The sequence below is a fragment of the Streptomyces sp. NPDC048718 genome, from assembly GCF_043198875.1.
Lineage (GTDB): Bacteria > Actinomycetota > Actinomycetes > Streptomycetales > Streptomycetaceae > Streptomyces.
In genome coordinates this window covers 27,254-109,491 of sequence record NZ_JBICVG010000021.1, presented here as the reverse complement: position 1 = coordinate 109,491, position 82,238 = coordinate 27,254, and the positions used below count along the sequence as shown (strand labels likewise).

Annotated in this window: 73 protein-coding genes; 31 read left to right on the top strand and 42 right to left on the bottom strand. The window is 73.5% G+C overall.

Features of this window, described 5'->3' with window-relative positions:
* Positions 1–146 precede the first annotated feature (146 nt).
* On the bottom strand, positions 147–575 hold the full coding sequence (locus tag ACGFRB_RS30625) for an SRPBCC family protein (RefSeq protein ID WP_393247698.1): 429 nt from the start codon (positions 573–575) through the stop codon (positions 147–149).
* Positions 576–644: 69 nt separating this feature from the next.
* A complete protein-coding gene (locus tag ACGFRB_RS30620) occupies positions 645–857 on the bottom strand; it encodes a hypothetical protein (RefSeq protein WP_361230584.1) in 213 nt (70 codons plus the stop codon).
* Between the two features lie 292 nt (positions 858–1,149).
* Here ACGFRB_RS30620 and ACGFRB_RS30615 point away from each other — a divergent pair, with 292 nt between their 5' ends.
* The 3 genes from ACGFRB_RS30615 (at position 1,150) to ACGFRB_RS30605 (ending at position 4,192) form a co-directional block, all read left to right on the top strand.
* The gene (locus ACGFRB_RS30615; RefSeq protein WP_393247696.1) at positions 1,150–1,869 is read left to right on the top strand and encodes a Clp protease N-terminal domain-containing protein; all 720 of its coding nucleotides are present in this window, start codon (positions 1,150–1,152) and stop codon (positions 1,867–1,869) included.
* Between the two features lie 41 nt (positions 1,870–1,910).
* Positions 1,911–3,029, top strand: a complete 1,119-nt coding sequence (locus ACGFRB_RS30610) for a DMT family transporter (protein ID WP_393247694.1) — start codon at positions 1,911–1,913, stop codon at positions 3,027–3,029.
* A gap of 176 nt (positions 3,030–3,205) precedes the next feature.
* The gene (locus ACGFRB_RS30605; protein ID WP_393247692.1) at positions 3,206–4,192 is read left to right on the top strand and encodes a DMT family transporter; all 987 of its coding nucleotides are present in this window, start codon (positions 3,206–3,208) and stop codon (positions 4,190–4,192) included.
* On the opposite strand, the gene ACGFRB_RS30600 is transcribed toward ACGFRB_RS30605, so the two are convergent.
* Both ACGFRB_RS30600 and ACGFRB_RS30595 read right to left on the bottom strand, forming a co-directional pair.
* Positions 4,182–4,946 carry an FMN-binding negative transcriptional regulator gene (locus ACGFRB_RS30600; protein ID WP_393247691.1) on the bottom strand — a complete coding sequence of 255 codons (765 nt, stop codon included), beginning with the start codon at positions 4,944–4,946 and terminating at the stop codon, positions 4,182–4,184. The genes ACGFRB_RS30605 and ACGFRB_RS30600 overlap by 11 nt on opposite strands.
* 15 nt (positions 4,947–4,961) lie before the next feature.
* The gene (locus ACGFRB_RS30595; protein ID WP_393247689.1) at positions 4,962–5,684 is read right to left on the bottom strand and encodes a pyridoxamine 5'-phosphate oxidase family protein; all 723 of its coding nucleotides are present in this window, start codon (positions 5,682–5,684) and stop codon (positions 4,962–4,964) included.
* A 35-nt stretch (positions 5,685–5,719) separates the two neighbouring features.
* Here ACGFRB_RS30595 and ACGFRB_RS30590 point away from each other — a divergent pair, with 35 nt between their 5' ends.
* Positions 5,720–7,051, top strand: a complete 1,332-nt coding sequence (locus ACGFRB_RS30590; RefSeq protein ID WP_393247687.1) for an aminotransferase class I/II-fold pyridoxal phosphate-dependent enzyme — start codon at positions 5,720–5,722, stop codon at positions 7,049–7,051.
* Positions 7,052–7,441: 390 nt separating this feature from the next.
* Complete coding sequence (locus tag ACGFRB_RS30585) at positions 7,442–8,536, top strand: chemotaxis protein (RefSeq protein WP_393247685.1); 1,095 nt, start codon at positions 7,442–7,444, stop codon at positions 8,534–8,536.
* Here the strand turns inward: ACGFRB_RS30585 and ACGFRB_RS30580 are convergent.
* Positions 8,530–9,747 (bottom strand): DMT family transporter, encoded by a 1,218-nt coding sequence (locus ACGFRB_RS30580; RefSeq protein ID WP_393247684.1) that lies wholly within the window; start codon positions 9,745–9,747, stop codon positions 8,530–8,532. The two genes, ACGFRB_RS30585 and ACGFRB_RS30580, sit on opposite strands and share 7 nt — an antisense overlap.
* 74 nt (positions 9,748–9,821) lie before the next feature.
* Between ACGFRB_RS30580 and ACGFRB_RS30575 the strand changes: the two genes are divergently transcribed.
* Positions 9,822–10,727 (top strand): LysR substrate-binding domain-containing protein, encoded by a 906-nt coding sequence (locus tag ACGFRB_RS30575; protein ID WP_363007669.1) that lies wholly within the window; start codon positions 9,822–9,824, stop codon positions 10,725–10,727.
* 123 nt (positions 10,728–10,850) lie between these two features.
* Here ACGFRB_RS30575 and ACGFRB_RS30570 read toward each other — a convergent pair whose 3' ends face one another.
* Entirely contained in the window at positions 10,851–11,318 is a 468-nt protein-coding gene (locus ACGFRB_RS30570; RefSeq protein ID WP_393247682.1) for a pyridoxamine 5'-phosphate oxidase family protein, read from the bottom strand.
* Positions 11,319–11,399: 81 nt separating this feature from the next.
* On the opposite strand from ACGFRB_RS30570, the gene ACGFRB_RS30565 reads away from it, so the two are divergent.
* Complete coding sequence (locus tag ACGFRB_RS30565) at positions 11,400–12,032, top strand: cysteine hydrolase (RefSeq protein ID WP_393247680.1); 633 nt, start codon at positions 11,400–11,402, stop codon at positions 12,030–12,032.
* Positions 12,033–12,137: 105 nt separating this feature from the next.
* Here ACGFRB_RS30565 and ACGFRB_RS30560 read toward each other — a convergent pair whose 3' ends face one another.
* From ACGFRB_RS30560 to ACGFRB_RS30535, 6 genes are all read right to left on the bottom strand, one after another.
* Positions 12,138–12,839 carry an adenosylcobinamide amidohydrolase gene (locus ACGFRB_RS30560; RefSeq protein WP_393247678.1) on the bottom strand — a complete coding sequence of 234 codons (702 nt, stop codon included), beginning with the start codon at positions 12,837–12,839 and terminating at the stop codon, positions 12,138–12,140.
* 184 nt (positions 12,840–13,023) lie between these two features.
* Entirely contained in the window at positions 13,024–14,037 is a 1,014-nt protein-coding gene (locus tag ACGFRB_RS30555) for a DUF4232 domain-containing protein (RefSeq protein WP_393247676.1), read from the bottom strand.
* Between the two features lie 154 nt (positions 14,038–14,191).
* Entirely contained in the window at positions 14,192–14,773 is a 582-nt protein-coding gene (locus tag ACGFRB_RS30550; protein WP_393247674.1) for a hypothetical protein, read from the bottom strand.
* 232 nt (positions 14,774–15,005) lie between these two features.
* Complete coding sequence (locus ACGFRB_RS30545; RefSeq protein WP_393247672.1) at positions 15,006–15,659, bottom strand: lactate utilization protein C; 654 nt, start codon at positions 15,657–15,659, stop codon at positions 15,006–15,008.
* Positions 15,656–17,200 (bottom strand): lactate utilization protein B, encoded by a 1,545-nt coding sequence (locus ACGFRB_RS30540; RefSeq protein WP_393247670.1) that lies wholly within the window; start codon positions 17,198–17,200, stop codon positions 15,656–15,658. Before ACGFRB_RS30540 ends, ACGFRB_RS30545 begins: the two co-directional genes overlap by 4 nt.
* A complete protein-coding gene (locus ACGFRB_RS30535; RefSeq protein WP_393247668.1) occupies positions 17,197–17,964 on the bottom strand; it encodes a (Fe-S)-binding protein in 768 nt (255 codons plus the stop codon). Before ACGFRB_RS30535 ends, ACGFRB_RS30540 begins: the two co-directional genes overlap by 4 nt.
* Positions 17,965–18,257: 293 nt before the next feature.
* Between ACGFRB_RS30535 and ACGFRB_RS30530 the strand changes: the two genes are divergently transcribed.
* Complete coding sequence (locus ACGFRB_RS30530) at positions 18,258–19,928, top strand: L-lactate permease (protein WP_393247666.1); 1,671 nt, start codon at positions 18,258–18,260, stop codon at positions 19,926–19,928.
* Between the two features lies 1 nt (position 19,929).
* Here ACGFRB_RS30530 and ACGFRB_RS30525 read toward each other — a convergent pair whose 3' ends face one another.
* Positions 19,930–20,691, bottom strand: coding sequence for a FadR/GntR family transcriptional regulator (locus ACGFRB_RS30525; protein WP_393247664.1), 762 nt, complete (start codon positions 20,689–20,691; stop codon positions 19,930–19,932).
* A gap of 461 nt (positions 20,692–21,152) precedes the next feature.
* Between ACGFRB_RS30525 and ACGFRB_RS30520 the strand changes: the two genes are divergently transcribed.
* The 7 genes from ACGFRB_RS30520 to ACGFRB_RS30490 all read left to right on the top strand — a co-directional run bounded on the left by ACGFRB_RS30520 (position 21,153) and on the right by ACGFRB_RS30490 (position 27,341).
* Positions 21,153–22,037, top strand: coding sequence for a HipA family kinase (locus tag ACGFRB_RS30520; RefSeq protein WP_393247662.1), 885 nt, complete (start codon positions 21,153–21,155; stop codon positions 22,035–22,037).
* Positions 22,034–22,417 carry a DUF3037 domain-containing protein gene (locus tag ACGFRB_RS30515; protein ID WP_363007693.1) on the top strand — a complete coding sequence of 128 codons (384 nt, stop codon included), beginning with the start codon at positions 22,034–22,036 and terminating at the stop codon, positions 22,415–22,417. The genes ACGFRB_RS30520 and ACGFRB_RS30515 overlap by 4 nt, the downstream gene beginning before the upstream one ends.
* Before the next feature lie 177 nt (positions 22,418–22,594).
* Entirely contained in the window at positions 22,595–23,356 is a 762-nt protein-coding gene (gene fabG, locus ACGFRB_RS30510) for a 3-oxoacyl-ACP reductase FabG (RefSeq protein WP_363007695.1), read from the top strand.
* 32 nt (positions 23,357–23,388) lie between these two features.
* Positions 23,389–24,156: an SDR family oxidoreductase gene (locus ACGFRB_RS30505; RefSeq protein ID WP_393247660.1), complete on the top strand. Its 768-nt coding sequence runs from the start codon at positions 23,389–23,391 to the stop codon at positions 24,154–24,156.
* A gap of 148 nt (positions 24,157–24,304) precedes the next feature.
* Entirely contained in the window at positions 24,305–25,882 is a 1,578-nt protein-coding gene (locus ACGFRB_RS30500; RefSeq protein WP_393247658.1) for an ABC transporter substrate-binding protein, read from the top strand.
* A gap of 222 nt (positions 25,883–26,104) precedes the next feature.
* A complete protein-coding gene (gene ung, locus ACGFRB_RS30495; protein WP_393247656.1) occupies positions 26,105–26,788 on the top strand; it encodes a uracil-DNA glycosylase in 684 nt (227 codons plus the stop codon).
* Between the two features lie 118 nt (positions 26,789–26,906).
* Positions 26,907–27,341, top strand: a complete 435-nt coding sequence (locus ACGFRB_RS30490; protein ID WP_363007963.1) for a hypothetical protein — start codon at positions 26,907–26,909, stop codon at positions 27,339–27,341.
* 88 nt (positions 27,342–27,429) lie between these two features.
* Here the strand turns inward: ACGFRB_RS30490 and ACGFRB_RS30485 are convergent, their stop codons facing one another.
* The 3 genes from ACGFRB_RS30485 to ACGFRB_RS30475 form a co-directional block, all read right to left on the bottom strand.
* Positions 27,430–27,882: a hypothetical protein gene (locus ACGFRB_RS30485; protein ID WP_393247654.1), complete on the bottom strand. Its 453-nt coding sequence runs from the start codon at positions 27,880–27,882 to the stop codon at positions 27,430–27,432.
* 138 nt (positions 27,883–28,020) lie between these two features.
* The gene (locus ACGFRB_RS30480) at positions 28,021–28,557 is read right to left on the bottom strand and encodes a DinB family protein (protein WP_393247652.1); all 537 of its coding nucleotides are present in this window, start codon (positions 28,555–28,557) and stop codon (positions 28,021–28,023) included.
* 95 nt (positions 28,558–28,652) lie between these two features.
* Positions 28,653–29,285 carry a TetR/AcrR family transcriptional regulator gene (locus ACGFRB_RS30475; RefSeq protein ID WP_393247650.1) on the bottom strand — a complete coding sequence of 211 codons (633 nt, stop codon included), beginning with the start codon at positions 29,283–29,285 and terminating at the stop codon, positions 28,653–28,655.
* 101 nt (positions 29,286–29,386) lie between these two features.
* On the opposite strand from ACGFRB_RS30475, the gene ACGFRB_RS30470 reads away from it, so the two are divergent.
* Both ACGFRB_RS30470 and ACGFRB_RS30465 read left to right on the top strand, forming a co-directional pair.
* A complete protein-coding gene (locus ACGFRB_RS30470) occupies positions 29,387–30,595 on the top strand; it encodes an FAD-dependent oxidoreductase (protein ID WP_393247648.1) in 1,209 nt (402 codons plus the stop codon).
* Between the two features lie 96 nt (positions 30,596–30,691).
* Positions 30,692–31,597: a Gfo/Idh/MocA family protein gene (locus tag ACGFRB_RS30465; protein WP_393247646.1), complete on the top strand. Its 906-nt coding sequence runs from the start codon at positions 30,692–30,694 to the stop codon at positions 31,595–31,597.
* Between the two features lie 103 nt (positions 31,598–31,700).
* Here the strand turns inward: ACGFRB_RS30465 and lnt are convergent, their stop codons facing one another.
* The 6 genes from lnt to ACGFRB_RS30435 form a co-directional block, all read right to left on the bottom strand.
* Positions 31,701–33,335 (bottom strand): apolipoprotein N-acyltransferase, encoded by a 1,635-nt coding sequence (lnt, locus tag ACGFRB_RS30460; RefSeq protein WP_393247644.1) that lies wholly within the window; start codon positions 33,333–33,335, stop codon positions 31,701–31,703.
* A gap of 203 nt (positions 33,336–33,538) precedes the next feature.
* Entirely contained in the window at positions 33,539–33,976 is a 438-nt protein-coding gene (locus ACGFRB_RS30455; protein ID WP_393247642.1) for a nuclear transport factor 2 family protein, read from the bottom strand.
* Between the two features lie 221 nt (positions 33,977–34,197).
* Positions 34,198–35,412: a cytochrome P450 gene (locus ACGFRB_RS30450; protein WP_393247640.1), complete on the bottom strand. Its 1,215-nt coding sequence runs from the start codon at positions 35,410–35,412 to the stop codon at positions 34,198–34,200.
* Between the two features lie 192 nt (positions 35,413–35,604).
* Positions 35,605–37,347: an acyl-CoA dehydrogenase gene (locus ACGFRB_RS30445; RefSeq protein WP_393247638.1), complete on the bottom strand. Its 1,743-nt coding sequence runs from the start codon at positions 37,345–37,347 to the stop codon at positions 35,605–35,607.
* A 480-nt stretch (positions 37,348–37,827) separates the two neighbouring features.
* The gene (locus ACGFRB_RS30440) at positions 37,828–38,703 is read right to left on the bottom strand and encodes an undecaprenyl-diphosphate phosphatase (RefSeq protein ID WP_363007719.1); all 876 of its coding nucleotides are present in this window, start codon (positions 38,701–38,703) and stop codon (positions 37,828–37,830) included.
* 133 nt (positions 38,704–38,836) lie between these two features.
* Positions 38,837–39,598 carry a TVP38/TMEM64 family protein gene (locus ACGFRB_RS30435; protein ID WP_393247636.1) on the bottom strand — a complete coding sequence of 254 codons (762 nt, stop codon included), beginning with the start codon at positions 39,596–39,598 and terminating at the stop codon, positions 38,837–38,839.
* A 191-nt stretch (positions 39,599–39,789) separates the two neighbouring features.
* Between ACGFRB_RS30435 and ACGFRB_RS30430 the strand changes: the two genes are divergently transcribed.
* The 3 genes from ACGFRB_RS30430 to ACGFRB_RS30420 all read left to right on the top strand — a co-directional run bounded on the left by ACGFRB_RS30430 (position 39,790) and on the right by ACGFRB_RS30420 (position 42,619).
* Positions 39,790–40,548: a DNA alkylation repair protein gene (locus ACGFRB_RS30430; protein ID WP_393247634.1), complete on the top strand. Its 759-nt coding sequence runs from the start codon at positions 39,790–39,792 to the stop codon at positions 40,546–40,548.
* A gap of 78 nt (positions 40,549–40,626) precedes the next feature.
* A complete protein-coding gene (locus ACGFRB_RS30425; RefSeq protein ID WP_393247632.1) occupies positions 40,627–41,547 on the top strand; it encodes a patatin-like phospholipase family protein in 921 nt (306 codons plus the stop codon).
* Positions 41,548–41,773: 226 nt separating this feature from the next.
* Positions 41,774–42,619, top strand: a complete 846-nt coding sequence (locus ACGFRB_RS30420) for a spermidine synthase (protein WP_393247630.1) — start codon at positions 41,774–41,776, stop codon at positions 42,617–42,619.
* Between the two features lie 116 nt (positions 42,620–42,735).
* On the opposite strand, the gene ACGFRB_RS30415 is transcribed toward ACGFRB_RS30420, so the two are convergent.
* Entirely contained in the window at positions 42,736–44,037 is a 1,302-nt protein-coding gene (locus ACGFRB_RS30415) for an MFS transporter (protein ID WP_393247628.1), read from the bottom strand.
* On the bottom strand, positions 44,034–45,197 hold the full coding sequence (locus ACGFRB_RS30410; RefSeq protein ID WP_393247626.1) for a hypothetical protein: 1,164 nt from the start codon (positions 45,195–45,197) through the stop codon (positions 44,034–44,036). The genes ACGFRB_RS30415 and ACGFRB_RS30410 overlap by 4 nt, the downstream gene beginning before the upstream one ends.
* A gap of 95 nt (positions 45,198–45,292) precedes the next feature.
* Between ACGFRB_RS30410 and ACGFRB_RS30405 the strand changes: the two genes are divergently transcribed.
* From ACGFRB_RS30405 to ACGFRB_RS30395, 3 genes are all read left to right on the top strand, one after another.
* Positions 45,293–45,745, top strand: coding sequence for a DUF4442 domain-containing protein (locus tag ACGFRB_RS30405; protein WP_361230734.1), 453 nt, complete (start codon positions 45,293–45,295; stop codon positions 45,743–45,745).
* A 307-nt stretch (positions 45,746–46,052) separates the two neighbouring features.
* Positions 46,053–48,833, top strand: coding sequence for a beta-glucosidase (locus tag ACGFRB_RS30400; protein WP_393247624.1), 2,781 nt, complete (start codon positions 46,053–46,055; stop codon positions 48,831–48,833).
* A gap of 47 nt (positions 48,834–48,880) precedes the next feature.
* Entirely contained in the window at positions 48,881–49,570 is a 690-nt protein-coding gene (locus ACGFRB_RS30395) for a DedA family protein (protein ID WP_393247622.1), read from the top strand.
* Positions 49,571–49,678: 108 nt separating this feature from the next.
* On the opposite strand, the gene ACGFRB_RS30390 is transcribed toward ACGFRB_RS30395, so the two are convergent.
* Positions 49,679–50,218 carry a gamma carbonic anhydrase family protein gene (locus ACGFRB_RS30390; protein ID WP_393247620.1) on the bottom strand — a complete coding sequence of 180 codons (540 nt, stop codon included), beginning with the start codon at positions 50,216–50,218 and terminating at the stop codon, positions 49,679–49,681.
* A 182-nt stretch (positions 50,219–50,400) separates the two neighbouring features.
* Here ACGFRB_RS30390 and ACGFRB_RS30385 point away from each other — a divergent pair, with 182 nt between their 5' ends.
* Positions 50,401–51,168, top strand: coding sequence for an acyltransferase (locus ACGFRB_RS30385; RefSeq protein WP_363007737.1), 768 nt, complete (start codon positions 50,401–50,403; stop codon positions 51,166–51,168).
* Positions 51,169–51,391: 223 nt separating this feature from the next.
* A complete protein-coding gene (locus tag ACGFRB_RS30380; RefSeq protein ID WP_393247618.1) occupies positions 51,392–51,964 on the top strand; it encodes a helix-turn-helix domain-containing protein in 573 nt (190 codons plus the stop codon).
* 129 nt (positions 51,965–52,093) lie between these two features.
* Here ACGFRB_RS30380 and ACGFRB_RS30375 read toward each other — a convergent pair whose 3' ends face one another.
* The gene (locus tag ACGFRB_RS30375; protein WP_363007741.1) at positions 52,094–52,522 is read right to left on the bottom strand and encodes a CoA-binding protein; all 429 of its coding nucleotides are present in this window, start codon (positions 52,520–52,522) and stop codon (positions 52,094–52,096) included.
* A gap of 151 nt (positions 52,523–52,673) precedes the next feature.
* Here ACGFRB_RS30375 and ACGFRB_RS30370 point away from each other — a divergent pair, with 151 nt between their 5' ends.
* The 3 genes from ACGFRB_RS30370 to ACGFRB_RS30360 all read left to right on the top strand — a co-directional run bounded on the left by ACGFRB_RS30370 (position 52,674) and on the right by ACGFRB_RS30360 (position 57,808).
* Positions 52,674–53,300 (top strand): YigZ family protein, encoded by a 627-nt coding sequence (locus ACGFRB_RS30370; RefSeq protein ID WP_393247616.1) that lies wholly within the window; start codon positions 52,674–52,676, stop codon positions 53,298–53,300.
* 150 nt (positions 53,301–53,450) lie between these two features.
* The gene (locus tag ACGFRB_RS30365) at positions 53,451–54,620 is read left to right on the top strand and encodes an exonuclease SbcCD subunit D (protein WP_393247614.1); all 1,170 of its coding nucleotides are present in this window, start codon (positions 53,451–53,453) and stop codon (positions 54,618–54,620) included.
* The gene (locus ACGFRB_RS30360) at positions 54,617–57,808 is read left to right on the top strand and encodes an AAA family ATPase (protein WP_393247612.1); all 3,192 of its coding nucleotides are present in this window, start codon (positions 54,617–54,619) and stop codon (positions 57,806–57,808) included. The genes ACGFRB_RS30365 and ACGFRB_RS30360 overlap by 4 nt, the downstream gene beginning before the upstream one ends.
* Positions 57,809–58,255: 447 nt before the next feature.
* On the opposite strand, the gene ACGFRB_RS30355 is transcribed toward ACGFRB_RS30360, so the two are convergent.
* Both ACGFRB_RS30355 and ACGFRB_RS30350 read right to left on the bottom strand, forming a co-directional pair.
* Positions 58,256–60,088 (bottom strand): DUF885 domain-containing protein, encoded by a 1,833-nt coding sequence (locus ACGFRB_RS30355; RefSeq protein WP_393247610.1) that lies wholly within the window; start codon positions 60,086–60,088, stop codon positions 58,256–58,258.
* A 4-nt stretch (positions 60,089–60,092) separates the two neighbouring features.
* Positions 60,093–60,644 carry an Lrp/AsnC family transcriptional regulator gene (locus ACGFRB_RS30350; protein WP_393247608.1) on the bottom strand — a complete coding sequence of 184 codons (552 nt, stop codon included), beginning with the start codon at positions 60,642–60,644 and terminating at the stop codon, positions 60,093–60,095.
* Between the two features lie 72 nt (positions 60,645–60,716).
* On the opposite strand from ACGFRB_RS30350, the gene ACGFRB_RS30345 reads away from it, so the two are divergent.
* Positions 60,717–61,931, top strand: a complete 1,215-nt coding sequence (locus ACGFRB_RS30345; RefSeq protein ID WP_393247710.1) for a trans-sulfuration enzyme family protein — start codon at positions 60,717–60,719, stop codon at positions 61,929–61,931.
* Positions 61,932–61,985: 54 nt separating this feature from the next.
* Here the strand turns inward: ACGFRB_RS30345 and ACGFRB_RS30340 are convergent, their stop codons facing one another.
* The 4 genes from ACGFRB_RS30340 to ACGFRB_RS30325 form a co-directional block, all read right to left on the bottom strand.
* A complete protein-coding gene (locus ACGFRB_RS30340; RefSeq protein ID WP_393247606.1) occupies positions 61,986–63,542 on the bottom strand; it encodes a GNAT family N-acetyltransferase in 1,557 nt (518 codons plus the stop codon).
* 76 nt (positions 63,543–63,618) lie between these two features.
* On the bottom strand, positions 63,619–66,378 hold the full coding sequence (locus ACGFRB_RS30335) for a DUF6493 family protein (protein WP_393247605.1): 2,760 nt from the start codon (positions 66,376–66,378) through the stop codon (positions 63,619–63,621).
* Positions 66,375–67,781 (bottom strand): SWIM zinc finger family protein, encoded by a 1,407-nt coding sequence (locus tag ACGFRB_RS30330; RefSeq protein ID WP_393247603.1) that lies wholly within the window; start codon positions 67,779–67,781, stop codon positions 66,375–66,377. The genes ACGFRB_RS30335 and ACGFRB_RS30330 overlap by 4 nt, the downstream gene beginning before the upstream one ends.
* A gap of 125 nt (positions 67,782–67,906) precedes the next feature.
* On the bottom strand, positions 67,907–69,526 hold the full coding sequence (locus ACGFRB_RS30325; protein WP_393247601.1) for an alkaline phosphatase D family protein: 1,620 nt from the start codon (positions 69,524–69,526) through the stop codon (positions 67,907–67,909).
* Between the two features lie 282 nt (positions 69,527–69,808).
* Between ACGFRB_RS30325 and sigJ the strand changes: the two genes are divergently transcribed.
* The gene (sigJ, locus tag ACGFRB_RS30320; protein WP_393247599.1) at positions 69,809–70,762 is read left to right on the top strand and encodes an RNA polymerase sigma factor SigJ; all 954 of its coding nucleotides are present in this window, start codon (positions 69,809–69,811) and stop codon (positions 70,760–70,762) included.
* Positions 70,763–71,046: 284 nt separating this feature from the next.
* The gene (locus tag ACGFRB_RS30315; RefSeq protein WP_393247597.1) at positions 71,047–71,787 is read left to right on the top strand and encodes a GntR family transcriptional regulator; all 741 of its coding nucleotides are present in this window, start codon (positions 71,047–71,049) and stop codon (positions 71,785–71,787) included.
* A gap of 115 nt (positions 71,788–71,902) precedes the next feature.
* On the opposite strand, the gene ACGFRB_RS30310 is transcribed toward ACGFRB_RS30315, so the two are convergent.
* The 10 genes from ACGFRB_RS30310 to bioD all read right to left on the bottom strand — a co-directional run bounded on the left by ACGFRB_RS30310 (position 71,903) and on the right by bioD (position 82,086).
* Entirely contained in the window at positions 71,903–73,060 is a 1,158-nt protein-coding gene (locus ACGFRB_RS30310) for an ROK family transcriptional regulator (RefSeq protein WP_393247595.1), read from the bottom strand.
* Between the two features lie 439 nt (positions 73,061–73,499).
* Positions 73,500–74,063 carry a G/U mismatch-specific DNA glycosylase gene (mug, locus tag ACGFRB_RS30305; protein WP_393247593.1) on the bottom strand — a complete coding sequence of 188 codons (564 nt, stop codon included), beginning with the start codon at positions 74,061–74,063 and terminating at the stop codon, positions 73,500–73,502.
* A gap of 11 nt (positions 74,064–74,074) precedes the next feature.
* Positions 74,075–75,517, bottom strand: a complete 1,443-nt coding sequence (purB, locus tag ACGFRB_RS30300; protein ID WP_393247591.1) for an adenylosuccinate lyase — start codon at positions 75,515–75,517, stop codon at positions 74,075–74,077.
* Between the two features lie 59 nt (positions 75,518–75,576).
* On the bottom strand, positions 75,577–76,398 hold the full coding sequence (locus tag ACGFRB_RS30295; RefSeq protein ID WP_393247589.1) for an SGNH/GDSL hydrolase family protein: 822 nt from the start codon (positions 76,396–76,398) through the stop codon (positions 75,577–75,579).
* 137 nt (positions 76,399–76,535) lie between these two features.
* A complete protein-coding gene (locus ACGFRB_RS30290; protein WP_363007773.1) occupies positions 76,536–77,555 on the bottom strand; it encodes a hemolysin family protein in 1,020 nt (339 codons plus the stop codon).
* On the bottom strand, positions 77,552–78,892 hold the full coding sequence (locus tag ACGFRB_RS30285; protein ID WP_393247587.1) for a hemolysin family protein: 1,341 nt from the start codon (positions 78,890–78,892) through the stop codon (positions 77,552–77,554). The genes ACGFRB_RS30290 and ACGFRB_RS30285 overlap by 4 nt, the downstream gene beginning before the upstream one ends.
* A gap of 167 nt (positions 78,893–79,059) precedes the next feature.
* A complete protein-coding gene (locus tag ACGFRB_RS30280) occupies positions 79,060–79,494 on the bottom strand; it encodes a GNAT family N-acetyltransferase (protein WP_393247585.1) in 435 nt (144 codons plus the stop codon).
* A gap of 513 nt (positions 79,495–80,007) precedes the next feature.
* The gene (locus tag ACGFRB_RS30275) at positions 80,008–80,883 is read right to left on the bottom strand and encodes a TIGR03621 family F420-dependent LLM class oxidoreductase (RefSeq protein WP_393247583.1); all 876 of its coding nucleotides are present in this window, start codon (positions 80,881–80,883) and stop codon (positions 80,008–80,010) included.
* 38 nt (positions 80,884–80,921) lie between these two features.
* Entirely contained in the window at positions 80,922–81,266 is a 345-nt protein-coding gene (locus tag ACGFRB_RS30270) for a VOC family protein (protein ID WP_393247580.1), read from the bottom strand.
* 10 nt (positions 81,267–81,276) lie between these two features.
* On the bottom strand, positions 81,277–82,086 hold the full coding sequence (gene bioD / locus ACGFRB_RS30265; RefSeq protein WP_393247578.1) for a dethiobiotin synthase: 810 nt from the start codon (positions 82,084–82,086) through the stop codon (positions 81,277–81,279).
* Positions 82,087–82,238 lie beyond the last annotated feature (152 nt).

Sequence of the window (82,238 nt, the reverse complement as noted above, 5' to 3'; positions counted from 1 at the left end):
TCCCGCCTTCCTCCACCCACCCCCACCATACTTCTTTTTTCCCGCGCGCCCCCCCCCCCCCCCCGGCCGGGGCGCCCCCCCCCCCGGGCCCCGGGCCCCCCCCCCCCCCCCCCCCTCACTCTGACCGGGCGTGGCGTGCGTCGCGGTCAGGTCACCAGGCCCGCCAGCCGGCTCAGCGATTCCGTCAGCGCCGCCGTGGCCGAGTCCTTCAGCTTGCCCGCCATCAGGGACACGGCCGCACCCGTGAACTCCCCGTCGATCCGTACCGTCGTCGCCTCGCCGTCGGCCGTGAGCGAGTAGCGGGTGCCGATGGCGACGTTCATCGGGCCCTTGCCGCGGATCGCGAACACGCGCCCCGGCTCCAGCTCCGCGACCGTCCAGGTCACCTCGGCGGGAAAGCCCATCAGTCGCATGTTCTCCATGAAGGTGGCGCCGGGCTCCAGGGCCGCCGGGCCGCCGTCCGGGAAGTCGGTGTGGGTGGCGTTCCACTCCCCGTACGAGCCGAAGTCGGTGAGCCGCGCCCACACCTTTCCGGCCGGTGCCTCGATCCGTGCCTGCGCGCTGACTTCGGCCATGGGCCACCCCTTTTACGCGTACCAGTCGGGCTTCGCTGTCGCGGAACGTAGCCGGGGCAGCGTCAACATTCAATACTGACGAATCGTCAGGTTGACGGTCTCGTCACCGGTCCACCAGATCCGCGCCGAGTCGAAGCAGTCCGAGGCGCGCGGCCGGCCGCTCTCGTCGTGGCAGTGGAACGCGGCCCAGAAGAGGTCGCCCGGCAGCGCCTCCCGAGGGGCGTACACCCGGTAGACGTACTGCTGCCCGTCGAGCGCGAGCAGGGCCACCATCCAGAACATGCCGGAAGGACGATACGGCACACCAGGTGCCCGTGCCGTCGGCCACTTGGGTGGGACGCGGCCCGGGTCCGAAGGGTGGGTGCCCCGCGGCCGTGCCGGGGGCCGGGTGCCCGGGCCGGGTGGTCGGTGTACCGGCCCCGGGGCCTCCAGGTGTCGCGCCGTCAGGACTTCCGGCCGGTGGCAAGGCGGCGCGCCACCTGAGGGAAGAAGTGGCGCGATCTCCTTCGTAAGGAGGAGGAATCGCCCGCCTGGCCCCGACTCCGGTGGGACGCGCGGATGCTCCTCGCCGGGGATGTCCCGGCGCCGTGGGTCTGATGAGGTGGGAATCGTGCACAATCCCGTCCCGAGCGTCCCCGCCCCCCGTCCCCCGGCGTACCGGCTGCTGCCCGCCGCGCGCCGGGCCGATCTGGAGCGCGTCCTGACCTCGGAGCTGATGACGGTCGTGGCCGGTGCCAGGCGGCGGACCCTGCGGGGCGGCGACCGGCAGATCGACACCGCCCACCTGCTGCACTCGCTCGTCGAGAGCGACCCGGAGGCGGGCGCCGCCTTCGAGGGCGGCCACCAGGTCGCCCGGGTGCTCGGCTATCTCGTGCAGCGTTCCATCGGATACGGGCTGCGCTGGCAGCGGTCCGTCGAGGAGACCGGCACCGTGCTTCCCGTCCTGAGGTCGTCAGGCGAGGACCCGAGCTCGGCTCTGGCCGCCCTGCGGTCCGGTGAACATCCGGGGCCGGCGCTCCCCGCCCTGCGGTCCGACCAGGAGACAGGCTCCGCGCTTCCCGCCCTGCGATCCGGCGCGGCGGCCTTCTCCGGCTGGTCCCCGGCCGCCGCGGCGGCCCTCGGGGGAGCCTTCGAACGGGCCGCCCGGCGCGGCGAGCGCCGTGCCCGGGGGCTGGATCTGCTCGGCGCGCTCGCCGCCGATCCCGACAGCCGGGCCGCCGAGGTGCTGCGTCGCGCGGGCGTCGACCGGACCGCTCTCGCGGCTCGGGTCGGGGAGCTGTCTCAACAGGTGTAACGGGGGTTACGCCCCTGATCAGGCCCTGTCATGATGGCCCGATGCACGCGTCTCAGGGGAGAAGCGCCGGCCTGGGACTCGCCCTGGCCTCGGCCTTCGCATTCGGTGGTTCAGGTGTGGCGGCCAAGCCGCTCATCGAGGCGGGGCTCGACCCGCTGCACGTGGTGTGGCTGAGGGTGGCCGGTGCCGCCCTCGTGATGCTGCCCGTGGCCTGGCGCCACCGCGACCTGCCCCGCCGCAAGCCCGCCTTGCTCGCCGGATTCGGTCTGCTCGGCGTCGCCGGCGTGCAGGCCTGCTACTTCGCGGCGATCTCCCGGGTCCCCGTCGGTGTCGCGCTGCTCGTCGAGTACTTCGCCCCCGCTCTCGTCCTCGGCTGGGTCCGCTTCGTCCAGCGCCGCCCGGTGACCCGCGCCGCCGCCCTCGGCGTCGTCCTCGCCGTCGGCGGACTCGCCTGTGTCGTCCAGATCTGGTCCGGGCTGAGCTTCGACGCCCTCGGCCTGCTGCTCGCGCTCGCCGCCGCGGGCTGCCAGGTCGGCTACTTCGTCCTGGCCGACCAGGGCACCGACGAGGCCGAGCCCGTCGACCCGCTCGGCTTCATCGCGTACGGACTTCTCTTCGGCGCCGTCCTGCTCACCTTCGTCTCCCGCCCATGGAACATGGACTGGCCGGTGCTCGGCGGGACCGCCGAACTCGGCGGCACCACGGCCCCGGCCTGGCTGCTGCTGGCCTGGATCGTGCTGATCGCGACCGTCCTCGCGTACGTCACCGGGGTCGTGTCCGTACGCAAGCTCTCCCCGCAGGTCGCCGGCGTGGTGGCCTGTCTGGAGGCCGTGATCGCCACCGTCCTCGCCTGGGTGCTGCTCGGCGAGCACCTGGGGGCGCCGCAGATCGCGGGCGGCGCGGTGGTCCTCGTCGGCGCGTTCATCGCGCAGTCCTCGACGCCGAAGGCCGCGACGGCCGAACCGGTCGCCGGATCCGCCGAGCGGGCCGCCGCGGTCGACGCGGTAGGTGCGGGTGCGGGTACGGGGGACGCGGGCGTGGCGGCGGCGGGCGCCTCCCGGACGGACTCCGCGGACTCCGCGGACGCCCCGGCCGGAGCGGGGGCGGAGGAACCGGGGTCGGCCGGTGCCGGTCTGGCGGCCGGAAAGGTCACCCCGTAGGGTGCCGACCATGCGTCTGACCGTACTGCCGCCCCCCGCTCTCTGACCGCGGGCGGCTCACTTCCGCTGACGAGGACCGAACTCGGGCGGGCCGAATCCAGGCCCCCGAGTGGTTCGTCGCCGCCCGCCCGCGGAGCCGGCGACCACCTTTCCTTCCTCCTCATCGGAGTCCGTACGTGTCGAACACTCCTGGCTCCGCCCTGTCCACGGGGCGGAACCTCACCTTCCTGATCATCGCCGGTGTCGCCTGGGGCACCGCGGGCGCCGCCGCGTCCCTGGTCTTCCGGGTCAGTGATCTCGGCCCTCTCGCCCTGTCCTTCTGGCGCTACGTCGGCGCGCTGGTACTGCTGCTCGGCGTGCTCGCGCTGCGGCGGCGCGGGGCCAAGGCCCCGGCCGTACGCGAGCCGCGCGGGCGATGGCTCGTCCGTGTCCTCGGTACGGGCATCGGCATGGCCGTCTTCCACAGCGCCTACTTCGCCGCCGTCCAGGCCACCGGGCTCGCCGTCGGCACCGTCGTGACCCTCGGCGCCGGCCCCGTGCTCATCGCGGCCGGGGCCCGGATCCTCCTCGGCGAACGGCTGGGCGCGGGCGGAGTCATGGCCGTCGCCGGGGCGCTCGCCGGGCTCGGCGTGCTCGTCCTCGGCGGGGGCGGTGCCGAGGTACGGCCGCTCGGCGTCGGGCTCGCCCTTGTCTCCGCCGCGGCCTACGCCGCGTTCACCCTGCTCACCCGGTGGCTCGGCTGCACCGGCGACGGGCGGGTCGACGTCCTGGCCACCACGACCTGGTCGTTCGCCGTCGGCGCCGCCGGTCTGCTGCCGATGGCGGCCGTCGAGGGGCTGGTCCCGCATACGGACGCCCCGCTGGAGATCCTCGGCCTGCTGGTCTACGTGGCGGCCGTCCCGACCGCGCTCGCCAACGCGCTCTACTTCGCGGGGGCGGCCGTGATCCGTTCCGCGACCGTCTCCGTGATCATGCTTCTGGAGCCGGTCAGCGCGGCGCTCATCGCGGTCACCCTGCTCGGCGAACATCTCACCGTCTCCACCGTCGCCGGCACCCTGCTGCTGCTCTGCGCCGTCACCGGTCTCGCCTTCGCGGAGACACGGGCGGCGACGGGACGGCGCGGGGAGCGGGCGGCGGCGGAGACGGTCTCCGTCACGTCGTAGCGGAGGGGCCCTCGGGGGCGGCCGGGCCCGCGGCGGACCGTCCCGCACCGGCGGGCCCGGCGGCCGGCCCACCGCCGACCGGTCCGTCTCCGGCCGGTTCGTTTCCGACCGGTTCGGTGGCGTGGCGGCGGAGCTGATGGGCTCGCGCCGCCGCGTCACCTGGTCCGGCGCGCTCGGCGAGCCGGACCGAGACCCGCTCCCGGACGGCCGCCGGCTTGTTGCCCGCGTACTTGAACTTGGCGCGGACACCCGTCACTTCGAGCCGCAGTGCCCGGATGCCCGGCAGCATCCGGCCGAACGGCGCCTCGCCGGTGCGCACTTGTGCCGTGCCGCCCTCGGGCTGGAAGTGCGCGACCTGCCGGTTCAGCAACTCGGCCTTCTCCTGCGGATCGTCCACCACGTGCGCGGTGCAGCGGAGCTGGACGGCCGCGTAGTACGAGGTCGGCGTGCCGTGTTCGGCCGGCGCGCCGTCCGGGGCGGTCCAGTGACCCGGCACGTACACGTAGTCGTCGACCACGCTCAGCAGTGCGGTGGGGTTGCCATCCAGGTCGCGCCAGAGCGGGTTGGGGCGGGCGAGATGCGTGATCACCTGGCCGTACGGGCCGGGCCCGGGCTCGTACCGGAAGTGCAGCGGCTGCACCCACGGCGGTTCGCCGGGCGCGCCGTTGACCGCGAGCCGGCCGAAGTCGTGCGCGGCGAGCCAGCGTTGCCACTCGCCGTCGTCGTGGGGTGCGTCCCAGGGATGGATCAGCACGGTGGATCGGCCCTCTCAGCGGCCGGCGAGATAACCGGGCGGGGCGATGGCCGGGTCCAGGTCGTCGGCGGGCACCGGGGTGCCGAGGCCGCCGACGACCGGGACCACGCCGGACCAGTGGGGGAGCGTGGCGTCCTCGGGGTCGTCGTTGGGGCCGCCGGTGCGGACCTTGGCGGACACCTCGTCGAGGTCGAGGCGCAGTACGGCGGTCGCGGCCAGTTCCTTGGCGTTGCCGGGCCGGGAGTCGGCGGCGCGGCCGGGCACGACGTGGTCGACCAGCGCGTCGAGAGCGGTCCGCAGTTCCTCCGGGTCGGTCACCTGGCGGGCGGTGCCGTGCACGACGACCGAGCGGTAGTTGATCGAGTGGTGGAAGGCGGACTTGGCCAGGACCAGGCCGTCCACATGGGTCACCGTCAGGCACACCGGCAGCCCGGGCTCCTTTGGACCGCCGTCGCCGCCACCGTCGTTCCCGGCGCCGTCACCCCTGCCGCCCGCCATCCGCATCGGCCGCGAGCCGGTCGAGCCGTGGACGTAGAGGCGCTCGCCGACCCGGCCGTAGAGCGTGGGCAGGACGACCGGCGCGCCGTCACGGACGAAGCCGAGGTGGCAGACGTAACCCTCGTCGAGTATCGCGTGCACCAGCGGGCGGTCGTACGAGGCGCGTTCGCGGGAACGGGTGGGGATGGTCCGCTCGCTGGGCTCGTAGGGCGACAGGGCTGCGGGAAGCGCGTCCGTCATGGCGTACTCCATTGCACTAGTGCATAATAGGTTTTGTGCTAGGAGAGTATCGGATCGAAGGTCGTCGCGCATCGGAGATCGCCGCCAGCGTGGAGCGGGGGGTGGGCTCCGGGCAGCTCGAACCAGGGCAACCCCTGCCGCCCATGCGGGAGTTGGCGGCCACCCTCGGCGTGAATCCCAATACCGTCGCCGCCGCGTATCGCACCCTGCGCGAGCGCGGGGTGATCGAGACCGACGGCCGGCGCGGCAGCCGGGTGCGGCCCGCGCCCGCGACGACCGCCCGCGGCTCCCTCCAGGTCGAGGTTCCGGCCGGGGTCCGCGACGTCGGCAACGGCAGCCCGGACCCGGCGCTGCTGCCCCCGCTCGGTGCCGCCCTGGCCAAGGTCGCGGGCGCGTACGCCCGGCGGCCGACGCAGTACGGCGAGGAGCCCGTCGACGAGGAGTTCGCCCGGCTCGCGCGGGCCGCCTTCGACCGGGCGGGGGTGCCGGCCGGACCGGTCGGTGTGGCGTCGGGCTCGCTCGACGCCATCGAGCGGGTACTGACCGCACGGCTGCGGCCCGGCGACGCCGTCGCCGTCGAGGACCCCGGCTGGGGCAGCCTCCTCGACCTCGTCCCCGCGCTCGGGCTGCGGCCGGTTCCGGTCGCCGTCGACGACGACGGACCGCTGCCGGACTCGGTGGCCCGCGCACTGCGGGCCGGCGCCCGCGCGGTCGTCGTCACCGACCGCGCGCAGAACCCGACCGGCGCCCGCGTCACCGCGGCCCGCGCCGCCGCGCTGCGGGCGGTGCTGGACCGCCACCCCGACGTCCTGCTCATCGAGGACGATCACGGTCACGGCATCGTCGCCGAGCCCCCGCATCCGCTCGCCACGGGCGACGGCGCGTGGGTGTTCGTCCGCTCGGTGGCCAAGGCGTGGGGCCCCGACCTGCGGATCGCCGCCTTCACCGGGGACCCGGAGACCGTCGACCGGGTCCTCGGCCGGCAGCGGCTCGGCCCCGGCTGGGTCAGCCGGCTGCTCCAGCGCGCGGTCGTGGAGCTGTGGACCTCCGGGGTCGTCGATCCGGAGGTGGTCGCGGCGGCGTACGGGGAGCGGCGCGACGGGCTCGTCCGGGCGCTCGCCGCGCGCGGGGTCGAGGCGCACGGCCGCAGCGGGATGAACGTGTGGATCCCGGTCGCCGACGAGACCGGTGCCGTCGCCCGGCTGCAGGCCCGGGGCTGGGCGGTCGCGCCCGGCGCGCGCTTCCGGCTGGAGGCCGGGCCGGCGGTCCGGGTCACCGTCTCCGGGCTCACCCTCGCCGATCTCGAACCGCTCGCCGACGCGCTCGCCTACGCGGCGGGCCCCGCGCCGGCCCGGAGGTACGGCTGAGGGGGCGGGAGCGGGGTCCGCTGGTCCGGGCCCGTGTCCGTGTCCGGGTCCGGGTCCGTACCCGTACGCGGCCGGAACCGGTTCCGTACCCGCGGACCCGCACCTGAGGCCGTGTCCCTGTCCGGAGGCGCGGCGGGCTCGGGCCCGTGGCGCGGCGCGCAGTGGCGCGGTGCGGTGCGGATGTCCCGGCCCCCGGCACGGATGCCCCCGGGACACCGTTCGAACGCGCCGAGTCGCGGGTGGTGACATCTCGGTCCAGGATGGCGCTGTGTGGGGGCCGGACGCGGCGGCGGACCCGCGACCGGCCCCCGGGGTCGGCACCCCGGCCGCCGCACGGCGACCCCGAGGCCCGTCCCGGCATCCGTCCGAACCCGGCAGGAGGCTCCCCTCATGGACCCCGTGCTCACCCCTGACGCGCTCGCCAAGCTGCGCCAGCCCCGCCCGTACCCCGCGGTCTCCCTCGTGATGCCCACGCATCGCCGCGAACCGGAGAACACCCAGGACCCGGTACGGCTGCGCAACCTGGTCGCCCAGGCGGAAAAAGCCGTCCAGGAGGATCCGGACGTGCCCCGGGAGCGGCGCCTCGACATCCTCGACCAGCTGCGCCGGGCCGTGGCCGAGACCGACCTCGTGCATGCCGAGGACGGGCTGGTGATCTACGTGGCGCAGGGCGAGCACCAAGTGTGGTCGGTGGCCCGCGCCGTACCCGAGCGGGTGGTGCTCTCCGACACCTTCCTCACCCGTAACCTGGTCGCGGCCCAGGCCGCCGAACAGCCCTACTGGGCCCTGGCGGTGGCGGCCGACCGGGTCTCCCTGTGGAGCGGCGACCCCGAGCGGGCCACCGAACACGGCAAGGACGGCTTCCCGCTCACCCGGAGCCTGGAGGACCCGGACGTCGAGCGCAAGGAGCGTATCGGCGACGTGCCCAGCACCTTCCAGGACGAGGAGGCCCGCCACTTCCTGCGCGAGGCGCACGAGAAGCTGCGGGCCGTCGTCGCCGCCGAGCCCCGCCCGCTCTACGTGCTGGGGTCGGCCCCCGCGCTCGCCCTCCTGGAGGACCTGGGCTCGCTCGGCCCGGACGCCATGACGATCCAGCAGGGCGGTCTCGCCGAGGGGCCGGCCGCCGCCGTGTGGCAGGCCGTCGAACCGCTGCGCCAGGCGCGGGTGGCGGCGGCGACGTCCACGGTGGTGGCGGAGCTGGACGCGGCACGGGGGCGCAAGGAGTTCGCGGGCGGCATCGACGAGGTCTGGCAGGCCGTGCGGCAGGCGCGGGTGCGGCTGCTGGCGGTGGAGGAGCACTACCGGACCGTCGTACGCGAGGAGGGCGGTCACCTGGAGCCCGCCCAGTCCGGGGACGAGGGTGCCCGGGACGACATGGTCGACGAGATCGTCGAGCAGGCGCTGGAGACCGGTACCGAGGTCCGCTTCGTGCCCGACGGCACGCTGGAGGAGCAGGGGCGGATCGCGGGCGTCCTGCGTTACTGAACGACCGGGCCCGGCCTGTTGGGAGCCGGACCCCCGGGCGCGCAGGGCACCGAAGCCGAAGCCGCAGCCTGGATCGCGACCGCCGGGGTCGTGGCCGGGGCCGGGATCGAGGCGGCGAGAGGCGCGGGGGCCGGAGCCGGGACGGACGCCGCAGCCGTGACCGGCACGGGGCGCCGGACCGGCGGGGTGTGCTCCCGGACCGGCGGGGTGCGGTCAGGGACCGGCTTCGGGCGGGGAGCCCGGCGCGGGCCGCGGGTCTGGGTGAGGGCCGCGCCGGCGAGGACGATCACCGCACCGACCGGGGTGTTCCAGGTCAGCGTCTCGCCCAGGACGGCGACACCGGCGGCCGTGGCGATGACCGGGATGAAGTACGTGACCATGGACGCGGTCGTCGGGCCGACCTCCGCGACCACCCCGTACTGGAGCAGCATGGCGCACCCCGTGCCCAGCGCGCCGAGCGCGACCACCGACAGCAGCGGCAGCACCTCGAAACGCTGCGGCCAAGTGGTGAACAGCGGGGTGACGAAGGCCAGCTGGACCGTGGCCAGAGCGACCTGGGTGCAGGCGAGGGACAGGTTCGAGGACCCGGTGCCGGACAGGGTGCGGCGGACGTAGATCCAGCCGACCGCGTAGCTGAGCGAGGCGAGCAGGGCCATCGCCGTACCGGTGACGTCCAGCCCCGAGAAGCCCTGCCAGGCGCCGAGGACGGTCAGCACGCCGATGAAGCCGATGCCGAGCCCGGCCGCCCGCACCCGGGTCGGCCGGTCCTCAAAGAGCGCGACGAGCGACAGCAGCATGCCCCACAGCGGGGTGGTGGCGTTGCAGATGCCCGCGAGCGTCGAGGGGATCGTCAGCTCGGCGTAGGCGAAGAGGGAGAACGGCAGCGCGTTGAGCAGGAAGGCGGCCACCGCCAGATGCCCCCAGGTGCGGGCGCCGCGCGGCAGCCGGTCACGCTTCGCGACCATCGCGACGGCCAGCACCGCCGTACCGAACAGCAGTCGGCCGAAGGTCACCTGGAACGGGGCGAAGCCGTCCGTGCCCACCTTGATGAAGAGGAAGCTGAATCCCCAGATCAGGGCCAGGACGCCGAAGCGCACCCGCCAGTCCACGCCGCGTGGGCCGGGCGCGGTGGCGGGACGGGGGGAAAGGGCAGGAGGGACCGGGACAGGAGGGGCGGAAGGAGAGGAAGAAGAGGACGAGGAGCTGCTCATGCACCACAGAGTGAACGAGGCAACTTCGTAGCACAAGCGAGAATTCCTTGGGTGGATGTCTTAGCATTGCTTACATGTTGAATCTGGAGCGCCTGCGGACCCTGGATGCCGTCGCACGGCACGGATCGGTGAGCGGAGCCGCCGACGGACTGCACGTCACGACCTCCGCCGTGTCCCAGCAGCTCGCCAAACTGGAACGCGAGATCGGCCAGCAGCTGCTCGCCAGGAGCGGCCGAGGGATCCGGCTCACCGATGCCGGGCTGCTGCTCGCCGAGCACGCCGGGCGGATCCTGTCCCAGGTGGAACTCGCCCAGGCCGACATCGAGGCGCAGCGCGGCCAGGTGGTCGGAGAGGTGCGCATCGCCGCGTTCCCGACCGCCATGCGCGGGCTCTTCCCCACCGCGATCCGCGCGCTGCGCGCGGCCCACCCCGAGCTGCGGGTGCACACCACCGAGCTGGAGCCCGAGCCCGGGGTCCGCGAGGTGCTGCGCGGGGACTGCGACCTGTCGGTCGTACTCGACTGGAACAACAAGCGGTCCCCCGTCCCCGCCGGTCTCGAACGCGTCCATCTCCTCGACGACGCCGCCGACTTGGCCCTGCCCGCCGACCATCCGCTGGCCGGCCGGGAGGTCGTCGACCTGGAGGACTTCGCGGGGGAGGACTGGGTGTCCTGGCCGCGCGGCGAATTCTGTCACGAGTGGCTGATGTTCACCCTGCGCGCCAAGGGGGTCGAGCCGCGCATCGCCCATGTCGCCGCCGACCACCACACCCAGCTCGCGCTGGTCGCCGCCGGGCTCGGCGTCTGTGTCGCGCCCCGGCTCGGGCGGCTGCCGATGGGGGACGCAGTCTCCTTCGTGCCCGTACGGCAGCCGGTGCGCCGGCACATCTACGCGACCTGGCGCACCGACGCCGGGCGCCGGCCCTCGATACGGGCGGTCGTGGACGCGCTGCGGGCGGCCGGTGCGCCGCTGTCGGCCTGACGGTACGGGGAGGGCGGCGGCCCGGGATCGGATACGGGATCCCCGGCGCCCGGGTGTGCGGCCCGCCATCCTGGGTGCCGGGTCCGGCACTTGGAGGCACGGAGCCCGGGTCGGGGGTGGGCCTCACCCCTCGGTGAGCTTGCGGAAGTCCCAGGAGACGACGGCGCTCGGGGTGAGCCTCAGCCAGGCGTGCCGGCCGTCGTGCGGCATGGTGTCGAGGTCGAAGTTCTTGGCGGCGAAGAGCCGTTCGGGGATGTCGAGTCCGGGGTGGGGCTCGCCGGTGCGTGGCGCCTCGCCCACGAACTCCACGGTGCCGGACAGCTCCACCCCGCGCAGCTCCCCGTACTCCTCGCCGTCGTCGACCACGACCGCGATCCGGGGGTCAACCCGCAGATCGGACCAACGGCGGCTGCGGGTCAGCGAGTAGAGCCAGAGCGACGTTCCGTCCCAGACGAACCAGAGGGCGCCGGCGTGCGGACGGCCGTCGGCGGAGACGGTCGCCACCCGGCAGGTGCGCTGCCGCGCGAGATAGGAGTCGATCTCGCCCGGGGTCATCATGATCCGGCGTCCGCGGCGCTGTTCCGTGGCCATCCTCCGCACCCTTCTGGCTATCTGATGAAGTGTCAGGAAGCATGGCGGCTCTGGATGCCCAGGAGCAAGAAGGAGGGTGCCATGACCGGGCCGGATCCGCTCGCCGGGCTGCTCGCGCCGGGCGGAGCCGTTCTGCTCACCGTCGAGTGCCAGGAGGGTGTCGTCGGGGCGTCGAGCGCCCTACCGGAACTCGCCGCAGCGGCGCGGGAATCGGGCGTGCTCACCCGGGTGGCCCGGCTCGTCTCCGCCGCGCACGGGGCGGGCGTCCAGGTACTGCACGCGGTCGCCGAGCGCCGCCCCGACGGGCGCGGCGCGAGCCGCAACGCCCGCCTCTTCCGTGCCGCCGCCCGGCTCCCCGTCGCGCAGCACCCCGGCAGCGCGGCCGTACGGATCGCCGAGCCGATCGAGGTGGCCGAGGAGGACCTGGTGGTCCGACGGCTGCACGGGCTCTCGCCGATCGCCGGGACGGACGTGGACGCGCTGCTCCGCAACCTCGGCTGCCGGACGCTGGTCGTCGTCGGGGTCTCGGCCAACGTGGCCGTGCCGAACGCGGTCTTCGACGCCGTCAACCTCGGCTACACCGTCGTCGTACCGAGCGACGCCATCGCAGGGGTGCCCGCGGACTACACCGCCGCGATGCTCCGCCACACCCTCGCGCTCGTCGCCACCCTCGCGACGACGGACGAGGTGCTGGCCCATTGGCGCACGCCCTGACGCGATGCCCGGGGAACCGTCCGGCCTGCTCACACGGTGTTCCGCGAGGCCGGTCCCGTCCCCGTCTCCGGCCTTGCCCTCGTCCCCGTCGGCCCGTCAGGTCCGTCAGACGCCGCGGGCGAGCGACAGCGCGCACGCCTCCAGGGTCGCCCGGTGCACGGCGCGGGCGAGCCGGGCGCCCCAGACGGAGCGCGGACCGGCGAAGGGCTCGGCCGGACCGCGGCCGGGGGAGGGGCACGCCACGCAGACCGCGTCGGTCGGCGTGCCGGAGGCATCGGCCCCGGCGTCCAGCAGTGCCTGGACCTTCGCCTCGGTCGCCGTCGCGATCGCGTTGACCAGCGCCGCGTCCGAGAGGGGCACCGGGAGCGAGACGACGATGTTGATCGTGCCGGGACGCGGCGGGCCGACGGTACCCGGGTCGGGGGCCGCGGCCCACCCCCGTACCCCGATCCCGGCGGTCACCAGGGCCTCGGCGCCGCCGTCGGCGGCGAACCGCCGTTCGCCGAGCTCCGCCGCCGTCATCAGGCCCACACCGGGGCCGGACAGCCCCGCTCCGGCGGCCAGTTCGCGCAGATGGTCGACCGGGTCGAGCCGCCCGTACCCCGGTGGCACCTGGGCGTTGACCACCCAGCGCCGCTCCCCGAGGCCACCGCCGAGAACGGCGCTGGACACCATTCGGGTGCCGGGGCCGGGCGCCCAGACGAGCAGCGGCCAGCGCCGGCCGTCCTCCGTGTGGTCCAGGAGGGCGGCGTCGGCGAGCGAGGCGGGGCTGATGTCCGGTGCGGCGGCCGGGGATCGCGAGAGCACCCCGCACCCTAACCCGCGCCCCGGCCGGGGCCAACGGCCCGTACCGGCCCCGTATCCGGCCCGTTCCGGACAGGCGGCGGGGAGCGATCCCGTCCGGCGAACGATCCCATCCGGGCCCGGTGGTTCGCGCCCGTCACGACACGGAACGGAGGAGGCCGACCGGACGAGCGCGCCGCGCGGGCGGTCAGGAACCCGGCTGTGAACCCCCGGACGCCGCCGGCTGTCCGGCCTTCTTCCACGGCGTGACCCCGAGCTTGCCGGTGGTCCCGAGGTCGAGGCGCGGGGTCACCGTCACCGGGTCCGCGCCCGCCTTCGCCCGGACCCGTACATAGGGCACGTTCACCGGCGTGCCGGACTCGGTGGTGTTGCGCCAGGCCAGGGCGGCGGTAGCCGACTCGCCCGGCCGCAGGGTCACCCGCCGGGGCGGCTCGTCGGGTCCGAGGCCCGTGGTGATCTCCCCACTGCCGTGGAGAATCCGCACGCCGTCGACGGGCTCGCGCCGGGAGTCGAGGAGTTCGAGGAGGGGGTAGCCCTCGACGGTGTAGTCGCGCGTGCCGCAGTTGTCCAGGCGCAGGCCCACGACGCGCAGCCCCATGGCCGCGTCGCCGTCGTCGGCACCGATCCGGATCCCGGAGGCGGGGCAGGTGCCCGCCTCGGCCGGGGCCTCGCTCGCGGGGACCTTGGTCACCGTCGTCACCTTCGCCCCCGTCACCCGCGGCGTGAACGCCTGGGCTTGGACCGTGCCCCGCACGGTCTTCCCGGGAGCGACATCGCGCACGGTCACCCGCTGGTTGTCCATGGCCCCGCCGTCCTCGTTCGTGAAGGTGATGACGACGGTGTACGTCAGCGCCACCGGCCCCTTGTTGACGACCTCGTAGGCGGCGGAGGATCCCGCGCCGGCCAAGGCCGTGGGAAGCGGATCGGCGTGCACGGCGTAAGGACGGGAGGGCGAGGGTGAGGGCGAGGACGAAGGCGGGGCCGGCGGCAGGGACAGCGAGACGACCCGAACGCCGTCCTTGCCCGGATCGTCGATCGGCGTACCGGACGGGAGTGCGGCCGGGGTGCCGTCCGCGCCCGTTCTCCCGCCGTCCGCGGGTGTCGTCCCGCAGCCCGTGAGGAACAGCGCGGTCGCGGCGAGAGCCGACACGAGAGGGGTGGTCGCGGCGAGGGCCGGGCGGGCGGCGGGGAAGCGGCGCATCAAGGCATCCCATCAGGGAGCGCGCCCCGGGGATGTGAGGGAAGCCATAGTTCCGGTCACAGGGGCGTCACAAAGGCCCTCTGCCGTACGGGAGCCGCCGCGCGCCGGAGCAGGAGCGGGTGCGGGCGTGGGCGCGGGTGCGGGTGCGAACGAGTCAGCCGGCGGTCTTGTCAGTGGTGGCGCGGGCCGCCCGAGGACGCACCACCACCGGACAGGAGTTCCACAGCTTCACCCCGTCCGTCAGCAGCTCCCGGACGGCGCCCTGCTCCTCGGGCGTCCAGGTGTCGCGCTCGTCGCCGAACAGCTTCTCGTAGGCGCTGTCGTGCGCGGCGGACCGCCACGGCCGGTCGGCCGCGAGCGGGTCGGGGGCCAGACCGAGGGCCAGGTCCTCGAAGAAGTTCCAGGCGTCCAGCACCGCACCTGCGGGAACCCGCCGGCGCACCGGGTCCGCCAGCCAGTGCTGGACCCGGCCGAGTTCCAGGGTGGCGGCCTCGGGGTAGGTCAGGGGCCGTCCGCGCCGCTCGGCGTACCGCCGGGCCTGGCCGGCCGTCGCGAACACGGGCATCCGTCGCCGGTCGCCGTCCGGCAGGGCCAGCACCCGGTCGGGCGTGTCGTCGACGCCCCCGATCCACAGGACCACCCCGCCGCGGCCCCGCCCGCGTACCCGGTACGCGTAGAGACCCTCCTGCTCGCTCTCGTGCCCCGCCGCGAACCAGTCGCCTTCACTCCATGTCACGGCCTCACCCTGGCAGGCCGTACGGAAACCGGCGAGCGGTTTCCGTACGGCCCCCGCCCGCAGGAGCCGCCCCCGCCGTCGATCATGATCACCACGTGCCGGATCGGCCCGGCCTCGCGCGATCGCCCCTCGACCGCCCTCACGCACCGGCTCGGCAGAGGCCGGCAGGGCGGGGCGCGTCGTCATCCGGTGCACCTTGCCGGGGCGCAGGAGCGACCACGGGCGGCGGCCCTCACACGTCGGTGCGGATCACCACGTCCAGGGTGCGCGGGCCGTGTACCCCCTCCACGCGCTCCAACTCGATGTCGGAGGTCGCCGACGGACCGCTGATCATCGTCGTCGGCCGCTCGGGGACCAGCCGGGCCAGGGCCTCGGGCACGCCCGCCTCGACCGTCGACAGGTCGACGACACAGACGTGCAGATCGGGCACGAGGGACAGGGCGCGGCGGCCCTGGCCGGGGGAGCCGTCGAGGAAGATCGTGCCGGTTTCGGCGCAGCTCACCGCGGACGCCGTCACCACGCCGTCCAGGGCGTCCAGCCGCGGTGCCGGCACGTCCGCCGCGTCCTCACGCACCGTGCCGTCGAACGCGCCGAGCCAGGACGGGTCCAGACCCACCGGCACACCCACCGTGCGGACCCCGCGTTCCGCGAGCACCCGCGCGAGTGTGACGGCCGTCGTGTCGGCGGTGCAGGTGACCACCGTGGCCCTGTAGTCGACGAGCCGGTCGACGAACAGTTCGAGCCGTTCCGCGTCGGGCAGGGTGCGCCCGATGCGGTAGGTCCGTTCCACGGGCACGTCGGGCTTCGGCGCGAGCGCCAGCGCGTCACGGACCCGGCCGAGCACAGCCGTGCGGGCGTCGGTTTTGGTGCCGGAGGTCGTCGTCATCGCTGCTCCTCGGGGTTCTGGGCGGTGGCCGCACCCTCCTCGGCGGCCCGGCGCAGCGTGGCCGTCCCCTCGGCGGAGGCCAGCCACGAGCGGAAGGTCTGCTTCGGCGGCGCGGCGGTGTCCCGGCTCGCGCTCCAGCCGTCGAACGGCGGTGGCAGGCGGGTGATCTTCCGGTCCCGGCCGGCGATCACCCGGCCGAGCCCGGCGGCCTTCTGCGCGCTCGTGTACACCCTCGGCCGGGACATCACCGCGGCCGCCGCCTTCATCGCCAGCTTCTCGGCCGTCGTCCCCGAGCGCTCGGTGTGCTGGTGGCGCAGCTCGACGAGGAGCGAGGGGATGTCGATCTTCACGGGGCACGCGTCGAAGCAGGCTCCGCACAGGCTGGAGGCGTACGGCAGTGAGGAGTTGGGGTCGTCCTTCGCCTCGTGCATGCCGGCGAGCTGCGGGGTGAGCACCGCGCCGATCGGCCCGGGGTACGTGGACCCGTACGCGTGGCCGCCGGTCCGCTCGTACACCGGGCAGACGTTCAGGCAGGCCGAACAGCGGATGCAGTTGAGGGCCTCGCGGCCGATGGCGTCGGCGAGCGCCGCGGTGCGGCCGTTGTCCAGGAGGACGAGGTGGAAGTCCTGCGGCCCGTCGCCCGGGGTGACCCCGGTCCACAGCGAGGTGTAGGGGTTCATCCGCTCGCCGGTGGAGGAGCGCGGCAGCAGCTGGAAGAACACCTCCAAATCGCGGTAGCGGGGCAGCACCTTTTCGATGCCCATGACCGTGATCAGGGTCTCCGGCAGGGTCAGGCACATGCGCCCGTTGCCCTCGGACTCGACGACCGACAGGGTGCCGGTCTCCGCGACGGCGAAATTGGCCCCGGAGACGGCGACCTTCGTCGTCATGAACTTCTCGCGCAGATAGGCGCGCGCGGCGGCCGCGAGGTGCGCCGGTACGGAGTCGAGCCCCGGGTCGACGCCGGGGATGCCGCGGAGGAAGATCTCCCGGATCTCGTCGCGGTTGCGGTGGATCGCCGGGACGAGGATGTGCGAGGGCTTGTCGTCGGCCAACTGCACGATGAGCTCGGCCAGATCGGTCTCGTGGGCCCGGATGCCGCGTTCCTCCAGGTGCTCGTTGAGCCCGATCTCCTGGGTGGCCATCGACTTGACCTTGATGACCTCTTTGCTGCCCGTCGCCTCCACGAGCCGGCTCACGATCGCGTTCGCCTCGACGGCGTCGCGCGCCCAGTGCACGGTGCCGCCGGCCGCGGTGACCTTCTCCTCCAGCTGTTCGAGCAGCTCGGGAAGGCGGTTCATGGTGTCCGTCTTGATCGCGGATCCGGCTGCCCGCAACTGCTCCCAGTCGGGCAGCTCGGCGGTGACCGCGAGCCGCTTGGCGCGGATGGTGTGCGTGGCCCGGTGCAGATTGCCGCGCAACTGCTCGTTGCGCAGTTCGGTGCGGGCGGCCTTCGGGAACTTCTGGTCGCCTCGCAGGTTGCCCGCTCCGTACGGGGCGCGCGGCGGGACGGCGGGCATGCCGAGGAAGGTGTTGCTCATCGGACGGCCTCCGTCATGGCGTACGGCGTGGTGCGGGTGGCGGCGAGGATCTGTGCGAGGTGCAGCGTGCGGGTGCCGGAGCGGATCCGGGACAGTCCGCCTCCGATGTGCATCAGGCAGGAGGAGTCGCCGGCCGTGCACACGTCCGCGCCGGTGCCGCACACGTTGGTGAGCTTGTCGGCGAGCATGGCACTGGAGGTGTCGGCGTTCTTCACGGCGAACGTGCCGCCGAAGCCGCAGCAGGAGTCGGCCTCGGGCAGTTCCACGAGGTCGATCCCGTCGACGGCGCGCAGCAGCCGGAGCGGCTTGTCGCCGACGCGCAGCATGCGCAGTGAGTGACAGGTGGGGTGGTAGGTCACCCGGTGCGGGAAGTACGCGCCGACGTCCACGGCGCCGAGCACGTCGACGAGCAGTTCGGACAGTTCGTATGTCTTCGCTTTGACCCGCGCGACCCCCGAGCGCAGCGCCGGGTCCCCGTACCGCTCGGCGATGATCTCGTGCTGGTGGCGAACCGATCCGGCGCAGGAGCCGGACGGCATCACGACGGCGTCGATCGAAGCGTCGCCGAACTGGTCGACGAAGCCCCGTACCAGGGGCACGGGCTCGCGCTGGTACCCGGTGTTCACATGCATCTGCCCGCAGCAGGTCTGGTCCGGCGGGAACACCAGCTCGTGGCCGAGCCGACTGAGCAGGACGGCGGTGGCCTTGACCGCGTCGGGGAAGAGGGTGTCTCCCAGGCATGTGGCGAAGAGTCCGATACGCAAGGGAGAGCCTCCACAATCTCGTTCTCGCACGTCTCGCGATGCGATTTACGGTCCGACCATACGTCCGTCGTGCCAAAAAGGACAGCATGTCGCCCCTTGCATAGGCCGGACGGCAATGTGGTCCGACCTTATTGACATCAGGTGTGAGCGAGTGCGCTACTAAGGGCGCCCGCCGCCCAGAGCGGCGAGCACTCCGAACGGTCAGCAGGCCGCAGCCGCTGCCGTTTCCTGCCGCGCTCCGTGGGCGCGAATCTCTGCTCGCATGGTCCGGAACTCGACGAGGAGTACTTTTCGTGGCCTCAGCACCCCCGGCGGTCCTCGCCGCCTTCACCCCAGACGCGCACGCCGTCGGCGGCAGCCTCGCCGGTACGGCACTCCTCGGCCTCCTTCCGCTGGCCGTGTTCTTCGTCCTGCTCATGGTCGCCAAGCGGCCCGCGCTGCAGTCCGCGCTGGGAGCCCTGCTCGTCGCGCTGCTCGTCGCCATGTTCGGGATGGACATGCCCGTCGAGCTCGGCCTGCTGTCCGCCGCGCAGGGCGCCGTCTTCGGCCTCTTCCCGGTCATGCTCATCGTGGTCGCGGCCATCTGGTTCTACGAACTCACCGTTGTCAGCAACCGCTTCGAGGACCTGCGGCGCTCCTTCAGCGCGGTCGGGCGCGGCGATCTGCGCGTCCAGGCCATGCTCATCGCGTTCTGCTTCGGCGGCCTCCTCGAAGCGCTCGCCGGGTTCGGCGCCCCCGTCGCCATCACCGCGGCCATGCTGATGGCGCTCGGTCTGCCGCCGCTGCGCGCCGCCGTCACCGTCCTGGTCGCGAACACCGCCCCCGTCGCCTTCGGCGCCATGGCCATCCCGATCACCACAGCCGGCAACCTCACGGGCATCCCCGCCGAGGAGATCGCCGCCGTCGTGGGCCGCCAGAGCCCGCTGCTCGCCCTGTTCGTCCCGACGCTGCTGCTCTTCCTCGTCGACGGACGGCGCGGTGTGCGCCAGCTGTGGCCGATAGCCGTGGTCACCGGAGCCGTCTTCGCCGCCGCGCAGTTCTGGTGCGCGGGTCACTTCGCCTACGAACTGACGGACGTCGTCGCCGCGCTCGCCGGCTTCGCCGCGGCCGTGCTCATGCTCCGCTTCTGGAAGCCCGCCACCCCCGACGACCAGCGCTCGCGGGTCGAGGCCCAGCCGCTCACCCCGCGCCGCGTCACCCTCGCCGTGCTGCCGTACCTGCTCGTCATCGTGGTCTTCGGGCTCGCCAAGCTGAACACCGGCGCCATCGACGTACCCGCCGCCCTCGCCCACTGGAACGTCCTCCTGCAGTGGCCCGGCCTGTACGGCGAGCTGCTCGCACCCAACGGCACCCCGGCCGGCAGTGCCGTTTACAAGCTGGAGGTGCTCGGCAACCCCGGCACCCTGCTGATCCTCTCCGGCCTGCTGGTCACGCTGATCTACCGCCTGACCGGCAGCGAGCGGTACCCGATGACCGGGCGGCTGGCGCTGCGCGCGGCCGGGCGCACCGTGGTGAACATGCGCGTCGCCATCGCCACCGTCGCGACCGTGCTGTCCCTGTCCTACGTCATGAACCAGTCCGGCCAGACCATGGCCATCGGCACCTGGCTGGCCGCGGCCGGCGGCGTCTTCGCCCTTCTGTCGCCCTCTCTCGGCTGGCTCGGCACCGCCGTCACCGGCTCGGACACCTCGGCCAACGCCCTCTTCGCGACCCTCCAGCAGACCGCGGGCCAGAAGGCCGGCATCGACCCGACCCTCCTCGTCGCCGCGAACACCTCGGGCGGAGTGGTCGGCAAGCTGGTCAGCCCGCAGAACCTGACGATAGCCGCGACCGCCGTCGGCCAACCCGGCAGCGAACGCGTCCTGCTGCGCAAGGTCGCCGGCTACAGCCTCGGCATGCTCGCCATCCTCTGCGCGCTCGTCTACCTGCAGTCGCTGCCGGCGCTGTCCTGGATGCTGCCCTAGCTCAGGAGCGCTGCGCGGCCCGGGAACCGGAATCGGCCGGGCCGCCGACCTCGACGAGAGTGCCGTGGAAACCGCGGATGTGCTGCTCCACGAGGTCGGCGGCCCGGGCACCCTCGCCTGCCCGGATCAGCCGCAGCAGCTCGGTGTGCTGCTCGTCGAGTGCGCGAGCCGTGGCCGGCCAGTCCTCGCCGGTGGCCTCCTCGGCCTTGAGGATCAACGTCCGCACCGCCTCGCGCACCGCGGAGGTCAGTGTCGAGATCAGGTCGTTGCCCGAGACGCGGGCGATGTACACGTGGAACCGCGTGTCCAGGTCGTTGAACTCGGTGATGGACAGGTCCGGCTCGCGCATCCGCTCCAGGAGCCGCGCCGCCTCGGCCAACTGCTCCTCGTCCGCGAAACGGGCCGCCGCCTCGAAGCTGGAACGCTCCAGGGTCACCCGGGCCTCCAGGACATCCTCGAGGCTGTAGCTGCCGAGCGCGACATGCAGCCGCAGCAGGCGGCCCAGGGCGTCGTCCGGGTTCTGCACGATACGGGCGCCCGCGTCCGGACCGCGCCCCGCGGTGGCCACCAGGACACCTATCGTCTCCATGACCCGCAGCGCCTCGCGCAGGGCCGACCGGCTGACCCCGAGCGCCTGAGCCAGTTCGCGCTCCGGCGGAAGCCGGTCGCCGGCCTTGAGCTCGCCGGCGAGCACCTGTTCCTCGACGCTTTCCAGGACGAGCTCGTGTGTCCGCGACTGTCGGACCGGAAGCCATTCGGCCACTGTCGGTACCTCCCCGGCCCGTCTGCTCGCCCCATCGGAATTCAGAACATCACTATGGCACAACTGGCATAAGGTCCGACCACAAGGTGTCAGGCGGGCGTCCCCGGCCGGCGAGGCGAAGCCCGGGCAGTGGGCGGCGGCTCCGGAGGACGGTTTACCCGCCCTTCGGCACACCCGCGCCTCGATCCCGCCGGAAGCCGGAGAGCCCGTCGTGACCCTGGCTCGGCGGCTTCGGCACTCCTCACCGGCGATCACCCTCGGTTACTATGCTCACTTCACGCCGGAAGCCGGCAGCAAGAGGCGCATGGCACCATCGACGGTCTGCCGGGGGAGCGGGAAGACCGGCTCGCCGGCCGGCACTCCCGGATTTTCCTCAGCACCGTCGACCGGTGATTCCCACCTCGACACCACGGAGAGATCATCCGTGGATTGTCAGGTCGAAGAGAAGGGTGGCCCGGGAAGTGCTGCAAGAGGTCGTAGCGACCCGCTACGTCACGCCACTGCGTGAGGGCGGCTCGCTCCCCGGGATCGTCGAGGCCGACGATCTCGGTACGTACGTCATGAAATTCACCGGCGCCGGCCAGGGGCGCAAGACGCTGGTCGCCGAGGTGATCTGTGGGCAGCTGGCCCGGCGGCTCGGGCTGCGGGTGCCGGAGCTGGTGACGATCCAGCTCGACCCGGTGATCGGACTGTCCGAGCCCGACCAGGAGGTGCAGGAGCTGCTCAAGGCGAGCGGCGGGCTCAACCTGGGGATGGACTTCCTGCCCGGCTCGCTCGGTTTCGACCCGCTCGCCTACGAGGTCGATCCGAAGGAGGCGGGCAAGGTCGTCTGGTTCGACGCGGTCGTCAACAATGTCGACCGGTCCTGGCGCAACCCCAACATGCTGGTCTGGCACGGCGATCTGTGGCTCATCGACCACGGCGCCACCATGATCTGGCACCACAACTGGCCCGGCACCCAGGCGTCCGCCGCCAAGCCGTACGACGCCTCGGACCACGCCCTCGCGCCGTTCGCGCCCGACATCGCCGCGGCCGCCGCCGAACTGGCCCCGCTCGTCACCCGCGAGCTGCTGACCGAGGTCGCCGCCGACGTCCCCGACGAGTGGCTGGTGGACGAGCCCGGCTTCGACAGCACCGACGAACTGCGGGACGCGTACGTGACGGCGCTACTGCCGCGCGCGGCCACCATCCACGAGCGGATCACCCTCGGCCCCCGCGTCGAGCGGCGGCCCCAGCAGCCCCCCGGCTGGCTCGCCGACCGCCTCACTCCCCGGACGCAGGGCGCGGACACCTCCGCCCCGGACAGCACCTCCCTGGCCGGTACCCCGAAGGACAGCACCACGTGACCCACCGCGATGTCTTCGAGTACGCGCTCCTGCGCGTCGTGCCCCGCGTCGAGCGCGGCGAGTGCTTCAACGCCGGGGTGGTCGTCTACTGCCGGGCCCGGTCCTACGTCGCCGCCCGCGTCCACCTCGACGAGACCAAGCTCGCCGCGCTCGACCCCGCCGCCGACGTCACCGGCGTCCGGGCCGCGCTGCGCGCCGTCGAGGGGGTCTGTACAGGCGGCGAGGCCGCGGGCCAGGCCGCGCCCGACGACGCCGGCCGGCGATTCCGCTGGCTGATGGCGCCCCGTTCCACCGTGGTGCAGCCCGGTCCGGTGCACACCGGCCTGACCGCCGATCCCGAGGCCGAGGTGGAACGCCTGCTCGACCTGCTCGTCCGGTAGCGGCCTGCCTCTCCGGCCCCCTGGGGGCGGGTGCACCCGGTGGGCCGTTGACACCGGGTGCCAGGGCTTCTAGCGTCTCGTCTGCGGACGATACTAAGCGGTCGCTCATGCTCGGGGGAGTGGGCGCGGCGCGGGTGGGGACCGCATCCAGGGATCCCAAGGGCGAGGAGAACAAGCATGTCCACCACCGAGCAGCGCGTAGCCGTCGTCACCGGTGCGGCGCGGGGTATCGGCGCCGCCACCGCGATCCGGCTCGCGGCCGAGGGCCGCGCCGTCGCCGTGCTCGACCTCGACGAGGCGGCCTGCAAGGACACCGTCGAGAAGATCACCGCCGCCGGCGGCACCGCGCTCGCCGTCGGCTGCGACGTCTCGGACGCCGCGCAGGTGGAGGCGGCGGTGGCCAGGGTCGCGACCGAGCTGGGCGCGCCGACCATCCTCGTCAACAACGCGGGCGTGCTCCGCGACAACCTGCTCTTCAAGATGTCCGAGTCGGACTGGGACATCGTCATGAACGTGCATCTCAAGGGCGCGTTCCTGATGGCCAAGGCCTGCCAGAAGCACATGGTGGACGCGGGCTTCGGCCGGATCGTCTCGCTGTCCTCCTCCTCGGCGCTCGGCAACCGCGGCCAGGCCAACTACTCCGCCGTGAAGGCCGGTCTGCAGGGCCTCACCAAGACCCTCGCCAAGGAGCTGGGCAAGTTCGGCGTCACCGCCAACGCCGTCGCTCCCGGCTTCATCGTCACCGAGATGACCGCGCAGACCGCCGAGCGGGTCGGCATGGGCTTCGAGGACTTCCAGGCCGCCGCCGCGTCCATGATCCCGGTGCAGCGGGTCGGCCGGCCGGAGGACGTCGCCAACGCCATCGCCTTCTTCACGGGCGACGCCGCGGGCTTCGTCTCCGGCCAGGTCATGTACGTGGCCGGCGGCCCGCTCAACTGACGCCCGGCGAAGCCGCACGAGGAGGCATACGTATGAGCAAGCGGGAACTGCCCGAGCTCTCCGGCAAGGTCGCCCTGGTCACCGGTGCGAGCCGGGGCATCGGCTACGGCGTCGCCGAGGCCCTGGTCGCGCGCGGCGACCGGGTCTGCATCACCGGCCGCGGCGAGGAGGCCCTCAAGGAGGCCGTGGAGCGGCTGGGGTCCGACCGGGTCGTCGCGGTGCCCGGCAAGGCCTACGACGAGGCCCACCAGGCCGCCGCGGTCGCCGCCACCATGGAGGCTTTCGGGCGCGTCGATTTCCTGGTCAACAACGCCGGTACGAATCCGGTGTTCGGCCCGATCGCCGAACTCGATCTCGCTGTCGCCCGGAAGGTCTTCGAGACGAACGTGGTCTCGGCGCTCGGTTTCGCCCAGCAGACCTACCGGGCCTGGCAGAAGGAGAACGGCGGGGCGATTGTGAACATCGCCTCGATCGCCGGGCTTTCGGCGTCGCCTTTCATCGGCGCGTACGGAATGAGCAAGGCGGCGATGATCAATCTGACCCTTCAGCTGGCGCATGAATTCGCCCCGGCCGTACGGGTCAACGCCATCGCCCCGGCCGTCGTGAAGACGAAGTTCGCGGCGGCGCTGTACGAGGGCCGGGAGGCCGAGGCGGCCGCCCCGTACCCGCTCGGCCGGCTCGGCGAGCCGCAGGACATCGGCGGTGCCGCCGCCTTCCTGACCTCGCCTCAGTCGGACTGGATCACGGGGCAGACCCTGGTCGTCGACGGCGGGATTTTCCTGAACGCCGGTGTCGGGTGACCGATATCCGGACACTTTCCTGAAGTCGTGACCGGTTTGGCCCCGGTTGCGCGCTGAATGCCTCAAGTGCCCTGCCAGGGCGGATCATTGACCTGGTGGGGCGCTGCGGTATGGTCGGCCGATCCCAGGCTGAACGAGGAGCGTGCACGTGTTCAACCGGACCAGTCTGCAGGCGGCTGCAGCCCTTGCGTCCATATCCCTCCTGTCCGGATGCAGCATGTTCTCGGACAGTGGAACCACAGCGGAACAGCGCATCGTCGTAGGGACGACGAGTTCCCCCACCACGTTCGATCCGGCGGCCGCCTGGGACAACTCCTGGGAACTCTTCCGGAATGTCTTCCAGACGCTCGTGGCGTATCCCACGGGCAGTGCGGTACCGAAGCCCGACGCCGCGGACTGTCAGTTCAAGGATTCCGAGAGCCGCCTTTTCGAATGCCGGGTCCATGAAGGGCTGACTTTCTCCAACGGCCACAAGCTGGACGCCGCGGCCGTCAAGCACTCGATCGACCGCATTCGCACCATCGACGTCGAGGGCGGCCCGAACGGAATGCTCGGTTCCCTCGACAAGGTCGAGGTCACCGACGCGAACACGGTGCTCTTCCGGCTCAACAAGCCCGACGCGACCTTCCCGTTCATCCTCACCACCCCGGCCATGTCCATCGTGGACCCGGCCGAGTACCCGGCGGACAAGCTCCGCGAGGACGGCAAGATCACCGGCTCCGGACCGTACGTCCTGGACTCCTACAAGGAGGGCGACCGGGCCGAGCTGACCGGCTATGCCAACTACAAGGGCTTCGCCGACCGCAAGAACAACGGCGTGACCATCAAGTACTTCAAGGAGTCCGAGCCGATGGTCGCGGCGCTCCGGAAGAAGGAGATCGACATCACCTACCGCGGTCTGACCGCCGCGGAGGTCGTCGATCTCGAGGACCGCAAGCCCGAGAACAAGGGCCTCCAGCTCGTCGATTCCACCGGTTCCGACATCCGCTACCTCGTGTTCAACAGCAAGGACGCGACGGCCGCCAAGCTGCCCGTCCGCCGCGCCATCGCCCAGCTGGTCGACCGCGACCGGCTGGTGAGCACTGTCTTCCAGGGCACCGCCGAGCCCCTGTACTCCATGGTGCCCAAGGGCATCGCCGGTCACACCACCAAGTTCTTCGACCGCTTCGGCGGACCGGACAAGGGCAAGGCGGAGGCCATCCTGCGCGACGCCGGCATCACCGAGCCCGTCTCGCTGGACTTCTGGTACGCCACCGACCGCTACGGCTCCTCCACCGCCGCCGAGTTCGCCGAGCTGAAGAAGCAGCTGGAGGAGTCCAAGCTCTTCAAGATCACCCTGCACGGCAAGCCGTGGAAGGAACTCCAGGCGGGCTTCCAGCGCGCCGAGTACCCCGTGTTCGGGCGAGGCTGGTTCCCCGACTTCCCGGACCCGGACAACTTCGTCGCTCCCTTCATCGGCCAGGAGAACGTCCTCGGCACCCCGTACGTCAACTCCCGCATCAGCGACGAGCTGATCCCCCAGTCGCGCCGCAACACCGACCGCGCGGCCGTCACGGGCAAGTTCGTCGAGGCGCAGGAGATCATGGTCCGGGACGTCCGGCTGCTGCCGCTGTGGCAGGGCAAGCTGTACATCGCGGCCAGCGAGGACATCGGCGGCGGTGAGCGGGCGCTCGACCCGCAGACCGTCATGCAGTTGTGGGAGCTGAACCGCCGCACCAGCTGGTGACCGAAGGGTGACCGAAGGTTGATCGAAGGGCCGGGCCCGGTACACGGGTCCGGCCCGGTGCGTGAGTCGGGCCCGGCATACGGGTCCGGTCGGGCACGGCCGGACGACGGCCGGTGGGACCGCCCAGCGGCCGGGCGGCGGTCGGTGGAGTACGGCATTGTCAGTGGCCCCCGGTAGGTTCTCGTTCGGAGTACCAAGCAAGCCCACCGGAGGTTGTTGACCGTGACCGACACCGACCAGCTGCCCGAGTCCTGGCGCGGCGTCCTCGGCGAAGAGCTGGAGAAGCCCTACTTCAAGGAGCTCACCGAGTTCGTCGAGGAAGAGCGGGCCAAGGGGCCGGTCTACCCGCCGCGCGACCAGGTCTTCGCCGCCCTCGACGCCACCCCGTTCGACCGGGTCAAGGTGCTGATCCTCGGCCAGGACCCGTACCACGGCGAGGGCCAGGGTCACGGTCTGTGCTTCTCCGTGCGGCCCGGCGTGAAGACGCCGCCCTCGCTGCGCAACATCTACAAGGAGATGCAGAGCGAGCTCGGGCACCCGATTCCCGACAACGGCTATCTGATGCCGTGGGCCGAGCAGGGCGTCCTGCTGCTCAACGCGGTGCTCACGGTCCGCGCCGGCGAGGCCAACTCGCACAAGGGCAAGGGCTGGGAGAAGTTCACCGACGCCGTCATCAAGGCCGTCGCCGCCCGCCCCGACCCGGCCGTCTTCGTCCTGTGGGGCAACTACGCCCAGAAGAAGCTGCCGCTCATCGACGAGACCCGGCACGTCGTGGTGAAGGGCGCCCATCCCTCGCCGCTGTCGGCGAAGAAGTTCTTCGGCTCCCGTCCCTTCACCCAGATCGACGAGGCCGTCGCCGCTCAGGGGCACGAGCCGATCGACTGGCGCGTCCCGGACCTCGGCTGAGCCTCGCCCGGATCCGGCGTGGCGACGGTTAGCGTCGGATCCGGCAATCCGTACGGGTGCCGCACGACAGCGCGTGGAGGCCGTAGTGACCGGGCAGCAGGTATCGGACGACGCCGTCATGACCAGGATCGGGCAGGCGATGATGCTGCTCCACGGCGGCGACCGGGAGGAGGCCCGCAACCGCTTCGGCGTCATCTGGGATCAGATCGGGCCGGACGGCGACCCGCTCCACCGCTGCACCCTCGCCCACTACATGGCCGACGCACAGGACGATCCCGACACCGAGCTGGCCTGGGACCTGCGGGCCCTGACCGCGGCCGAGGGCCTGGACGACGACCGCCTGGCCCGGCACGACTCGGCCGTCGCCCTGCGCGCCCTGTATCCCTCGCTGCATCTCAACCTGGCCGCCGACTATATGAAGCTGGCCCGCCCCGACGCGGCCCGGATCCATCTGGACCGGGCCCGCGAGGCCGCCGTAAGCCTGGACGACGACGGATACGGCAACGGGGTGCGGGCCGCGATCGACCGGCTGGAGCTGCGGCTGGAGGACTGAGCGCGGGGCCGTTCGCCGTGCGACGAGCCCGGTGAGGGCCCGTGGCGGGCGGCGGCGGGCGGAGGCGGGCGCGCGAGGGGCGCACGCCCTACTTCGCGTAGGTGTTCCGGCAGATCCGGGCCTGGGCGCTGTCGGAGCTCCAGCCGCCGAACACCGCGCCGAGCCGGCAGACGTCGGAGCGCGACTCGGGAAGCTCCGGCGGTCTGACGGGTGCGGCCGGCGGCCGGTGGGGCCGCGCGGCCGGTGGGCGCCCGGGGTGTGCGTGCGCTGGTGGGTGCCGGTGAGCCGGGTGCTTCCCGTCGTCCTCGGCGTGCTTCTCCAGCGAGGACTGGGGCTCGGGCTCCGGGGGATCGGGCATCGCCGCTTCCAGGGCCTCCCTGGCGGGGCCCGGGACGATCTGCGGCACGGCCTCGCCGCCGGCGGGGCCGGCCGAGGCGGCGGGTGCGGGGCGCGGGGCGACCGGCTCGACGGCGACGCAGCCGGACAGAGCGGCCATCGCCATCCCGGCGAGGAATGTCACGGTGGTTCTCGTTCGATGCACCCGCGCCACTTTGCAGGCCGGACCCCGTCCGGCGCGCCCCTACTCGCGGGGAATGCCCCGCATGGGTGAGCGCCGTGGTGCGCACTGACCGGCGCGCCCCGGGCGAATGCTCCCGTGCGCCGGGGTGTCGTGGGCGGGTCAGTTTCCGGTGGCGCCGTCGATGCGCTCCCGGATGAGGTCGGCGTGGCCGTTGTGGCGGGCGTACTCCTCGATCATGTGGAGGTAGATCCAGCGCAGGTTGACGGTCTTTCCCCGGCTGGTCGGGCGCAGGCCCTGGTCGTCGAGGTCGCGGCCGGCCGCGTTGGCCCGGGCGTGGGCGATCTGCTCCTGCCAGGTGGCGTACGCCTCCTCCCAGGTGTCCTCGTCGGTGACGTGGATGTCCCGGTCCTCGTCCTTCTCGTCGTCATAGAGCCACGGTGTGTCCTCGCCGGCCAGTACCCGGCGGAACCAGGCGAGTTCGACCTCGGCCATGTGCCGTACCAGACCGAGGAGGTTGAGGTCGGACGGCGGGACGGAGACGGTGCGCAGCTGGGCGTCGTCGAGACCCTGGCACTTCAGGGCGAGGGTCTCGCGGTGGAAGTCGAGCCACTGTTCCAGGGCGGCGCGTTCGCCGCTCAGGGTGTCGGGGCGGGTGCGGGGCGCGGGGGCGGTGCTGTCGGTGCTCATGCTCCTCATCGTGTCCGATGACATGGTGGTAGTGCCACGGAATTGACGGGGGATCAATGTGGCGGCAGTCGGGGCCGGGGTCGCCCGGCGGGCGCCGAGGTAGCTCAGCGCCCGCCGTCATCGGTGCCGGTGCCGGCGCCGGTGCCGAGCATGCCGCGCAGCAGTTCGTCGAAGCCGGTGCGCAGTTCCGCGCGGCTCGGGACCTCGGCGTGGAACGAGCCGGCCGCGCAGGAGAACATCAGCCCCTCGCACCACGCGATGAGGGAGAGCCCCTGGCGCTCCGGCGCGGGGGAGCCGGCCGCACGCAGCATCGCGATCACGGGGGTGCGGAAGACGGATCCGGCGGCGTCGAAGAAGGCGCGCAGCTCGGGGCGGCGGGTGGCCTCCAGGGCCAGTTCGTAGCGGGACACCAGGAGGGAGCGGTGGTCCGTCAGATAGCGGTGCAGGGCGAGCGCGAGGGCGTTCACCAGTTCCTCCGGTGCGGCCCCGGGCCCCGGCATCTCGTGCGGCGCGAGCACGACCGCCTCCCGCTCGGCCTGGCGTCGTACGGCGGTTTCCAGCAGGGCCTGGCGGGTGCGGGCGTGGTTGGAGGTGGAGCCCTGGGGGAGTCCGGCCCGCTCGTCGACGGCACGGTGGGTGAGTCCGCGCATCCCGCGCTCCACGAGCAGGTCGAGAGCGGCGTCGCCGATGCGGTCGGCGCGGCTGGACGGGGCGGCGGGGGCCGGTGCTGCGGTCATGGGGACAACCTATCGAGCGCCTTGTCTGGCCCCCGCGACTACACCTGTAGTACGTTCGAAGGGTAACTACATCTGTAGTCCCGTGCTTCCCAGGGGGAATCATGCAGCAGCAGCAGCAGCAGCAGCAGCAGCACCGTGCCGTCGTCGTCGGAGCCGGGATCGGCGGCCTCACCGCGGCCCTCGCCCTGCGCGCCCGCGGCTGGGACGTCACCGTCCTCGAACGGGCCTCCTCCCTCGCCCCCGTCGGCGCGGGCATCGGCCTCGCCCCCAACGCCCTGCGTGCCCTCGACACCGTCGGCCTCGGCGACCGGGTCCGCGCGCTCGCCGCCTGGCAGGGCGACGGCGGCATGCGCCGCCCCGACGGCCGCTGGCTCGTCCGTACCAGCGCCCGGGCCGCCGCCGACCGCTTCGGCGGCCCCCTCGTCCTGCTCCACCGCGCCACCCTCGTCGACCTGCTCGCCGACGCGCTGCCCGAGGACACCGTCCGCACCGGCGGCCCCGCCGTCCTCGCCGACCCCGGCGGCGCCGGCCGGCCCGCCCGGGTCACCATGCCCGACGGTGAGCTGGAGGCCGACCTGGTCGTCGCCGCCGACGGCATCCACTCCGCCGTCCGCCGGCTCCTCTTCCCCGGCCACCCCGGCCCGCGCTACTCGGGGTTCACCACCTGGCGCACCGTCGTCCCCGCCCTCGATGCCCCCTTCGCCCCGCACGAGACCTGGGGCCCCGGCCGCCTCTGGGGCAGCCAGCCGCTCAAGGACGGCCGCGTCTACGCGTACGCCATGGCCGCCGCCCCCGCCGGGGAGCACGCCCCCGGCGGCGAGAAGGCCGAACTCCTGCGTCGGTTCGGCGACTGGCACCACCCCGTCCCCGCGATCCTGGCCGCCTGCGACGAGGACACCGTCCTGCGCCACGACGTCCACCAGCTGACCGACCCGCTGCCCTCCTTCCACCTCGGCCGCGTCGCGCTGCTCGGCGACGCCGCCCACGCCATGCAGCCGACGCTCGGGCAGGGCGGCAACCAGGCCATCGAGGACGCCGTCGTCCTCGCCCACCACGCCGGACCCGGCCGGGAGGTCTCAGTGGCGCTCGCCGCGTACACCGCCGACCGGCTGCCGCGTACCACCGCCCTGGTCCGCAAGGCCGCCCGCACCGGCCGCCTCGCCCTGCTCTCCGCCCGCCCCGCCGTCGCGCTGCGCGACACCGCGATGAGCGCCGTCTCCCGCTTCGGGCCCGGCCTGGTGCTGCGCGGCTTCGACGGCATCGCGGACTGGCGGCCGCCGACCGGTGACGCGCCCGCGCGCGTAAGCTGACCGCCGCGAAAACCATGAACCGGCGACACCCGCGACACATGCGAAAACCGTGAACTCCCTTTCGGTGAACGGGAACAGACCCCAAGGAGAGACCCCGTGAAGGTCGGCTGCATCGGACTCGGTGACATCGCGCGCAAGGCGTACCTGCCCGTCCTGTCCGCCCTTCCCGGGGTCGAACTGCACTTCCAGACCCGCACCCCCGCCACCCTCGACCGGGTCGCCGACCTCTACCACCTGCCCGCCGAGCGCCGTCACCACGACCTCGACTCGCTGCTCGCCGCGGGCCTCGACGCCGCCTTCGTCCACGCCTCCACCGCCGTGCACCCGGAGATCACCACCCGGCTCCTGGAAGCGGGCGTGCCCACGTACGTCGACAAGCCGCTCGCCTTCGACTACGCCACGTCCGAGCGGCTGGTCGAACTCGCCGAGAAGCGCGCCGTCGGTCTCGCCGTCGGCTTCAACCGGCGCCACGCCCCCGGCTACGTCTCCTGCCTGGACCACCCGCGCGACCTGATCGTGCTCCAGAAGCACCGGACCGGACTGCCCGAGGACCCGCGCACCTTCATTTTCGAGGACTTCGTGCACGTCGTGGACACACTCCGCTTCCTGGTGCCCGGCGAGATCGAGCACACCCAGGTACGGGCCAGGGTCGAGAACGGCCTCTTGCACCATGTGGTGCTCACGCTCTCCGGCGACGGCTTCACCGCGCTCGGCCTGATGAACCGTTCCAGCGGCTCCACCGAGGAGGTCCTGGAGGTCTCCGGGCGCGACGCCAAGCGCCAGGTCGTCAACCTCGCCGAGATCGTCGACCACCACGGCGACCCCACCGTGCGGCGGCGCGGCGACTGGGTGCCGGTCGCCCGGCAGCGCGGCATCGAACAGGCCGCTCTCGGCTTCCTCGACGCCGTACGCGAGGGCCGCCCGCTCAGCGCCCGGGACGCCCTGCTCAGCCACGAACTGTGCGACCGCGTCCTGCGCGAGGTCCTCGCCCAGACTTCCTGAAGCCAGGCGTTCCGTGCCGGGGCTTTCCCGGCACGGGCGTCCTGAGCCGGGGCTTTCCGGACCGGTGGCTTTCCTCCGCGTCGGAGCCTCTCCGGTCCGGACGCTAGGGGTTCTCCGGCGCGTCCTGGCCGGGTTCGGACCTCGCCCGCCGGGCGGCCCCGAGCCGCGCCGAGACCACCGCGCCCGCCGCCACGGCCAGCGCCAAGGCCGCCGCGTACACCGGCCACGGCCCCAGCCGGTCGTACGGCGTCCGGGTCCGGGAGAGCGGCAGTGTGTAGACCGCCGTGGTGCTGAGGTCGGTGCCGAGCACCGGGCCGGTGCGCCGCCCGTCGGGGGCGTACGCGGCACTGATCCCGGTCAGTGTCGCGTGCACCATCGGCCGCCCTGTCTCCGCCGCCCGCAGCGCGCCGAGCGAGGCGTGCTGCGCCGGGGCCCAGGTGTTCTGGAAGGTGGACGTGGCCGACTGCGCGACGATCACCTGCGCGCCCATGTCGGCCAGATGCCGGCTCATGTCGGGAAAGGCCGTCTCGAAACAGATCAGCGGGCCGATCCGCAGGCCGGGCATGCCCGTACCGCCGGGCACCGGTGGCAGGGTCATCACCACCGGCGTGGTGCCGCGCCGGCGGTTCACCGCCGCCGCCTTGCCCACCGAGGTGGCCCAGCCGAGCAGCGACCGCAGCGGGATGTACTCGCCGAACGGGACCAGCCGCATCTTGTCGTAGCGCTGCCCCGTCGGCCCGTCCGCGCCGATCAGGACCGCGCTCTTGTAGATGCCGGGCCGGTCGGAGCGGTGCGCGTCCACGTTCACCAGGACGGGCGCGCCGACCTCCCGGACGAGCGCGGCGAGCCGGGCCGCGAGGTCCGGCCGGGACCGCAGGTCCGTGCCGACGCTGCTCTCGCCCCACACCACGAGGTCGAGGCGCTTCCCGGCCAGTGTCCGGGTCAGCCGCTCGCCCCGGTCGAAGCGCCGTGTGGCACCGCCGGGCCCGTCGAACACGCCCGGCTGGACGACCCCGATCCGGACGCTGCCGGAGGTGTGCGGTGCGGGGAACAGCCAGGGGGCGAGCGCCAGGAGGAGGACGCAGTCGAGGACTCCGGCGGCTCCGGCGAGCGCGGTACGGCGGGCCCGCGGGGACCTGCGGGCCCGTGCGAGCGCGATGACGAGCAGCGCCACGGCCGTGTTCGCCGCCACCACCAGCAGGCTCAGCAGCCAGACCCCGCCGGCCGAGGCCAGCCGCAGCGCGGGCGGAACCTGCCACTGACTCGCCCCCAGCAGCCCCCACGGGCCGCCGAGCGCCTGCCAGGAGCGGACGAGTTCGATCATCAGCCAGCCGGAGGGGACGAGGACGAGCGCGGCGCAGGCCCGCGCCGGGGTCGGCATCCCGCGAAGCGCCGTCCGCACCAGCCGGCCCCACGGCAGCCACAACAGCCCGAACAGCGCGGCGAGGACGAACAGGAAGACATGCAGGCTCGACAGCAGCCAGTGGTGGACGGCCAGCATGAAGCCGGCGCCGCCGCACCAGCCGTCGAAGCCGGCCCGGCGCGCGGTCGGCGCCGTGCGGATCAGCAGCAGGAGCGGTACGAGGGACACATACGCCCACCACCACAGGCCGGGGGTGGGGAAGGCGAACACGGGCAGGGCGCCGAGGACAAGCGCGAGCAGGGACCGGCCGGTCCCGGCCCACCGGCCCCCGCGCGTGGGCCTGGCCCGGGACTTGGCCGCGAACGCTGTTCGCATGCCGCGCCTCCAGGAGTCGTCTCCAGTGTGCGCGCGGTCGGTCTCCCGGGCGGGGTGGCGCGCGGAACGGAACCGGCGGCGGGGCAGGCGGAGCACGGCGCCCGGACCGGATCCGGACCCGAAGGCGCTGAGGGCGAGGGTGAGGGCGAGGGCATGGACGGGGGTAGGGGCCGGGTGCGCGAGGGGCCGTGCGCCGGGACGCCTCACACCCGGCGCCACTTCTCCTCGACGACGACCGAACCCAGCCGCCAGTTCTCGTCCACGCGGAGCGCGGTGAAGGCGTACCGCCCACCCGACATGTACTCCGCGCCGGACGCGAACCGCATCGGATTGAGGTAGTCGGCCCGGACGCTCGCCGCGCCGTCCGGATGGCCCGCCGGGTCCGCCAGGACGATCCGGCGGTTGAGGATGAGGTGCTGGCGTACGGGGAACAGCCGCATCGACTCCGCGAGCCAGTGGGCGACCTCGTCTACCGGACCCTCGATCCCGCCCGAGGAGCGGTAGTCGGCCCGCCCGCCCGGTACGAACAGGGCCCGGTACGCACCCCAGTCGGCGTCGTCCACGGCCATCGCGTAGCCGGTGACCAGGTCGTCCACGGCGAGCCGGGCCATTACGGCGGCGAGATCCACGCGCTGCGTCATCGGCTCAGTGTCGGCCTGCGGGCACCGTGGGGCCAAGGGGCGTGCGGGGACGGGATCGAACCTGCCCCCGGCACTCGGCCGCGGGGCATATGCCGGTGTTCCGGTGCGACGGGGTCGGCATATGCCGGCCATGAAGGATTCGTCGTATGCCCGGCGGTCCGGCGGTGGAACCCCGAGGCACCGCCGGACCCGCCAGGGGCCGCGCCGTGATCGGTCGCCCTTCAGCCGCGTCCGCTCAGCCGTACGGGCAGGGAGCTGTAACTATTGAGGATGAAGGTCGCCATGGGCTCCAGCTCTCCGGCCGTGTGTGCCGGCGCCATGTCGGGGAAACGTGCGAACAGCTGCCGGAGAGCGATCTCCGTCTCCATCCGGGCCAAGGGTGCTCCGATGCAGAAGTGGACTCCGTGCCCGAAGCCCAGATGCTCCCTGCCGCCGCGCAGTACGTCGAACGTGGCTTCCCCGCCCTGGTCCTCCATCTCGCCGAAGAAGCCCACAAGGATCGCGTCACCCTTCTTGATCAGGACGTCTTCCAGCTGGATGTCGTCCACCGCGAAGCGCAGGGGCGAGAACCCTCCGGGGCTGCGCGGGCCGCTCATGACCTCCGCGATCACGTCCTGCCAGTCGGCCCGGCCGGCCTGGACATGACCGAGCTGATCAGGGTGGTGGAGCAGCTCGGCGATGGCGTTGGTGAGCAAGGCGCAGGTCGTGTGCTGCCCCGCCGAGATCATGAGGTGCAGGGTCCCGATGAGCTCCTGTTCGCTGAGCCCGTCTCCCTGGTCCCGCGCCGTCAGCAGGGCGGAGGTCAGGTCGTCTCCCGGCTCCGCGCGTCTGGCGGCCACCAGCTCGGTCAGCAGCCGACGGATCACCAGCTGGGCCGCCGTGGCCTGTTCGGGCGTCACGAGGGTGCTGAAGGCTGTCTTCATCGCCCCGCACAGCGCGTTCCTGCTCGACTCGGAGACCCCGAACAGCTCGCAGACCACCAGCATGGGAAGTCGCTCCCCGATGGCCTCACGGATGTCGACCTCGTGGCCGGCCGGCAGGGCGGCGAGCTCGTCGACGAGCTGCCTGGTGATCTCCTCGACGCGAGGCCGCAGCGCCTCGGTGCGCCGTGTGGTGAACGCGCCCGCGACGAGCTTGCGCAGCCTGGCGTGCTCGTCACCGTACGCCTGGAACATGCTCTCCACCGCGACCCATGGGTACAGCGGCCAGTCCTGCGGGACCCGTCCCGCGACGAACTCCGGCCAGTGCCGGCGGGCCGACCTTGAGACCCTGGGGTCGGTGAGCAGGCGTTTGGCGTACTCGCGCTTGATGACGGCCCAGGCGGGGATCCCTCCGGGCATGAGTACTTCGACAGCCGCTCCCTGGGTACGCAGCCGTGCGACTTCACCGGCGAGATCCCGTCCCGCGGCATCCAGGGTGTACGGGCATGCGGTCATGATCGGCCCTCCGTCCAACTGGTCAGGTGTAGCTGTGAGCTGCCCGCCTCGACGTCCATGGCGACGCGGACGGTTCCTCTTCACGCGTCATGCGGACATGACGTCGCGTCCCGGACAGGGCGCCCACGTCAGGCGAATTCCCTCCCCGAACTCTCCGCCGGGTCACCTTGCGGTGCGTCGCGGCCCGACGGGTCACGCTTCGGGGCTCTCCTCGGCCGTCGAACGGATCAGAGCGTCGAAGCGCTGTGCGTAGTCGCTGTTGGCGATGGGGATCGCGGACAGGTGCTGTGACGGCAGGTCGAAGGCGTCGACGAAAGTCAGCATGTGAGGTGCCAGCGCCGCCACGGTCTCCTCGAGGGTGTCCGGCAGCGCGAGGACATGGTCCCCATGCATCCGGCCGGCCGCGAGCAGGTCGCCGGTGTGCCGGTTGAGCTCTTGCACAAGGAAGAGGCGGCACAGGAGTTCGAGAAGGTTCCGCCCCTGAGGCGTGGCCGCCTTGCCGGCGGCGGCGATGAACGCGTCGGCGGCGAGGAGGCGCGCGTGCGCGGAGACCATCTCCAGGGCAGCGGGGGACGCTCTGTTCCAGCGGCCCAGGGAGTTCTTCGAAGGCCCCTGCCGCAGGGCGGTCCTGGCCCGCTGCTGCCAGATCGCCTCGAGGTCGGCGAGGAGTGAGCGCAGGTACGCCAGGTCGGTGAGGGACTCCTGGGCCGTCACCCGGCCGCTCGGCGTGCCGCGGTCCACTTGATGCCCGAGGATCATCTCGGCGGCGGCCTTGAGCCAGATGACCAGGTTGTCCCCCTCGGCCGTGATGGTGCCTTCGAGTTCCATCGGGTACTCGGCGAGGCCGTTCAGCGGGAAGAGCCCTTGGGCCCCGCACCGTTCACGGCATTCCAGGGTGATCTCCCGCGCCTGCCAGGTGATCCACGCCTTGGCGATGGCCGCGGTGCGTTCGGCCCGCGCTGTCGTGTCCGGGGTGTGGTGCTTCCACTCCGCGACGACCGACCGGTGCAGAAAGGTCATGGCGTAGTTCGTGGCCAGGGACCGGAGCAGATTGCCGTGGTGGCTGCGGTGGGCGGCCAGGGGGACGCGTTCAGCGGCCCGCGGGCCGCTGATGTCACGGTGATGGGCATAGCGGACCGCGATGTCCAGCGCCGCGCGTGACACCCCCACCCCACAGGCGCTCATACAGAGTTTGCCCTGGGTGACCCGGCCGATGGACCGCAGGAAACGCTTGCGCCGGCTGCCGAGGTTGCTGGTGAGTCTTCCGTCACGGTCCAGACGGCCGTGGTCGGCCTGTAACAGGGCGTCCGGGGGAAGGCGCACGTGATCGAAGCCGGTGATGCTGTGGTCGACCGGGCCGCCCGTGCGATCCGGCATCCGAAGGACGCGCACCCCCGGTAGCGGGCCCTTCTCGTCGCTCAGCGGGACAAGGAAGAGGAACACGCCCTCGTCCTGGCCGTCCACGAGGAGACGCGCCGCGACCACACCGCTCTTCGCCCCTCCCACCATGCTGGTGTTGGGCATGAACTTCTGGGCGCCGGGGTGCGGGGTGTGCAGGACGAACCCACCGGTCACGGGGTCGAGTTCGGCTGTGGTCTCCAGGGCCGCGACATCGTTGCCGTGGGCGATCTCCGTACACAGAAAGGTACCGATGCGCCGCATCGACGCGAAGTCGGAGAGATCCCGGTCCGCTCCGCTGTCGTGATCGAGCAGACTGCCGAGGAAGAGGTTGTAGTGAATGCTGATCAGGGAACCCAGGCGGCCGTCCGAGATCCCGGCCCACTCGTGGAGGCTGGCCAGCCTCTGCGGATCACGCGCCAGCTCCACCGCGTCGTCCGTCACTTCGTTGACGACCCGGAGTCGGTCGTACGCCAGGGATATTCGCTCGGCGGGAGTCAGCTCTGGCCGATGGCGAAAAATCTCGCGGGAAATCATGGCGCGCCAGCCGGAATGCACTCGCTCACGCTGGTCTTCGTCATAGAGCAGATAGGAAAGATCTTCCCGGACCGCGGTGAGGGACCCGGGCGGAGCGTCCTTCGCGGAAGGCGAAGCTCTGCCTTGCGGCGGTCTCACGGTGCGAGAGTCGTCATGGTGGAACGTCATCGTATCCACGAGGCTCGTGTCACCCCTTTGAGTCATGGCTCGGCTGGGACGTGAGAGGTTCGCGGCTTCACCATACGACCCGTCGACGTGACCTTGGCGTGGTCTCGGATTCCTGTCTCGAATCGACCGCAGCGAGCGCCGTCCCTCGATGCAGGGGCGTCGCCGCGTCCGTCGAGAGGAGGGGTGGGGGCGTCGCGGATCGCCGCGGGCGGTGCCTTCACGCCCTGCCGGGACATCGTCTTCAGGGTGAACGTGTCGTTCCGGTGGCACCGGATTCATGGGCCGGGGCGTGCACCGGAAAGGGCCGAGCGGTCAGCCGGCCGACTCGCCCGCGTGCGGGCTGAGCACTCCCACGCCCACCAGGATCAGCAGCAGGACGCCGAGCAGGATCCGGTAGATCACGAACGGCATGAAGGACTTCGTGGTGATGAACTTCATGAACCACGCGATGACCGCGTAGCCGACGACGAAGGCGATGACCGTGGCGAACAGCGTGGGGCCCCACGACACATGGCCGCTCTCGGCCGCGTCCTTCAGCTCGAACACGCCGGAGGCGAGCACCGCGGGGATGGCGAGGAGGAAGGAGTAACGGGCGGCGGCCTCGCGGGTGTACCCCATGAACAGGCCGCCGGAGATGGTCGCGCCGGACCGGGAGACACCGGGGATCAGCGCCATGGCCTGGCAGAAGCCGTAGATCAGACCGTCGCGGACGCCCAGTTCCCTCAGCGTCTTGCGCTCGCGCGCGGCGCGGTGCCGGCCGCCGGCCTCCTGACGGGCCGCGAGCCGGTCGGCGACGCCCAGCACGATGCCCATGACGATGAGGGTCGTGGCGGTGATCCGCAGATCACGGAACGGGCCCTCGATCTGGTCCTTCAGCGTCACGCCGAGCACACCGATCGGGATGGAGCCGACGATGACCAGCCAGCCCATCTTGGCGTCGTGGTCGCCGCGCATCGACCGGTCGAACAGCGAGCGGAACCAGGCGGAGACGATCCGCGCGATGTCCTTGCGGAAGTAGAGCAGGACGGCGGCCTCGGTGCCGATCTGGGTGATCGCGGTGAACGCGGCGCCGGGGTCCTCCCAGCCGGAGAACGCCGCGGTGAGCCGCAGGTGCGCGCTCGAGGAGATCGGGAGGAACTCCGTGAGCCCCTGGACGAGTCCGAGGATGAATGATTCGAACCAACTCATGGGGGCAGGGCCGTCCCGGATATGCGTGTGTGGCGGGCGAGGGGAGCGCAGCGTACCGCTGGAAGGTGACGGGGGCGTGGACACGAGGTGGCCGCACGGGGCGGCGCCGGGCGGGGCCCGGGGTGGCCTGTGCTCAGGCGGGCACGCTCTCGCGTGCGTCGGCGGTGTTCGCCACCTCGGGGTCCGCGTTCCCGGCGGGCTCCCCGGCCGCGTCCCGCAGATGGTGCCGCTTGCGCCAGCCCACCACCGCCGCGCCCGCCCCCGACAGGACGATGAACCCGGCCGAGGCCAGGAACGCGGGGGAGGTGGGCGAGGTGGCCTCGCTGCCCGCGACCGCGTAGGCGGCGGTATTCGGGACCGAGCCGAGACCGGTCGCCAGAAGGAAGTGCGCGTAGCGCATCCGGGACACCGAGGCCGCGTAGTTGGCCACCGCGAACGGCATCCCCGGGAACAGCCGGATCGCCAGCATCGAGCGGAAGCCGTGCCGGCTCAGCTGCCCGTCCGCCGCCTTCAGCCAGCGGCCCCGGACGTAGGGGCGCAGCGCCTCCTGGCCGAGCGCACGGCCGAGCGCGAAGGACAGACCCGCGCCGAGGACCGTGCCGGCCAGCGCCCCCGAGAAGCCGGCCAGGCCGCCGAAGAGCGCCCCCGCCGCCAGGTTGAGGATCGGCCGGGGGACGAGCGCCGCCGTGCACACGCCGTACGCCAGACCGAACACGACGACGGCACCGGCCCCGCTCAGTTGCGGCGGCCAGCCCGACGCGAGCAGCCGCTGCGGCTCGAAGAGCAGCACCGACAGTCCCGCGGACAGCAGAATCACGGCCAGAAACACCAGCCGGGCCTTGGGCGACAGAAGCACGCGGGGAGCGTAACCGACACCCGGGCGTGATCGCCGCATCCGTGCGTGCTCTCGCCATCGCGAGGAGGGTGGGGACGGAGGCCGGGTGCGGCGGTCGAGTACGGAAGTCCAGGGGGAGGCGGCCGGGTGCGGAGGCCGAGTGCGGATCCGTACGACGGTCGGGCACGGAGGCCGGGTGCGGCGGTCGCGTACGACGGTCCCTTACGGACGGCCCGCCCTACAGTGACCCCATGACGCCCGCCGTCCCCGACAGCACCGCCCCGGACACCCCCGTCACCCCCGACGCTCCCGTCACCCCCGACGCTCCCGGCAGCGCCCTCGCCGACACCGTGCTCGCCCGGCTCACCGACGTCTACCCGGCCGCGGGCGATCCCGTCCGGGCGGGGGAGATGGCCGCGTACATGAAGGACGTGGCCCCCTTCCTCGGTCTGCGCAGCCCGGAACGACGGGCTCTGTCCCGTACCGTCCTGGCCGGTCTGCCCGCCCCCGCCGAGGCCGACTGCACGGCCGTCGCGCTGCGCTGCTTCGCCCTGCCCGAGCGCGAGTACCACTACTTCGCCGTCGACTATCTGCGCCGTCACGCCGGGCGCTGTTCCTCGGCCTTCCTCCCGGTCGCCCGCACCCTGATCACCACCGTCCCCTGGTGGGACACCGTCGATCTGCTCGCCGCGCATGTCGTCGGCGCCCTCGTCACCGCCGATCCCGCCCTCGCCGCCCGCATGGACGAGTGGATCGCCGACGACGACCGCTGGATCGTCCGCACCGCTCTGCTCCACCAGCTCCGTTTCAAGGACGCCACCGACACCGGCCGGCTCTTCTCCTACTGTCTGCTCCGCTCCGGTCACCCCGACTTCTTCATCCGCAAGGCGATCGGCTGGAGCCTGCGGGAGTACGCCAAGACGGACCCGGAAGCCGTGCGTGCCTTCGTCGCGGAGCAGTCCTCCCGGCTGTCCCCGCTCTCGATGCGCGAGGCCATGAAGAACCTTTGAAAGCATGCGAGTTGGCGTGAGTGTCGTATTCCCGCCCCCGGTCGGTGCGGGTCCCGGCCGGTCCGGCACACTCGGTTCATGGACAAGACGACGGGGCGTACGGCACTGGTACTCGGCGCGGGCGGAATGTCCGGCGCGGGGTGGGAGATCGGGATTCTGTGGGGGCTCGCCGAGGCGGGGACCGACCTCACGACCGCCGATCTGATCGTCGGCAGTTCGGCGGGCGCCGTCGTGGGGGCCCAGGTGGCCTCCGGGAAGTATCCGCTCGACGAACTCTACGAGAGCCAGCTCACCGTGCCCACCGGAGAACTGCCCGGCCGGCTCGGCGCCGGGGCGATCATCAAGTACACGCTGGCCGTGCTGCGTTCGCGTACTCCCGAGGAGTACGGGCGGCGGCTCGGCCGGCTCGCCGCGGCCACCGGGACCGTTTTGCCCGCCGCCCGCCGGGAGGTCGTCGCCGGCCGGATCGGCCGGGACCTCGACTGGCCGGACCGGCGGCTGCTCGTCACCGCCGTCGACGCCGAGAGCGGCGAACTCGCCGCCTTCGACGGCCGCGGCTTCGGTCATGGACATGGGCCTGGCGCCGGCCGCGACTCCGGCCACGGCTCCGGACCGTTCGCGGAGGTCCCGCTTCTCGACGCCGTCACCGCCAGCTGCGCCATCCCCGGCGTCTGGCCGGTCGTCGAACTCGCCGGGCGCCGGTGGATCGACGGCGGGATCCACTCCACCGCCAACGCCCAGCTCGCCGCGGGCTACGAGCGGGTCGTGATCATCGCGCCCAGCGCGGCCGGCAACAAGGCGATCGTGTCCCCGGCCCGACAGGGCGCCGAACTCGCCGCGGCGGGTGCCCGGGTCGAGGTCGTCACCCCGGACGCCGAGTCGAAGCGGGCCCTGGGCCGGGGCGCGATCGACCCGGCCCGCCGGGTCCCGGCGGCCCGCGCCGGACGCGCTCAGGCCGCCGCCCACGCGAAGGCGGTCGCGGCGGTCTGGGCGGGCTGAGGCAGGGCCCTGGCCGGTCGGACCAGGCGGGGCCGGGCCGCGCGCGAAGGCGTCGCGGCGGCGGTACCGCCCGGCCGGAGTCCGCCGCCGGCGAGGACGACACTACCGGCGGGACCGGCGACGGGATCGGAACCTCGGCCAGGGCGGCACCGCAACCGGGGGGCGAGCCGTCGGCCGGGGCGGTACCGCCGACGGGAGCGGGGCGCGGCCCCGGCACAATGAACGCGTGAACGAGCAGATTCCCGTCATCCGTGACGTCGACTGGGGCACCGCCCGGCTCATGCCCGACGTGGACACCGAGCGGGGCTGGCTGCTCACGGTCGACGGCGCGCCCCAGTCGTACGTCGACCTCGACGACCCGGCCCACCTGGAGTTCGAGTACGCGCAGCGGCTCGCCCATGTCGCGGATCACGCCGCCGCGCCGGGCGTCCCGCTCGACGTCGTCCACCTGGGCGGCGGGGCGCTCACCCTGCCCCGGTACCTCGCGGCCACCCGGCCCGGCTCCCGGCAGCACGTGGCCGAGGCCGACCGGGGACTGCTCGCGCTCGTCGCCGAGTGTCTGCCGCTGCCCGCCGGATCCGGGATCGAGGTCCACGCCGCCGACGCCCGCCAGTGGCTGGAGGCCGCGCCCGACGCTTCGGCGGATCTGCTGATCGCCGATGTCTTCGGCGGCTCCCGGGTCCCGGCGCACCTCACCTCGCTGGAGTACGCGGAGCAGGCCGGGCGGGTGCTCCGGCCGGGCGGCACCTACGCGGCGAACCTCGCGGACGGCGCCCCATTCGCCTTCCTCCGCGCGCAGCTCGCCACCTTCGCGGCCGTCTTCCCCGAACTGGCGCTGATCGCCGAACCGGCGGTGCTGCGCGGACGGCGCTTCGGCAACGTCGTGCTCGTCGCCTCCGACCGGCCGGTCGACATCGCGGGCCTGGCCCGCCGTACCGCCGCCGATCCCTTCCCTGCCCGAGTGGAATGGGGCGAGCCGCTGGCCCGCTTCACCGGCACCGCCCGGCCGGTACGGGACACGGAGGCGGTGCCGTCGCCCGTACCGCCGGACGGTTCCTTCGGCATCGGCTGATCACACGCCGCCACGGGACCTCGCGCGGGTGCCGGGCCGTTCTCGGCCCCGTACCCCGCCTCGTCCTCGGCCCCGTACCCGTCCGGTCGCTGCCCCAGGCGCTCGGCGCTCGGCGGTCACGACCGCTGGGCCGGCGTCTCCTCGCTCCGCGTCTCCTCGCTCCGCACCGCCTCGCCGTCCGAGCCCGTCACCGTCTTCGTCGTCGCGGGACGGCGCGTCAGGTTCCGTACGTCCGGCACGAGCAGCACCAGGGCGGTGACCACGACGATGATCGTCACGGAGCCCCACAGCGCGGTGCTCCGGCCGAACACCTGCTCGGCGGGGCCGGCCAGCGCCGTGGACAGCGGCAGCATCGCCGTCGAGCCGAACCAGTCGTAGGCGGAGACCCGGGACAGCTTCTCCTCGGGGATCTCCTGGTGCATCGCCGTCATCCAGGAGACGCCGAACACCTCGATCGCGACCCCGCTGACGAACATCGCGACGGACAGTCCGAGCACGTCGAGCGGCACCGCGAGCGCCGCCGAGGGCAGCGCGATCGGGAAGACGCACAGGGTGCCCACGAACAGCATCCGGCGCGGCTTCCACCGGGCCATCAGGAACGCGCCGCACAGGGTGCCGACCCCGAACGCGGCGAGCGCGAGGCCCCAGGGCCGGGCGCCGCCCAGGTGGTCGCGGGCGACCAGCGGCCCGTACACCGACTCGGCCGCGCCGATCAGCGCGACCACCACCGAGAACTGGGCGACGATCGCCCACAGCCAGGGGCGGCCGATGAACTCGTCCCAGCCCTCGCGCAGATCGGCGAGCAGTCCGCCGCCCGGCGCGCGGGCGGGGATGTGCCGGACGTCGAGGAAGGCGCGCAGTCCGCCCGCCACCGCGAACGCCGCCGCGTCGATGGCCAGCACCCAGCCCGGCCCGAACGCCGCGATCAGCGCGCCGCCGAGCGCCGCCCCGCCGATTCCGGCGCCGTGCATGGCCATCCGGAAGAGCGCGAAGGCACGGCTGACCTGCTCGCCGCTGACGCTGGACATCAGCATGCCCTCGGCGGCCGGGCTGAAGAACGCCTGCCCGGTGCCGCACAGCGCGGTCAGCAGCATCATGTGCCACAGCCGGGCCTCGTCGGTGAGCACGAGCACGGCGAAGACGGCCTGCGAGACGAAGTTGAGCGCGTTGGCGGCGACCATCACCCGGTGCCGGGGCACCCGGTCGGCGATCGCGCCGCCGACGAGCAGGAAGAGCACCAGGGGCAGGGTGCGGGCCATCGCCACCAGGCCCACGTCACCGCCGTCACCGCCGGACTGGATGACGGCGAACGCCGCCGCGATCAGGGCACCGTGGGTGCCGAGGTTGGTGACGATCGCGGCGGCGGTCAGCAGCAGATAGTTCCGGCCGGCCCAGTCGGGTCTGCGGGAACGGATCACGACTGCGGGGTGCCCGGAGCCAGTCGCACGGTGGAGAGGATCTTCTTGATCGTGGCGTCGGGCAGCTCCTCGTTCACGCCCTTGGCGGCGTAGATCACGAAGGAGGAGTAGTCGCCCTTGGCGTTCTTGAAGGAGAAGGCGAGGGACTTGCCGTCCGACTCGCACTTGTTGCGCTTCTTGATGCCGGGGGCGACAGCGGTGGCCATGCTGCCCTGGAGGCCGGACGCGGTGGTGTACGGCTCGGCCTTGGTGATCTTGATGGTGCCCTTGGGCATGTGCTGGGCGTAGCCGGCCCACACCCAGTTGCCGGCCTCGTTGTACGCGGCCTCGTCGGTGTTCTTGGCGCCCTGGCCGCCCTTGGTGCCGGCGGTGCTGAGCCCCCAGGTCTCCTCGGTGCCGTCCTTGTTGGTGTCGTACGTGCACCAGTTGCTCTTGAGGTGCGCGGGCGAGGACATGGTGACGACGGGGGAGCCGTCGCCTTTCTCCTCGTCCTCGAAGAAGGTGACCACGCCGGGCTTGGAGACCTCCCACTCCGGCGGGACGTCGAACAGCGTGCCGTGCTTGGGGTTGTAGACGACCTTCCAGCCGGGGATCGTCGGCTGGACGGACGCCCCGGAACGGGGGTTGTCCAGCGACGGGGACGCCGGGGAGGAGGGCTGCGCGGAGGCGGTCTGTGGCGCCTTGGGGTCGTCGGCCTGGTTCTTCTTGTCGTCGCCCTTGCCGAGGACCAGATAGCCGGCCACGCCCGCCGCCGCGAGCACCGCCACGGCGGCGACGATCGCCACCACGGTGGTCTGCTTCTTCTTGCCGCCACCGCCATTGCCGCCGCTGCCGTCGCCGCCGCCGAACTGGGCCGGGGCGGGCACCGCGTACTGGCCGGCCGGCATGGTCGGCTGCTGGTACGGGTTCTGCTGGTCGTAGCCACCAGGCTGCCCGTAACCACCGGGCTGGCCGTAGCCGGGCTGCGGTCCCGGCTGCTGGTACGGGTTCGGCTGGCCGTAACCGCCCGGCTGGGCCGGCTGCTGGTACGGGCCCGGCTGCTGGCCCGGCTGCTGGTTCGGCGCACCGTAGCCGGGCTGCGGCCCCGGCTGCGCGTACGGGTTCTGACTCTGGTCCTGCGGGTTCTGCTCGCCCCCGGGCGGCTGCTGTCCTGGCCACATGGCCAGTAACGATAGATGCCCGGCGGGAGGCGGGCTACGGCCGCCCCTGGCGAGGTATGGCCCCGATTGACTACTCGTGGGTAACATCACGGCCCATGAGCGCAGAACAGATGTCCGTCGGCGAGATGCTCGCCGCCACGGTGCCGATGGCCAAGACCCTCGACCTCGAGTTCCTGGAGACCACCGCCGAGCGCGCCGTGGTCCGCCTGCCGGACCAGGCCGCCTACCACAACCACGTGGGCGGCCCGCACGCCGGCGCCATGTTCACCCTCGCCGAGTCCGCGAGCGGGGCCATCGTCCTGGCCGCCTTCGGCGACCAGCTGAAGCGCGCGGTGCCGCTCGCCGTCAAGGCCGAGATCGCGTACAAGAAGCTCGCCATGGGCGTCGTCACCGCCACCGCGACGCTGGGCCGCCCGGCCGCCGAGGTCGTCGCCGAGCTCGACGCGGGGCAGCGCCCCGAGTTCCCGGTGCGGATCGACATCACGCGCGAGGATGGCGCCGTCACCGGCGAGATGACCGTCCTGTGGACCCTGCGCCCGAACGCCTGACGGGGATACGGGGGGCGGGTTCCTGACGGGGACACCGGACGCGGGGGCGGGTGCGGGGTGTGAGGTACGGGGCCCGGCGGGCGACCGTACCCCCAAGGCCCGTACCCCCAAGGCCCGTACCCCCAAGGCCCGCACCCACCGGGCTCCCGCCCACCGGGCCTCGTGGCTCGGCTGGGTGGCCGTCCGCCTGGGTGGCGGCCCGGACGGGGCCGCGCCCGGCACGGCGGCGCGAAAACGGATGAATCGTCACGCATAGTGCGGTCGACGTGCGATCGCAGGCATCGTGCCGGTCCGAAGGAGCGCCGCCGTGTCCCATGCCCCCGCCCCACAGCAGCCGGAGCCGTCCCCGGGGGACCGGCCCGCCGCGTCCCGCCGGATCCCCCGGCGCCGGCTGCTGCGCACCCTCGCGGGCGCGGCGGCCCTGACCGCCGCTTCCGCTCCCGCTCCGGCCGGCGCGGCCCCGGCCGCCGCCCGCCCCCGGGGCCCCGGCGACCTGCCCGCGAGAACCCGGGCGAGCGAACGCGTCGCCGAACTCCTCGCCCGCCTCACCCTCGACGAGAAGACCGCGCTGCTGCACGGCGCCACCGACCCCGAGAACCTCGGCCAGGCCGGTTACGTGCCCGGCGTCCCCCGCCTCGGCATCCCGCCCCTCCGGCTCGCCGACGGCCCCGCCGGGATCCGGGTCCACGCGCACGCCACCGCCCTGCCCGCGCCCGTGATGCTCGCCGCCGCCTTCGATCCCGGCCTCGCCCGCGCGTACGGGCGGGTCCTCGGGCGCGAGGGCCGCGCCCTCGGCCAGGACGTGCTCCTCGCGCCCATGGTCAACCTCATCCGCACCCCGTACGGCGGCCGGAACTTCGAGACCTTCTCCGAGGACCCGCTGCTCTGCGCCGACCTGGTCGCCGAGGAGATCCGCGGCATCCAGGCCGAGGGTCTGATCGCCACCGTCAAGCACCTCGCCCTCAACAACCAGGAGCGCGACCGGACGACGGTCGACGTCCGGGTCGGCGAGCAGACCCTGCACGAGACCGAACTGCGCGGCTTCGAGGCCGCCGTCGCCGCCGGCGCCGGCTCCGTCATGGCCGCGTACAACAAGGTCGACGGGGTCCACGCCACCGAGAACCGGGCGCTCCTCACCGACCTGCTGCGCGGCCGGTGGGGATTCGACGGCTGGGTGACGAGCGACTGGGAAGCCGTCCACACCGCCGGCGCGCTCACCGCCGGCTGCGACCTGGAGATGCCGGGCGGCGAGCACTTCGGCGCCTCGCTCGCGGACGCCGTCCGCGAGGGGCGGGTCGACGAGGCGGACGTCGACACCGCGGTACGCCGGCTGCTGACCGTATGCGAACGCTTCGGCGCACTCGACCCGGAGCGGGACGGCGGTGGCCTCGCCCCCGGCGCCGCCGAAACCGAGGCCGGGACCGAGGCCGAGACCGAAACCCGGACCGAGACCGAGACCGAGACCGAGACCGGGACCGAGGCCGAGACCGAAACCCGGACCGAGACCGAGACCGAGGCCGGGACCGAGGCCGAGGCCGCGAACGCGACGGCCACCGGGGCCGGGACCCGGATCGCCACCGCCACCACCCGCCCCGCTCGCGACGCCGCCGCCGGGGCCCGGCTCGCGCTGCGCGTGGCCCTCGCCGGTGCCACCCTGCTGCGCAACGAGAACCGGGCGCTCCCGCTCACCGGCCCCGCCGCCCGTTCCCTCGCCGTCATCGGCCCCACCGGCCGGGTGCCGTTCGTCAGCGGCGGCGGCAGCGCCCATGTCGTCCCGGATACCGCCGTCAGTCCGCTCGACGCCCTGCGCGCCCGCGCCGGCGACGGCGCGACCATCACGTACGCCCTCGGGGAGGACCCCTACGGCAAACCCCTGACCGCCACCGGCGCCGGCTTCCGGCCCGCCCCCGATCTCGACGCCGTCCGGGTCGCCGCCGGCGGGACCCACCACTACGAGGGCACCCTCACCACCACGGCGGACGGCGACTGGAGCTTCTTCGTCCACTACTCCGGCACCCGCCCCACCGTGACCCTCGACGGCAGCGAACTCTTCCCCACCCGGGAGGGCGTCGGAGAGTTCTTCAACGGCGGCCTCGGCGGCAACGCCGCCGACGGCCTCGGCCTGCGCCGCGCCGAACGCCGGCTCGCCGCCGGCACCCACCACCTCACCGTCACCGCCGACGGCGGCACCGACGGACAGCTCTTCCGGCTGCGCGCGGCCGACCCGGTCACCCGCGCCGCCGACCTCGCCGAGGCGACCGCCGCCGCCCGCGCCGCCCACAGCGTCGTCCTCTTCGCCTACGAGGACGCCACCGAGGGCCGCGACCGCACCGGGCTCGCCCTGCCCGGCCGTCAGGAGGCCCTGATCGAGGCGGTGACCGCCGCCAACCCCCGGACCACCGTGGTCCTCAACACCTCCTCCGCCGTCACCATGCCCTGGCTCGCGGACACCGCGGCGGTGCTCCAGATGTACTACCCGGGCCAGGAAGGCGGCCCCGCCACCGCCGCCGTGCTCTTCGGCGACGCCGACCCCGGCGGCCGGCTCACCCAGACCTTCCCGCGCTCCGACGACGCCCACCCCACCGCCGGCGACCCCGCCCGCTACCCCGGTAGGGACGGCGTCGAACGGTACGGCGAGGGCGTCCATGTCGGATACCGCTGGTACGACGCCGAGGACGTCACCCCGCTCTTCCCCTTCGGCCACGGCCTGTCGTACACCACCTTCCGCTACGAGGGCCTGGCCGTCGCCCCCGCGCCCGAGCCCGGCGGGCTGCGCGTCTCCTTCACCGTCGTCAACACCGGGACCCGGGCCGGGACCGACGTCCCCCAGGTGTACGTCGGGCCGTCACCGGACCTCGCCGGCCTCGGCATCGACCAGCCGCGCCGGCTGCTCGCCGGCTACCAGCGGCTCCGGCTGGCCCCCGGCGAGCGGCGCAGGATCACCGTCCCGCTCGCCGCCCGCACCCTTTCCTCCTGGGACGAGGTCCGCCACCGCTGGACGCTGGGCACCGGAGCGCGCCAGGTCGCGGTCGGGGCGTCCGCCCGCGACCTGGTCCTGCGAGCGCGGGCCGTCGTGCGTACACCCTGACCGGGTAGGCTGCCCGAGTCGGTCGCGCCCACGGGAGAGGAACGCGCGTGCACGTCCAGGAATGGCTGGAGACGATCCCCGCGGTCGCCGTCTACGCGCTGGTCGGGCTGGTGATCGGGCTGGAGAGCCTGGGCATCCCGCTGCCCGGCGAGATCGTCCTCGTCAGTTCGGCCCTGCTGGCCTCCCAGCACGGCCACATCAACCCGTACGTCCTCGGTGCCTGCGCCACCGTCGGTGCCGTCGTCGGCGACTCGATCGGCTACGCCATCGGCCGCAAGGGCGGCCGGCCCCTGCTCACCAAGCTGGGCAAGAAGTTCCCGAAACACTTCAGCGAGGCCAATGTCGGCCTCGCCGAGCGCTCCTTCGAGAAGTGGGGCATGTGGGCGGTCTTCTTCGGCCGCTTCGTCGCCCTGCTGAGGATCTTCGCCGGGCCGCTGGCGGGCGTGCTGCGCATGCCCTACTGGAAGTTCCTGATCGCCAACGTCTTCGGCGGCGTGCTGTGGGCGGGCGGCACCACGGCCGTCATCTACACGGTGGGCGTCGTCGCCGAGGCGTGGCTCAAGCGCTTCTCCTGGCTGGGACTGGTGCTCGCGGTCCTCATCGGCCTCGGCTCGCTGCTCATCCTGAAGAACCGGGCCAAGAAGGCCGCCGCCGAGGCCTCCGCGCGGACGGCGGCGGAGGCCGGCGGGAATGGCGGGACGGGCGGCGGCCCGGCCGCCGAAACCGCCGGCAACTGACCCGCCGATCCGGCGAGAACGGCACGAAACCTCGAAGAGGGGCCCCGGGCACGAGCCCGGGGCCCCTCTCCGTACCGTCCCGGCCTTCCGGTCAGTGCCCCCGGGTCCCTACTCGCCGGCGAAGGCCTCGCCGTGGACCTTGGCGAGGTGCAGATACATCTCGGCGTTGAGCCGGATCCCGGCCCGCTCCTCCTCCGTCAGCGGACGGCGCACCTTCGCCGGAACCCCCGCGACCAGCGACCCCGGCGGCACCTCCATCCCCTGCGGGACCAGCGCCTGCGCCGCCACCAGCGAACCGGCCCCGATCCGGGCTCCGTTCAGGACCGTGGCCCCCATGCCGATCAGCACGTCGTCCTCGACGACACAGCCGTGCACGGTCGCGTTGTGACCGATCGTCACCCGCGCGCCGACCCGTACGGGAAAACCCGGATCCACATGAACGGTGCAGTTGTCCTGCACATTGGAGTCCTCGCCGATCTCGATCGGACCGCAGTCCGCGCGCAGCACCGCGTGGTACCAGATCCCGGCGCGCGCCCCGAGCGAGACCTCGCCGAGTACCACCGAGGTCGGCGCCGTGAAGGCCGTCGGATCGATCCGCGGCTCCTTGCCGCCCACACCCTTGATCAACGCCCCTGACCTGTCCGCCATCGTTCGCTCCTGCCATCTGAAGTCTGAATCCGAAGTCGTTCCTGAAACCGTGCCGCGGGGCGCGCCTCGCGCCTCGTGCCCGCGCACCTTAGGGCATGTCCTGCGGACCCTGGCCCCACCCATGACGGACATCACAGGGCACCCCGGTGATCAGCGCCGATCCCGCCGACTACGGTGTCCGGGTGCCCCGGAACAGAAACACGTTCTCGTCTTTGACCGCCTGGCGACGCCGTGCCGTCGCCCGCGCCCTGCAAGGGGGTTGGCGCTGGGTCCAGCAGGCGGGCGCCGTCACCGCCGAGCAGCCCGGGCGGCTGAATTTCCGCCGGATCGGCGAGGGTACCCGGCTCGCCTTCCCACAGGGCACCGTCTTCGGCGAGCGCTGGATCGAGATGGGCGCCTGCTGCATCATCGCCGAGCAGGTCACCCTGACCGCCGGCATGCTGCCCGACCTCGACCTCGGCACGGACACCCTGCTGACCCTCGGCGACGGTGTCGTCCTCGGCCGGGGCAGCCATGTCATCGCCGAGGCGCCCATCACCATCGGCTCGGACACCTACTGCGGGCCGTACGTCTACATCACCTCGACCAACCACAGTTACGACGACCCCGACGTCCCCATCGGCCGGCAGTGGCCCCGCTCGGAACCGGTCGTCATAGGCCCCGGCTGCTGGCTCGGCACCGGTGCGGTCATCCTGCCCGGTGCCCGGATCGGGCGGAACGTCGTGGTGGCCGCCGGGGCGGTCGTCCGAGGCGAGGTCCCCGACCACGCGGTGGTCGCGGGCGCGCCCGCGAAGGTCGTCCGCTCCTACGACCCGGAGAAGGGCTGGCAGCCACCGCTGCGCACCCCCGCGCCCCGGCCCATTCCGGCCGGAATGACCGCGGAGCAGCTGGCGGCGCTCGCCGGGCTCGAGCCCGAGGAGCTCACGTCCCTGGCCGAACTGGAGAGCTGACGGCGGTCGGCCGGCGACCGACGGCCGGCAGCGGAGGAACGGCGGCGGGGGAGTGACGCCCGGGCGGTGGCGGGCGTGGTCGGGCCAAGGCGGCCGGCCGGGGTGGCCCGGCGCGGGCCGGCCCGGCGCCGGGGGCCCGCCCAGTACAGTGCGGTGCACAATCCGGTGCACCGCACCGTAGTGCAGTCTGTTGGACCCGGTCATCCACCGTAGGGGACGGAACGTGTCGGACCTCGACCAGCTCACCCAGTCGCTCGCCCGCAACCTCCGGCGCTGGCGCAACGACCGGGGCTTCACCCTGGACACCCTCGCCGCCCGGGCCGGGGTCAGCCGCGGCATGATCATCCAGATCGAGCAGGCCCGCACCAACCCCAGCGTCGGCACCACCGTCAAGCTGGCCGACGCGCTCGGCGTCCCGATCACCACCCTGCTGGACCACGAGCAGGGCCCCCGGGTCCGTCTCGCCCCGCCGGACCAGGCCGTGCGGATGTGGTCCACCGACGCCGGAAGCGCCGGCACCCTGCTCGTCGGCACCGAGGCCCGCGGCCCACTGGAGCTGTGGCACTGGACCCTGATGCCGGGCGACGGCAGCGCCTCGGACCCCCACCCCGAGGGCACCGCCGAACTCCTCCACGTCACGGCCGGGACGCTCACCCTCGTCGTCGACGGCGAGGAGCGCACCGTGCCGGCCGGTACCTCCGCCGCCTTCGCGGGCAACGCGCCGCACGCCTATCGCAACGATGGGACGGAGCCGGCCGAGATGACCCTGGCCGTCTCGCTCCCGCCCGTACGCTGAACCGCCCGTACGCCGCCGGGCCGCCCGTACGCGGAACCGACCGTACGGCCGCGCCGCGCGCGTACCCCGTACCCGCTGTGCCCCACGCGCTCCCTCGCCCGGGCCCGGGCGCCGGGCCCCGGTGGCCGGTCAGCCGAGCTTCGGGATCTCGATGGCGGGGCAGTGGTCCATGACCATCTCCAGGCCCGCCTTCCGCGTCCGCGCGTACGCCTCCGTGTCGATCACACCGAGCTGGAACCAGACCGCCTTCGCGCCGATCGCCACGGCCTCGTCCGCGATCCCGCCCGCCAGGTCGCTGTTCACGAAGACGTCGACGACGTCCACCGGGAACGGGATGTCCGCCAGCGACGCGTACCCCCGCTCCCCGTGGACCGTCTCCGCCTTCGGGTGCACCGGGACGATCCGCTTCCCGAACCGCTGGAGGACCTTCGCCACCCCGTACGCGGCCCGCGCGGGGTTGTCGGAAAGCCCCACGACCGCCCAGGTGTCCCCGCTCTCGGTGAGGATCCTGCGGACGGCCTCCGCCTCGGCCTTGGCGCTCCCGCTCTCCACGCTCATGTGACGCTGCCTTCCCTGCCGCGGTGACACCCGGTGAAACCACCGGTCGCCCAGGTGAACACTCCGTGACCCTCGGTCATTCCCGCCGCTCCCGGAGCCCGGCGCCCCACCGGCGGCGGGATCCGCCGGCCGGGGCGCATAGGCTGGCGGAATGCAGGAGCAGTACCGCACGCTCGCCGCCGAGGGCGTCCACGAGACCGAGATCAACCGTTCGCGCTTCATCTGCGCGCTGGCGCCCGTCGCCTCCGAGGAGGAGGCGCAGGCGTTCGTCGCCCGGATCCGCCGCGAGCACCCGACGGCCACCCACAACTGCTTCGCGTACGTCATCGGCGCCGACGCCTCCGTACAGAAGGCGTCGGACGACGGCGAGCCCGGCGGCACCGCCGGAGTGCCGATGCTCCAGATGCTGACGCGGCGCGAGATGCGGTACGTCGCCGCTGTCGTCACCCGCTACTACGGCGGGGTGAAGCTGGGCGCGGGCGGCCTCATCCGGGCCTACGGCGGAGTCGTCGGCGAGGCCCTGGACGCGCTCGGCACCGTCACCCGCCGCCGTTACCGGCTCGCCACCGTCACCGTCGACCACCAGCGCGCCGGCAAGCTGGAGAACGATCTGCGGTCCACCGGCCGGCAGGTGATCGGGGTCGCGTACGGGGCCGAGGTCACCCTGGAGATCGGGCTGCCCGACGCGGACGTGCCACAGTTCACCGCCTGGCTCGCCGACGCGACCGCCGGCGAGGCCACCCTCGAACTGGGCGGCGAGGCGTACGGGGATGCCTGAGCCGGCTTCCGACCTGGCCCCCGACCTGGCTCCCGATCCGATTCGTGAGCCGGATCACAGGGCGGCCGGGGCCCAGGACGGCCGCGCGGCCGCCTCGGTGAACGGCTTCGCGGCGGGCGTTGTCGTACCCCACCGCTAGGCTCGCCCGTCATGAGGATTCTGCACACGTCGGACTGGCACCTGGGGCGCTCGTTCCACCGGGTCGCCCTGCTCGATGCCCAGGCCGCGTTCCTCGACCACCTGGTGGCGACCGTGCGGGAGCGCGAGGTGGACGCCGTCCTGGTCGCCGGTGACGTCTACGACCGGGCGGTGCCGCCGCTCGCCGCCGTCGAACTCTTCGACACCGCCCTGCACCGGCTCGCCGACGCCGGGGTGCCCACGGTGATGATCTCCGGCAACCACGACTCGGCCCGCCGGCTCGGCGTCGGCGCCGGACTCCTCGACCGCGCCGGCATCCATCTGCGCACCGACCCGGCGGGCGCCGGCACCCCCGTCGTCCTCGCCGACCGCCATGGCGACGTCGCCTTCTACGGTCTGCCCTACCTCGAACCCGCCCTGGTCCGCGCCCAGCTGGGCGCCGCCCGGGCCGGTCACGAGGCCGTGCTCGCCGCCGCCATGGACCGGGTGCGCGCCGATCTCGCGGCCCGCCCCGCCGGCACCCGTTCCGTCGTCCTCGCACACGCCTTCGTCGCCGGCGGCGAGCCGAGCGACAGCGAACGCGACATCACCGTCGGCGGTGTCGCCGCCGTGCCCGCCGGGGTCTTCGACGGCGTCGACTACGTGGCCCTCGGCCATCTGCACGGCAGCCAGACCCTCGCGCCGGGGATCCGCTACTCCGGCTCCCCGCTCGCGTACTCCTTCTCCGAGACCGCCCACCGCAAGACCATGTGGCTGATCGACCTCGGCGCCGACGGCACGATCGACGACGCCGAACGGATCGACTGCCCCGTGCCCCGGCCGCTCGCCCGCGTCCGCGGCCGGCTCGACGACCTGCTCGCCGACCCCGCCCTGACCCGGCACGAGGACGCCTGGCTGGAAGCGACCCTCACCGACCCCGTACGGCCCGCCGACCCGATGGCCCGGCTCACCGCCCGCTTCCCGCACACCCTCCATCTGGTCTTCGACCCCGACCGCACCGACGACGACCCGCTCGTCTCCTACGCCGACCGGCTGCGCGACCGCAGTGACCAGCAGATCGCGGAGGACTTCGTGGCCCACGTCCGCGGCGGCTCCGGACCCGACGAGGCCGAGCGCGCCGTCCTGACCGCCGCCTTCGACGACGTCCGCGTGGACACCGCCGAGCGGGAGGCCGGCCGATGAGACTCCACCGTCTGCGGGTCACCGCGTTCGGGCCGTTCGCCACCGCCCAGGAAGTCGATTTCGACGCCCTGTCGTCGGCCGGGCTCTTCCTCCTGCACGGACCCACCGGCGCGGGCAAGACCTCCGTCCTCGACGCGGTCTGCTTCGCGTTGTACGGAGCCGTCCCCGGCGCCCGCCAGAGCCCCGGCACCAGCCTGCGCAGCGACCACGCCGAGGCCGGCACCCCCACCGAGGTCCTCCTCGAACTCACCGTGGGCGAGCGGCGCCTGGAGATCACCCGCCGCCCCGCCCAGCCGCGCCCCAAGAAGCGCGGCACCGGGTTCACCCCCGAGAAGGCCCAGTCGTGGCTGCGGGAGTACGACGCGCGGGCGGGCGAGTGGCGGGCGCTCAGCCGCTCCCACCAGGAGATCGGCGAGGAGATCGGCACGCTGCTCGGCATGAGCCGGGACCAGTTCTGCCAGGTGGTCCTGCTGCCGCAGGGCGACTTCGCCCGCTTCCTGCGTGCCGACGCCGAAGCCCGCGGCAAGCTCCTCGGACGGCTCTTCGACACTCGCCGCTTCGCCGCCGTCGAGGAACGCCTCGCCGAACTGCGCCAGCGTGCCGCCCGCCAGGTCGGCGAGGGCGACGAACGGCTGCTTGCCCTCGCCCACCGGATGGCCCAGGCCGCCGGCCCGGCCTCGCCGGGCGCGGCCCCCGTCGAGCAGCGTCCCGGCGAACCGGGCCTCGCCGACGCCGTCCAGACCCGCGCCGCCCTCGCCCGCAGCGAGGCCCGTGAGGCCCTCGACATCGCCCGGCTGCGGCTCGCCGCCGCCGAAGGACGCCAGGACGCCGCCCGTACCGCCCTCGACGCCGCCCGCACCCACGCCGACCGGCAGGCACGGCACGCCGAGGCCCTGCGCCGCCAGGCCGAGCTCGCCGCCCGCCGCCCCCAGCGCGACCAGTGGCAGACCACCCTGGACCGTTCCCGGGACGCCGAACGGGTCGCCCCGGCACTGGCCCTGCGCGAGCACGCCGAGCGCGCCCACCGCACCGCCGCCGAGGCCCGCGACCAGGCCAGGGCCCGGCTCGTCGGGCTCGCGGCCGACACCGGCCAGGCCGTCGGTCACACCCCTGACCACAGCTTGGACCAGGCTTCCGGCCCGCTGCCGCCCGCCGGTCCCGCCCCCGACCACGCTCCCGGCCTGCTGACGCCCGCCGCGCTCGCCGACGCCGGAGCCGAACAGCTCACCGCCGCCGAACAGCGCCTGCGCGCCCGGCTCGCCGGCCTGGAGTCCGCCCGCCGTACCGAGCGCCGGTACGACGAGATCACCGCCGAGCGCGCCGCCCTCGACCGGGAGGCCCGCGCCGCGGAGGAGTCCGCCGAGGACGACGCCGGCTGGCTGGCCGGCTGGGAGCCGCGCCGCGCCGCGCTCCGGCAGGACGTCGAGGCCGCCCAGGAAGCCGCCGCCCGCGCCGAACAGCTCGCCGGCCGGCTTCAGCCCGCGCGCCATCGGCTCGCCGCCGCCCGCCGCCGCGACGATCTGGCCGCCGAACTCGCCGTCGCACGCGAGCGTCTGACCGGGGCCCGCGAGCGGCGCAACGAGGCCCATGAACACTGGCTCGACGTCAAGGCCCGCCGACTGCGCGGCATCGCGGCCGAGCTCGCCGCCGCCCTCGTCCCCGGCGCGCCCTGCCAGGTCTGCGGCTCCCCGGACCACCCCGAACCGGCCCGCGCCACCGCCGGCCAGGTCGACCGCGCCGCCGAGGACGCCGCCCAGGCCGCGTACACCCGCGCCGACGAGTTCCGTACGCGGGCCGAGACGGCCGTCGCCGCCACGACGGAGGCGTGGGAGGCCGCGCGCGAGCAGGCCCGGGCGGGCACCGGCCCGGCCGGCGCCGCCGATGCCGTATCCGACGGCCCCGCGTCCGGGGACACCACCTCCGGGGACCCGTCCGTCGCCGTTCTCGCGCGCGAGGCGGACGCACTGGCGCGGGCGCACGGGGAGGCCCATGCCATCGCCTCCCGTACCCATGCCGTACGGGAGGCCCTGGCCCGGGCGGAGTACGAGTACGAGCAGCGCTCCGCAGCCCAGCGCGAGGCCGAGCGGCGGGCCGCCGCCCGGACCTCCCGCCGTGAGGCCCTGGAGCGCGAACAGGCCGCCCTGGCCGAGGAGTTGGATCGCACCCGGGGCCGGTCCGGCAGCGTCGCCGCCCAGGCCGCGCTCCTGGAACGGTGGGTCGCCCGGCTGGCCGAGGCGGCCGGGGCGGTGCGGGCCGCCGAGACCACCGCCCGGGGCCTGAAGGAAGCCGACGACCGGCTGGCCCACGCCGCGTTCAAGGCCGGGTTCGACACCCCCGCCCAGGCCGCCGGGGCGCTGCTCGACGAGTCCGTCCGGCGCACCCTCCAGCAGCGCGTCGACGCCTGGCGGGCCGAGGCCGCCGCCGTCGCCGACCGGCTCGCCGAACCCGCGACCGCTGCCGCCGCCGCGCTGCCGCCCGCCGACCCGGCCGCCGCCGGGGCCGCGTACACCGCCGCCGAACGCGCCCTGCGCGAGGCCGCCACCGCTCTCGCCGCCGCACGCGAGCGGGAGACCGCGCTGTCCCGGCTGTCCCGGGACGCCGACACCGAGGTCCGCCGCCTCGGACCGCTGCGCGAGGAGTACGAACGGGTGGCCCGGCTCGCCACCCTCACCGCCGGCACCTCGGCGGAGAACGAGCGCCGGATGCGCCTGGAGTCGTACGTGCTCGCCGCCCGCCTCGAACAGGTCGCGGCCGCCGCCACCGCCCGGCTGCGGCGGATGTCCGCCGGTCGCTACACCCTGGTCCACTCCGACGCCCGCAGCGGCGGCCGGCGCGCCGGGCTCGGTTTGCACGTGGTCGACGCCTGGACCGGCGCCGAACGCGACACCGCGACCCTCTCCGGCGGTGAGACCTTCTTCGCCTCCCTCGCTCTCGCCCTCGGCCTCGCCGATGTCGTCACCGACGAGGCCGGCGGGGTCCGGCTCGACACCCTCTTCATCGACGAGGGCTTCGGCAGCCTCGACGACCAGAGTCTCGACGAGGTCCTCGATGTCCTCGACTCCCTGCGGGAACGCGACCGCAGTGTCGGCATCGTCAGCCATGTCGCCGACCTGCGCCGCCGGGTCCACGCGCAGCTGGAGGTCGTCAAGGAACGGAACGGCTCGGCGGTCCGGCAGCGGGGCGTCTGAGCCGCCCCGCGCACCCGCCGTCCCGCCGTCGGCCGTTCCTACCCTCTTCTTCTCCGGGACGAGGGGGCGGAAGCCGGCGAGAGCGGCTTCCAGGTCGCCCGCGACCGGATCCGCCGCGGGGAGAGGATGTTCCCTGCCCAACGCCTCCGCCGCGTCCAGCACGGCGGAGGCGAGTTCCTCGGCTGTCGTCCAGGCGACGACCCTCTTCTCCCCGGTGACGGTCATGTCGCCCAGGTCGAAACCGCTCGCGTCACCCTGGCCGGGCCGCACCGTGAAACGCGCGGAGGGCATTAATCGCCCTCTCACGGCCGCGCCGGCCCAGCGGCCCAGCCCGTTCCGTCACCGGCCCGGTCCGTTGGCCGCCCGGTCCGTCGCCGGTTCGTTGCCCGGCCCGGTCCGTCGCCCGTCCGGGCCGCGCGTTCCGACTTCCTCCGTCCCGTCGCCCGTTCAGAGCTTCGAGATCTCCTCCACCAGGTCGTCGAGCCCCAGCGGCCCCTGCGACAGCGCCGCCATGTGCCAGGCCTTCGCGTCGAACGCGTCGCCGTGTGCGGCCCGCGCGTTGGCGCGGCCGAGCAGCCAGGCGCGCTCGCCGAGCTTGTAGCCGATCGCCTGCCCCGGCATCGACAGATAGCGGGTCATCTCGCTCTCCACGAACGCCGGCGGCCGGCTGCTGTGACGCTGGAAGAACTCCTGGGCCAGCTCCGGCGTCCACCGCTCGCCCGGCCGGAACGGGGAGTCCGCCGGGATCTCCAGGCCCAGGTGCATGCCGATGTCCACGATCACCCGGCACGCCCTCATCATCTGCGCGTCCAGGTAGCCGAGCCGCCGCTCCGGGTCCTTCAGGAAGCCCAGCTCGTCCATCAGCCGCTCCGCGTACAGCGCCCAGCCCTCGGTGTTGGCGCTGATCTTCCCGACCGTCGCCTGGTACCGGGACAGCCGGTCGGCCACGTGCGCCCACTGCGCGAGCTGGAGGTGATGGCCCGGGACGCCCTCGTGGTACCAGGTGGACACCAGGTCGTACACCGGGAAGCGGGACTGCCCGTCCACCGGCAGCCAGGTACGGCCGGGGCGGGAGAAGTCCTCGGAAGGGCCGGTGTAGTACGGGGCCGCCGCGCCGCCCGGCGGGGCGATCCGCGACTCCACCCGCCGTACCCGCTCGGCCAGTTCGAAGTGGGTGCCGTCGAGCGCCTCGATCGCCTCGTCCATCAGGCGCTGTAGCCACTCGCGCACCTCGGCCACGCCCTCGATGTGCGCGCCGTGCTCGTCGAGGTGGGCCAGTGCCTGCCACGGGTCGGCACCGGGCAGGATCCGCTCGGCCTCGTGCCGCATCTCGCCGAGCAGCCGGTGGTACTCGGACCAGCCGTACGCGTACGCCAGATCGAGGTCCAGGTCGGTGCCGTTGAAGAAGCGCGACCAGCGCCGGTAGCGTTCCCGGCCGACGGTGTCGGGCGCGCCGGCCACGGCCGGGGCGTACACGTCCCGCATCCAGTCGCGCAGGGCGGCGACCGCCCGGTCGGCGGCCGCCCCCGCCGCGGCCAGCTCCCGGCGCAGCTCCTCGGGTACGACCTCGTCCGTGCCGCCACCCGTACCACCGCTCGCACCGCCACCGCTCGCGCCGACCTCGTCCGGGGCGTCGGCCTCGCTCGCGAAGGCCGCGAACCAGCCGCGGCCGGCCCCCTCGGCCGAACCGTCCGTACCGGCCGAGCCGTCCGTACCGGCCGAGCCGCTGTCGCCCTGGGGGCCCGCCTCGCCCGCCCACTCGGTGAGCTGCTCGACAAAGGTCCCCGTGGCCCGCGGCCCGCCCCGCATGCCCCGTTCCAGACCGAGCGCCAGCGACTCCCGATAGCCGTCGAGTGCCGCCGGAACCGCGCTCAGCCGGGCGGCGACGGCCGCCCAGTCCGCCACGGTCGCCGTCGGCATCACGGTGAAGGAGATCCGCACACTGTGCGCGGGGGAGCGCAGATTGCTCACCGTGCACAGGTTCTCGCCCGCGTCGTGGACGAGGAGCTGGGCCGTCAGCCGCTCCCGCAGCAGCCGGGCGCAGCGCCGTTCGGCCTCCTCCTGCGCGCCGGGGTGCCGCTCGGCCTCGTCGAGCCGTTCCAAGGTGCGCCGGGCGAGCGTGGCCAGGGCCTCTTGGCCGGCGGGGGAGAAGTCGGGCAGCCGACCCGCGCTCTCCCGGACTCCCAGATAGGTTCCGGTGATCGGGTCGAGTTCGATAAGCGCGTCGACGTAGTCGTCGGCGACCTGGCGGGGGAGCACGATGCGGGAAGTCTCTGGCATGAACTCATCCTGGCCCGTTCGCCGTTGCCGCGTCACCCTCGGACGATCTCCCGCGAAGCGAGTCGGCTGACAAATGAGCACCGGGGACGGGTGGCAGCAGCGGACCGCACTCCCACTGCTGGAAGATCAGCCGGGTCTCCACCCGGGCCACCTCGCGCCGTGACGTGAACTCGTCGAGCACCAGTCGTTGCAGGTCGGCGGGGTCCGCCACGGCCACATGGATCAAATAGTCGTCCGGACCGGTGAGATGGAACAGCGCCCGGGACTCCGGCAGGGCCCTGATCCGTTCCACGAACGGACCGATCAACTCGCGCCGGTGCGGGCGTACCTGGACGAGGAGCAGTGCCTCCAGGCTCCGGCCGAGTTTGGCCGGATTCAGTTGTAGCTGGTGCCCGAGAACCACTCCGGTGCGGCGCAGCCGGGTCACTCGGTCCAGACAGGTGGAGGCGGCGACTCCGACCTCGGCGGCGAGTGCCCGATAGGTGGTCCGGGCGTCGTTCTGCAGGAGGCGAAGAATGTGCAGATCGACCGTGTCCAGTACGACAGAATCGGCCATCGGCCGAACGTAGCACGGGATTTGGCCATTACCGGCCGGTTTTCGTTCACAGTTCCGCGCATGGACACCTCCATGGACGCCTTCGTCTCCTCTCCGTCGGCCGCCGCCCCCATCCGGGCCCTGGCCACCGAAGCCGTGCACGCAGGCCGCGACGACCTCGCGGAACTGGGGCTGCACGCACCGCCGCTCGATCTGTCCACCACCTACCCGTCGCACGACGCCCGGGAGGAGGCCGCCCGTATCGACGCGTTCGCCACCTGCGGCGCCCTGCCGGAGGGTTCGCCGGTCTACGCCCGGCTCGGCAACCCGACGACGGACCGTTTCGAGACCGCCCTCGCCCGTCTGGAGGGCACGGAGTCCTCGGTCGCCTTCGCCAGCGGCATGGCCGCGCTCAGCGCCGTCCTGCTCAGCCGGGCGAGCTTCGGTCTGCGGCATGTCGTCGCCGTCCGCCCGCTCTACGGATGCAGCGACCACCTGCTGAACTCACGTCTGCTCGGCACCGAGGTCACCTGGACCGATCCGGCCGGCGTCGCCGGTGCCGTCCGGCCCGACACCGGTCTGGTGATGGTCGAGACGCCCGCCAATCCGACCCTCGCCGAGGTCGACATCCGCGCCCTCGCCGACTCCTGCGGCTCGGTGCCGCTGCTCGTCGACAACACCTTCGCGACCCCGGTCCTCCAGCGGCCGATCGAGCTGGGCGCCCGGATGGTGCTGCACAGTGCCACCAAGTACCTGGGCGGTCACGGCGACGTCATGGGCGGGGTGGTCGCCTGCGACGAGGAACTGGCCGGGCCGCTGCGTCAGGTGCGGTTCGCCACCGGCGGGGTGCTCCACCCGCTCGCCGGGTATCTGCTGCTGCGGGGTCTGTCGACGCTTCCGGTACGGGTGAGGGCGGCCTCGGCGACGGCGGCCGAACTGGTCCGCCGGCTCGCCGCCGATCCGCGGATCGCCCGGGTGCACTATCCGCGCATCGGCGGCGCGATGATCGCCTTCGAGACACACGGCGACCCGCACGAGGTGATCGCCGGGGTCCGGCTCGTCACCCCGGCGGTCAGCCTCGGCAGCGTCGACACCCTGATCCAGCACCCGGCCTCGATCAGCCATCGCATCGTGGACGCCGGTGACCGACACGAATACGGGATCGGCGACCGGCTGCTGCGGATGTCGGTCGGTCTGGAGGATGTCGAGGACCTGTGGAGCGATCTGTCCCAGGCCCTGGGCGCGATGCCCGGCGAGGCGGCGGAGGAGGCCGGCTCCCCGTACCGGGCGGAGACCGTGGGCGTCTGATTCCGTACCCCCTCTCAGTGCCCCTTCCGTGCCTCGCGGTCTCGCGGCGCCGGGTCAGCGGCGCTTGGCCCCTTGGCCCGGTGCCGTCCCCGCCGTCTCCGCAGGTTCCACGGCGGGGTCGCCGCCGGGGTCGCCGCCGGGGGCGGCGGCGGGGGTGGCGGGCGCCGGCTGGGGGGTCAGCCGGGCGGTGATGACGAGCGTGCCTTCCTCGACCTGGTAGTCGAGCGGCAGCCGCAGCGCCCGCATGGCCGCCACCATGCCGGTGTTGGACGCCTGGGTCACCGCGTACACGCTCGCGGAGCCCGCCTCGCCCGCCATCGCCACCAGCCGGCGCAGGAGTTCGGCGCCGATGCCGCGCCTTTGCCAGCCGTCCTCGACGAGCAGGGCGATCTCGGTCTCGTCGCCGTCCCAGAGCAGATGGCCGAGGGCGACGATCCGCCCGGAGGCCGTCTGCGCCGCGAGCGTACGGCCGAAGCGCGGGCTGAGCAGATGGTCCAGATAGCGGTCGGCGTCGGCGACCGGGCCGTGGTAGCGGGCCCGCAGGCTGCGGGCCGAGCAGCGGTCGTGCAGGGCGCGGGCGGCCGAAAGGTCGCGCCGGTCGGCACGGCGGACCGTGATCCGTTCGCCCTTGGTCAGGGTGAGCACCGCCCGGTGGGGCGGGACGCGCGGGCCGAGCCGGGCGTCGAGTTCGACCAGTGCCCGGGCGCGGGCGAACTCGGTGGGAGTGAACGGCAGATAGGGGCGCTCGATGATCAGGGTGCCCCCGTCGGGATCGCGCAGCCGCATCGTGGTCTTCGCCAGGACGCCCTCCACGGGGGCCACCACGCCGGACGGCCGCCCGCCCAGCGAGGTGGGAGGCACCGAACGCAGGGTGCACCTGCCGAGCAACTGGCGCAGAGCCAGGGGTAGTTCGGCGGAGTCGAGAGCGGTGCGGGTGGCGAGTCCGAGCACCCGGGTCGGCGCGTCCACCAGATCGTGGGCGTCGGCTCGCTCGGTCCAGGTGCCGGTGCCGCCGGCCGCGCCGACCGCCCGGTCGAGGGTCTGCGCCACAAGGTCCGCGGGCGCCCGCAGGAGGAACTCGTCGACCGTGCCGTCGGCGAGCGGGTGGGTCTGCAGGGCCACGATGTCGACCTCGTGCCGGGCGAGCACCGTGCACAGGGCGGCCAGACTGCCTGGTGTGTCACGGACGGTGGTGCGCAGCCGCCACAGCGCCGTGCCCGCCGGGCTCGCTCCCGCCGGGTCCGTTCCCGCCGGGTCCGTGCCCGTCGGGTCCGCTCCGGCAGGGTCCCCCACGGGGGTGGGGACGCTGCCGGACACGGCGGCCGGCGGCAGCGGGGATCGCTCCCCGCTGCCGCCGGGATCGCCGGTGGGCGGCGCGTGACTGTGCCGGCGGGCCCACCAGGTGTGGAAGGCGGCCGTGGCGATCAGCGCGATCGCCGAGAAGACCAGCAGATACGGGCCGTCCGGCCCCTTGGCGACGGTCTTGGCGAGGGAGTCGGCCACCACCACCGCCGTGAACATCGCGGCCAGCTCGATCATGTCGTGCCGCCAGTGCGGGACCCGGCGGGCACTTCGGGGACGGGCGCTTCGGGCAGGGTGCGAGTCGGTCATGACCTCACTGTGGCCCAGCGGTGTTGCGTCGCCGCGAACACTTTGTGTCCGATGGGTTAAGGGACGATCTGTCCCTTTACTGGCAGGTTTCGGCCACTTCTGACGTCACCCGATCGGCAGCGCTCCCGAGCGCGGCCCGCAGCCGCCGCGCCTGCGTCACCAGCTGCGAGGAACCCGGCCGGTCCGCCGCCCGCGCGAGCCCCGCGATCTCCCCGGGCCGCCCGCCGCACCGCTCCGCGCACTCCGCGGCCACCGCGACCACATCCCCGGCCCCGCGTACCGCCCGCTCCGTGCCGAACAGCCCCGGCAACAGCTCCACGAGTACGGCGAGGACCGTGGCGTACGCCCCCGTCGCGGCGGCCGTACGGGCCGCGTCGGCCAGCCGGTTCGGCTTCACCGTCCCGTCGGCCACCAGTTCCGCGAGCCGCGTACCCAGCAGCGCCGGGTCCAGCTCCCCGCGCGACGCCAGGACCAGCAGCGCGTCCACCGCCGCCAGCCGGTCCTCCGCGTGACGGCAGCCCAGGCCGAGCGCGACCGCCAGATGCGTGGCCGGACCCACCGGACCGTCCGCCTCCGCCAGCGCCGTCAGCACCGACGCCGCCCCGCGCTCCTCCCGCTCGGCCCCGCCCGCCACCGAAGGCAGCAACCAGGACGCCAGCGTCTCCCGGTCGTCCGGCAGCACCCCCGGCCACAGCGGACTCAGCCCGGACCAGTGGTACTGGTGGCAGCCGCGCGTGATGTCCGTCAGGGAGGCACCCAGCCAGGCGAACACCTCCGGGAACTCCTCCCGGATCACCCGCCGCTCCCGGACCGTCATCACCAGCCGGTCCGCGAGCCACCACCCGCCGCCCGACGCGGTCCCGCTCCGGGACAGCAGCCGCAGCCCGGGCGTCAGCGGCTCGTCCGCCGTCAGCCAGTCCGCGAGCCGCCCGCCCGCCCGGGTGCCGAGCGCCGCCGCCTCACCGGCGGCCTCCGCCGCCGACGGATCGGCCTTCCGTATCCGCAGCAGCGCCTGCGCCAGGTCCACCGGCAGCGGCTCGACGCCGGCGTCCCGGTAGACGCGCAGCCGCTCCACCAGCGCCATCGGCTCGATCGCCCCCGTGTGCAGGGTGGGCGTGGCCAGCAGGAACGGCACCGGCGCGGCCGAGACCACCTGCCATGCCGCCTCCCATATCCGGGTGTCGATCGTCCGGGTCAGCGCCTGGTGCGCACAGGACGGCGTACCGCCGGGCCGTCTGCGGGCGATGTCGAGCTTCCCGGGCCGCACCGTGCCGAGCAGCGCGGCGAGCACGGTGTGGACGCCGTGCGATCCATCGGTCACATGGTCGGCGGACTCCAGCCGGTACGACCCCGCGAACGCCTCCCGGACGGCCGCCGCCAGCGTCTCCCGGTCGTGGTACGCATGGCGGACGACCCCGTCCAGCGCCCGCTCGAACTCCTCCAGCGACTCGTACGGATGCCGCTCCAGGGCGACCAGGTCCGCCACCAGCTCGGCGACCGTCTCCGCGGCGGGCGCCACCGGAGCCGGCTCCGGCACCGGGGGCAGTACCTCCTCGTACGGGGCGGCCGCCACCGGAACGCTCACCCCGAACAGCTCCGCCGCGGCCGTCCGGTGCACCGGGCTCAGCAGCTCCACCGCGCCCGCCAGCTCCGCCCGCACCCCGGCCTCCACGTCCGCCAGATGACGGCCCACCAGGGCGAGCGCCCGCTCCTGGATCACGGTATCCTCGTTCCCGAACGCGTCCGTGATCACCGGCAGCAGCTCCGCAGCCGCCCCGGGGTCCTTCCGCAGCACCTTGCCCAGCAGTGTCAGCTGCGCCCGGACCAGTTTCTTCTCCGTGCGGAACAGCACCGCGCCGGACATCTCCGCCAGCTCCCGCGTCCCGAGCCCGCCGTCCAGGGCCAGTTCACCCAGCACCTCCTGCGCGTACCCGGCGACCGGCGACGGACCGTCCGCCACCATGCCGAGCCAGTCCGCGATCCGCCCGCGCCGCTCCTTTGCCGTCGTGCCGAGGGCCTGGAGCAGCGCCAGCGGGAAGCGCAGGTCACGCGGCCGGCCACCGCGCAGCAGCCGGGACACACAGGCGTCGGCCAGCGCCGCCCGGTCCAGGATCCCCTCGTCGGCGAGCGCCTTCAGCGCGCTCGGCCAGGGAGCCTCCCCGGCCGGGCCCATCGGCCAGGCGAGAGCCTCGGGCGTCTCGGTCAGCTCGATCACCCGGGGGACGAGCAGGGGCGTGTGCGGGTCGGCCCGCAGCCGGTCCACGGGCTCACCCTCGGCCCATGTCCACGTCCGCGTCCAGCCCCGCACGTACCCCTCGGAGACCGGAACCGGGCCGCCCGAGCGCACCACCAGCGCGTGCACCAGGCCGTACTGCTCCTCGGCCGTGGCCGGACGCTCCGCCAGTCGGCACGCCAGATCCCCGAGCCATTCGGTGTCCCGGCCTTCCAGGACATCGAGGACGAGGTGGCCGTACGACTCGCCCCAACCCGTCAGTTCACGCGAGCCGATCCACCCGGCCGCCGCGGCGGCGCCCGAGTGACATCCCGCTCCGGCCACCCACAGCGCGCGCCGCACCGTTTCCTGCACGCGCCAGCGGTCCCAGCCCCAGCCCCGTACCTCCTTGCGCAGCTCCTTCAGCTCCCCGAGGAGAGCCTTGCGTGCCGCCGGGTCCAGCGGCTCCAGCAGCCGCGGAATCTCGGCATGCCGCCCCGCCCGCACCGCGGCCATCAACTCCGCGCCCGCGCCGGTCGCCACGTCCGTCGCCACGTCCGCCCCCGTGTCCGTCGTACTCGTCGTCGCCATCGTCGTCATCGCCGTACCGCTCCCCGTCGTCATCGCGCACCCCTCACGCCCGTCTCCGCCAGCGCCCCGGCGCGCACCCCGCGCCGGGCCATCCGCACCGCCAGCGCGTGCTTGCACGGCCCGCGCCGGCCCCGGTACTCCGCCCACCACGCGCAGGTGCAGCTCAGCCGGCCGTCCGCCGACTCCCGTATCCGATAGGTCCGTTCACCCGACACCACCGACGCCGGCTCCCCGGCCGGGCCGCCGCCCGGCGTCACCGCGCCCTCGGCCAGCAGCCTCCGCGCGTCGACGAGACGCGGATTGTGCCGCTCGGCGCGATCCGCGTCGTACGGCAGCTCCCGGTGGAAGTACGCGGCGTCCGCCACGTCGTACCCCACCCGCCCCGCCGTGCCGAGGTGGGTCAGCGCCGCCCGCACCCGCGCCGAGCTCAGCCCCGACCGCTCGGCCAGCTCGGCCGTGTCGATCCGCGGCTCCCAGGCCAGCAGTACCGCGACCAGCTCCGCGTCCCCGGCGGCCTCCTCGGTGGCCAGCGCCTCCAGGACACCGCCCTCGCCGGAGAATCCGCGCGCCGGGTCGGGGGAGAGCGTCAGCGTGAGCCGCATCCCCGGCAGGGTGATCTCCCAGGCGCTCGGCACGGGCCGCCCGTCCGGCACCGGCCCGTACACCCGCAGGGCCGTCGCGTGCCGCAGCACCCGCTCCAGCGCGACCAGCCGGTCCGGCCCCGCCAGACACACCGCGCCCGCGACCGGCCGGGTCGTCGGCCGCAGCGTCCGCCCCGTCGGCACCACCCACAGGGGTCCCCGGCCCCGCGCCCCCGAGCGCGGCAGCGACCGCAGGAACCGCACCGCCTCCGCCCCCGACAGCTCCGCCCGCAGGTCGAACCCCGCCGACGCGACCTGCGCCTCCGCGAAGCCGCGCAGCCAGCGGTCCGGCAGCGGCACCTTCTTCTCCACGACCGGCCCGTCGAGCGTGGTCACCGCCAACTCCTCCGGCCCGACCCGCAGATGCAGCGGATCGTCCCCGGTGAGCCGCGACAGCGCCTCCCGCAGCGGATTGTTGACGTCCACGTTGGTCGTGCCGTGCCCGGTCTCCGCGCCGTCGAGCCCCGCGCTCAGCACGTCGAGGCGCGCGTACACCCCGCCGCAGCCCGAGAAGGACTCGAACCGGAGCCGGTCGCCGTTGCCCGTCACCACCGGGTCCAGCGAACCCGGCCGCATCCGCTGGTGATAGCGGGCCGAGGCCACGTCCGCGACGGCCAGCAGTCCCCGCGCGGTGATCTGCGGGGAGGTCAGAAACCCGGCGAAGAACCGGGGATGGGCCTCGGCACCGCGCGGCGTGAGGCCCCCGGCCGTCTCCAGGCCGAGCAGCCGCCCGGAGCCCGCGGACTCCAGGGCGGACGGGCGTGCGTAGGCGAGCGCCTGTACGGATCGAGTCATGGAAAAGACGGTAGGACCCGGCACTGACAATCGACCGTGAACGCCCTCCCGCCCCCTCCCGGCCCCCCGCCCGCAACCCACTCGAACCCCGCCCGCACCCCGTCCGACCCGCGGTGACGGGGCGTCTACTGGCCGACGCGGCCCGGCTGGAGCACCTTCGAGAAGAGCACCAGACCACCCTCGGCGCGCAGCCGCACCGTCAGCTCCCCGCTGTCGCCGTCGATGTCGACCTCGCCGAAGTACTGCGGGCTCTCCATCGGCGAGACATTGGCCCGCCGCGGTGCCCGCACGAACACCCGCTCCGGGCCGAACGTCGGGTCCAGCGCGTTCGCGGGGAAGCCGCCCGCCGCAAGCGGCCCGGAGACGAACTCCCAGAACGGCGCGAAGTCCCGGAACGCCGCCCGCTCCGGGGCGTAGTGCTGCGCCGAGGTGTAGTGCACGTCCGCCGTCAGCCACACCGTGCCGGTGATCCGCTGGTGCTTGATGAACCGCAGCAGTTCGGCGATCTGGAGTTCACGGCCGAGCGGCGCGCCCGGGTCGCCCTGCGCGACCGCCTCGAAGTCGGTGGCCCCGTCGGTCACCACGAGCCCCAGCGGCATGTCGGCGGCGATCACCTTCCACACCGCGCGCGACTGCTTCAGCTCCCGCTTCAGCCACGTGAGCTGCTCGGCGCCCAGGATGCCCACCGTGTCGTCGGCCTGCCGGCCGGGCGAGTTGGCGTTGCGGTACGAGCGCATGTCGAGCACGAACACATCGAGCAGCGGGCCGTGGCGCACCACCCGGTGCACCCGTCCCTCCACCCGGTTCGCGCCCCCGCGCGCGTGGAGCGTGGACACCGGCGTGTACTCGGCGAACGCGCGCGAGGCGCGGGCCGCGAGGACGTCGATGCTCTTCTCCGTGTAGCGGGCGTCGTCCAGGATCTGGCCCGGGTACCAGTTGTTGCGCACCTCGTGGTCGTCCCACTGGACGATCGAGGGGACCTGGGCGTTGAACGCGCGCACGTTGTGGTCGAGCAGGTTGTAGCGGAAGTTGCCCCGGTACTCGGCCAGGGTCTCGGCGACCTTCGCCTTCTCCGGGGTGGTGATGTTCCGCCAGACCCGGCCGTCGGGCAGCGTGACGCTCGGCTCGATCACCCCGTCGGCGTAGATGGAGTCGCCGCTGCACAGGAAGAAGTCAGGGTCGAGCCGGCGCATCTCCTCGTACGCGCGATAGCCGCCGATGTCAGGGTTGATGCCCCAGCCCTGTCCGGCGATGTCGCCCGACCACAGGAACCGCACCCCGTCCCGGCGCCGGTCCGGGGCGGTGCGGAAGGTGCCGGTGACCGGCTCGCCGGTGCGGCGCGGGTCGTCCGGGTCCGCGAGGGTCACCCGGTAGTGGATCTGCTCGCCGGCCGGCAGCCCGCCGAGCGCGGTGGTGCCGGTGAAGTCCGTCCCGGCGCCGAGCAGCGGGCCCTGATGGCGGCGCACCCGGCGGAACGACGCGCTCGACGAGGTCTCGACGAACATCCGGGCGGGCCGGTCCGAGCGGACCCACACCAGGCCCGAGTGCGCCGTCACGTCACCGGTCTGCACACCCCAGGCCGCCGACGGCCGCCCGGACAGGGCGAGCGCCGGACTCGCCAGCGCCCCGCCGCCCGTCGCGGCCAGCGTGGCGGCGGACACGGCGAGGGAGCCGCGCAGCACCGTACGGCGGGCGGGCAGCGGACCGGTGGTGCCGTGCGGCAGGCCGGGGAGGGACTGGGACATGCGAACGCCTCCAGGAAGCGGGGAACAGGGACCGTCGGCCCCATCCCTAGCGCCCGGGAGCGGCGGGCAGCCCAACCCCGTGTGAACAACAGCCTTGTCCGCGCGGCCCTCCTGACGCCGGTGCGGGGCAGGGCGTCCTGGCATATGACCAAGCAACCCTGCCCCGACGTCTCGCCGGGGGACCCCGGAAGCGGCGATTACCGGTGAGTAGAGTCGCGGGCACGACGTCCGGCGTGACGGGATCCGCCCCGCCCGCCGGCGGGAATGGGGGAGCCGACCGAGATGACCACCGATCAGAGCAATCCGGGCGAAGTGGCCGACGGGGCCGGCCCGGCCGGGTACGCCGACCGGCCGGGTCCGGCCGATCCGACGGCGGTGTTCGAGACTCACCGGGCGATGCTCACCGGCGTCGCCTACCGGATGCTCGGCCGCGCCGCCGACGCCGAGGACGTCGTGCAGGAGGCGTGGCTGCGCTGGTCCGCCGCCGACCGAGGCGATGTCCGCGAACCCCGTGCCTTCCTCGTACGCGTCACCACCCGCCTCGCCATCGACAGGCTCCGCCAGGCCCAGTCCCGCCGCGAGTCCTACGTCGGCCCCTGGCTGCCCGAACCGGTCGTCACCGACTTCGGACCCGCCGTCCCCGACACCGCCGAACGAGCCCTCCTCGCCGACTCCGTCTCCCTCGCCCTGCTCGTCGTCCTCGAATCGCTCTCGCCGCTCGAACGCGCCGTCTTCGTGCTCCGCGAGGCGTTCGGCTTCCCCTTCGCGGAGATCGCCGCCGTCCTCGACCGGGGCGAGGCCGCCGTACGCCAACTGGCCGCACGCGCGCGTAAGCACGTCGACGAGGGCCGCCCCCGCTACGACGTCGACCCCGCCGAGCGGCGCGATCTCACCGAACGGTTCCTCGCCGCCGCCACCGGCGGCGACCTCGACGCCCTGCTCGCGATGCTCGCGCCCGACGCCCGGCTGGTCGGCGACAGCGGCGGCAAGGCCAAGGCGCCGCTGCGGATCATCGAGACCGCCCGCAAGATCGGCCGGTTCCTCGTCGGCGTCTCGCAGCGCGCGGACGAGGTCTACGAGTACCGCTTCGAGGAGGTCAACGGCGCGACGGCGCTGATCAGTCTGGTCGGCGGCCGGATCGACGCGGTCTTCCAGATCGAGGTCCAGGGCGGCCTCGTCGCCTGTGTCTACATCCTGCGCAACCCGGACAAGCTGCGCGGACTCGCACGCGGCTGAACACCCCGGCGGCGCGGGGCCCGCCGCGTCCCTCCCGACCCCGCCGCGCCCTCCCGGGCCGCCCCGGACGCCCGGGAGGGCGTTGTGCTGCGCCGGGGACACGGCCGCGCGAACGTCCCGTGAACGATCAAGACCATCTTGCCCCGTTCGCCCCTCCCTGACGGAGGATTGGTCTTGACCAAGGGTGTGCGGCGCCTTATCGTCGCATCGTTAGTGCAGGAACCTTTAATAAACAAGGCGCGGAAAACACGCCGCGGGACACGGCGAACGTGCGGAGGATCAGGGTGGGGACCACGCAGCTGGAAGCAGCTCCGGAGCCGAAGTACTGGCACCTGCGGAACGTGATCGGCGAAGCCCTCGACACGGAGTTCGCGGTCGGCGAGATCCTGCCGAACGAGCGCGAACTGGCGGCCCGCTTCGGCGTCGCCCGCGCCACCCTCCGGCAGGCCCTGGAGCAGCTGGAACTGGAAGGCCGGCTCCAGCGCCGCCGAGGCGTCGGCACCACGGTCGCCCCGCCGCGCGTCGGCGTCGACGTCTCCACCGCGGCACACGCCTGGCCCGGTGTCGGCGACGACACCTGGCAGCCCGTGGACGGCGTCGCGGGCCGGGCCCCGTCCGCCGTCGCCCGCCTCCTGGACATCCGTTCGGCGGAGCCCGTTCACATCGTGCGCCGGCTGCGCCTCAGCGCCGGTCTGCCCGTCGCCGCCGAACTCCTCTACGTTCCCGAGCTGTCCGTGCCGGGCCTCACCGCGACCGCCGCCGCCGGCGGCCCCACGGGCGCCCGCGCCGTCCTGCGCGAACTCCAGCGGCTCAGCCTGGACGGCCAGGACCGCTCCGTCGAGCTGGGCTCCGCCCGCGCCGACGACGCCCGGGAACTGGACCGGCTGCCCGGCTCGCCCGTGCTCGTCGTGACGACCCGCTACCTCTCGGCCGGCCGTACCGCCGCCGTCTCCGTCGCCACCTACCGTGCCGACACCTGCCGGCTCACCTTCGGCGACTCCGGCGACCTCGCCATGGCTTCCTGACGACCCCTGGACGGGACGCACCGACACCGCACACAATGGAAATGGCCCCGGGGCACGCGCCCCGGGGCCATTCTCATCGCGTGTACGGGCCCTCGGCCATCACGCGTACGGGCCTTCAGTGGCGGGCCGTCACCGAGCCCTCCACCGCGAACAGCTGTTCCTCCACATGGTCGAGCGCGAGACGCAGCGCCCCCGTCGCCACCGCCGCCTCGCCCAGCATCGACAGTGCCACCCGCGGCGGCCGCAGACAGAACCTGGCCAGCTCCTCGCGCAGCGGCTGGAGCACCCCGTCCAGGCCCGCCGCCCAGCCGCCGATCACCACCAGCTCCGGATCGAGCGCCAGGACCAGCGCCGCCACATCGTGGACCAGTCGCTGGATGAACCGTTCCACCGCCGCCCCGGCCCGTGCGTCACCCTGCCGGGCCAGCGCGAAGACCTCGGCGACCGCCTGCTCGTCCAGCGGGTGCAGCGGCTCGTCCGTCGTCGACAGCAGATGCTCGGGGGTGGCGCCCCGGCCGAGCAGGTGCAGCGCCCCGATCTCGCCCGCCGCCCCGCCGTACCCCCGGTGCAGCCGCCCGCCGATCAGCGAACCGGCCCCCGGGCTGAGCCCCGCGAGGACGAACACGATGTCGTCGGAGTCCGTCGCGGCACCCTTCCAGTGCTCGGCGACCGCCGCCGCGTTGGCGTCGTTCTCCACGATCACCGGGCAGCGGAACGACCGCCGCAGCCGCTCGCCCAGCGCCAGCCCGGTCCACCCCGGCAGCGCCGTGCCGAGCCGCACGGTGCCGTCGGCCTCCACGATGCCCGGGGTGCCGACCCCGACCGCCCGCAGATTCGACCGGGGCACCCCGGTCCGGCGCAGGACGTCGGCCACGACGGCCCGGACCCGGTCGAGCCGCTCGTCCTCCGGGGCGGTGTCGGCGACCTCGCGGGCGCCGGAGCCGACGATCCGCCCGTCCAGACCCGAGATCAGCGCGGCGACCCGGTGCGGGCCGATCTCGACACCCAGCAGATGTCCGGCCTCCGCCCGGAAGCGGAACCTCCGCGCGGGCCGCCCCTGGCGTCGTGTCCCCGGCTCCTCGGGCGCCGCTTCGACGACCAGACCCCCGTCGATCAGGCCCTCGGTCACGCCTTCGACCGTCGGCCGGGACAGGCCCGTGACCCGGGTCAGATCCGTCAGTGTGAGCGCGCCGGAGCCCCGCAGCGCGTGGAGCACCACCGCGGAGTTGATCCGTCGCAGGAGCGAGGGATCCCCGCCGGTCAGCCGCCCCACCGTCTGTCCTCCCAGCTCGTGCGCTTCTTTGCCCGGATGGTACTCAATGCCCTTCGAGAAGTCCCCCGTACCCCGGGGCCGGTTCGGTGCCGGTGCCGCTGACGGCCCGCCAACTGTCAGTGCGAGACGGTTCGCTGGAGCCATGCGCACTTCGACGGCACGACTCCTCACCGGGCTCGTCGCCCTGACCACCCATGCCTTCCCGGACGGAACCGAGAGCACCGGGCCGCGCTCGCCACCAGCGAGGGATTCCGGGCGGACGACGGCCCGCCCGCGCCGCCGCCGAGGAGCGGTACGAAGCGGAACGGGCCGGGTACGTTCCTCCGCCCGCTGGGGCGCTCCGCGGGCCTTCGAGCTCTGGCCGGACCTCGAACGACATGGCCGGGGACGGCGGGTGGGCAGCGGGCCGCAGGCCGTACGCCGGGAGCCGTGACCGGCGTCAGCCCCGCAGGTCCGGCATCCCGGCCGCCTCCCGCAGCCGCGCGTACTCCTCGGCCATCGACTCCGCCGTCCAGTGGGCGTTCAGCCCGCTCGGGTTGGGCAGGACCCAGATCCGGGTCGCGCCGATCGTCCGCTCCTGCGGCCCGATCGCGGCCTTCTTCTCGCCGAAGGCCGTGCGGTACGCCGTCACCCCGACGACCGCGAGCCGGCGCGGGGCCAGCCGCTCCACCTTCGCGGTCAGGATCCGGCCGCCCTCCCGGTACTCCTCGGCGCTCAGCTCGTCGGCCCGCGCGGTCGCCCGCGCCACCACGTTGGTGATGCCGAGGCCGTACGAGAGGAGTTCGCCCTGCTCCGCCGGGGCCAGCCGGCGCGGAGTGAACCCGGACAGGTGCAGCACGGGCCAGAAGCGGTTGCCGGGCCGGGCGAAGTGATGGCCGGTCGCGGCCGTCATCAGGCCCGGGTTGATCCCGCAGAAGAGCACCGAGAGACCGCCCGCGACCACATCGGGGACGATGCGGTCACGGGCGGCCTGGAGCTCCTCGGGGGAGAAGCGCGCGGTCATGGCCGAAGAGGTCAGAGGATCGCGCCGGGCGTGTAGCCCGCGGCATCCGGGTGCTGCTTGGCGATCTCCTCGATCCGGGAGACCACGACGGCGACCTGGTCGGCGGCGGCACCCGTGAAGGAGAGCTTGTCCGCCATCAGCTCGTCGAGCCGCGCGCGGTCCAGCGGGATCCGCTCGTCGGCGGCCAGCTTGTCGAGCAGCTCGTTGCGCTCGGCACCCTGCTCGCGCATGGCCAGCGCGCAGGCCACGGCGTTCTCCTTGATGGCCTCGTGCGCGACCTCGCGGCCCACGCCCGCGCGCACCGCGCCCATGAGGACCTTGGTGGTGGCGAGGAACGGCAGGTAGCGGTCGAGCTCGCGGGCGACGACGGCGGGGAAGGCGCCGAACTCGTCGAGGACGGTGAGGAAGGTCTCCAGCAGGCCGTCCAGGGCGAAGAACGCGTCCGGCAGGGCCACCCGGCGGACCACCGAGCAGGAGACGTCGCCCTCGTTCCACTGGTCGCCGGACAGCTCGCCGGTCATCGACGCGTAGCCGCGCAGGATGACCATGAGGCCGTTGACGCGCTCGCAGGAGCGGGTGTTCATCTTGTGCGGCATCGCGGAGGAGCCGACCTGGCCGGGCTTGAAGCCCTCGGTGACCAGCTCGTGGCCCGCCATCAGCCGGATGGTCTTCGCGATCGACGACGGGGCGGCGGCCAGCTGCACCAGGGTGGTGACCACGTCGTAGTCGAGCGAGCGCGGGTATACCTGGCCGACCGAGGTGAAGGCGTGCGCGAAGCCCAGGTGGCCGGCGACCCGGCGCTCCAGGTCGGCCAGCTTGCCCGCGTCGCCGCCGAGCAGGTCCAGCATGTCCTGCGCGGTGCCGACCGGGCCCTTGATCCCGCGCAGCGGGTAGCGGCCGAGCAGCTCCTCCAGGCGCGTGTACGCCACGAGCAGCTCGTCGGCGGTGGTCGCGAAACGCTTGCCGAGGGTGGTGGCCTGGGCGGCGACGTTGTGCGAGCGGCCGGCCATGACCAGCTCCGCGTACTCGGCGGACAGCTTGCCGAGCCGGGCCAGGACGGCGACCGTACGGTCCCGCATCAGCTCCAGGGAGAGCCGGATCTGGAGCTGCTCGACGTTCTCGGTGAGGTCGCGCGAGGTCATGCCCTTGTGCACGTGCTCGTGACCGGCGAGGGCGTTGAACTCCTCGATCCGGGCCTTGACGTCGTGCCGGGTGACCTTCTCGCGCTCGGCGATCGACGCCAGGTCGACCTGGTCGATCACCCGCTCGTAGTCGGCGAGCGCCGCGTCCGGCACCTCGATCCCGAGGTCCTTCTGGGCACGCAGCACGGCGAGCCACAGCCGGCGCTCCAGCTTCACCTTCTGCTCGGGGGACCAGAGGACGGCGAGCTCCGCGGAGGCGTAGCGGCCGGCCAGGACGTTGGGGATACGGGGCTTCGCAGTCACAGCAGTCACATGTCCAGATTCTACTGGTCTTTCATGCAGGTCAGCGCCACGGTCCGGACTGGAGGTTGCTACGAGACGGGCGTCACTCCGTCCGTGCCCCGAGGTGGTCGGCCGGCGTCCGGGCCCTCGTACGGCAGCAGCTCCGGGCGCTTGGGCGGCAGACCGTCGCCGGACGAGCGGCCGGTGAGCCGGCGGCCGATCCAGGGTCCCAGGTGCTCCTTGGCGAAGCGGGCGTCGGCGATACGGCGCTCCGCCCAGCGCGGGCGCGGGCCCGGCGCGAGCGGGGTGCGCCAGTCCTCCTCGGCCGGCAGGCCCAGGGTCTGCCACACGGCCTCGGCCACCCGCCGGTGCCCCTCGGCCGTCAGATGGAGCCGGTCCACGTCCCACATCCGCGGGTCGCCGAGCGCGGGCGCGCCGTACAGGTCCACCACCAGGGCGCCGTGCCGGGCGGCCAGCTCGTCCACGTACCCGAACAGCTGCTCCATGCGCGGCCGGAAGCGCTCCATGACCGGGCCGTTGCGGCCCGGGCTGCGCATCAGGACGAGCTGCCCGCAGGACGGCGCCAGCCGTTCGACGGCCTCGCCGAGCAGCCCGCGGACCCGGCCCATGTCGCAGTTCGGGCGCAGGGCGTCGTTGAGCCCGCCGACCAGGGTCACCACATCGGCCTTCATGGCCGCGGCCGGGGCCACCTGCTCGTCGACGATCTGGCCGATCAGCTTGCCGCGTACGGCGAGATTGGCGTAACGGAAGCCGGGGGCGCGGGTGGCGAGCCGGCCCGCGAGGACATCGGCCCAGCCCCGGTAGGAACCGTCGGGCCGCAGGTCCGACATGCCCTCGGTGAAGCTGTCGCCCACGGCGACAAGGCTGGTGTACGTGGCATTCATCTCCATGGCCCAGCGATCGTACCGCGCGGTATGCGCCGCCCGGCGGGGGAGTCGGGCGGCCAGGGGGAGGGGAACGGAACGGAGCGGGGGAGGGGCCCCGGGGATCGCGTCCCCGGGGCCCCTCCCCGTCACATGTCGCGAGGTCACTGGGCCGCGGGCCGGCCCACCAGCTCGCGCAGCACGTCCTCCATCGTCACCAGGCCGGCGAGCGCGCCGTGCTCGTCGATGACCGCCGCGAGATGGGTGCGGCTGCGCCGCATCGCCGTCAGTACGTCGTCCATCGGGGTCGACGCCCGCACCCGGGCGATCGGCCGCATCGCCGTCACCGGGAACGGCAGATCGCGCGGGGTGGCGTCCAGGGCGTCCTTCACATGGAGGTAGCCGAGGATCCGGCGGGTGTCGTCGAGCACCGGGAAGCGGGAGAACCCGGACCGCGCCGACAGCGCCTCCAGCTCCTCCGGAGTGGTGCCCACGCGCGCGTAGACGACCCTTTCCGCCGGCATCACGACATCGCCCACCGGGCGGCGGCCCAGTTCGAGGGCGTCGTGCAGCCGCTCGGTGGCCCGGTCGTCGAGGAGACCGGCGTCACCGGCGTCGGTGACCATCCGGGCCAGCTCGTCGTCCGAGAACGTGGCCGCGACCTCGTCCTTCGCCTCGACCCGCAGCAGCTTCAGGATGCCGTTGGCGAAGGCGTTGACCGTGAAGATCACCGGGCGCAGTGCCCGCGCCAGGGTCACCAGCGGCGGGCCGAGGAGCAGGGCGAGGCGGACCGGCTCGGCCAGCGCGATGTTCTTCGGCACCATCTCGCCGAGCAGCATGTGCAGATACGTGGCGAGGGTCAGCGCGATCACGAACGAGATCGGGTGCACCAGGCCGTGCGGTACGCCGACCGCGTCGAACACCGGCTCCAGGAGGTGCGCGATGGCCGGCTCGGCCACGATGCCGAGCACCAGGGTGCACAGCGTGATGCCGAGCTGGGCGGCCGCGAGCATCGCCGAGACGTGCTCCAGACCCCACACGACCTTGCGGGCCCGCCGGTCGCCGGAGTCGGCGAGCGGCTCGATCTGGCTGCGGCGTACGGAGATCAGGGCGAACTCGCCGCCGACGAAGAAGGCGTTGGCGACCAGCGTCAGCAGACCGATCAGCAACTGGATCACGATCATCGGCCGGCCTCCTCGTCCTGGCCGGCGTCGCCCGCCGTCGGGGCGTGCAGCAGTACGCGCGCCGCCCGCCGCCCGGAGGCGTCCACGACGTCGAGCCGCCAGCCGGCCAGGTCCACGCGGTCACCGGTGACCGGGATCCGGCCGAGCGCGGTGGCGAGCACACCCGCCAGGGTCTCGTACGGCCCCTCCGGGAGCCTGAGGCCGATGGTCTCCAGCTGGTCGGTGCGGGCCGCGCCGTCCGCCGACCACAGGATGCGGCCGTCGGTGTCCTCGCCCGCCGGAGCGAGATCGGGGGTCTCGTGCGGGTCGTGCTCGTCGCGCACCTCGCCGACGACCTCCTCGACGATGTCCTCCAGAGTCGCGACGCCGGCCGTGCCGCCGTACTCGTCGATGACCACGGCCATCGTCTGCTTGCCCGAGAGCCGGTCGAGCAGCCGGTCCACGGTCAGGCTCTCCGGGACGAGCAGCGGCTGGCGCAGCAGATCGCCGATCGGGCGGCGCGGCCGCTCCTCGGCCGGTATGGCCAGCACGTCCTTGATGTGGGCGATGCCGACGACCGTGTCGAGGTTGCCCCGGTAGACGGGGAAACGGCTCAGACCGGTCGCGCGGGTCGCGTTGGCGACGTCCTCGGCGGTGGCCCGCATCTCCAGGGCCGTGACCTGGACGCGCGGGGTCATGACGTTCTCCGCCGTCAGCCCGGCCAGGTTGAGCGTACGGACGAACAGCTCGGCGGTGTCCGCCTCGAGCGCGCCCGCCTTGGCGGAGTGACGGGCCAGCGCGACCAGCTCCTGCGGGGAGCGGGCGGAGGCCAGCTCCTCGGTGGGCTCCAGACCGAGCCGGTGCAGCACCCGGTTGGCGGTGTTGTTGAGATGACTGATCAGCGGCCGGAACGCGGCGGTGAAGATCCGCTGCGGGGTCGCCACCACCTTGACCACGGTGAGCGGGGAGGAGATCGCCCAGTTCTTGGGGACCAGCTCGCCGACGACCATCAGGACGAGGGTCGACAGCGCGGTGCCGAGGATCAGGGCCACTGTGGAGGCGGCCGCGGGGGACAGGCCGACGGCCTCGACGGGGCCGCGGATCAGCTTGGAGATCGACGGCTCGGAGAGCATGCCGACGACCAGATTGGTCACGGTGATCCCGAGCTGCGCGCCGGAGAGCTGGAAGGTGAGCGAGCGGACCGCCTTCAGGGCACTGGCCGCGCCGCGCTCGCCGCGTTCGGCGGCGGCCTCCAGCTCGCCGCGCTGGACGGTGGTGAGGGAGAACTCGGCCGCGACGAAGCCACCGCACGCGAGTGCCAGCAGCAGGGCGACCAGCAGCAGTACTACCTCGGTCATCGGATCACCTCCGTCCCTCGACGCATCCCATGATCAGTCAGGGAGGGGTGGACCGCGCGATGTCGGTTGCGGGAACGGCTACTGGGAGGCTCGCCCATGGGCGGACGCTCACACCTTTCGGTAGATGATCGACGGAGTCCTCCCATGGTAAAGGAGCGGCAAAGGGTTCAGTCGGTGGGCGTGGCCAGCGGCTTCACCCAGCGCCGCCAGTGGTCCTCGCGGTGGTAGCCGGTCGCGGCCCACGCCTGGTGGGCCGGTTCGTTCGCCTCCAGGACCATGGCGTCGGCGCGGCGGCCGCCCAGGGCGGCGAAGCGCGCCTCCGCCGCCTCCAGCAGAGCGGTGGCGACGCCCTGCCTGCGGTGGCCGGGGTGGACGGCCAGCCGGTAGGCGGAGCACCGCCAGCCGTCGAAGCCCGCGATGACCGTTCCGACGAGGAGACCGCCCCGCTCGGCGAGGAGCAGGGCCTCGGGGTCCCGGGCGATCAGCCGGGCCACCCCGTCGCGGTCGTCGCTGATGCTGGTGCCCTCGGCTGCCTCGCGCCAGAACCACAGCACGGTGTCGATGTCGGAGGAGGCGGCATGGCGGATGTCAAGATCGTTCATGGCACGAGCCAAGCAGGCCGGCGGGGCTCCGGGCGAGCCGATTCCACGGAGTGGAACGGTGCGGCCCGCGGGTGAACGCCTGGTGGAGGGCGGGGCGACTGCCACAGTGACGGGCTGGATCCTCCCCGTGCCGCCGTGCTCGTCTTCGACCGGGACGCGTGCCTGACCGCCTTCGCGTCCCCCGCCCACGCCGTGAACCACCTGGAGACGATCGATGTCTTCGAGGGCGAGTACACGGTGTACTCGGCCGACGGCCGCGTGGGGGAGCCGACCCCGCCCGACGGTCTGCGGGGCCCGGTCGCGCTGACGCCGGCCGGCGCGTACGACGTGGCCGGTCTGGAGCGCGGGGTCGCATGCTTCCGGGAGCGTCATGGTGACGGCCGGGCCGCGCTCGGCCCGGCGGAGACGGCCCGCCTTCTGTTCGACGGGGCCGGCCGGGCCGCCGGCCTGAGCCGTCGGCCCGCCGCCGGGTCGTTCCCGTCTCTCCCGGGCGCCCGTGCCCGGCCGCGAAGGTCAGGAGGAGGCTCCGGGCGCGGGTTCCCGCTCGCGCAACTCCGCGATCACCGGGCCGAACGCCTCCATCGAGTCGTCCAGCACCGTGAAGTAGGAGAAGCCGAGCCGCTCCCGCAGGGCGAGGAGCCGGTCGGCGATCTCCCGGACCGTTCCCACCGCCAGGATCGGCAGGTCCAGGATCTGTTCCTCGGTGAGATACGGCACGGCGGGCCGGAACTCCGCCACCGCCGCCGCGCGGTCCTCGGTCACCTCGACCCGCTGGAGCAGCAGATTGCGCTCCGCCGGTACCACGCGCCCGGCCTCCTTCTCGAAGCCCGCGTACGCCTCCACGCGCGCCGCCAGTTCCTCGGCGGTCAGGACGGTCGCCGTGGTCCCCTCGAACCGGCCGCCGGAGAAGGCCGCCACGCGGGCGTGCCGGGCGGCGAGCCCCAGGACCCGGTCCCCGTTGCCGCCGATGAGCAGCGGCACATCGGCCGTCGGCTCCTTCGCCAACTCCTTCACCACGGCGGCCAGATGGTCTACCCGGGGGCCGGGCGGCAGGAAGGGGAGGCCCGCTTGCTCGTGCTCCGCCGCCACATAGCCCGTGCCCAGGCCGAGTTCGAGCCGGCCTCCGGTCAGGGCGGCGGTCGTCGCCACCTCGCGGGCCAGTAACACCGGGTTGTAGAAACCCGCGTTGAGGACGAAGGTGCCCACCCGAGGCCGGGTGGTCGTCTCGGCCGCGGCCACCAGGGACGGGAAGGGGGCGGGCGCGCCCAGGTGGTCGGCGATCAGGATCAGGTCGTACCCGAGTTCCTCGGCGCGGCGGCAGCGCGTCCGCCACTCGTCCCCGCTGCCGGGGGCCAGCATGTTGACGGCGAATCGGAACGGCAACACCACGGTGGTACCTCCTCGTTGACGACGTCGGCCTCGTGAACCTACCCCGTCACGAAGCAGAACTCGTTGCCCTCGGGGTCCACCATGACCTGGAAGGTGCCCTGTTCGTCCGTCACGGGCGCGCCGGACCTACCCGCGCCCAGCGCCAGCACCTCCTCGGCCGCCGCCACCGGATCGGCCACTTCCACGTCCAGATGGACGCGGTTCTTCGCCGCCTTGCCCTCCGGCACCCGCTGGAAGGCAAGGCGGACGAATCCGGGCGGGTCGACGTACGACCAGTCCGGACTCCGGTCCACCGGGGTGCCGCCGAGCAGCGCCGCCCAGAACCGTACGAGGGCGGCCGGACCGGCGCAGTCGAAGACGATCTCCTGAACTCGTGCGCGCATGGACGTCAGCCTACGGACGGCGGGCCGGGGCCGCCGCCGGTTCGGCGCGGGACTCCGCACACGGGGTGGGAGCCGGGGCCGGGAGCGGGGCCCGGGGCGCGTACGAGGCCGCGAAGGAAGCCGTGAAGGCCGCCGCGTCCCACGAGCCGCCCAGCGCGGGTGCCAGCCACGACGGGGCCGCCGCCCGGAACGCCCTGGGCGTCAGCGCGCCCGCGCCCTGCGGCACCGCGCCCAGCAGCGGCGCGCCCGCCGCCCTCGGCAGATCCGCCAGATTGCACCGCGCGGCCAGGTCCGGGCCGGCCGGCCAGCTGCCCACCACCACACCCGTCTGCTCGATCCCGCGCGCCCGCAGCGCCTCGGCGGTCAGAGCCGTCGAGTTGAGGGTGCCGAGCCCGGCGGGAGCGACCACGAGGACCGGCGCCCCGAGCAGCCGGGCCGCGTCGGCGAGGGTGCCGCCCTCGTCGTCGAACCGCACGAGCAGCCCGCCCGCGCCCTCCACCAGGACCAGGTCGTGCGACGTGGCCAGCTTCCGCGCCGCCTGGGCCACCTCGCCGGGGGAGATTGGGGCCATTCCGGCCCGGCGGGCCGCCGTGTCGGGCGCCAACGGCTCCGGGAATCGCGCGAGTTCGGCCCCGGTGATCGCGCCCGAAAGCCGCACGGCCTCGTCCGCGTCTCCCGCCTCCCCGAAGCCGAGCCCGGTCTGCGCGGGCTTCAGCACGGCGACACTCCGCCCGGCGGCGGTGGCGGTCGCGGCGAGGGCGGCCGTGACGACGGTCTTGCCGATCTCGGTCCCGGTGCCGCTGACGACGATCACGGTCATCTGAACTGTCCTTCTCTCGTACGGAAAATCCCCGGGCGCTCCCGCGCCCCGGGCACCCCGGGCGCTCCCGCGCCCCGGGCACCCCGGGCGCTCCCGCGCCCCGGGCACCCCGGGCGCTCCCGCGCCCCGGGCACCCCGGGCGCTCCCGCGCG

Coding starts and splice junctions, on each gene's coding strand:
- ACGFRB_RS30545 (WP_393247672.1), bottom strand. CDS start 15,659: ATGACGACGACCTCCGGCACCAAAACCGACGCCCGCACGGCTGTGCTC.
- ACGFRB_RS30360 (WP_393247612.1), top strand. CDS start 54,617: ATGAGACTCCACCGTCTGCGGGTCACCGCGTTCGGGCCGTTCGCCACC.
- ACGFRB_RS30585 (WP_393247685.1), top strand. CDS start 7,442: ATGGACCCCGTGCTCACCCCTGACGCGCTCGCCAAGCTGCGCCAGCCC.
- ACGFRB_RS30540 (WP_393247670.1), bottom strand. CDS start 17,200: ATGAGCAACACCTTCCTCGGCATGCCCGCCGTCCCGCCGCGCGCCCCG.
- ACGFRB_RS30480 (WP_393247652.1), bottom strand. CDS start 28,557: ATGAGGAGCATGAGCACCGACAGCACCGCCCCCGCGCCCCGCACCCGC.
- ACGFRB_RS30445 (WP_393247638.1), bottom strand. CDS start 37,347: ATGATTTCCCGCGAGATTTTTCGCCATCGGCCAGAGCTGACTCCCGCC.
- ACGFRB_RS30330 (WP_393247603.1), bottom strand. CDS start 67,781: ATGACTCGATCCGTACAGGCGCTCGCCTACGCACGCCCGTCCGCCCTG.
- ACGFRB_RS30435 (WP_393247636.1), bottom strand. CDS start 39,598: ATGCGGCGATCACGCCCGGGTGTCGGTTACGCTCCCCGCGTGCTTCTG.
- ACGFRB_RS30290 (WP_363007773.1), bottom strand. CDS start 77,555: ATGATCGTGATCCAGTTGCTGATCGGTCTGCTGACGCTGGTCGCCAAC.
- ACGFRB_RS30575 (WP_363007669.1), top strand. CDS start 9,822: ATGTTGAATCTGGAGCGCCTGCGGACCCTGGATGCCGTCGCACGGCAC.
- ACGFRB_RS30580 (WP_393247684.1), bottom strand. CDS start 9,747: ATGAGCAGCTCCTCGTCCTCTTCTTCCTCTCCTTCCGCCCCTCCTGTC.
- ACGFRB_RS30595 (WP_393247689.1), bottom strand. CDS start 5,684: ATGACGGACGCGCTTCCCGCAGCCCTGTCGCCCTACGAGCCCAGCGAG.
- ACGFRB_RS30365 (WP_393247614.1), top strand. CDS start 53,451: ATGAGGATTCTGCACACGTCGGACTGGCACCTGGGGCGCTCGTTCCAC.
- ACGFRB_RS30430 (WP_393247634.1), top strand. CDS start 39,790: ATGACGCCCGCCGTCCCCGACAGCACCGCCCCGGACACCCCCGTCACC.
- ACGFRB_RS30555 (WP_393247676.1), bottom strand. CDS start 14,037: ATGCGCCGCTTCCCCGCCGCCCGCCCGGCCCTCGCCGCGACCACCCCT.
- ACGFRB_RS30610 (WP_393247694.1), top strand. CDS start 1,911: ATGCACGCGTCTCAGGGGAGAAGCGCCGGCCTGGGACTCGCCCTGGCC.
- ACGFRB_RS30335 (WP_393247605.1), bottom strand. CDS start 66,378: ATGACGACGGGGAGCGGTACGGCGATGACGACGATGGCGACGACGAGT.
- ACGFRB_RS30410 (WP_393247626.1), bottom strand. CDS start 45,197: ATGTGGCCAGGACAGCAGCCGCCCGGGGGCGAGCAGAACCCGCAGGAC.
- ACGFRB_RS30280 (WP_393247585.1), bottom strand. CDS start 79,494: ATGAACGATCTTGACATCCGCCATGCCGCCTCCTCCGACATCGACACC.
- ACGFRB_RS30505 (WP_393247660.1), top strand. CDS start 23,389: ATGAGCAAGCGGGAACTGCCCGAGCTCTCCGGCAAGGTCGCCCTGGTC.
- ACGFRB_RS30375 (WP_363007741.1), bottom strand. CDS start 52,522: ATGAGCGTGGAGAGCGGGAGCGCCAAGGCCGAGGCGGAGGCCGTCCGC.
- ACGFRB_RS30490 (WP_363007963.1), top strand. CDS start 26,907: ATGACCAGGATCGGGCAGGCGATGATGCTGCTCCACGGCGGCGACCGG.
- ACGFRB_RS30390 (WP_393247620.1), bottom strand. CDS start 50,218: ATGGCGGACAGGTCAGGGGCGTTGATCAAGGGTGTGGGCGGCAAGGAG.
- ACGFRB_RS30325 (WP_393247601.1), bottom strand. CDS start 69,526: ATGTCCCAGTCCCTCCCCGGCCTGCCGCACGGCACCACCGGTCCGCTG.
- ACGFRB_RS30285 (WP_393247587.1), bottom strand. CDS start 78,892: ATGACCGAGGTAGTACTGCTGCTGGTCGCCCTGCTGCTGGCACTCGCG.
- ACGFRB_RS30455 (WP_393247642.1), bottom strand. CDS start 33,976: ATGACGCAGCGCGTGGATCTCGCCGCCGTAATGGCCCGGCTCGCCGTG.
- ACGFRB_RS30450 (WP_393247640.1), bottom strand. CDS start 35,412: ATGACCGCATGCCCGTACACCCTGGATGCCGCGGGACGGGATCTCGCC.
- ACGFRB_RS30355 (WP_393247610.1), bottom strand. CDS start 60,088: ATGCCAGAGACTTCCCGCATCGTGCTCCCCCGCCAGGTCGCCGACGAC.
- lnt (WP_393247644.1), bottom strand. CDS start 33,335: ATGCGAACAGCGTTCGCGGCCAAGTCCCGGGCCAGGCCCACGCGCGGG.
- ACGFRB_RS30370 (WP_393247616.1), top strand. CDS start 52,674: ATGCAGGAGCAGTACCGCACGCTCGCCGCCGAGGGCGTCCACGAGACC.
- ACGFRB_RS30570 (WP_393247682.1), bottom strand. CDS start 11,318: ATGGCCACGGAACAGCGCCGCGGACGCCGGATCATGATGACCCCGGGC.
- ACGFRB_RS30625 (WP_393247698.1), bottom strand. CDS start 575: ATGGCCGAAGTCAGCGCGCAGGCACGGATCGAGGCACCGGCCGGAAAG.
- ACGFRB_RS30620 (WP_361230584.1), bottom strand. CDS start 857: ATGTTCTGGATGGTGGCCCTGCTCGCGCTCGACGGGCAGCAGTACGTC.
- ACGFRB_RS30565 (WP_393247680.1), top strand. CDS start 11,400: ATGACCGGGCCGGATCCGCTCGCCGGGCTGCTCGCGCCGGGCGGAGCC.
- fabG (WP_363007695.1), top strand. CDS start 22,595: ATGTCCACCACCGAGCAGCGCGTAGCCGTCGTCACCGGTGCGGCGCGG.
- mug (WP_393247593.1), bottom strand. CDS start 74,063: ATGACCGCGCGCTTCTCCCCCGAGGAGCTCCAGGCCGCCCGTGACCGC.
- ACGFRB_RS30475 (WP_393247650.1), bottom strand. CDS start 29,285: ATGACCGCAGCACCGGCCCCCGCCGCCCCGTCCAGCCGCGCCGACCGC.
- bioD (WP_393247578.1), bottom strand. CDS start 82,086: ATGACCGTGATCGTCGTCAGCGGCACCGGGACCGAGATCGGCAAGACC.
- ACGFRB_RS30295 (WP_393247589.1), bottom strand. CDS start 76,398: ATGGAGATGAATGCCACGTACACCAGCCTTGTCGCCGTGGGCGACAGC.
- ACGFRB_RS30425 (WP_393247632.1), top strand. CDS start 40,627: ATGGACAAGACGACGGGGCGTACGGCACTGGTACTCGGCGCGGGCGGA.
- ACGFRB_RS30340 (WP_393247606.1), bottom strand. CDS start 63,542: ATGACCGACTCGCACCCTGCCCGAAGCGCCCGTCCCCGAAGTGCCCGC.
- sigJ (WP_393247599.1), top strand. CDS start 69,809: ATGACCACCGATCAGAGCAATCCGGGCGAAGTGGCCGACGGGGCCGGC.
- ACGFRB_RS30470 (WP_393247648.1), top strand. CDS start 29,387: ATGCAGCAGCAGCAGCAGCAGCAGCAGCAGCACCGTGCCGTCGTCGTC.
- ACGFRB_RS30440 (WP_363007719.1), bottom strand. CDS start 38,703: ATGAGTTGGTTCGAATCATTCATCCTCGGACTCGTCCAGGGGCTCACG.
- ACGFRB_RS30615 (WP_393247696.1), top strand. CDS start 1,150: ATGTCCCGGCGCCGTGGGTCTGATGAGGTGGGAATCGTGCACAATCCC.
- ACGFRB_RS30350 (WP_393247608.1), bottom strand. CDS start 60,644: ATGGCCGATTCTGTCGTACTGGACACGGTCGATCTGCACATTCTTCGC.
- ACGFRB_RS30345 (WP_393247710.1), top strand. CDS start 60,717: ATGGACGCCTTCGTCTCCTCTCCGTCGGCCGCCGCCCCCATCCGGGCC.
- ACGFRB_RS30270 (WP_393247580.1), bottom strand. CDS start 81,266: ATGCGCGCACGAGTTCAGGAGATCGTCTTCGACTGCGCCGGTCCGGCC.
- ACGFRB_RS30405 (WP_361230734.1), top strand. CDS start 45,293: ATGAGCGCAGAACAGATGTCCGTCGGCGAGATGCTCGCCGCCACGGTG.